The sequence below is a fragment of the Dyella thiooxydans genome, assembly GCF_001641285.1.
In the GTDB taxonomy this organism is placed as follows: Bacteria; Pseudomonadota; Gammaproteobacteria; order Xanthomonadales; family Rhodanobacteraceae; genus Dyella_A; species Dyella_A thiooxydans.
This window is the reverse complement of the sequence record NZ_CP014841.1, coordinates 1,868,400-1,977,384: the sequence shown is the minus strand read 5'-3', so window position 1 is coordinate 1,977,384 and position 108,985 is coordinate 1,868,400. Positions and strand designations below refer to the sequence as shown.

General features: G+C 68.4%; 114 protein-coding genes and 1 riboswitch (2 of these 115 only partly in view). Of the genes, 65 read left to right on the top strand and 49 right to left on the bottom strand.

Annotated features, from left to right (window positions below):
• Both ATSB10_RS08985 and ATSB10_RS08980 read right to left on the bottom strand, forming a co-directional pair.
• A protein-coding gene (locus ATSB10_RS08985; RefSeq protein ID WP_063672254.1) for a penicillin acylase family protein crosses the window boundary here: on the bottom strand, positions 1-2,201 show its 5' portion. Its footprint begins 211 nt before the window's first position; the window shows 2,201 of its 2,412 coding nt (coding positions 1-2,201); its start codon is at positions 2,199-2,201; its stop codon lies off the left edge, out of view.
• Positions 2,198-3,007: a phosphodiester glycosidase family protein gene (locus ATSB10_RS08980; RefSeq protein ID WP_236886537.1), complete on the bottom strand. Its 810-nt coding sequence runs from the start codon at positions 3,005-3,007 to the stop codon at positions 2,198-2,200. Before ATSB10_RS08980 ends, ATSB10_RS08985 begins: the two co-directional genes overlap by 4 nt.
• 105 nt (positions 3,008-3,112) lie before the next feature.
• On the opposite strand from ATSB10_RS08980, the gene ATSB10_RS08975 reads away from it, so the two are divergent.
• The 5 genes from ATSB10_RS08975 to ATSB10_RS08955 all read left to right on the top strand — a co-directional run bounded on the left by ATSB10_RS08975 (position 3,113) and on the right by ATSB10_RS08955 (position 5,724).
• The gene (locus ATSB10_RS08975; RefSeq protein WP_063674413.1) at positions 3,113-3,601 is read left to right on the top strand and encodes an NUDIX hydrolase; all 489 of its coding nucleotides are present in this window, start codon (positions 3,113-3,115) and stop codon (positions 3,599-3,601) included.
• Between the two features lie 5 nt (positions 3,602-3,606).
• Complete coding sequence (locus ATSB10_RS08970) at positions 3,607-3,999, top strand: NUDIX hydrolase (RefSeq protein WP_169816711.1); 393 nt, start codon at positions 3,607-3,609, stop codon at positions 3,997-3,999.
• A gap of 103 nt (positions 4,000-4,102) precedes the next feature.
• A complete protein-coding gene (locus tag ATSB10_RS08965) occupies positions 4,103-4,489 on the top strand; it encodes a hypothetical protein (RefSeq protein ID WP_063672251.1) in 387 nt (128 codons plus the stop codon).
• A 40-nt stretch (positions 4,490-4,529) separates the two neighbouring features.
• Positions 4,530-4,874 (top strand): hypothetical protein, encoded by a 345-nt coding sequence (locus ATSB10_RS08960; RefSeq protein WP_063672249.1) that lies wholly within the window; start codon positions 4,530-4,532, stop codon positions 4,872-4,874.
• Positions 4,875-4,947: 73 nt separating this feature from the next.
• Positions 4,948-5,724: an SURF1 family protein gene (locus ATSB10_RS08955; protein WP_063672247.1), complete on the top strand. Its 777-nt coding sequence runs from the start codon at positions 4,948-4,950 to the stop codon at positions 5,722-5,724.
• A gap of 36 nt (positions 5,725-5,760) precedes the next feature.
• On the opposite strand, the gene ATSB10_RS08950 is transcribed toward ATSB10_RS08955, so the two are convergent.
• Both ATSB10_RS08950 and parC read right to left on the bottom strand, forming a co-directional pair.
• The gene (locus tag ATSB10_RS08950; protein WP_063672245.1) at positions 5,761-6,198 is read right to left on the bottom strand and encodes a hypothetical protein; all 438 of its coding nucleotides are present in this window, start codon (positions 6,196-6,198) and stop codon (positions 5,761-5,763) included.
• Between the two features lie 356 nt (positions 6,199-6,554).
• On the bottom strand, positions 6,555-8,792 hold the full coding sequence (parC, locus tag ATSB10_RS08945) for a DNA topoisomerase IV subunit A (protein ID WP_063672243.1): 2,238 nt from the start codon (positions 8,790-8,792) through the stop codon (positions 6,555-6,557).
• 188 nt (positions 8,793-8,980) lie between these two features.
• Here parC and ATSB10_RS08940 point away from each other — a divergent pair, with 188 nt between their 5' ends.
• Positions 8,981-9,772, top strand: coding sequence for an N-formylglutamate amidohydrolase (locus ATSB10_RS08940; RefSeq protein WP_063672241.1), 792 nt, complete (start codon positions 8,981-8,983; stop codon positions 9,770-9,772).
• Between the two features lie 85 nt (positions 9,773-9,857).
• Here ATSB10_RS08940 and ATSB10_RS08935 read toward each other — a convergent pair whose 3' ends face one another.
• The 7 genes from ATSB10_RS08935 to crcB form a co-directional block, all read right to left on the bottom strand.
• Entirely contained in the window at positions 9,858-10,748 is an 891-nt protein-coding gene (locus ATSB10_RS08935) for a TraB/GumN family protein (RefSeq protein ID WP_083966156.1), read from the bottom strand.
• Positions 10,745-11,116: a cupin domain-containing protein gene (locus ATSB10_RS08930; RefSeq protein WP_063672239.1), complete on the bottom strand. Its 372-nt coding sequence runs from the start codon at positions 11,114-11,116 to the stop codon at positions 10,745-10,747. The genes ATSB10_RS08935 and ATSB10_RS08930 overlap by 4 nt, the downstream gene beginning before the upstream one ends.
• Before the next feature lie 47 nt (positions 11,117-11,163).
• Positions 11,164-12,621: a sensor domain-containing diguanylate cyclase gene (locus ATSB10_RS08925; RefSeq protein ID WP_063672237.1), complete on the bottom strand. Its 1,458-nt coding sequence runs from the start codon at positions 12,619-12,621 to the stop codon at positions 11,164-11,166.
• A 114-nt stretch (positions 12,622-12,735) separates the two neighbouring features.
• Positions 12,736-13,761: a proline iminopeptidase-family hydrolase gene (locus ATSB10_RS08920; RefSeq protein WP_063672235.1), complete on the bottom strand. Its 1,026-nt coding sequence runs from the start codon at positions 13,759-13,761 to the stop codon at positions 12,736-12,738.
• 74 nt (positions 13,762-13,835) lie between these two features.
• Positions 13,836-14,954 carry a cyclopropane fatty acyl phospholipid synthase gene (gene cfa, locus ATSB10_RS08915; protein ID WP_063672233.1) on the bottom strand — a complete coding sequence of 373 codons (1,119 nt, stop codon included), beginning with the start codon at positions 14,952-14,954 and terminating at the stop codon, positions 13,836-13,838.
• Positions 14,955-15,045: 91 nt separating this feature from the next.
• Positions 15,046-15,390: a DUF190 domain-containing protein gene (locus ATSB10_RS08910; protein ID WP_236886536.1), complete on the bottom strand. Its 345-nt coding sequence runs from the start codon at positions 15,388-15,390 to the stop codon at positions 15,046-15,048.
• Between the two features lies 1 nt (position 15,391).
• The gene (gene crcB, locus ATSB10_RS08905) at positions 15,392-15,775 is read right to left on the bottom strand and encodes a fluoride efflux transporter CrcB (RefSeq protein WP_063674410.1); all 384 of its coding nucleotides are present in this window, start codon (positions 15,773-15,775) and stop codon (positions 15,392-15,394) included.
• 87 nt (positions 15,776-15,862) lie between these two features.
• Positions 15,863-15,924: riboswitch (Fluoride riboswitch) on the bottom strand.
• A 91-nt stretch (positions 15,925-16,015) separates the two neighbouring features.
• Here crcB and ATSB10_RS08900 point away from each other — a divergent pair.
• Entirely contained in the window at positions 16,016-17,275 is a 1,260-nt protein-coding gene (locus tag ATSB10_RS08900) for a multidrug effflux MFS transporter (protein ID WP_063672231.1), read from the top strand.
• Between the two features lie 114 nt (positions 17,276-17,389).
• Positions 17,390-19,654, top strand: coding sequence for a DUF5916 domain-containing protein (locus ATSB10_RS08895; RefSeq protein ID WP_063672230.1), 2,265 nt, complete (start codon positions 17,390-17,392; stop codon positions 19,652-19,654).
• A 13-nt stretch (positions 19,655-19,667) separates the two neighbouring features.
• On the opposite strand, the gene ATSB10_RS08890 is transcribed toward ATSB10_RS08895, so the two are convergent.
• The 5 genes from ATSB10_RS08890 to ATSB10_RS08870 are packed head-to-tail and all read right to left on the bottom strand — an operon-like array spanning position 19,668 to position 22,703.
• On the bottom strand, positions 19,668-20,165 hold the full coding sequence (locus ATSB10_RS08890) for a hypothetical protein (RefSeq protein ID WP_063672228.1): 498 nt from the start codon (positions 20,163-20,165) through the stop codon (positions 19,668-19,670).
• 40 nt (positions 20,166-20,205) lie between these two features.
• The gene (gene minE, locus ATSB10_RS08885; protein ID WP_063672226.1) at positions 20,206-20,475 is read right to left on the bottom strand and encodes a cell division topological specificity factor MinE; all 270 of its coding nucleotides are present in this window, start codon (positions 20,473-20,475) and stop codon (positions 20,206-20,208) included.
• Between the two features lie 5 nt (positions 20,476-20,480).
• Positions 20,481-21,296, bottom strand: a complete 816-nt coding sequence (gene minD / locus ATSB10_RS08880) for a septum site-determining protein MinD (RefSeq protein ID WP_017461335.1) — start codon at positions 21,294-21,296, stop codon at positions 20,481-20,483.
• A 52-nt stretch (positions 21,297-21,348) separates the two neighbouring features.
• Complete coding sequence (minC, locus tag ATSB10_RS08875) at positions 21,349-22,116, bottom strand: septum site-determining protein MinC (protein WP_063672224.1); 768 nt, start codon at positions 22,114-22,116, stop codon at positions 21,349-21,351.
• On the bottom strand, positions 22,113-22,703 hold the full coding sequence (locus tag ATSB10_RS08870) for a GNAT family N-acetyltransferase (protein ID WP_063672222.1): 591 nt from the start codon (positions 22,701-22,703) through the stop codon (positions 22,113-22,115). Before ATSB10_RS08870 ends, minC begins: the two co-directional genes overlap by 4 nt.
• A 181-nt stretch (positions 22,704-22,884) precedes the next feature.
• On the opposite strand from ATSB10_RS08870, the gene ATSB10_RS08865 reads away from it, so the two are divergent.
• The 7 genes from ATSB10_RS08865 (at position 22,885) to ATSB10_RS08835 (ending at position 31,211) form a co-directional block, all read left to right on the top strand.
• Complete coding sequence (locus ATSB10_RS08865) at positions 22,885-24,117, top strand: sensor histidine kinase (RefSeq protein ID WP_063674409.1); 1,233 nt, start codon at positions 22,885-22,887, stop codon at positions 24,115-24,117.
• Positions 24,118-24,240: 123 nt separating this feature from the next.
• Positions 24,241-24,882 (top strand): response regulator, encoded by a 642-nt coding sequence (locus tag ATSB10_RS08860; RefSeq protein WP_017461331.1) that lies wholly within the window; start codon positions 24,241-24,243, stop codon positions 24,880-24,882.
• A 277-nt stretch (positions 24,883-25,159) separates the two neighbouring features.
• Positions 25,160-26,533, top strand: a complete 1,374-nt coding sequence (locus ATSB10_RS08855) for an SRPBCC family protein (protein ID WP_236886535.1) — start codon at positions 25,160-25,162, stop codon at positions 26,531-26,533.
• 179 nt (positions 26,534-26,712) lie between these two features.
• Positions 26,713-27,645 (top strand): ABC transporter ATP-binding protein, encoded by a 933-nt coding sequence (locus ATSB10_RS08850; RefSeq protein ID WP_063672218.1) that lies wholly within the window; start codon positions 26,713-26,715, stop codon positions 27,643-27,645.
• A complete protein-coding gene (locus ATSB10_RS08845; protein WP_063672216.1) occupies positions 27,642-28,376 on the top strand; it encodes an ABC transporter permease subunit in 735 nt (244 codons plus the stop codon). The genes ATSB10_RS08850 and ATSB10_RS08845 overlap by 4 nt, the downstream gene beginning before the upstream one ends.
• Before the next feature lie 2 nt (positions 28,377-28,378).
• Complete coding sequence (locus ATSB10_RS08840; RefSeq protein ID WP_063672214.1) at positions 28,379-30,256, top strand: GldG family protein; 1,878 nt, start codon at positions 28,379-28,381, stop codon at positions 30,254-30,256.
• 85 nt (positions 30,257-30,341) lie between these two features.
• Positions 30,342-31,211, top strand: coding sequence for a cytochrome c oxidase assembly protein (locus tag ATSB10_RS08835; RefSeq protein WP_425478190.1), 870 nt, complete (start codon positions 30,342-30,344; stop codon positions 31,209-31,211).
• Positions 31,212-31,224: 13 nt separating this feature from the next.
• Here the strand turns inward: ATSB10_RS08835 and ATSB10_RS08830 are convergent, their stop codons facing one another.
• Positions 31,225-31,701, bottom strand: coding sequence for a copper chaperone PCu(A)C (locus ATSB10_RS08830; RefSeq protein ID WP_063672210.1), 477 nt, complete (start codon positions 31,699-31,701; stop codon positions 31,225-31,227).
• Positions 31,698-32,276, bottom strand: coding sequence for an SCO family protein (locus ATSB10_RS08825; RefSeq protein ID WP_063674408.1), 579 nt, complete (start codon positions 32,274-32,276; stop codon positions 31,698-31,700). Before ATSB10_RS08825 ends, ATSB10_RS08830 begins: the two co-directional genes overlap by 4 nt.
• Before the next feature lie 81 nt (positions 32,277-32,357).
• On the opposite strand from ATSB10_RS08825, the gene ATSB10_RS19845 reads away from it, so the two are divergent.
• Together ATSB10_RS19845 and ATSB10_RS08815 are read left to right on the top strand one after the other, a co-directional pair.
• Positions 32,358-32,777 (top strand): DUF423 domain-containing protein, encoded by a 420-nt coding sequence (locus ATSB10_RS19845; RefSeq protein WP_335645883.1) that lies wholly within the window; start codon positions 32,358-32,360, stop codon positions 32,775-32,777.
• Between the two features lie 94 nt (positions 32,778-32,871).
• Positions 32,872-33,213, top strand: a complete 342-nt coding sequence (locus ATSB10_RS08815; RefSeq protein ID WP_083966155.1) for a hypothetical protein — start codon at positions 32,872-32,874, stop codon at positions 33,211-33,213.
• Positions 33,214-33,235: 22 nt separating this feature from the next.
• Here the strand turns inward: ATSB10_RS08815 and ATSB10_RS08810 are convergent, their stop codons facing one another.
• The 3 genes from ATSB10_RS08810 to ATSB10_RS08800 form a co-directional block, all read right to left on the bottom strand.
• A complete protein-coding gene (locus tag ATSB10_RS08810; RefSeq protein ID WP_169816710.1) occupies positions 33,236-34,576 on the bottom strand; it encodes a serine aminopeptidase domain-containing protein in 1,341 nt (446 codons plus the stop codon).
• Between the two features lie 10 nt (positions 34,577-34,586).
• Positions 34,587-34,772, bottom strand: coding sequence for a type II toxin-antitoxin system antitoxin (locus ATSB10_RS08805; protein WP_063672206.1), 186 nt, complete (start codon positions 34,770-34,772; stop codon positions 34,587-34,589).
• Positions 34,773-34,865: 93 nt separating this feature from the next.
• Positions 34,866-35,735, bottom strand: coding sequence for an SPFH domain-containing protein (locus tag ATSB10_RS08800; RefSeq protein ID WP_063672204.1), 870 nt, complete (start codon positions 35,733-35,735; stop codon positions 34,866-34,868).
• Positions 35,736-35,918: 183 nt separating this feature from the next.
• Between ATSB10_RS08800 and purT the strand changes: the two genes are divergently transcribed.
• On the top strand, positions 35,919-37,109 hold the full coding sequence (gene purT / locus ATSB10_RS08795; protein WP_063672202.1) for a formate-dependent phosphoribosylglycinamide formyltransferase: 1,191 nt from the start codon (positions 35,919-35,921) through the stop codon (positions 37,107-37,109).
• 45 nt (positions 37,110-37,154) lie between these two features.
• Positions 37,155-38,648 (top strand): FMN-binding glutamate synthase family protein, encoded by a 1,494-nt coding sequence (locus ATSB10_RS08790; protein WP_063672200.1) that lies wholly within the window; start codon positions 37,155-37,157, stop codon positions 38,646-38,648.
• A gap of 193 nt (positions 38,649-38,841) precedes the next feature.
• Here ATSB10_RS08790 and ATSB10_RS08785 read toward each other — a convergent pair whose 3' ends face one another.
• The 3 genes from ATSB10_RS08785 to tesB all read right to left on the bottom strand — a co-directional run bounded on the left by ATSB10_RS08785 (position 38,842) and on the right by tesB (position 40,944).
• On the bottom strand, positions 38,842-39,561 hold the full coding sequence (locus ATSB10_RS08785) for an arginyltransferase (RefSeq protein ID WP_063672197.1): 720 nt from the start codon (positions 39,559-39,561) through the stop codon (positions 38,842-38,844).
• Between the two features lie 110 nt (positions 39,562-39,671).
• The gene (locus tag ATSB10_RS08780) at positions 39,672-40,064 is read right to left on the bottom strand and encodes a putative signal transducing protein (protein WP_063672195.1); all 393 of its coding nucleotides are present in this window, start codon (positions 40,062-40,064) and stop codon (positions 39,672-39,674) included.
• A 13-nt stretch (positions 40,065-40,077) separates the two neighbouring features.
• Complete coding sequence (gene tesB / locus ATSB10_RS08775; protein WP_063672193.1) at positions 40,078-40,944, bottom strand: acyl-CoA thioesterase II; 867 nt, start codon at positions 40,942-40,944, stop codon at positions 40,078-40,080.
• A 95-nt stretch (positions 40,945-41,039) separates the two neighbouring features.
• On the opposite strand from tesB, the gene tgt reads away from it, so the two are divergent.
• The 6 genes from tgt to motB all read left to right on the top strand — a co-directional run bounded on the left by tgt (position 41,040) and on the right by motB (position 48,033).
• Positions 41,040-42,164, top strand: a complete 1,125-nt coding sequence (tgt, locus tag ATSB10_RS08770) for a tRNA guanosine(34) transglycosylase Tgt (protein WP_063672191.1) — start codon at positions 41,040-41,042, stop codon at positions 42,162-42,164.
• Between the two features lie 179 nt (positions 42,165-42,343).
• Positions 42,344-42,679: a preprotein translocase subunit YajC gene (gene yajC, locus ATSB10_RS08765; protein WP_063672189.1), complete on the top strand. Its 336-nt coding sequence runs from the start codon at positions 42,344-42,346 to the stop codon at positions 42,677-42,679.
• A gap of 86 nt (positions 42,680-42,765) precedes the next feature.
• Positions 42,766-44,652 (top strand): protein translocase subunit SecD, encoded by a 1,887-nt coding sequence (gene secD / locus ATSB10_RS08760; protein ID WP_017461309.1) that lies wholly within the window; start codon positions 42,766-42,768, stop codon positions 44,650-44,652.
• A 139-nt stretch (positions 44,653-44,791) separates the two neighbouring features.
• A complete protein-coding gene (secF, locus tag ATSB10_RS08755; protein ID WP_063672187.1) occupies positions 44,792-45,769 on the top strand; it encodes a protein translocase subunit SecF in 978 nt (325 codons plus the stop codon).
• 165 nt (positions 45,770-45,934) lie between these two features.
• A complete protein-coding gene (gene motA, locus ATSB10_RS08750) occupies positions 45,935-46,795 on the top strand; it encodes a flagellar motor stator protein MotA (protein WP_063672185.1) in 861 nt (286 codons plus the stop codon).
• The gene (gene motB / locus ATSB10_RS08745) at positions 46,792-48,033 is read left to right on the top strand and encodes a flagellar motor protein MotB (RefSeq protein WP_063672183.1); all 1,242 of its coding nucleotides are present in this window, start codon (positions 46,792-46,794) and stop codon (positions 48,031-48,033) included. The genes motA and motB overlap by 4 nt, the downstream gene beginning before the upstream one ends.
• Here motB and murU read toward each other — a convergent pair.
• Both murU and ATSB10_RS08735 read right to left on the bottom strand, forming a co-directional pair.
• Positions 48,030-48,737 carry an N-acetylmuramate alpha-1-phosphate uridylyltransferase MurU gene (gene murU, locus ATSB10_RS08740; RefSeq protein WP_063672182.1) on the bottom strand — a complete coding sequence of 236 codons (708 nt, stop codon included), beginning with the start codon at positions 48,735-48,737 and terminating at the stop codon, positions 48,030-48,032. The genes motB and murU overlap by 4 nt on opposite strands.
• Positions 48,734-49,759, bottom strand: coding sequence for an aminoglycoside phosphotransferase family protein (locus tag ATSB10_RS08735; RefSeq protein ID WP_063672180.1), 1,026 nt, complete (start codon positions 49,757-49,759; stop codon positions 48,734-48,736). The genes murU and ATSB10_RS08735 overlap by 4 nt, the downstream gene beginning before the upstream one ends.
• A gap of 388 nt (positions 49,760-50,147) precedes the next feature.
• On the opposite strand from ATSB10_RS08735, the gene ATSB10_RS08730 reads away from it, so the two are divergent.
• Together ATSB10_RS08730 and ATSB10_RS08725 are read left to right on the top strand one after the other, a co-directional pair.
• Positions 50,148-51,410 (top strand): HD-GYP domain-containing protein, encoded by a 1,263-nt coding sequence (locus ATSB10_RS08730; RefSeq protein WP_063672178.1) that lies wholly within the window; start codon positions 50,148-50,150, stop codon positions 51,408-51,410.
• Positions 51,404-52,636, top strand: coding sequence for a phosphodiesterase (locus ATSB10_RS08725; protein ID WP_063672174.1), 1,233 nt, complete (start codon positions 51,404-51,406; stop codon positions 52,634-52,636). The genes ATSB10_RS08730 and ATSB10_RS08725 overlap by 7 nt, the downstream gene beginning before the upstream one ends.
• 66 nt (positions 52,637-52,702) lie before the next feature.
• Here the strand turns inward: ATSB10_RS08725 and ATSB10_RS08720 are convergent, their stop codons facing one another.
• Both ATSB10_RS08720 and ATSB10_RS08715 read right to left on the bottom strand, forming a co-directional pair.
• Positions 52,703-54,037, bottom strand: a complete 1,335-nt coding sequence (locus tag ATSB10_RS08720; RefSeq protein WP_063672172.1) for an ammonium transporter — start codon at positions 54,035-54,037, stop codon at positions 52,703-52,705.
• A complete protein-coding gene (locus ATSB10_RS08715) occupies positions 54,027-54,365 on the bottom strand; it encodes a P-II family nitrogen regulator (RefSeq protein ID WP_063672170.1) in 339 nt (112 codons plus the stop codon). Before ATSB10_RS08715 ends, ATSB10_RS08720 begins: the two co-directional genes overlap by 11 nt.
• A gap of 265 nt (positions 54,366-54,630) precedes the next feature.
• Here ATSB10_RS08715 and ATSB10_RS08710 point away from each other — a divergent pair, with 265 nt between their 5' ends.
• The 7 genes from ATSB10_RS08710 (at position 54,631) to ATSB10_RS08680 (ending at position 61,638) form a co-directional block, all read left to right on the top strand.
• Positions 54,631-55,089 carry an SUF system Fe-S cluster assembly regulator gene (locus ATSB10_RS08710; protein WP_063672168.1) on the top strand — a complete coding sequence of 153 codons (459 nt, stop codon included), beginning with the start codon at positions 54,631-54,633 and terminating at the stop codon, positions 55,087-55,089.
• A complete protein-coding gene (sufB, locus tag ATSB10_RS08705; RefSeq protein WP_063672166.1) occupies positions 55,086-56,552 on the top strand; it encodes a Fe-S cluster assembly protein SufB in 1,467 nt (488 codons plus the stop codon). The genes ATSB10_RS08710 and sufB overlap by 4 nt, the downstream gene beginning before the upstream one ends.
• On the top strand, positions 56,549-57,037 hold the full coding sequence (locus ATSB10_RS08700; protein ID WP_063672165.1) for a lysozyme inhibitor LprI family protein: 489 nt from the start codon (positions 56,549-56,551) through the stop codon (positions 57,035-57,037). The genes sufB and ATSB10_RS08700 overlap by 4 nt, the downstream gene beginning before the upstream one ends.
• 25 nt (positions 57,038-57,062) lie before the next feature.
• Positions 57,063-57,824 (top strand): Fe-S cluster assembly ATPase SufC, encoded by a 762-nt coding sequence (gene sufC, locus ATSB10_RS08695; RefSeq protein WP_063672163.1) that lies wholly within the window; start codon positions 57,063-57,065, stop codon positions 57,822-57,824.
• Positions 57,821-59,128 (top strand): Fe-S cluster assembly protein SufD, encoded by a 1,308-nt coding sequence (sufD, locus tag ATSB10_RS08690; RefSeq protein WP_063672161.1) that lies wholly within the window; start codon positions 57,821-57,823, stop codon positions 59,126-59,128. Before sufC ends, sufD begins: the two co-directional genes overlap by 4 nt.
• Positions 59,129-59,242: 114 nt before the next feature.
• Positions 59,243-60,484 (top strand): cysteine desulfurase, encoded by a 1,242-nt coding sequence (locus tag ATSB10_RS08685; RefSeq protein WP_063672159.1) that lies wholly within the window; start codon positions 59,243-59,245, stop codon positions 60,482-60,484.
• Between the two features lie 263 nt (positions 60,485-60,747).
• The gene (locus tag ATSB10_RS08680; protein WP_063672157.1) at positions 60,748-61,638 is read left to right on the top strand and encodes an acyltransferase; all 891 of its coding nucleotides are present in this window, start codon (positions 60,748-60,750) and stop codon (positions 61,636-61,638) included.
• A gap of 46 nt (positions 61,639-61,684) precedes the next feature.
• Here ATSB10_RS08680 and ATSB10_RS08675 read toward each other — a convergent pair whose 3' ends face one another.
• From ATSB10_RS08675 to ATSB10_RS08660, 4 genes are all read right to left on the bottom strand, one after another.
• A complete protein-coding gene (locus tag ATSB10_RS08675) occupies positions 61,685-62,299 on the bottom strand; it encodes a hypothetical protein (RefSeq protein WP_236886534.1) in 615 nt (204 codons plus the stop codon).
• Positions 62,296-63,198 (bottom strand): alpha/beta hydrolase, encoded by a 903-nt coding sequence (locus ATSB10_RS08670; protein ID WP_083966153.1) that lies wholly within the window; start codon positions 63,196-63,198, stop codon positions 62,296-62,298. The genes ATSB10_RS08675 and ATSB10_RS08670 overlap by 4 nt, the downstream gene beginning before the upstream one ends.
• A 187-nt stretch (positions 63,199-63,385) precedes the next feature.
• Positions 63,386-63,739: a DMP19 family protein gene (locus tag ATSB10_RS08665; RefSeq protein WP_063672153.1), complete on the bottom strand. Its 354-nt coding sequence runs from the start codon at positions 63,737-63,739 to the stop codon at positions 63,386-63,388.
• 703 nt (positions 63,740-64,442) lie between these two features.
• A complete protein-coding gene (locus ATSB10_RS08660; RefSeq protein ID WP_063672151.1) occupies positions 64,443-64,814 on the bottom strand; it encodes a YciI family protein in 372 nt (123 codons plus the stop codon).
• Between the two features lie 324 nt (positions 64,815-65,138).
• Here ATSB10_RS08660 and ATSB10_RS08655 point away from each other — a divergent pair, with 324 nt between their 5' ends.
• Positions 65,139-66,953 carry an amidase gene (locus ATSB10_RS08655; RefSeq protein WP_063672149.1) on the top strand — a complete coding sequence of 605 codons (1,815 nt, stop codon included), beginning with the start codon at positions 65,139-65,141 and terminating at the stop codon, positions 66,951-66,953.
• A gap of 216 nt (positions 66,954-67,169) precedes the next feature.
• Here the strand turns inward: ATSB10_RS08655 and ATSB10_RS19700 are convergent, their stop codons facing one another.
• The gene (locus ATSB10_RS19700; RefSeq protein WP_236886533.1) at positions 67,170-68,069 is read right to left on the bottom strand and encodes a serine hydrolase domain-containing protein; all 900 of its coding nucleotides are present in this window, start codon (positions 68,067-68,069) and stop codon (positions 67,170-67,172) included.
• A gap of 222 nt (positions 68,070-68,291) precedes the next feature.
• Here ATSB10_RS19700 and ATSB10_RS19695 point away from each other — a divergent pair, with 222 nt between their 5' ends.
• Positions 68,292-68,621, top strand: coding sequence for a hypothetical protein (locus tag ATSB10_RS19695; RefSeq protein WP_236886532.1), 330 nt, complete (start codon positions 68,292-68,294; stop codon positions 68,619-68,621).
• Between the two features lie 86 nt (positions 68,622-68,707).
• Positions 68,708-69,124 (top strand): hypothetical protein, encoded by a 417-nt coding sequence (locus ATSB10_RS08645; protein WP_063672145.1) that lies wholly within the window; start codon positions 68,708-68,710, stop codon positions 69,122-69,124.
• 23 nt (positions 69,125-69,147) lie between these two features.
• On the opposite strand, the gene ATSB10_RS19340 is transcribed toward ATSB10_RS08645, so the two are convergent.
• The gene (locus ATSB10_RS19340) at positions 69,148-69,408 is read right to left on the bottom strand and encodes a hypothetical protein (protein WP_157469171.1); all 261 of its coding nucleotides are present in this window, start codon (positions 69,406-69,408) and stop codon (positions 69,148-69,150) included.
• 870 nt (positions 69,409-70,278) lie between these two features.
• Between ATSB10_RS19340 and ATSB10_RS08640 the strand changes: the two genes are divergently transcribed.
• From ATSB10_RS08640 to ATSB10_RS08580, 14 genes are all read left to right on the top strand, one after another.
• On the top strand, positions 70,279-71,841 hold the full coding sequence (locus tag ATSB10_RS08640; protein WP_083966152.1) for an alpha-L-fucosidase: 1,563 nt from the start codon (positions 70,279-70,281) through the stop codon (positions 71,839-71,841).
• Between the two features lie 54 nt (positions 71,842-71,895).
• A complete protein-coding gene (locus tag ATSB10_RS08635) occupies positions 71,896-73,980 on the top strand; it encodes a beta-galactosidase (RefSeq protein WP_063672143.1) in 2,085 nt (694 codons plus the stop codon).
• A 386-nt stretch (positions 73,981-74,366) separates the two neighbouring features.
• Positions 74,367-74,867 (top strand): hypothetical protein, encoded by a 501-nt coding sequence (locus ATSB10_RS08630; protein WP_063672141.1) that lies wholly within the window; start codon positions 74,367-74,369, stop codon positions 74,865-74,867.
• A 186-nt stretch (positions 74,868-75,053) separates the two neighbouring features.
• Positions 75,054-75,707, top strand: a complete 654-nt coding sequence (locus ATSB10_RS08625) for a glutathione S-transferase family protein (RefSeq protein WP_063672139.1) — start codon at positions 75,054-75,056, stop codon at positions 75,705-75,707.
• A gap of 78 nt (positions 75,708-75,785) precedes the next feature.
• Complete coding sequence (locus ATSB10_RS08620) at positions 75,786-76,862, top strand: serine hydrolase domain-containing protein (protein ID WP_063672137.1); 1,077 nt, start codon at positions 75,786-75,788, stop codon at positions 76,860-76,862.
• A 209-nt stretch (positions 76,863-77,071) separates the two neighbouring features.
• Entirely contained in the window at positions 77,072-77,419 is a 348-nt protein-coding gene (locus ATSB10_RS08615) for a hypothetical protein (RefSeq protein WP_063672135.1), read from the top strand.
• 49 nt (positions 77,420-77,468) lie between these two features.
• On the top strand, positions 77,469-77,744 hold the full coding sequence (locus tag ATSB10_RS08610) for a hypothetical protein (protein ID WP_063672133.1): 276 nt from the start codon (positions 77,469-77,471) through the stop codon (positions 77,742-77,744).
• Between the two features lie 136 nt (positions 77,745-77,880).
• Positions 77,881-78,324: a hypothetical protein gene (locus ATSB10_RS19335; RefSeq protein WP_157469169.1), complete on the top strand. Its 444-nt coding sequence runs from the start codon at positions 77,881-77,883 to the stop codon at positions 78,322-78,324.
• 357 nt (positions 78,325-78,681) lie between these two features.
• On the top strand, positions 78,682-79,560 hold the full coding sequence (locus ATSB10_RS19330; protein ID WP_157469168.1) for a hypothetical protein: 879 nt from the start codon (positions 78,682-78,684) through the stop codon (positions 79,558-79,560).
• A gap of 382 nt (positions 79,561-79,942) precedes the next feature.
• A complete protein-coding gene (locus ATSB10_RS08595; RefSeq protein ID WP_063672127.1) occupies positions 79,943-81,391 on the top strand; it encodes an esterase-like activity of phytase family protein in 1,449 nt (482 codons plus the stop codon).
• A 221-nt stretch (positions 81,392-81,612) separates the two neighbouring features.
• A complete protein-coding gene (locus ATSB10_RS08590; protein ID WP_063672125.1) occupies positions 81,613-82,455 on the top strand; it encodes a helix-turn-helix transcriptional regulator in 843 nt (280 codons plus the stop codon).
• Positions 82,456-82,599: 144 nt separating this feature from the next.
• Positions 82,600-82,755: a hypothetical protein gene (locus tag ATSB10_RS19565; RefSeq protein ID WP_169816709.1), complete on the top strand. Its 156-nt coding sequence runs from the start codon at positions 82,600-82,602 to the stop codon at positions 82,753-82,755.
• A gap of 156 nt (positions 82,756-82,911) precedes the next feature.
• Positions 82,912-83,679, top strand: coding sequence for an isocitrate lyase/PEP mutase family protein (locus tag ATSB10_RS08585; protein WP_063672123.1), 768 nt, complete (start codon positions 82,912-82,914; stop codon positions 83,677-83,679).
• Positions 83,680-84,028: 349 nt separating this feature from the next.
• Positions 84,029-84,580: a hypothetical protein gene (locus ATSB10_RS08580; protein ID WP_063672121.1), complete on the top strand. Its 552-nt coding sequence runs from the start codon at positions 84,029-84,031 to the stop codon at positions 84,578-84,580.
• 48 nt (positions 84,581-84,628) lie between these two features.
• Here ATSB10_RS08580 and ATSB10_RS08575 read toward each other — a convergent pair whose 3' ends face one another.
• Positions 84,629-85,075, bottom strand: coding sequence for a hypothetical protein (locus ATSB10_RS08575; RefSeq protein ID WP_063672119.1), 447 nt, complete (start codon positions 85,073-85,075; stop codon positions 84,629-84,631).
• Positions 85,072-85,665: an RNA polymerase sigma factor gene (locus ATSB10_RS08570; protein WP_063672117.1), complete on the bottom strand. Its 594-nt coding sequence runs from the start codon at positions 85,663-85,665 to the stop codon at positions 85,072-85,074. Before ATSB10_RS08570 ends, ATSB10_RS08575 begins: the two co-directional genes overlap by 4 nt.
• A 161-nt stretch (positions 85,666-85,826) precedes the next feature.
• On the opposite strand from ATSB10_RS08570, the gene ATSB10_RS08565 reads away from it, so the two are divergent.
• Positions 85,827-86,153, top strand: coding sequence for a hypothetical protein (locus ATSB10_RS08565; RefSeq protein WP_063672115.1), 327 nt, complete (start codon positions 85,827-85,829; stop codon positions 86,151-86,153).
• 153 nt (positions 86,154-86,306) lie between these two features.
• Positions 86,307-86,645, top strand: a complete 339-nt coding sequence (locus tag ATSB10_RS08560) for a hypothetical protein (RefSeq protein ID WP_063672113.1) — start codon at positions 86,307-86,309, stop codon at positions 86,643-86,645.
• Positions 86,646-86,669: 24 nt separating this feature from the next.
• Here ATSB10_RS08560 and ATSB10_RS08555 read toward each other — a convergent pair whose 3' ends face one another.
• Positions 86,670-87,572 (bottom strand): LysR family transcriptional regulator, encoded by a 903-nt coding sequence (locus ATSB10_RS08555; protein ID WP_063672111.1) that lies wholly within the window; start codon positions 87,570-87,572, stop codon positions 86,670-86,672.
• A gap of 92 nt (positions 87,573-87,664) precedes the next feature.
• Between ATSB10_RS08555 and ATSB10_RS08550 the strand changes: the two genes are divergently transcribed.
• From ATSB10_RS08550 to ATSB10_RS08535, 4 genes are read left to right on the top strand one after another with little or no spacing between them, the layout of a single operon-like run.
• Positions 87,665-88,660: an NAD-dependent epimerase/dehydratase family protein gene (locus ATSB10_RS08550; RefSeq protein WP_063672109.1), complete on the top strand. Its 996-nt coding sequence runs from the start codon at positions 87,665-87,667 to the stop codon at positions 88,658-88,660.
• A gap of 7 nt (positions 88,661-88,667) precedes the next feature.
• Positions 88,668-89,222, top strand: a complete 555-nt coding sequence (locus ATSB10_RS08545; protein ID WP_083966151.1) for a GNAT family N-acetyltransferase — start codon at positions 88,668-88,670, stop codon at positions 89,220-89,222.
• Positions 89,219-89,542, top strand: a complete 324-nt coding sequence (locus ATSB10_RS08540; RefSeq protein ID WP_017463303.1) for a non-heme iron oxygenase ferredoxin subunit — start codon at positions 89,219-89,221, stop codon at positions 89,540-89,542. The genes ATSB10_RS08545 and ATSB10_RS08540 overlap by 4 nt, the downstream gene beginning before the upstream one ends.
• Positions 89,543-89,587: 45 nt before the next feature.
• Entirely contained in the window at positions 89,588-90,388 is an 801-nt protein-coding gene (locus tag ATSB10_RS08535; protein ID WP_063672107.1) for a CPBP family intramembrane glutamic endopeptidase, read from the top strand.
• On the opposite strand, the gene ATSB10_RS08530 is transcribed toward ATSB10_RS08535, so the two are convergent.
• The gene (locus ATSB10_RS08530; protein ID WP_236886531.1) at positions 90,341-90,997 is read right to left on the bottom strand and encodes a MipA/OmpV family protein; all 657 of its coding nucleotides are present in this window, start codon (positions 90,995-90,997) and stop codon (positions 90,341-90,343) included. The genes ATSB10_RS08535 and ATSB10_RS08530 overlap by 48 nt on opposite strands.
• A 241-nt stretch (positions 90,998-91,238) precedes the next feature.
• Between ATSB10_RS08530 and ATSB10_RS08525 the strand changes: the two genes are divergently transcribed.
• The 6 genes from ATSB10_RS08525 to ATSB10_RS08500 are packed head-to-tail and all read left to right on the top strand — an operon-like array spanning position 91,239 to position 96,893.
• On the top strand, positions 91,239-91,964 hold the full coding sequence (locus ATSB10_RS08525; protein WP_063672103.1) for an MtnX-like HAD-IB family phosphatase: 726 nt from the start codon (positions 91,239-91,241) through the stop codon (positions 91,962-91,964).
• Positions 91,965-91,990: 26 nt separating this feature from the next.
• A complete protein-coding gene (locus ATSB10_RS08520; RefSeq protein WP_063672101.1) occupies positions 91,991-93,397 on the top strand; it encodes an aspartate aminotransferase family protein in 1,407 nt (468 codons plus the stop codon).
• A gap of 23 nt (positions 93,398-93,420) precedes the next feature.
• Entirely contained in the window at positions 93,421-93,699 is a 279-nt protein-coding gene (locus tag ATSB10_RS08515; RefSeq protein WP_063672099.1) for an acyl carrier protein, read from the top strand.
• 35 nt (positions 93,700-93,734) lie between these two features.
• Complete coding sequence (locus ATSB10_RS08510) at positions 93,735-94,925, top strand: beta-ketoacyl-[acyl-carrier-protein] synthase family protein (RefSeq protein ID WP_063674402.1); 1,191 nt, start codon at positions 93,735-93,737, stop codon at positions 94,923-94,925.
• A 28-nt stretch (positions 94,926-94,953) separates the two neighbouring features.
• Entirely contained in the window at positions 94,954-96,021 is a 1,068-nt protein-coding gene (locus tag ATSB10_RS08505) for a GNAT family N-acetyltransferase (RefSeq protein WP_063672097.1), read from the top strand.
• Complete coding sequence (locus ATSB10_RS08500) at positions 96,018-96,893, top strand: arginase family protein (protein WP_063672095.1); 876 nt, start codon at positions 96,018-96,020, stop codon at positions 96,891-96,893. Before ATSB10_RS08505 ends, ATSB10_RS08500 begins: the two co-directional genes overlap by 4 nt.
• A gap of 14 nt (positions 96,894-96,907) precedes the next feature.
• Here ATSB10_RS08500 and ATSB10_RS08495 read toward each other — a convergent pair whose 3' ends face one another.
• The 11 genes from ATSB10_RS08495 to ATSB10_RS08445 form a co-directional block, all read right to left on the bottom strand.
• Positions 96,908-97,189, bottom strand: a complete 282-nt coding sequence (locus ATSB10_RS08495) for a PepSY domain-containing protein (protein ID WP_063672093.1) — start codon at positions 97,187-97,189, stop codon at positions 96,908-96,910.
• 133 nt (positions 97,190-97,322) lie between these two features.
• A complete protein-coding gene (locus ATSB10_RS08490) occupies positions 97,323-98,531 on the bottom strand; it encodes a DegT/DnrJ/EryC1/StrS family aminotransferase (RefSeq protein WP_063672091.1) in 1,209 nt (402 codons plus the stop codon).
• A gap of 5 nt (positions 98,532-98,536) precedes the next feature.
• The gene (locus ATSB10_RS08485; protein WP_063672089.1) at positions 98,537-98,926 is read right to left on the bottom strand and encodes a DMT family transporter; all 390 of its coding nucleotides are present in this window, start codon (positions 98,924-98,926) and stop codon (positions 98,537-98,539) included.
• Positions 98,923-99,282, bottom strand: a complete 360-nt coding sequence (locus ATSB10_RS08480; protein WP_083966149.1) for an EamA family transporter — start codon at positions 99,280-99,282, stop codon at positions 98,923-98,925. Before ATSB10_RS08480 ends, ATSB10_RS08485 begins: the two co-directional genes overlap by 4 nt.
• Before the next feature lie 8 nt (positions 99,283-99,290).
• Entirely contained in the window at positions 99,291-100,127 is an 837-nt protein-coding gene (locus tag ATSB10_RS08475) for an alpha/beta hydrolase (protein ID WP_063672087.1), read from the bottom strand.
• Between the two features lie 44 nt (positions 100,128-100,171).
• Positions 100,172-101,086 carry an HlyD family secretion protein gene (locus ATSB10_RS08470; RefSeq protein WP_063672085.1) on the bottom strand — a complete coding sequence of 305 codons (915 nt, stop codon included), beginning with the start codon at positions 101,084-101,086 and terminating at the stop codon, positions 100,172-100,174.
• Positions 101,083-101,841 carry an ABC transporter ATP-binding protein gene (locus ATSB10_RS08465; protein ID WP_063672083.1) on the bottom strand — a complete coding sequence of 253 codons (759 nt, stop codon included), beginning with the start codon at positions 101,839-101,841 and terminating at the stop codon, positions 101,083-101,085. The genes ATSB10_RS08470 and ATSB10_RS08465 overlap by 4 nt, the downstream gene beginning before the upstream one ends.
• The gene (locus ATSB10_RS08460) at positions 101,838-102,971 is read right to left on the bottom strand and encodes an ABC transporter permease (protein ID WP_063672080.1); all 1,134 of its coding nucleotides are present in this window, start codon (positions 102,969-102,971) and stop codon (positions 101,838-101,840) included. The genes ATSB10_RS08465 and ATSB10_RS08460 overlap by 4 nt, the downstream gene beginning before the upstream one ends.
• Positions 102,971-104,383: a TolC family protein gene (locus tag ATSB10_RS08455; RefSeq protein WP_063672072.1), complete on the bottom strand. Its 1,413-nt coding sequence runs from the start codon at positions 104,381-104,383 to the stop codon at positions 102,971-102,973. The genes ATSB10_RS08460 and ATSB10_RS08455 overlap by 1 nt, the downstream gene beginning before the upstream one ends.
• Positions 104,384-104,511: 128 nt before the next feature.
• Positions 104,512-105,906 carry a sensor histidine kinase gene (locus ATSB10_RS08450; RefSeq protein ID WP_063672070.1) on the bottom strand — a complete coding sequence of 465 codons (1,395 nt, stop codon included), beginning with the start codon at positions 105,904-105,906 and terminating at the stop codon, positions 104,512-104,514.
• On the bottom strand, positions 105,899-106,573 hold the full coding sequence (locus ATSB10_RS08445; protein ID WP_063672069.1) for a response regulator: 675 nt from the start codon (positions 106,571-106,573) through the stop codon (positions 105,899-105,901). Before ATSB10_RS08445 ends, ATSB10_RS08450 begins: the two co-directional genes overlap by 8 nt.
• A 317-nt stretch (positions 106,574-106,890) precedes the next feature.
• Here ATSB10_RS08445 and ATSB10_RS08440 point away from each other — a divergent pair, with 317 nt between their 5' ends.
• Entirely contained in the window at positions 106,891-108,981 is a 2,091-nt protein-coding gene (locus ATSB10_RS08440) for a M1 family metallopeptidase (RefSeq protein ID WP_335645882.1), read from the top strand.
• Positions 108,981-108,985, top strand: the start of a protein-coding gene (locus ATSB10_RS08435; RefSeq protein WP_063672065.1) for a hypothetical protein. It continues 910 nt past the right edge of the window; 5 of the gene's 915 nt are visible here — the first part of the coding sequence; its start codon is at positions 108,981-108,983; the stop codon falls past the right edge of the window. The genes ATSB10_RS08440 and ATSB10_RS08435 overlap by 1 nt, the downstream gene beginning before the upstream one ends.

Genomic DNA, 108,985 nt, shown 5'->3' with positions numbered 1-108,985 from the left:
ACGCGCGGCATGTTGCTGTCGCCGGGTACCGGCTGGTCGGGCATGTTGATGAAACGGGCCATCCAGCCGGGCAGGGCGCGGGCCAGCGGATGGTTCACCGCCGCGCGGTTGCGCTCGCCCCAGGTGCGCGCGGCGAGGCCGCCGGATGGCTTGCCGAGGGTGTCGACCACCTGCGTCGCAGACGCGAGCAGCAGGGCGTGCCAGTCGGCGTAGCGCGGGTCGAGCAGGTGCTTCGGCTGCTGCCGCACCAGCGCCCACACGGCCGCTTCCGGGTCGCCGAGGCCCGGCCAGGTGAAGTCGGGGAAGCGTGCCTGCACGCGGGCGGCGAACGGCGCCAGCACCGCCTGGTGCACCTGCTCGCGGAACGCGCGCACCAGCCGGTAATCGACGCTGTCGACGTCGGCACGACCGCGCCAGTGGCGGGTCAGTTCACGGAGCTGCACCAGCGACGGATCGGTGGCATCGGCCAGGGTCTGCTGCAGCAGGTGCTGCCAGCGGCCGAGCAGCACGCTGCGGTCGTCCAGCTGGATGTCCAGCAGGTCGCCGGGCGAGAACGTCGCGTGGGCGCGCAGGTCGTCGCGGATGCCTTGCGCGCGGGCGCCGAGATCGTGGCCGCCGTTGCCGAGCAGGGCCAGCCAGTCGCCGCCTACCGTGCGGTTGTTGGCGGTCCACAGCCGGCCGCCGGGCGGATTCTCGATGCGCGGGTATTGCGACGCTGCCGCCCAGCCGGTCCAGCCGGTGCCAGGCTGCGACCAGTCGGCGGGGATCTGCGGGTCGAAGCCGTGGCGCAGCGGGATGCTGTTGCTGGCGATGGTCCAGCCGATGTGGCCCTGGCTGTCCGCGGCCAGCAGGTTCTGCGCCGGCATGCCCAAGGTAGGGGCGAGATCGAGTGCCTGGTCCACGTCGGTGGCGCGCTCGATCTGCATCAGCGCGAGGTTGTAGCCGCGCGGGCGATCGCCGGTCCAGGCCAGCGCCAGCGGGGTGCCGTCGGTGTCGGTCGCGGTGATCGGACCCCAGCGGGTGTCCTGGACGGTGATCACGTGATCGGGCGCGCCCTTCACCTGGATCGTCTCGCGGTGGGTGGCGATCGTCGCCCAGCCGTCCGGCGTGCGGTAACGCGTGGAATCGGCCGGGTCGCGCTGCACGCGCACCCAGTCCTCCCAGTCGCCGTAGCTGTTGGTGAAGCCCCAGGCGACCTGGCCGTTGGAGCCGACCACCAGCGCCGGCGTGCCCGGCAGGGTGACGCCGCTGGCGTCGCGGGTGCCGTTCGGCGCGGTCGAGTCGGGGTAGCGCAGGCGCGCGCGGAACCACAGGTTGGGCACGCGCAGGCCCAAGTGCATGTCGTTGGCCAGCATCGCCGCACCGGTGCCGGTGAGCGTGCCGGCCACGGCGAAGTTGTTGCTGCCGGGGCGGGCATCGTCCAGCGCCGGCGCGAGCACGGCGGCGAGGTCGTGGCCGGCCGCTGGCGCCGTGCCGCGCAGGCTGAAGGTGGCCGCATCCGGCACCACCGGTGCGGGCGAGAGCGGGCCGGCCAGCGGCGCCTCCCAGGTCGGGTCCGGCGCGAGCAGGAAATCGACCAGCGGCGCCGGCAGCACCGCCCGCATCTGCGCGATGCGCAGTTCGCGGGTGTTGCGGCCGTCGCTGTTGAGGTCCAGGTACATCGCGGCGATCACCAGCAGGCTGTCCTCGGAGCGCCACGGTTGCGGCTTCGTGCCGAGTAGGAAGTACTCCCAGGGACGGGTCTTCAGTGCCGCCAGCCCGGCGTTCACGCCATCGCGGTAGCGGTCGAGCATGTGCCGCTGGTCGGGCGGCAGCTGCGCGTAGGCCTGTTCGACCACGGCGCGCAGGCGCAGGCGGCGGTGCGCTTCGTCGGTCTTCAGTGCCGCCGGGCCGACCAGCGCCGACAGCTCGCCGGCCGGCAGCCGGCGCATCAGGTCCATGTCGAAGTAGCGCTCCTGCGCATGCACGTAGCCCATCGCATAGCTGATGTCGTCGCGGCTCCTGCCGTCGAAGGTGGCGGTGCCCAGCGCATCGCGCGTCACCGTGACCGGGGCGGTCAGTCCGCTCGCGGCGACCTGGCCATCCAGCCGGGCGCGGCCCAGTGCCAGCAGGCTCCAGGTGGCGACGACGGCGGCGAACAGCAGCAGGGCGAGCGCGAACAGGCTGCGGCGCAGCCAGCGCCGGCGGGGAGGAGTCGTCATGGTTTGTCGAATACCGCGAAGATGCCCGCGTAGGGCTTGAGCATGAAGGCCGGCGCGCCGCTGTAGCCTTCGCCGTCCACGTACATCTGCGAGATGGTGCCGTCCAGGTAGAGCGCGTCGCGGCAGCCCAGGCCGTCGCGGAACAGGCGCGCGAAGGTGTGGAAGTTCACCGGGGTCTCGCTGACCGCGAACACCACCTTGCGCGGCGTGGCCGCGCACACACCGCTGCGCCACTTTACGCTCGCCGACTCGTCCTCGAACTGCGGGTTGAGCTGGCCGTCGATCACCAGCATCGGGCCCGACTGGGTGGCCAGCGTCACCGGCTTGCCGTCCGCCTTGAACGCCTCGCTGGTGCGCACGGCGGCGTGGCCGTCCGGATACACCGCGAACACGCCGTTGGGGCGCAGCGAGAAGTTGCCGGCGGCCGGGTTGCCGTGTGCCAGGTTCAGCGGTACCAGGGTGCGGCCGTCCTCGACGAACAGCCCGAGCGGTGCATTCTTCCGGTCGTAGATGCCCGCGTTGGCGGCGAACAGCAGATGCCGGCCGTGTTGCTCGCCCCATTGCTGCAGGTTGCCGATGCTGCCGTAGGCGATGCCGCTGTCCGGGTCGCGCCAGTGCAGCGAGAGCGTCTGGCGGGTGAGGTCGATGGTCACCACGTGGAAGCGCTGGCCCTCGAACTCGCGCTCGCTGCTGTCCACGGCGCGGGCGCGGGACGTGCAGGCGGCCAGCAGCGGCAGCAGCGCGGCAGCGCCGAGCAGGGCGGGCCAGCGGCGGGAACGGGGCAGGGAGGAAAACAGGCGCAGCATCCGTCGATGGTCGCCGGCCCGTGGCCCGCGGCGCAAGCATCGCCGGCGGAGCGGTTCAGCCGGGCTGCGCAGGGACGTTACACTGCGCTTTTTGCCGGCCGCGCCATGCCTTACTGCCCCATCGTCGCCACGCTCGGATACGTGCTCTCGCCGGATCGCCGGCGCGTGCTGATGATCCACCGCAACGCCCGCCCCGATGACCAGCACCTGGGCAAGTACAACGGCCTGGGCGGCAAGATGGAACCGGGCGAGGACATCGCCGCCTGCATGCGCCGCGAGATCCACGAGGAGGCCGGCATCGAGTGCACCTCGATGCACCTGCGCGGCACGCTCAACTGGCCCGGCTTCGGCAAGCAGGGCGAGGACTGGCTGGGCTTCATCTTCATCATCGACGGCTACACCGGCACGCCGCTGGAGACCAATCCGGAAGGCACGCTGGAATGGGTCGAGCGCGAGCGGCTGATGGAGCTGCCGATGTGGGAGGGCGACCGCCACTTCCTGCCGCTGGTGTTCGACGAGGACCCGCGACCGTTCCATGGCGTGATGCCGTACAAGGGCGGGCGCATGCAGTCCTGGTCGTACAGCCGGCTGTGAGCGGGGTGCCGAAGCCGATCCGCATCGTCGTGGCGGTGATCCGCGACGAGACGGGGCGCGTGCTGCTGGTGCGCAAGCGCGGTGCCACGGTGTTCCAGCAACCCGGCGGCAAGCGCGACCCGGGCGACGCCGACGATGTCGCCACGCTGGCGCGCGAGCTGCGCGAGGAACTGGGCGTGGCGCTGGTGGCCGATTCCGTACGTCACCTGTGGCGCGCCAGTGCGCCGGCGGCGAACGAGCCCGGATACGTGGTCGAGGGCGAGGTCTACGCGGTGGCGGTGCGGGGTGCTCCCGCCGCGTGCGCCGAGATCGAGGCGCTGTGCTGGGTCGATCCGGCGGACCCGGGCGCTGTGCCGATCGCCCGGCTGAGTCGCGAGCACATCCTGTCGCGTCTCTGAACCGGCGAACCCGGCCCGTTTGACCCCTCGCGAGAGAGCGCGGACGATCCCCGTGCCCGTGGGCCATGGTGGCCTGCGTCCAATTGAAAGGGGAAAACGGCTCATGGATCGATGCTCGACCCGACTCATCGGCCTGGTTCTGTCCGGTGCCGTCTGCGCGACCGCTGTCGCCGGTGACGCCGCAGCACCACGCTGGCTGAGCTTTCCTGCCGATGCGCCGCTGCGCGCCACGGTGACCCTGCTGCCGAAGCAGGGCGAGGTCGGCCGCGAGACGGCGATCTTCACCGGCTACGCGCCGCAGCTGGCGTTCCGTCCGGGGACCGCAGAGGTGACTTGCCGGTTCGACCTGGGCGATACGGGACTCGAGCCCGGTACCACGCGGACGGTGGGCATCGACTGCTTCGAGGCACTGAAGGTGCGTGAAGACGCGTTGGCGTTCACGGTGTTACAGGGTGGCCGCAAGGTCGGTACGGGCGTGCTGTTGCGCTGAGTCGCGCGATGGGCGCGGTCGGGTTCGGGAGGTGCGGGCGATGATCGAATGGGTGCCGTTGGGACTCGCGGTCGCGGCGGTGGTGGCGGCCCTCGCTTCCCTCGTGCTGTGGCTGCGTGGCCAACGCCGGGCAGCCAGCCTGTGTCAGCTGCCCGTGCCGATCGCCCTCGTCCTGGTGACCGTCGGCTACCTGCTAGGGCCGGCACCGCACACCCGCGTCACCGGTTTGCTGCTGTTCGCCCTGCTGCTGGGCTGGACGGCCCTGCTTCTGCTGCAGGCCCGGCGGCGCGAGCCGTGGCCGGCCCTGTTCTGGTTGGCGGTGGCGGTACAAGTCGCCATGGCGACGGGGCTGGCCTGGCTGGCCCTGGCGTTCCGCATTTTCTGAGTGCGTCGATGTGCCGGGTCGCGGCATGCCGGCAGGGAACTAGAATCCGCACTCCCGCACTGACCGAAGCCGCATGAGCGACACGCATCCCTCCACCGTGGTGACCGAACCGCCGCGCGGCCCGCTGGCCCTCGCCATGCTGACCCTGCTCGGCGTGGTGCTGTTCGCCGGCTTCATCGCGCTCGGTACCTGGCAGGTGCATCGGCTGGCGTGGAAGCGGGCGCTGATCGCCCACGTCGACGCCCGCGCGCATGCGCCGCCGGTGGACGCGCCCGGCCCGGCGCAGTGGCCGGGTGTTACTGCCGCGAGCGACGAATACCGGCACGTGAGGCTGCACGGCAGCTTCCTGTACGACCGTTCGACCTACGTATGGGCGGCGACGGCCGCGGGCAGCGGCCTCTGGGTGGTGACGCCGCTGCGTCGCGACGATGGCTCGCTGGTGCTGGTCAACCGCGGCTTCGTGACGCCGGAATGGTGCGGCCGCCGCGGCACCTGCGCGCCCGGCGCCACCGGCGCGGTGACCGTGACAGGTCTGCTGCGGATCAGCGAGCCGCCGGGCTTCCTGCGCCACAACGACCCGGCGAAGGACGACTGGTACACCCGCGATGTGGCCGCCATCGCAGCCCGCCGTGGGCTGAAGGATGTGGCGCCGTACTTCGTGGACGAGGATGCGGCCTCCGAGGCCGGGGTGGCCCATGCGCCCACGGGCGGGCTGACCGTCATCCACTTTCCCAACAACCACCTCAGCTACCTGATCACCTGGTACGGGATGGCCCTGATGGTGCTGCTGGCGGGCTTCTTCGTCGGCCGCTCGGAACTGCGCCGACGGCGCGGGGTGCGGTCGGCCTGAGGCTTCTGGCCGGTCGCGAGCCGCGCGGCCGCGGCCTCAGTGACCGAAACGGTGGTCGTTGAAGTGACCCTGGCCGCCGCTGATCGTGAAGCTCATGCCGCCGGTCGGATGGTCGCAGTCGCCGAACGCCTTGGTGACGCTCACCGTACCGGTCTGGTAGTTGCCGCTGAGGTGGTTGCCCGCCACCACGCCCATGCCCACGCTGCCGTGCACCTGGGGCTGGTTGTAGGTGGCGTCGTCGCAGGTATCGGCCGGGGCATTGGCGGCGAGGCTGGCGTCGGTGGTACCGCTGGTGTCGCCGTAGTAGACGCCCGGTGCCGTGCTGGCGCTGGCGGGCCTGGCGGCGCTGCTGCTGGCGGCCGGAACGGCGCCCGGAGGGAGCTTGAGGTTGAGTGGCTGGCTTGCACTCTGTGCCGCGGCAGAGCTTGCGAGTGCGCTGGCAAGGAGCAGGCCGAGGGGTCGATGGATGGTCATGTGCGCTCCGCGGGTAGGGCTGTGTCAACGCGCGGGGACGCGGTACGTGCACAGCCATGCTTTGGGTGCCGCGACGGCGGGAAGTTCCTGCCGTCGCAACACCGCGGTCGAACCGTACATCGCCTCCACACCGCGGTCGAACCGCGCATCGACCACAACACCGGGATCGAGCCGCGCATCGCCTTGTAGGAGCCCGCTCGCGGGCGATGCTCTTCGGCTTCGATGTGGATCGGGAGCGAGAGCATCTTGTAGGAGCCCGCTTGCGGGCGATGCTGTTCCGCTTCGATATGGATCAGGAGCAGGAGCATCGCCGGCGAGCGGGCTCCTACCGGGTCGGCGGTGCGGTGCCGGGGTGCTCAGCCGGTGGTCTCGATCCGCTCCACCCGGCGCAGGCCGCGCGGCAGCACGCCGCCGCGGGTGGCGCGGTTACCGCCGTACTCGACCAGGTCGGCCCACTTCAGGGTGAGCTTGCGCTGGCCGGCGTACAGGGTGACCTCGCCCTTGCCCTCGGCGACCACCGCCACGCCGACCACGCGCTCGCCGTCCGCCATCTGCTTCTTGGGGATGTCGATCAGCTTGTTGCCCTTGCCCTTGTCCAGCTCGGGCAGCTCGGCCACCGAGAACATCAGCAGGTGGCCCTCGCCGGTGACCACCACGATGCGATCGCGCGCCGGATCGGCGGTGATGACCGGCGTGAGCACCTTGGCGCCGTCGGCCAGGGTGAGCAGCTGCTTGCCGGCCTTGTTGCGGCCGGTCAGCGCCTCGAAGCGGGTGACGAAGCCGTAGCCGAAGTCGGTGGCGAGGATCAGCCGCGTGTCGTTGTCGCCCGCGGCCAGCGCGTCGAAGCTGGCGCCGGCCGGCGGCGTGAAGCGGCCGGTCAGCGGTTCGCCGTTGCCGCGCGCCGAGGGCAGGGTGTGCGCCGCGGTGGAGTAGCTGCGGCCGGTGGAGTCGATCACCGCCACCTGCTGGGTGGTGCGCGCCTTCACCGCGGCGAGCAGACCGTCGCCGTCACGGTAGTTGAGGCCTTCGGCGTCGACGTCGTGGCCCTTGGCGGCGCGGATCCAGCCCTTCTGGCTGAGCACCACGGTGACCGGCTCGCTGGCCACCAGCGCGCTCTCGTCCAGCGCCTGCGCCACCTCGCGCTGCACCAGCGGCGAGCGGCGGTCGTCGACGTACCTGGCGGCGTCGGCGTTGAGCTCCTGCTTGATCAGGCCCTTCAGCTTCGTTGGCGACTTCAGCAGCACGTTGATGCGCGCGCGCTCCTCTTCGAGCTGATCGCGCTCGCCGTTGATCTTCATCTCCTCGAGGCGGGCCAGCTGGCGCAGGCGGGTCTCCAGGATGTAGTCGGTCTGTTCCTCGGACAGGCCGAAGCGCGCCATCAGCACCGGCTTGGGTTCCTCCTCGGTGCGGATGATGCGGATCACCTCGTCCAGGTTGAGGTAGGCGATGCGCAGGCCTTCCAAGAGGTGCAGACGACGCTCGACCTTGGCGAGGCGGTGCTGCAGGCGGCGGGTGACCGTGTCGGTGCGGAACTGCAGCCACTCGCTGAGGATGCGCCTGAGGTCCTTCACCTGCGGCCGGCCGTCCAGGCCGATCATGTTGAGGTTGACGCGGAAGCTCTTCTCCAGGTCGGTGGTGGCGAAGAGGTGCTGCATCATCTCCTCGACGTCGACGCGGTTGGAGCGCGGCACGACGACCAGGCGGATCGGGTTCTCGTGGTCGGACTCGTCGCGCAGATCCTCGATCATCGGCAGCTTCTTGGCGCGCATCTGCGCGGCGATCTGCTCGAGGATCTTCGACGGGCTGACCTGGTGCGGCAGCGCGGTGATCACCACGTTGCCGTCCTCCACCCGGTACACCGCGCGGGCGCGCAGCGAGCCGTTGCCGGTGGTGTAGATCGCCAGCAGTTCCTTGCGCGGGGTGATGATCTCCGCCTCGGTCGGGTAGTCCGGGCCGAGCACGTGCTCGCACAGGTCGGCCACGGTGGCGTCCGGCTCGTCCAGCAGGCGGATGCAGGCGGTGACCACCTCGCGCAGGTTGTGCGGCGGGATGTCGGTGGCCATGCCCACGGCGATGCCCATCGAGCCGTTCAGCAGCACGTGCGGCACGCGCGCCGGCAGCCAGCTCGGCTCGTCCATGGTGCCGTCGAAGTTCGGCACCCAGTCAACCGTGCCGTGGCCGAGCTCGCCCAGCAGCGCCTCGGCGATCGGGCTGAGCTTGGACTCGGTGTAGCGCATCGCCGCGAAGCTCTTCGGGTCGTCCGGCGAGCCGAAGTTGCCCTGGCCGTCGACCAGCGGGTAGCGGTACGAGAACGGCTGCGCCATCAGCACCATCGCCTCGTAGCACGAGCTGTCGCCGTGAGGGTGGAACTTGCCGATCACGTCGCCGATGGTGCGCGCCGATTTCTTCGGCTTGGCCGAGGCGGCCAGGCCCAGTTCGCTCATCGCGTAGACGATGCGCCGCTGCACCGGCTTCAGGCCGTCGCCGACGAAAGGCAGGGCGCGGTCCAGCACCACGTACATGGAATAGTCGAGGTAGGCGCGCTCGGCGTATTCCTTGAGCGGGATCTGTTCGAAATTGGCTTGCAGGTTCATTTTCAATATCAATCGGTTGGCGCGCCGCGGGCGCGAACAGCCGGCCGATGGTGCCAGAACGGGCCGGGGCGGGACAGCTTGCGCGGCGCAGCGTGCCGTGCTGCCGTCGCAGAATCTGCGCCGGGAGCTGGTCCGGGCCGCTGGCCGGCGGCTAAGGTGCTCGCGTTATCCCCCGCCTGCCTGCCTCCATGCCTGCTCCACGCCTGCTCGGTCCCGACGATCCTGCCCCGTACACCGTGTCCTGCCCGCAAGGCAGGTCCCCCTTCCTGCTCACCTGCGACCACGCCGGCCGTGCCGTGCCCAGGGCGCTGGGCGACCTCGGTGTGCCGGCGACGGAGTGGGATCGCCACATCGCCTGGGACATCGGCGCGGCCGGCCTGGCCCGGACCATGGCCGAGGCACTCGATGCCTGGCTGATCTGCCAGACCTATTCGCGGCTGGTGATCGACTGCAACCGGCCACTGGATGCGCCCGGGTCGATCGTCACGACGAGCGAGCGCACCGAAGTACCCGGCAACCGCGATCTTTCCGCCGCGGCGATCGCTGCGCGGCGCGAGGAAATCTTCATGCCTTACCACCGGCGCACGGTGGAGGAGCTGGACCGGCGGGCCGCCGAGGGCCGTCCCACGATCCTGGTCACCGTGCACAGCTTCACGCCGGTGTTCATGGAGCAGGCGCGCGCGTGGGAGCTGGGCGTTCTGTACCAGCGCGATGCGCGGCTGGCACGGCCGCTGCTGGAGGTGATGCGGGCCGACGGCTGGTGCGTGGGCGACAACCAGCCCTATGCGGTCAGCGACGCGACGGACTATGCGATCCCCGCTTATGGCGAGCAGCGCGGCCTGCCGCACGTGGAACTGGAAGTGCGGCAGGACCTGATCGCCGACGAGGACGGCCAGCGCGCGTGGGGCGAGCGCATCGCCGGCTGGCTGGTGCGCGCCGCGGAGCGCGCTGGGCTGCTTCCCCCGCCGCCGTCGTTGTAGGAGCCCGCTCGCGGGCGATGCTTCTGCGCCTGATCGAAGGCATCGTCCGCGAGCGGGCTCCTACCGCGAGGTGCGTGTGGGGGCGTCAGGGAGCCGGGACGCGGGTGCTGTTGATGCCCAGTTTCTGCAGCTGGGCCTGCACGCTGTCCGGCCCGGCCAGATGCGCGGCCCCGACCGCGATGAAGACGGTGCCGGGCGTGTCGAGCATCGCCCTGATCTTCGCTGCCCAGGTCGCGTTGCGCGTCACCAGCAGGCGTTGGTAGAGCGCCGGGGTCTCGCGCTTCATCAGGCTGTTCTCGAGTCGCGCGATGGCCTCGACGTCGCCCCGCTCCCAGGCCTCGACCAGCTGCTTGAATTCGAGCTTCGAGGAGTCGGTCTCGCGCAGCGTCTGGCGCAGCATGTCCAGTTGCAGCGCGCTGGGCATGTCGGCGAGGAAACGGATCTGCTCCTCGGCGGTCTCCAGCGCGCGCACGGGCTTGCCGGCCCTGGTCATCTCGTCGCGCAGCAGGTGGTCGACCCCTTGCTGCGGATCCAGCCCGGCCTTGGCCAGCGGGGCCATGGCGATGGTCAGTGCAGCCAGCCACGGGCGCATCACGTCGAGCGTGCCCACGCCGGGCAGGCCGGCCAGCCGGGCGGCGCGCTCCAGCCGGTGATAGTCGCCGGTCGACAGCAGCGAGGACAGCGGATGCGCGGGATCCATGCCCAGCCGCAGCACCAGGGCGGTGATGTTGGCCGGACTGTCGTCGGTGATCTCCACCACCAGGGTGTCGCTGCTGGCAAGCGCCCGGTCCAGGGCCGGGTAGTGCCAGGGCGTGTTGCCGGGCAGCAGGTGCACCGTGCCGAACAGGTAGATCGTGGTATCGGCATCCCTCACCACCCACAGCGCCGGGTGGGCGAGGGCGCCGGCCGGAAAAAGCAGCGCGACTGCGACCAGCACGCCGGCGCCAAGGTGCCGGAACCGGGCGAGGATATTCAAAGCGGTCGCCGCTGCTCGTCGATCGATCGGGTGAGCCCGGTGACCTCGTCGCCGGTATGCCGGGTCGACTTGCGCTCGATCAGCAGCAGGTGGCACTCCTGCTCGGCGACCGGGTTGTGCCGCACACCCTTGGGTACCACGCACATCTGGCCTTCGCCGAGTTCGACCACGCCATCCTCCAGCTCGATCCGCAGCGCGCCCTTGAGCACGTAGAACAGCTCGTCCTCGTCGGCATGGCTGTGCCAGGCCAGGGTGCCCTGCACCTTGGCGACTTTGACGTAGGCATCGTCCACTTCGGCGAGCACCCGTGGCGACCACAATTCGTCGAGTCGGGCGGCGGCATCGGTCGGGGAAAGGGGCTTGATCATGCCGAGACCGTACGGTCGCCGGCGACACTGCGCAAGCGGCCCGGATGTCAGGTGACGGTTTCGTCGGCGGCGCGCGGGCTCCGCTTGGCCGCGAGCAGGCGCTCGTCGGCGCGGCGGAAGGCCTCCATGATGCTCTCGCCGTCGCCGATCGCGGCCACGCCGAAGCTGACCGAGAGACCGAGGTCCGGCCCCGGCATGCGCAGTTCGGTCAGCGCCCGCCGCAGCCGCTCGGCGGTGGCTTCGGCGCGATCCAGCGCCAGCCCGGGCAGCAGCACCATGAACTCGTCACCACCAAAGCGGCCGATCAGGTCGGACTGGCGCAACTGGTGGCGCAACGTGCGGACCAGGTTCAGCAGGATCTGGTCGCCGGCGGCGTGGCCGTAGCCGTCGTTGATCGCCTTGAACCGATCGATGTCCATCACCAGCAGCGAAACCGGCAGGCCCTGGCTGCGCGAGTCGGCCAGTTCGCGCTCGCTGCATTCGAAGAAGTGCGTCTTGGTGGCCGCGCCGGTCAGGCCGTCGGTGGAGGCCAGCTCGCTGAGGTGGCGGTTCTGCGCCACCAGTGCCGGTACGGCGAAGCCGAAGTAGGCGCTGGCCGCGATCACGCAGATCGCGAACTGGTAGACCAGGGCGTCGCGGGTGATGCCGAACAGCGCCACCAGCACGGCGATCGCGGTGCTCACCAGGGCGATACTCAGGGCACCGCGGAACGGGCTCTCGGTGTAGACCACCCACATCTGCGGCAGGATCAGGAAAAACATCGCGAAAGCGGTTTCCGGCGAGTGGAAATACGCGTCGGCCGCCAACACCGCGACCACCGCCAGGATCTCCAGGGCGAGCTTGCCGGCGTAGGAGCCGCTGCCACGGCTCTGCGGCAGAAACGAAAGGCCGCCAAGCCAGGGTTCGATCTGCGGATAGCGCCAGCTGAGCAGGCCAACGAACAGCGGCGTGAGCACGAGCGCGCCGGCCAGGTCGCCGATCCACCACGGCAGCCACAGCGACGGCGTCGACGGCGCGATCATGCCGGTGGCCTCCAGGGCGCGGATGCCGAGCACGGTGGCGCACAGCGACGCCAGTGCGCTGACCAGCAGGAAGGTGGTCACCACGGTCGGCGTCGACGGACTGGCGTTGCGTCGGATGGTCCGCCGCATGACCAGCGCTCCCAGTCCGTAGGACAGGCAGTGCACGGTGGCGAACAGCACGCCGGATGCCAGCAGCTCCCGCGTGGGGAAGTGGGTGCCGTAGATCCGGTCGATCCAGAACGTGACGGCGATCGCGCAGGGCACCAGCACCGGCAGCGCACGCCAGCCCATCACCAGCAGGGCAGCCAGGGAGAGCCCTGCGGGAGGAAACCACAGGCTGGCATGCGGGTCGTACTGCATCAGCGCGGACAACCGCCACAGCACCAGCCAGGAGACGGCCAGCGCAACGTAGCGGAAGGCCGCGCTGCGCCCGGCGCCCAGGTGGGCCAGCGCGCGCAGACGCCCGAAGTGGTTTTGCTCCATGCCGGATACCCCCTTCCCAAAGTCCGGACGATGGACCGGACCGACGCGACGACTATGCCAGTGGCCGGCAACCGCTGGCAAAACGGCTCACCGGGCCGCCGGAGCGATCGGCGGTCAGCGGTTCTCCACGCTTTCGAGGAATTTCACCAGGCCGGTGAAGTAGGTCTGCTGATCGTCGTACATCGACATGTGGCTGCCCTTCGGGCACAGCAGCAGCTGGCCCCTGGGCAGTTTCCTGGCCATATGGGCCATGTAATCGGGGTTCATGGTGTCGAACCTGCCGGCGATCACCAGCGTGGGCACGGTGATCCTGTGCAGGTCCTTGCTGCGGTCCCAGTGTTCCAGCACGCCGCTGGCGCCCAGCTCGCTGGGGCCCTGCATCAGCGTGTAGATGTGGCTGTTGACGTGGCCGAACGCGCGGGTCACCGGCTCGGGCCACTGCGCCTGCGGCATGCGCAGCACATGCTTCTCGTAGTGCATGGTGGTCAGGATCTGCATGTAGCGCGGGTCGTCGGTGCGGTGTTCCGCCTCCATCGCCTTCACTTCGGCCAGCTGCTTCGGATCCATCGCCGGCTCGAGCACGTGCCTGGCGTAGTCGTTGTACTCGGGGATCGAGTCGACCATGTTGGAGATAACCAGGCACTTCAGGTGCTGCTGGTACTTCAGTGCGTACTCCATCGCCAGGATGCCGCCCCAGGAATGGCCGAGCAGGCAGAAGTTGTTCCTGTCCAGGTGCAGCGCCTTGCGCACCTGCTCGACTTCCTCGACGAAGCGGTCGGTCTGCCACAGCGCGTCGGTGCCCGGGCCCTTGGGCTGGTCCGAGTAGGCCGAGCCGAGCTGGTCGTAGTAGATGTATTCGATGCCCGCTGCCGGCAGGTAGCTGTCAAAGGCCTCGAAGTACTCGTGGGTCATGCCGGGGCCGCCGTGCAGCAACAGCAGCGCAAGCTTCGGGTTGTTGCCCACGCGCTTGGTCCACACCCGGAATTTCCCGAGCGGGGTGGTGATCGGGATCATCTTCACCCCGCCGGAGAGCACGTCGTCGTGGCCGGCATGACTGTAGTAGCTGGCCGGCGGCGCGCTCTGCGCGGCGGCGGCGAACGGCAGCAGCAAGGCTGCCAGCAGGGCGGCAAGCTTGTTCATTGGATATCTCCCCCGGAGCGTGCGGGGACTATCCCGCGTCGGCCCACGGCCCGCAAGATCGACCAAAGGCGCGCTCAGCGCGGCGACCGGTAGCCGCCGGGGACGCCGTCGGGACTGAGCACCAGCTGCCACAGCTGGTTGCGCCGGCTGCGGAAGACCGCGGCGGAGCAGGCCAGGTAGAAGTGCCACATGCGGCGGAAGCGTTCGTCGTAGCGCGCCGCCAGTTCCGGCCAGGCGCGGTCGAAGTTCTCCCGCCAGGCGGTGAGCGTGCGGTCGTAGTCCGTGCCGAAATTGTGCCAGTCCTCCACCACGAACAGGCCTTCCAGCGCCGCGGTGACCTGGCTGGCGGCGGGGATCATCGAATTGGGGAAGATGTATTTCTCGATCCACGGATCGGTCTGCGCCGGTGCGCCGTTGCTGCCGATGGTGTGCAGCAGCGACAGCCCTCCCGGCCGCAGGCAGCGGCGCACCGTGTCGAAGTAGGTGCGGTAGTTGCGCCCGCCGACGTGCTCGAACATGCCGATGGAGTAGACCGCGTCGAAGCGTTCGTCGACCTCGCGGTAGTCCTGCAGACGGATCTCGATCGGGAGCCCTGCACACAACTCCCGGGCATACCCGGCCTGCTCGTGGGAGACGGTGATGCCCACGCCTTCCACGCCGTAATGCTCGGCGGCGAACTTCAGCGCCTCGCCCCAGCCGCAGCCGATGTCGAGCACGCGCTGGCCGGGCTGCAGATGCAGTTTGCGGCAGACCAGGTCGAGCTTGGCGGCCTGCGCGTCGTCGAGGTTGTCCGCGTGCGCCCAGTAGCCGCAGGAGTAGACCAGCCGCCGGCCGAGCATGGCGCGGAACAGGTCGTTGCCGAGGTTGTAGTGGGTCTCGGCCACCTCGTAGGCATGCTCGCCACGCTGCAGGTTGAGAAAGCGGGCCTTGAGGTGGGCGAGCAGGGTGTCGAGCGTCTTCAGCTCCTGGTCGAGCTGCGCGGCCAGGATGCGGGAAAAAAAGCCGGGCAGGTCGGCCGCGTCCCACCAGCCGTCCATGTAGGCCTCGCCCAGGCCCAGCGAGCCGTGCGAAAACACCCGTGCGTAAAGCCGGTCGTCATGCACCTGCAGGTCGCAGGGTCGGTTGCCGTCGATGCGGATATCGGCAAGGGCCAGCAACTGCTCGGCCTTCTGCCGCAGCGAGTCGGAACTCATCGGCACCTCCTTCGCGGTCGGGCGAAGCGCCGCTGCGGGCGCCTGCGCAGGGCCGATGCTACATCGGCTGACCGTGACGGCGGCGTCCCGGTCAGTCCGTGCCGGTCACCCCGAACTCGGCCGGGAAGCGGGCCCAGAACAACGGCGCCCTGTCCTCGCGCACCAGGGCGGTCAGCGTCTCGGCCTCGGCCGCACTGACCAGGAACTCGACCAGCACGGTCTGCTCGCCGGCGCACTCGAAGAACGTCGCCTCGTGGATCCGGCCGTGCCGCCCGTAGCCGGCGATCGCCTTGAACGCCGAGCCACCGTGTACGCCATGCTTGCGTGCCGCTTCCAGCAGCCATTCGTACAGCAGCTTGCCGTGGTGCTTCTGGTTCTCGTGCATGTAGAAGCGCAGCGAGTAGCCGTTCATCGTGTTGCCCTCCGGGGTATCCATGTCAGCGCGTCAGCACGCGCACGAGGCTGAGGCCCGCCACGGTCATGGCCAGGGTGCCGAACAGGTGGGCGCTGACGATCGCCACCATCCAGGCGTACTGCTGGCGCAGCAGCAGGGTGATGGTCTCGCTCGAGAAGGTGGAGAAAGTGGTGAGTCCGCCGAGGAAGCCGGTGCCGATGAACAGCCGGGTCGCCGGCGAAAGCGCGCCATATTGCGCGAACACGCCCATCGCGATGCCCATCAGCAGGCCGCCGAGCAGGTTCGCGCTTAGCGTGCCCAGCGGCAGGGTGGGGAACAGCGGGTTGAGCAGCAGGCCCAGGGCCCAGCGCAGCACGGCGCCGAAGAAGGCACCGAAGCCGACGGCCAGCAATGAGATCAGATCCATGCGCATCCGGATTCCAGTAAAGGTGGAGCGGGTGCGGCGGGCATCTTCGGGGATCGCCCGAAAAAATGCCCGGCCACCCCGCGAGGGGTTCGACCAGGCATCATCAGCCTTGCGGCGGTTCGGGGAGGCATGCCATCTCCCTTGCGTCCCACGATGTTAGCAAACAGGCGGTCGGACCGGTCAAGCGCGGGCCTGCAGGCGATATGCTGGCCGCCCCCGCCGATACCCGCCTGTCGCCCCATGACCGATGCCGCCCCCACCGTTCCGCGCAGCCTGCCGTGGCTGCTGGCGGGGTTGTCGATGATCGGCCCGTTCTCGATCGACGCGGTGTTCCCGGCGTTTCCGCTGATCGGTGGCCATTTCGCCGTGGACGACACCGCGCTGCAGCAGCTGATCAGCGTGTACCTGGTGACGTACGGTGCGATGAGCCTGTTCCACGGCGCGATCTCCGATGCGATCGGGCGCAAGCCGGTGATCGTCGGCGGCATGCTGCTGTACGCGCTGGCCTCCGCCGGTGCGGCGCTGTCGACCTCGTTCGCCATGCTGCTCGGCTGCCGTGCCCTGCAGGGCGCCTGTGCCGGCGCCGGCCTGGTGGTAGGGCGCGCGGTGGTGCGCGACTCGCTGCAGGGGGCCGCCGCGCAGAGACTGATGTCGCGGGTAATGATGATCTTCGGCGTCGCGCCGGTGATCGCGCCGATGGTCGGCGCGCAGCTGCTGTGGCTGGACGGCTGGCACGGCATCTTCTGGCTGCTCACCGCGTTCACCGTGTTCATGGCGATGGCGTTGATCGCGCTGCTCGGGGAAACCCACCCTCCGGCGAGCCGGACCGCGTTCGTTCCGCGCGAGCTGGTGGCGACCTACCTGTCGTTCGGGCGCGACCGGCCGTTCCTGCCCTTGCTGATCTCCAGCACCATCAACTTCTGCGGCCTGTTCCTGTTCATTGCCTCGGCGCCGCGCATCGTGCGCGAGCTGCTGCATCTGTCGGCGCAGGGGTTTCCGTGGCTGTTCCTGCCGGTGGTCGTGGGTCTGGTATTCGGCGCCTGGCTGTCCGGGCGCCTGGCCGAGCGGCACAGCGTGGCTTTCACGGTGAACCTCGGCTACGCCTCGATGGGGGCGGCGTGCGTGCTGCATCTGGCGGGTGGGCTGTTGGCGCCGCGCGGCGTGCTGCCCTGGTCGATGCTGCCGCTGGTGCTGCATGGCATCGGCGTGCAGCTCGCGTTCCCCACGCTGACACTGCTGCTGCTGGATCGCTTTCCGCATCGTCGCGGCGGTGCCTCCTCGGTGCAGGCCTTCGTCAGTCTGCTGCTCAACGCGGGCGTGGCCGGCGTGCTGTCGCCGCTGCTGTCCACCAGCCTGCTGCCGCTGGCGCTCGGCAGCTGCGTGCTCACGGCGATCGGCTGGCTCGCCTGGCGCTGGTATCACGTGACCCTGCGCGAGGAGCCGCCTTCGCCACCACCGCGCGACGTGGAACTGCAGGCACAGATCGCCGAGCCGCGTTGAGCAATTGCCGGGGGAGTGTCCGCGGACACCGGGGATGTCGTGACTTTCTCCAGTCGGCGGCCCGCCACACATTGCCTAGCCTCGCAGGCTGGATCCCCCGCTCCCCGCGACGCCATGACCCTGACCGCCCGACGACTCGTGCCGGCCAACCTTCGTTCGCGCGCCCTCGTGGCGCTGGCGCTGCTCGGCTTTGCCGCGCCCGCACTGGCGGTACGCATCGACGGCCACATCGATCCGGGCGAGTGGCGCGGTGCGAAGCACATCACCGATTTCCGCAAGGTGCAGCCGCTCAACGGCGAGCCGGGCAGCCTGCCGACCGAGGCGTGGGTGCTGTCCACGCCGAAGGGTCTGGCGATCGCCTTCCGCTGCACCCAGCCGCCCGGCGTGCCGCGCACCCGGCAGCGGATCCGCCGCGACGAGAACGCCCAGGTGGACCGGGTCAACCTGATGATCGATTTCAACGGGGATGGCCGCACCGGCTACGACTTCACCGTCACCCTGAGCAACGACATCGACGATGGAGTGATCACCGGCGAGACCACGTTCAACAACGACTGGGACGGCAACTGGAAGCATGCGGTTAGCGAGGACGCCCAGGGCTGGAGCGTGGAGATGCTCATTCCCTGGTACATCGCGCCGATGAAGGCGGCCGATGGCGGCGAGCGCACCGTGCACATGTACCTGGACCGGGTGATCGGCGCCACCGGCGAACGCGATGCCTGGCCGGTGGCCAGCTTCACCCGGGCCCGTTTCCTGTCCGACTTCACCCCGGTGACGCTGCCTGCCTACAACCAGCCGCTGCTGGCGGTCACGCCGTACGTGGTCGGCGTGCGCGACCAGGTGGCCGGGCGCAACCACGGCAACGCCGGTGCGGACATCTTCTGGAAGCCGAACGGGCAGACCCAGCTCACCGCCACCATCAATCCGGATTTCGGCCAGGTCGAGAGCGACGACCTGGTGGTGAACTTCGGTGCCGAGGAAACCTTCTTCACCGACAAGCGGCCGTTCTTCACCGAGAACCAGGGCATCTTCGATTTCAGCCTGCTGATCGACAACAGCCAGCTGATCTATACCCGTCGCGTGGGCGGTCCGTCGGACGACGGCAACGGCACGGCCGACGTGGCTGGTGCGGTGAAGCTCAACGGCAGCGTCGGCGCCACGCAGTACGGCGTGCTGGCGGCACAGGAGAGCGGCGATGCCGGACGCAGCTTCGCGGCGCTGCGGGTGGAACACGATTTCGGCACGCAGGCGCTGGGCCTGCTGGCCACCCGCGTGGATCGGCCGTTCCTCGACCGCCAGGCCAACGTGGTCGGCATCGACCACCGCTGGCAGCCGAACGACAAGCTCACCGTCACCAGCAACGTGGTCGGTAGCCACATCGACCAACAGGGCCATCTGGTCACCGGCGTGGGCGCTACCAGCGTGGTCGAGTACGAGATGAACGAGCGCTGGACCCAGCAGTGGCTGGCCATGCACTTCGACGACAAGCTGGACATCAACGACTTCGGCTACCTGCCGCGCAACAGCCTGAACTACCTGCACTGGGAAGTGCAGCGTCGCTACAGCAACCTGCCGGCGGACTCGAGGTATGCCTCGCATCGCTGGCGCTTCCGCGTCATCGGCATCGACGACGACCGCGGCGTCAAGCTGGAGCGGCAACTGCGGATCATCCGCCAGAGCCAGCTGCGCGATGGCGGCGAGGAAGACATCCAGCTCAACCTCAACACGCCGGCCTACGACGACCTGCTCACCCGTGGCCACGGCGTGCTGCGCACGCCGGCGGTCCACGTGCTGGACTGGCAGCGCACCAGCCCGCGCAAGGGCGACTGGGCCTGGAAGAGCGAGCTGACCGCCGCCGGCAGCGATTTCGCCGGCATGCGCCGGATCGGTTACGAGGTGATGTTCGAGCCGACCTATTTCTTCAGCGACGAATTGAGCTTCTTCGGAGGGCCGGACTACAAGTTCCAGCCCGGCTGGCTGGTGTGGCAGCACGACAACCTGATCGGCAGCTTCGACAGCCACTCGATCCTGCTCGACGCGGGGGTGAACTGGAACATCAGCGGTCACCAGGAGCTGCGGGTGAAGCTGCAGGCGCTGGGTCTGGATGCGCGCCTGCGCGGCGCCTACCGCGTGATGCCGGATACCCGCGCCCTGCGCACGAACGATCCGGTCGACGATTTCAGCGTGCGCAACCTGGGGTTCCAGGTGCGCTACCGCTACGAGCTGGCGCCGCTGTCCGACCTTTACGTGGTCTACGCGCGCGGCGGCTACCTGCTCGACCCGCGCTACGAAGAGGCCGGTTCGCAGTTCCGCCAGAGCTTCAACCTGCGCGACAGCGAGCAGTTGCTGGTCAAGCTGTCGTACCGCTTCGAGCTCTGAGGCGGCGCCGGGCTCAGCCGCGCAGGTCGACCGGCAGGCCGCGATCGAGCAGGAAGCGGCGCGCGTTCTCGGCGTCACGCTCGAACCACGCGCGCGACGAGCCGAGGCGGAAGGTATAGCCCCAGGCATCCATGTCGGCCATCAGCCGGTCGCGCCCGACGCCGGGCAGGGCGTCGGCGAGCACGATCTGCAGGTAGCAGGTGGCGTCCTCTTCCTCGACCGAATCGGTGGCGTCGGTATGCACCCCGGCGCGCCGCTCGGCCGGCAGCACGATCAGGTGGCCGGCCTCGTGCAGCAGCGAGTGCACCGGCGTGTCTCCACGGGCGTAGACGGTGGTGCCGATGATGCCGGCCTCCTCGTCGCCCCAGAAGCTGCCGGGGATCGGCTCGCCGTCGGCGACCGGCGCGAGCATGAGGCCGAAACGGGCGAGCAGCGAGCGCGGAGCGTCCTCGCCGATGTCGGCCAGGCGCAGCACGCTGCCGGGGTCGGGAGCGGGATGTTCGGGATGCATCGGGAGTAACGCGCCCGGCAGGACCGGGCGACGGGTCGGATCAGGCCGCGGGGCCGGGCTTGCCGTCGGGCAGGGCCACGGACAGCTCGAGCACTTCGTGGCCGCTGTCGTGCTCGAGGTTGATCGAGATCGCCTCGATGTCGACCTGCACGTACTTCTTGATCACCTCGAGCAGCTCGTTGCGCATCATCGGCAGGTAATCCGGCGCGCCCCGGGTGGAACGCTCCTGGGCGACGATGATGCGCAGGCGCTCCTTGGCGACGCTGGCGCTGGCTTCGGGCTTGCGCTTGAGGAAATCGAGGATACCCATGCCGATCAGCTCCCGAACACGCGCTGGAAGAAGCCCTTCTTGGTCACTTCGGTGAAGCGCAGCGGCCGTTCCTCGCCGAGGATGCGCGCCACGGTGTCGCCGTAGGCCTGGCCGGCGATCGAGTTGTCGTCGAGGATCACCGGCACGCCGGCGTTGGACGCGGCCAGCACGTTCTCCGACTCGGGGATCACGCCGATCACGCTGATGCCGAGGATTTCCTCGACGTCCTTCACGCTGAGCATTTCCTGCGCGGCCACGCGGGTCGGGTTGTAGCGGGTCAGCAGCAGGTGCTGGGTGATCGCGCCGTCGCCGCGCTCGGCGCGGCGGGTCTTGCTCGCCAGCAGGCCGAGGATGCGATCCGAGTCGCGCACCGAGGACACCTCGGGATTGACCACCACCACCGCCTGGTCGGCGAAGTACATCGCCAGGTGCGCGCCCTTCTCGATACCGGCCGGGGAGTCGCACACCACGTAGTCGAAGCCGTCCTCGGACAGGCCTTCGAGCACCTTCTCCACGCCTTCCTGGGTCAGCGCGTCCTTGTCGCGGGTCTGGCTGGCGGCCAGCACGAACAGGTTGTCGTGGCGCTTGTCCTTGATCAGCGCCTGCTTCAGCGTCGCCTCGCCGTGCACCACGTTGACGAAGTCGTACACCACGCGGCGCTCGCAGCCCATGATCAGGTCGAGGTTGCGCAGGCCGACGTCGAAGTCGATCACCGCGACTTTCTTGCCGGCCATGGCCAGGCCGGTAGCCAGCGAGGCGCTGGTGGTGGTCTTGCCGACGCCGCCTTTGCCGGACGTGACAACGATGATCTGAGCAGTCAAGGGTTCATCTCCCGGGAATTCATTCTTGTTGTAGTGGATCGCCGTGCCCGATTCAGAGCCGCGCGATCATCAATTTTTCACCATCGAGCCAGCATTGCACAGACTGGCCCTCCAGATCCTTGGGGATCTGTTCAAACACGCGGTAATGGCCGGCGATCGCCACCAGTTCGGCGCGGAAATCGGACACGTAGATGCGCGCCTTCTCGTCGCCCTGGGCGCCGGCCATGGCGCGACCGCGCAGACCGCCGTAGATGTGGATGTTGCCGTCGGCGATCACCTCGGCGCCGTTGGCGATGGCGCCGGTGACGATCAGGTCGCGGTCGCGGGCGTAGACCTGCTGGCCCGAGCGGACGGCGCCTTCGTGGTGCTGCGCGCCCAGCCCCGGAGGTGCCGCCGGTGCGACCTGGGCGGGCGCGCTGGCCGCGGGCGCCGGGCGGGACGGTTCGGCGGTGGCCGGCGGCGCCACGTTGCCGTGTTCCGGCTCGTAGGCGGCGCGGAACTTGGCGATCAGCGGCAAGCCCATGCGGGTCGCCAGTGCCTCGGTCTCGCTGGTGCCGTAGGCCAGGCCGACCGGCAGCATGCCGGCACTGCGCACGGCTTCGAGCAGGGCATCGACCGTGCCGTCGTCGGGAAGGTCCAGCAGGTGACTGAGGTCGAGCACTACCGCAGCGCGGGAGAACAGTTGCGGCGCGGAGCGCACGCGGCGCTCCAGTTCGTCGCACAGCGCCGCGGCGTCGGGTCGGCGCACGCGCACGCAGGCGATGCCGACCTGGCCGAAGCGCAGGTCGCAGGCGTCGGAGGTTTCCATCTTGGCGTTCATGCAGGTGATTGAGAGGGGCGGGCCAGGCGTTCGGCCAGCCAGGGAACGTCCGGCAGCCCGCCGTGTTCCAGGTAGGTGTCGCGCACGTAGCCGAAGCTGGGCAGCTCGCGGGCCAGCAGGCTCACCTGCGGACCGTCCTCGCCCATGCGCTGCTGGCCGACTTCCTGGAAGCCGTAGGTGCCATGGAACAGCACCACCACGTCGTCGCGCGGCTCCAGGAACACCTCGCAGGCCAGCAGCGGCACCCGCACCTCGGCATAGCTGATGACGTCGCAGTAGAAGATGCGTCCCAGGCCGTGGCGGCGGAAGGCGTTGGCGATGACGATGCGGTCGATGTAGACGAACTGCGGGTAGCGTCCGGAGAACCAGCGATAGTTCGGGCTGCCGTAGGCGCCGCCCTCGCGCATGGCGATCAGGAAGCCGGCGATCTGGCCGTCGATCTCGGCGACGCGGAAGTAGTCCGCGTGGTCGTAGAAGTAGCGCAGTTGCGTCGCGTCGATGGCGAGGATGGAGCGGCCGGCGGTGTTGTTCAGTGCCAGCACGGCATCCAGGTCGTGCTCGCGCACGTCGCGGATGGCAAGGGCCATTCGTTGCTCCGCTTGGGTGTCGAATCGATTGCCGCGCCGGTCGGCGGGCAGGGCGGCGCATTATGACACGGGGCGCAGCCCCCCACACGCCCGCCGCATCAATGTAAAGCGGTTGTAAATGCGGCGACGGCATGACTTCCCGCGCATTGCAGTGGGCCGGGCGCGGCCTATGATGCGGGGCATGCCCTGGTTCCAGTTCAACCATATACGCGTGCTCCGTTACACGGGGCTGTTCACGTACCTGTGTGTCAGCCTGCCGCTGTGGCCGGGCAACTGGGGACTGGGGCAGGCCAACGTGTGGTGGTGGAGCAACCCGAAGCTGTCGGGATGGGTCGTTTCCTACCTGGTCTACGGGGTCGCCTACGTCCTGCTCACCCGGCCCAGCCAGCTCGAGCCGGGACGCACCCGTCAGTCCGCGACCAAGCTGTTGCTGGTCACCCTGATCACGCTGGCCGCGGTGGCGGTGGGTTGGTTCAGCCAGAGCGGATTGTCGGCGATGCTGATGCTGGTGATCGCCGTACTTCTGCCATGGCACCTGCCGGTGGTCGCCGGTCTGGTCTGGATGCTGGGGCAGAACCTGCTGCTGATCCCGGTGATCGCGAGCTACCAGGGCTGGACGGTCGGCATGGCGATCATGCAGGTCTGCATGTACCTGGGCCTGTCCGCGCTGGTGTTCATCACTTCGACCGTGGCGACCCAGCAGGCCGAGGAGCGTGAGGTACAGCGCCGGCTCAATTCCGAACTGCGCGCGACCCGGGCGCTGCTGGCCGAGTCCACCCGCATCGCCGAGCGCATGCGCATCGCCCGCGAACTGCACGACCTGATCGGCCACCATCTCACCGCCCTCAGCCTCAACCTCGAGGTCGCCAGCCATCTGGCCGACGCCAAGGCCGGGGAGCACGTGCGCAAGGCCCAGGCCACGGCCAAACATCTGCTCTCGGACGTGCGCGAGGCGGTCAGCGAGTTGCGCCAGGACGATGCGGTCGACCTGACCCAGGCCCTGCGCAGCCTGATCGAAGGCGTGCCGGGACTGGCCGTGCACGTGCAGACGCCGCCGCGTTTCAGTGTGGAGGATCCGCGCCGCGCGCAGGTGCTGCTGCGCTGTGCGCAGGAAATCATCACCAACACCGCGCGTCACGCCGGGGCACGCAACCTCTGGCTGCACTTCGCCTACGCCGAGGACGGCATGCTCGGCCTGCACGCCCGCGACGATGGTCGGGGCGCCAGCAACTACTCCCCCGGCAACGGCATGAGCGGCATGCGCGAGCGCCTGGCTGAGTTCGGTGGCAGCGTGATGGTGGACACGACCCCGATGCAGGGTTTTTCGCTGACCGTGCGCCTGCCGCTGGGCGAGGCCAGCGCCATCGCCCATGCGCCCAGCCGCTTCGAACCACCGGCCCTGAGCCTGCCGTGAGCCGGTCGTGCCTTTGTCCCGCAGTGCCGTGCCAGAATGCTTCCGGCCAGGGGCCGTGGTACGCCAGCAGCGCCGATCCGCGGGAGCGGTCCGGCATCGTCATCCACGCGTTGAGGATCCGCAATGATTTCCGTCTGTCTCGTTGACGACCAGAACCTGGTGCGCCAGGGCGTGCGCTCGCTGCTGGACCTGGCCGAGGACATCCGCGTGGTGGCCGAGTGCGCCGACGGTGCCCAGGCGGTGCTGGAGATTCCCCGGATCAAGCCGGACGTGGTGCTGCTGGACCTGCGCATGCCCAACATGAGCGGGCTGGAGGTGCTGCAGGCACTGTCGGCGCGCAATGAACTGCCGCCGACCATCATCCTGACCACCTTCGACGACGACCAGCTGGTGCTGCAGGGCCTGAAGGCCGGTGCGCGCGGCTACCTGCTCAAGGACGTGTCGCTGGAGCAGCTGGTCGAGGCCGTACGGACGGTGGCCGCCGGCGGTTCGCTGGTGGCGCCGATGGTGACCCAGCGCCTGCTGGCGGGGGTCGGTCGGATCCAGAACCAGTTCACCAGCCTGGAGCAGCCGGACCCGCTGACCGAGCGCGAGACCGAGATCCTCCGCCTGCTCTCCGGCGGCTACTCCAACAAGGAGATCGCCAACTCGCTGAAGGTGGCCGAGGGCACGGTGAAGAACCACGTGTCCAACATCCTTTCCAAGCTGGGCGTGCGCGACCGCACCCGGGCGGTGTTGAAGGCGCTGGAGCTGGGCATCGTCTGAGCGGTTCGGGCGTCCGGCCGTCCATTCGGCGACGCATGTTGGCGGTCCGGGCATGGGCCGCGGAGGCCCGCTGCGCCTCATTTTCGGCCATGGAACGAGTGTTGCGGGTGCGGATGGCGTTCCTCCGCGCGAGCAAGTAACATCCGTCGCTTCGGCATATGCCTCCCCCCCACGGCCGGTTTCCCGGGAAGTCTTCTTGGCGGAGACGGCAATGCTTTCAAGTGCTGCGTAGAGACGCTCGGAGAACCCTGGAATGATGCGTGTTCTTGAATTACTTATGGCCCTGGTCATCGTGGCCGTACTGGCCGTGGTGGTGGGCATTGCGATGCCTGGCAGCGGCCATGTGGAGAGGTCGCTGGTCATCGGCAAGGACATTCGTCAGGTCTATGACGTGCTGAACAATTTCCGTCGTTTCCCGGACTACGCCGAGTTGAACGGCAGCGATCCGAGCATCAAGTACCAGTTCGCCGGCAAGGCCTACGGCCCGGGCGCCGAGATCGACTGGACCGGCGATCCGAAGAAGGCCGGCGACGGCAAGCTGACCGTGGCCAGCGCGGAGCCGGGCTTCGCGAACATCAACGCCGCGGTGAACAACGCCAAGATCGTCTGGAACCTGGACAACGACTGGCGCGGTGCCGACAAGCACTTCACCCTCGACATGTCGCGCGAAGGCCGCACGCACAAGCTGACCCGCGTGAACTGGGCCTACGACGTGCAGTACGGCTGGAACCTGATCGACCGCTACTCCAACCTGTACATCCACGGTGCGCCCGACGCGTTCATCGAGTACAGCCTGAGCGGGCTGCAGAACATGATGGCCTCGGTGAAGAACGTCGACTACTCCGACCTCATTCCCTACATCGTGCAGACCAAGCCGACCCCGGTGCTGATGGTGTCGACCCAGATCGATCGCAAGGGCGGCCTGGATGCGCTGAACGAGACCACCAACGACGCGGTCAAGCTGCTCACCGACACCGCCAAGAAGCTGGGTGTCAACGTCACCGGTCCGCGCATCCTCGTGGTCAGCAACTACGGTGACCAGACCTTCACCTTCGATATCGCGCTGCCGATCGACACGACCACGATCACCGTGGCCGGCCAGAGCCACGACCTGACCGCTGCGGCCCAGCCGCAGCTGCCGAACGCCGCTCCGGCCGCCGCCGGCAGTGCGGCCGCCCCGGCCTCGTCCTCGTCCGCCGCCGCGCCGGCCGACGTGGCCGCCAACACCCCGGGCAGCAACGACAAGTACGGTCGCCTGATCATCGACCAGGACGTCCGCGCCACCATGCTGGCCGGTGGCCCGGCGCTGAAGGGCGAGTGGAACGGCACCTACGCCGGCGTGCCGCAGACCCGCGACGAGCTGGAAGCGTACGCGCAGACCCACGGCTACAAGTACGACACCGTGGTGAACCGCTTCTACGACATCCTGGCCCGTCCGGAGAAGATCGACACCGACAACAACATCACGCAGTACGCGCGTTACGACGTGTACCTGCCGCTGAGCGACGCGCCGGAGCAGACCCCGGAGCAGGAAGCCGGCATGCAGCCGCCGAGCCTCGACGCGCCGGCCGCCTCGGGCAGCGCCGCCGCCCCGGCCTCGTCGTCGACCGCCGCCGCGCCGGCGGACTCGTCCAGCGCCGCGTCGAACTGATCCGCGCGTTGCCGGTCAGAGAAACCCCGTCCGTTCGCGGACGGGGTTTTTTGTTGTCCGCGTTGCCGTCGGCGATCTTTTCGTCCGCGGCCGTGCTTGCGCTACATTGATCCGCTACGCGAACCTGCCATCGGATTGTCCGGGGCACGGGGCGCAACCGCTCGCTTCCTGGCCCTTCGATGATCGAGACCGACCAGCTCACCCGACGCTACGGCAGGTTCACCGCGGTCGACGCCCTGAGCATCCGTGCCGAGCCCGGGCAGGTACTCGGCCTGCTCGGCCCGAACGGCGCCGGCAAGACCACCGCGATGCGCATGATCTCCGGGTTCCTCACGCCGACCTCGGGCACCGCGCGGGTGTGCGGGCATGACGTGCAGGCCGATCCAATCGCCGCCAAGCGCGCGCTTGGCTACCTGCCCGAAGGTGCGCCCAGCTACGGCGAACTGACGGTGCGCGAGTTCCTGGTGTTCATCGCGCGCATGCGCGGGCTGAAGGGCGTGGTCGGCCGCCGCCGCTTCGAGGAGGTGGTGGGGCGACTCCAGCTCGAAGAGGTGCTCGACCAGTGCATCGACACCCTGTCCAAGGGCCTGCGCCGGCGTGTGGGGCTGGCCCAGGCGATCCTGCACGATCCGCCGGTACTCATGCTGGACGAGCCCACCGACGGCCTGGACCCCAACCAGAAGCACGCCGTGCGCCAGTTGATCGACGCGATGGCGCGCGAGCGCACGATCCTGGTGTCCACCCACCTGCTGGAGGAGGTGCACGCGCTGTGCAACCGGGTGGTGATCATCGCGCGCGGCCGGCTGCTGGCCGATGCCACGCCGGCGGAGCTGGAGGCCCGGTCGCGGTACCACGGGGCCGTGTCCTTCAGCGCGCCGGGCAGCGCCGTCTCCCAGGAAATGCTCGGTCGCCTGCCGCAGGTGGCGGCGATCGAGGTCGACCCGCTCGACGGGCGCATCACCGCATTCCCGCGGCCGGGCGAGCGGATTCTCGAGCCGGTGGAACAACTGCTGCGGGCACAGGGCCTGGAGGTGTCCGAAATCCAGCTCGAGCGCGGTCGCCTGGACGAGGTGTTCCGGCAGATCACCACGGCGCCGGAGGTGCAGTCGTGAGTCCGCTGCAAGCCATCGTGCGGCGCGAGCTGCGCAGCTATTTCGTCACTCCGGTGGCGTACGTGTTCCTGGTGATCTTCCTGGCGCTGGCCGGGATCCTGACGTTCTATGCCGGCGATTTCTACGAGCGTCGCCAGGCCGATCTGCAGCCGTTCTTCGCCATGCATCCGTGGCTGTACCTGATCCTGGTGCCGGCGGTATCGATGCGGCTGTGGGCGGAGGAGGCCAAGGCGGGAACCCTGGAGCTGCTGCTGACCCTGCCGGTGCGGCTGTGGCAGGCGATGCTGGGCAAGTTCCTCGCCGCCTGGCTGTTCGTCGGGCTGGCGCTGGCGCTGACCTTTCCGATCTGGCTCACGGTGAATTACCTGGGTCATCCGGACAACGGGGTGATCCTGGCCGGCTACCTCGGCAGCTGGCTGATGGCCGGCGCGTTCCTCGCCATCGGGGCATGCCTCTCGACGGTGACCCAGAGCCAGGTGGTGGCATTCATCCTGAGCGCGCTGGTGTGCGTGCTGCTGCTGCTCGCCGGTCAGGCCCAGGTCGTGGATTTCTTCCAGGAGGCGCTGCCGCGGCGTCTGGTGAACGCGGTGGCGCACCTGAGCCTGCTGCGCCATTTCGAGGCGATCGCCCGTGGCGTGCTGGACGTGCGCGATCTGGCCTACTTTGTACTCAGCATCGTGGCCTGGCTGTCCGCCGGCGCGCTGCTGCTCGACCTGCGGCGGAGTCGCTGAGCATGTCGCGCCGATCGCCATCCCGACGCGGCCGCCTGCGCCTCGCGCTCGCGGCCCTGATCGTGCTGTTCGTGGCGCTCACGCTCGCCCTGAGCCGCTGGGTGCACGTGCCGCGGGTGGACCTGACCGCCGACGGTCTCTACACGCTGTCTCCCGGCACGGTACAGATCGTCGGCACCCTGCACCGACCGCTACGGTTGACGCTGTACTTCTCCGAGCACGCCGCACGCGACCTGCCGCAGCTGCGGAGCTACGAGCAACGGGTGCGCGAGATGCTGCAGGAAATGGTGGCTCGCTCCTCCGGCAAGCTGCGCCTGCAGATCGTCGACCCGGTGCCCTATTCGGACGACGAGGCCAGTGCCGAGGGCAACGGGCTCACTCCGCTCAGCGGCGGCAGCAACGGGGAGCGGGTGTTCTTTGGCCTGGTCGGTACGACGCTGCCGGCCGATGCCGCGCCCGACGGCGCGGGCGGCAAGACCCTCTCGGTGCCGTTTTTCGATCCGGCGCGCGAGACCTTCCTCGAATACGACATCGCCAAGCTGCTGTACGAGCTCAACGAGACCAGCAAGCCGAAGATCGGGCTGATCAGTTCGCTGCCGATCGCCGGCAACCCGGTGATCGGCGAGCCGGCCTGGACCGTGCTGGCCCAGCTGCGGCAGCTGTTCTCGGTGCAGACGATCGACCCGACCACGCTCAAGCACGTGGATGGAAGCCTGAAAGTCCTGCTGCTGGTGCACCCGAAGCACCTGTCCGACGATGCGCAGTACGCGCTGGACCAGTACGTGCTGGGGGGTGGCCACCTGGTGGTGTTCGTCGATCCTGATGCCGAGCTGGACAACGCGCCGTTCGTTGACGCATCCACCGGCGTCACCGACGACCACAACTCCGACCTGCCACGGCTGTTCAAGGCCTGGGGCGTGGTCTACGACGACCACAAGGTGGTGCTGGACCGCTCGCGTGCGCTGAAGATCGAGCTGGGCGACACCAGCTTCAGCCATCCTGCGATGCTTGGACTCGGTGCGCAGGAGCTCAACCGCAATGACGCGGTAACCGCCAGCCTGCAGCAGGTGGACGTGTCCTCGGCCGGGTATTTCGACCTGGCGCAGGACGCCACCACGCGGCTGATTCCCCTGCTGCAGACCAGCGCCGAAGCGCACGTGGTGCCGGTGCAGCGGGTGCTCGAGGCCAGTAGCGATCCCTCGCTGCTGCTGCGCGGCTACACGCCGGACAATACCCGCTACGTCCTGGCCGCACGCCTGCGTGGACCGTTCGCCACGGCCTTTCCGGAGCGGCACGCCGCGGGTCAACTGGCCGCATCGGTGCCCGATGCCGAGGTGATCCTGGTCGCCGACACGGACCTGCTCAGCGACCGCCTGTGGGTGGACACCCAGAGCTTCCTTGGCCAGCCCATGCTGAACGCGTTCGCCAGCAATGGCGACTTCATCGCCAACCTGGTGGACAACCTCAGTGGATCCTCGGCGCTGCTGTCGATCCGCGGACGTTCGACCTCGCAGCGGCCGTTCACCCGCGTGCAGGCCCTGCAGAACGCAGCCGACCAGAAGTTCCTGCTCAAGAAGCAGGAGCTCGAGCGGGAACTGGCCGAGACGCGCAGCCGGCTGGACGAACTGCAGCCCGCACGCGGCTCGCGCGAGGGGCAGGCATCGGCCGAGCAGAAGCGCGAGATCGAGCAGTTCCTGCAGCGCAAGCTGGCGATCAGCAAGGAACTGCGCGACGTGCAGCACCAGCTCAACGCGGAGATCGACGCGCTCGGCCTCAGGGTGAAGTTCATCAACATCGTGGTGATGCCGGCGCTGGTGACGCTGCTCGGGTTGCTCTACGGTTGGCGCCGCACCCGTCGCAATCGGCGCCGACGGGCATGAGGGTGGCAATCTGTCGCGCCAGCGCCGCGGGCGGGCTCGCTAAGCTGACGGGCTTGGCCGGAGGCCGGCCGGGACCGGACGCGTGATGTCGATAGTGCTCAAATGGCTCGTGCCCTGGGAGTTCTCCTGGGTCTTCCTCGCCACGTTCGCGCTGGCCTGCGCGCTCTACCTGCGCGGCGCGCGGCGGCTGGTGGTGCCGAAGTCGCGCCAGCTGACGTTCTGGATCGGCATGGCGATGGTCTACGCCTCGCTGCACACGTATTTCGATTACTACGCGGAGCACGAGTTCTTCATGCACCGCATCCAGCAGGTGCTGCTGCATCATCTGGCGCCGCTGCTGATCATCGCGGCCTACCCGGGCAGCGTGCTGCGTGCCGGCGTGCCGTTGCCGGCGCGGGTATGGCTGCGCCGGCTGGCGCGGGCCTGGCCGGTGCGGCTGGTGGCGGCGGTGCTGCTCAATCCCACCGTCGCCACGCTGACCTTCGTCGCCTTCATCCTGGTCTGGCTGATCCCGCACATGCAGACGCTGGCGATGCTCGACTGGCGCGTCTACCGCTTCATGAACTGGTCGATGGTGATCAGCGGGCTGATCTACTGGTGGCTGGTGCTCGACCATCGGCCGCGACCGCCGGGCCGGATGATCCCGGGCATGCGCGTGCTCTCGCCCGCTATCACGATGACGCCGCAGATCGTCGCGGGCGCCATCGTCACGTTCTCCAAGACCGACCTGTATCCGATCTTCGAGATCTGCGGGCGCGCCTTCACCTTCAACGTGCTCACCGGTCAGCTGATCGGTGGCGTGATCATGTGGGTGCCCGCGGCGATCATCGAGTCGATCGGCGGGCTGCTCGCCCTGCAGCAGTGGCTGCGGCTGTCACGCAGCGGGCGTATCCGTCGCGAGAGCGGCCAGCGCCGGCGCGCGGCGGCGGCCCGCGCGGCACGTTCGGCGGGCTGATCCCACTGGTGGTTCAGTGCTCGTGGCCGGTCGCCGCGTCCGGACCGGCGTCGACCGCATTGGCCGGGCGCGCGAGGAACTGCACGGTGGTTTTCGAGCCGTCCGCGAACTGCAGGGTGACCGGCACCTGCGCTCCGGCCCGCACCGCGGCCGAGCCGTGCATCAGCATGAGGTGGTAGCCGCCCGGCGCCAGGGCGACCTCGCCGTGGGCGGGGATCGTCAGCTTGTCGATCATCTTCATCCGGCCCATGCCGCCCTCGGTGGTGCTCTCGTGCAGCATCACGTGGCCGTAGTCGGCGCTGCTGGCACCGGTCAGCGTGGCCGCTTCGTCACCACCGTTGTGCAGCGTGACGTAGCCGCCGGCCGGCAGCCCGGCGGGCATGACGCGGATCCAGGCATGTTCGGCACGGATCTGCGAGGCCTGGTCGGCATGGGCGGCACCGGCCAGGAGCAGGCCGGCGATCAGGGCGGCGTAGGGGCGTGCCTTCATGATTTCACTCCGGGGGCAAGCAGCAGATGCAGGTCGTGGACCAGGCTGTCCTGCGAGTCCGCCGGGGTGGCGAGCAGGCGGGCATGGCCCTGGGCATCGAAGATGTAGATGGCCGAACTGTGGCTGACCTCGTAGTTGCCGTCGCCCTGGGCGGGCTCGCGGCTGAACGAGGCGCGGTAGCGCTTGACCAGCGCCTCGACGTCGCCGGGAGTGCCGGTCAGGCCGACCGCGCGCTTGTCGAACGCGTTGACGTAGGCATGCATCACCGCTGGCGTGTCGCGGGTCGGATCGACCGACACGAACAGGATGCGCGCGCCGTCGGCGAGCGGGCCCAGCCGCTGCATCACCACGTGCAGGTGCGCCAGCGTCAGCGGGCAGACGTCCGGGCAATGGGTGTAGCCGAAATACAGCAGGTTGACCTTGCCGCGGTAGTCCGCCGCCGTCACCGGCTTGCCCTCGTCGTTGATCAGGTGGAACTCGAGGTCGGGCATGTGCCCGGTCACCTGGGTCAGCCGGAACGGCAGGGGTTCGTCGTGCTGGCAGCCGGCGAGCAGCGCGGTCGTGGCGATGAGCATCGACAGGAGCAGCCAGCGAAAGAGCGCGGATGGCTTCGTGCGAGAATCGGAGGTCGTCATCTTTCCAGCATACGCCAGCCCATGAGCACTGACCCGCACGACGCCGGAAAACGCAGGAGCCTGCGACATCCTGTCGCCCGCGGCGTCGCTTGGTGGCCGGCGCTCGCTGGCGGTGGCGGTGTGCTGCTGGGCGCATTCGGTGCGCATGCCCTGCGTGGCCGGCTCGACGCCGCGGCGATGGGCTGGTGGCACACCGCGGTGGAATACCAGATGTGGCATGCGCTCGCGCTGGCGCTGGCCATGTATGCCGGACGCGGGCGCGCGGGGCGCATCGCAGAAGTGGCCTTCGCGATCGGCATCGTGCTGTTCAGCGGCAGTCTCTACGCGATGGCCCTCGGTGCGCCGCGCTGGTTCGGCGCGATCACTCCGTTGGGCGGGATCGGTTTCGTGGTCGGCTGGATCGCGCTGGGCCGCTCGTTGAGCCTGTCCGGGCGGTCCTGACCGTCATCGCCCTGTCACCGGGATGGCGCACGCTTGCGCCATGGCCGCACTTGCCCACCCGCTCCCGACCGCGCGCCCATGGCGCAGCGCTCTGATGCCCGCGCTGGCCGCCCTGGCGGTGCTGGCCGGGCTCTGGCTGGCGTCAGCCGGCCCGGCCGACGCGCCATCGCGCGATGGTGTGCAGGTGAACCGGCTGGTCCGCTGGCAGGACGCCCAGCGCGACTGGCTGCTGGTGGCGGACCGGTCGTCGCACGAGCTGGTGGTCTATGACGCCCGCACCGGGTCGCCGCTGCAGCGGCTGGGGGCGGACGACGGTCTGGGCGAAGTCGATTCGATCGCGCGTGCCGGCGATCGTCTGCTGGTGCAGGGGGCCGAGGGGCCGGCGAAAGTGCTGACCCTTCCGGATCTGCACGCCGCGGGTCTGGCCGCGCGCTGACGTCGGGTCAATGCCGGGCGCGTCAGCGCACGGCGTGCCGGGCGAGCATCCACGCCGCGATGTCGTGGATCACTCCCGGATCGACGTGTCCGGCTTTGCCGTAGTCGGCCGGCGAAGGTGGCGCGCCTGCCGGCATGAACAGGTGGCTGAGCCCCGGGTAACCGTGCAGGCTCACGCGATGGCTGCCGTGGAACGCCTGCTGCCAGCGTGCGAAATCCGGCCCGACCTGGTAGTCGGCCAGTCCCTGCAGCACCAGCAGTGGCAGGTGCAGGGCGCGGGCCGTGTCGATCGCATCGTAGTCGCGCAGGCTGAGCCAGTAGGCGGCCGGAGCATGGAAGAACAGGCCCTGGGGCGGGTGCCCGGGGTCGGCCCTGGCGATCGCATCGCGCGCGGCTTCCACCGCGGGGATCTGCTTGCCGGCCGCCGCGTAGGCGCCGCCAAGGCTCTCGATGTAGCGCATCTGGCGCGTCACCAGCTCCAGGTTCATGCGCTCGGGGGCGGCCAGCAGTACCGCACCGGCGAGATGGCCGTCCCGCTGCGTGATACGCGGTGCCATGAGCGCTCCCAGACTGTGGCCGACCACGAAGATGCGCGAGGGATCGACATGCGGCAGCGTGCGCAGCTGGTGCAGTGCGGCCAATGCGTCGTCGGTCACTTCCTGGTCGATGGTGATCGGCTGGTCGGCCAGTTGCGGTCCGTAGGCATGGGTGCGCTTGTCGTAACGGAGGGTGGCGATGCCGGCTTCGGCCAGCCCGAGCGCGATGTCGCGCAGTGGCTTGTTCGGGCCGATCGTCTCGTCCATGTCGTTCGGACCGGAGCCGGCCACCAGCACGGCGGCCGGGAACGGTCCCTTGCCCGCCGGAAGGGTAAGCACGCCCGGCAGCTTGCCGGGCGGCGAGGGCACGTCCACCGCCACCTCGCGGATGCCGTGCGGCGGGGCGGCGGCGGGCGCCGCATCGGCTTCTACGGGCAGTGGCGCGAAGAACAGGCCGCCGATGCTGCCGTCCGCCTGGCAGGCGACCCGCATCATCAGCGCGCCCTGCGCGAAATGCAGCGGAGTCTGCACCACCGGCATGCCCCCGGCCTGGGTCACGCTCGGCGATCCGTCCGACACGAACGCGCCGACCTTGGCCGGCAGCATCGTGCTCCATACCTCGGCCAGCTTCGAAGCGGGCAGGGCGGCGGACATGCGCGCATCGAAATGCCGGGTGGCATCGGCGTAGCGACCGCTGCGCAGCGCCTTGAGCACGGCTGCACTCCGGGTGCGGCACAGTGTGGCGGGGTCATCGGCCCTGGCGTGGGCCGGGGCGCCCGCCAACATGGCGACCAGCAGCAGGCAAGCCTGCATCATTCGGTTTTGCACAGGAATCTCCCTATTCGTCGTCGTCCACCGGATCGGGCTTGGCCGGCTTGAGCCGGCCGGCCTTGCGCAGCGCATCGCGCAGCAGGTACTCGATCTGCGCGTTGACGCTGCGCAGCTCGTCCTCGGACCAGCGCTGCACCGCTTCGAGCACGGTTGCGCTGATCCGCAGGGGATAGGCTTTTTTTTCCGCTGCCATGCGCCTTCAGCGGGCGCGATGGCGCCGCGAAGCCGCCGCAGCGACGAACAGGACGATGAAGATGGCAATGGCGTACATGGTTGGCTCCGTCGATCAGTTGTAGAGGCTGCCGGCGTTGACCACCGGCTGGGTCGCGCGGTCGCCGCACAGCACCACCAGCAGGTTGCTGACCATGGCCGCCTTGCGCTCCTCGTCCAGCTCCACCACGCCCTGTTCGCGCAGCTTGTCCAGCGCCATCGCCACCATGCCCACGGCGCCCTCGACGATGCGCTCGCGTGCGGCGACGATCGCGTTGGCCTGCTGGCGCTGCAGCATCGCCTGGGCGATCTCCTGCGCGTAGGCCAGATGGCTGATGCGCGCCTCGATCACCTGCACGCCGGCCTTCTCCAGCCGCGCCTGGATCTCGTCGCGCAGGTGGTTGTTGATCACCTCGCCGTGGCTGCGCAGCGAGGGCTTGTTGTCGTCGTGCGCATCGTATGGGTAGTTCTGCGCCATCTGGCGCAGCGCCGACTCGCTCTGGATGTGCACGAAGTTCTCGTAGTCGTCCACGCAGAACACCGCCTCGGCCGTGTCCAGCACCTGCCACACCACCACCGCGGCGATCTCGATCGGATTGCCGTCGTTGTCGTTGACCTTCAGCTTGCCGCTCTCGAAGTTGCGCACGCGCAGCGAGACACGGCGGCGGCTGTAGAACGGGTTGGTCCAGCGCAGGCCCTCGTCGCGCACCGTGCCGGCGTACTTGCCGAACAGCTGCAGCACCTGGCCCTCGTTCGGCGCGACCTGGAAGAAACCCCTGACCAGCAAGCCGTCCAGCACCAGCAGTCCAACGCCCACGAACAGCGGCGTCCCCGGGGCGCCGCCATCCTTCAGGCCGATCAGCTGGCTGATGCCGAAACCAGCCAGTACCAGGCACACCACCACGAACGGTATGCCTGCTACGGAAAATCCCTGACGCTCGTTCATGACACCTGTCTCCCTTGGTTTAGGGGAATTTGATATCAAAAAGATATCTATTTCAAGTGCCTCTCCGGAAAGATCTCCGCTCGCAGCCTGGTGCGGGTGCCGGCATTGTCCCGGGAGGCCTATACCGTCGCGGAAGCGACAGGCATCTAGAATGGAGCGTTATCCCCAGCTAGAGCCCTGCCCATGAAGCCGTTCGGTACACCTCTCTCCCGCCGCGCGCTGCGCGTGCTCCTGCTCGGGTCCGGCGAGTTGGGCAAGGAGGTGGCGATCGAACTGCAGCGCTTCGCGGTGGAGGTGATCGCGGTGGACCGCTACGCCGATGCGCCGGCGATGCAGGTGGCGCATCGCAGCCACGTGATCGACATGCTCGACGGTGCGGCCCTGCGTGCGGTGATCGAGCAGGAGCAGCCGGACCTGGTGGTGCCGGAGATCGAGGCGATCCACACACCGACCCTGGTGGAACTGGAGCAGGGCGGGCTGAAGGTGATCCCGACCGCACGCGCGGCGTGGCTGACGATGGACCGCGAAGGTATCCGCCGGCTGGCTGCCGAAGAGCTGCAGCTGCCGACCTCCCGTTACCGCTTCTGCGACGACGAGGCGCAGTACCGCGCCGCGGCCGACGCGCTCGGCTTCCCGTTCGTGATCAAGCCGGTGATGAGCTCGTCCGGCAAGGGCCAGAGCGTGGTGCGCGACGCCTCGCAGCTGCAGGCCGCCTGGGACTACGCGCAGTCCGGCGGCCGCGCCGGCAAGGGTCGGGTGATTGTCGAGGGCTTCGTCGATTTCGACTACGAGATCACCCTGCTGACCGTGCGCCACCGCGACGGCACCAGTTTCTGCGCGCCGATCGGCCACCGCCAGGAAGACGGCGACTACCGCGAGTCCTGGCAGCCGCAGCCGATGAGCGAGGCCGCGCTGGCCGATGCGCAGCGGCAGGCCGAAGCGATTACCGCAGCGCTGGGCGGCTGGGGCGTGTTCGGCGTGGAATTCTTCGTCAGGGGCGACGCGGTGATCTTCTCCGAGGTGAGTCCGCGGCCGCACGACACCGGCCTGGTCACCCTGGTCTCGCAGGACCTGTCCGAGTTCGCGCTGCATGCACGGGCCATCCTCGGCCTGCCGGTGCCGGTGATCCGCCAGCTCGGTCCGTCCGCCTCCTGCGCGAAGCTGGTGGAAGGCGAGGGCGTGGCGCCGCAGTACTTCGGCGTGGCCGAGGCGCTGGCCGAGCCGGACACCCAGCTGCGCATCTTCGGCAAGCCGGCGGTGAAGGGGCGCCGGCGCATGGCGGTGACGCTGGCCCGCGACGAGAGCATCGAGGCGGCCAAGGCCAAGGCGATCCGCGCCGCCGCGGCACTCAAGGTGGAGCTGCCGCAGGACTGATCGCGCGCACCCCGCGCAAACCCACGCAAGACAACGGAGGCAGGGATGGAGACGTCTGGATTCGCACATTGGCTGGTCGTGGTGGTGGAGGTGTTCGCCGCGCTGACCCTGCTGCTGCTGGTGGCTGCGGTGCTGGTGGTGCTGGTGACCTGGTTTGTCGACCGCAACCAGACGTCCAATTCGGTGTTGCGCAACTTCCCGGTGATCGGACACTTCCGCTACGGCTTCCTGCGCCTGGGCGAGTTCTTCCGTCAGTACCTGTATTCCAGCGACCGCGAGGAGTTGCCGTTCAACCGCGCCGAGCGGGTGTGGGTGTACCGCGCGGCGAAGAACGCGGAGAACACCAACGCGTTCGGCTCCACCCGCGACCTGCACGCCGAGGGCGAGCCGTTCTTCGTCAACGCACCGTTTCCCGCGCTCGGCGATCGCCACGTCAAGCCGAAGCCGCTGCGGATCGGTCCCTACGCCCGCGAGCCCTATGACCATGCGGCCTTCTTCAACATCTCGGCGATGAGCTTCGGCGCGCTGTCGGCGCCAGCGGTGCGTGCGCTGTCGCAGGGTGCGGCGCAGGCCGGCATCTGGATGGATACCGGCGAGGGTGGGCTGGCGCCGTACCACCTGGAGGGCGGCTGCGACATCGTCTTCGAGATCGGCACGGCCAAGTACGGCGTGCGTACGCCGGACGGCAAGCTGGACGACGACAAGCTCAGGGCGGTGTGCGCCCACGAGCAGGTGAAGATGGTCTCGATCAAGCTCGGCCAGGGTGCCAAGCCCGGCATGGGCGGCCTGCTGCCGGCGGCCAAGGTGACGCCGGAGATCGCCGCGATCCGCGGCATCCCGGTCGGCACCGATTCGCAGAGCCCGAATCGCCACCTGGACATTGGCAACGTCGCCGAGCTGATGGACGCCACCGCGCACATCCGCGAGCTCACCGGCAAGCCGACCGGTTTCAAGGCAGTGTTCGGCGGCATGGCGTGGATCGAGCAGCTGTGCGACGAGGTCGATCGTCGAGGCATCGAGAGCGCGCCGGATTTCATCATCGTCGACGGCGCCGAGGGCGGCACCGGCGCGGCGCCGCAGACCCTGATGGAAGGCGTCGGCCTGCCGCTGCGCGAAGCGTTGCCGGAACTGGTCAATACGCTGATCGCGCGTGGACTGCGCGAGCGCATCAAGGTGATCTGCTCGGGCAAGTGCATCACCGCCTACGACGTGGCCTGGGCGCTGGCAATGGGCGCGGACTTCGTCAATTCGGCGCGCGGTTTCATGCTGTCGCTGGGTTGCATCCAGTCGCTGCAGTGCAACCGCAACACCTGCCCGACCGGCATCACCACGCAGAACCCGAAGCTGCAGCGCGGGCTGGTGGTGATGGACAAGCGTGACAAGGTGGCCAACTATGCGCGCAACGTGATGCACGAGGTGGGCATCATCGCGCACAGCTGCGGGCTGGACGATCCGCGCCAGCTCGACCGCACGCACTGTCGCGTGATGGGCGACGATGGCATCTCGGTGCCGCTGGTCAAGTTGTTTCCCTATCCGTAGCCCCCCGCGCGCCGATAGCCGCGGTCTCGCTCGGCTCCTCGTACCTGTCCGAGCCGCGGATCTGCAACGGACGGAAGCGGCACTTGTGATGCTCCGGCGCATAGACGATCGAAACCGCGCACCTTCTGTAGGAGCGCACCCCGTGCGCGACCGCATGCCGCGTCGATACGACGGTCGCTCACAGGGTGAGCTCCTACGACGCGCTGCCTTCGGCCATCGGCTTCCAGCCGTCCGGCCCGCGGATCTGCAGCGGGCGGAATCGCCGCTTGTAGTCCATCTTCGGATGGCCTTCGATCCAGAAGCCCAGGTACAGCCAGGGGATGCCGCGCCGGCGCGCCAAGTCCACCTGTTGCAGGATGGCGAAGGTACCCAGGCTGCGCGCGGTCTCCTCGGGATCGAAAAACGTATAGACGGCCGAGATGCCGGTCAGGCAGACGTCGGTCACCGCCACGCCGAGCAGCCGCGCGCCTTGGCGAAACTCCAGGAACAGGGTCGGGCTCCACGGCGCGGTGAGGAAGCGGCGGAAGTCGCTGGCCTCGGCCTCGTCCATGCCGCCGCCGGCGTGACGGGTGCGCAGGTAGCGCTCGTACAGGGCGTGGCGCTCGGCGTTGTAGCCCGGGATCGATTCGGTGATGGCCAGATCCGCGTTGCGGCGCAGGCAGCGCTTCTGCGCGCGGTCCGGCCGGAAGCCCTCGACGTCGATGCGGCAGGGCGTGCAGGCCTGGCACTGCGGGCAACTGGGGTAGTAGAGATGCCCGCCCGCCCGGCGGAAGCCGCGCTCCAGCGCCGGCCCATACAGCTGGTCCAGCTGCGGGGCAGCCGGGTCGATGACCAGGTTCTGCGCCGTGCGCTCGGCGAAATAGCCGCAGGCATGGGGCAGGGTCTGGAACAGGCGGACGCGTTCGGAGCGCATGGCTCGATTCTATGCCGCGTCGCGGCATGCGGATCAACCGCCCGGGCGGCGGGTTCGGCCGGGACGCCCCGGCTAGGCGCCGGGGGGCCGTCAGGCGGCCGGCATCGGCCTCAGATCAGCCCCATGTAACGCAGCATCACCAGCAGGAAGGCGCCGGCTACCGCCAGCAGCACGATCCGGCGCACCCGGGTCACCGTGTCGCGGCGCTGGGCCACCGGCGAGGGGTTGCGCGCCTCGGCCAGCACGTCGCCATGGCGGATCACCGGCTCCAGGCCGATCTCCTTCAGCAGTTCGCGCGCACGGGTGTAGTCGTCGGCATGGGTCACCCACACCTGTGGCCACTGTTCGCGGCCCTCGCGCTGCTGCTGGTAGCTGAAGCGCTGGTGGGCGCGCTTGTTCCAGCGCGAGACGTTCTGTACCGAGCATTCGATGCCCTGTTCCCTGAGCAGGGCGACGAGGCGGTCGATGTTGGCCTGGTGGGGCGAGGTGAAGAGCTGGCGCATGGTGATGTCCCGCTCAGCCTTCGCGCAGGCGGATCAGGCCTTCCTGCGCGGTGGAGGCGATAAGGCGGCCGTCGCGGCTGAAGATCTGGCCGCGGGCCAGTCCGCGCGCGCCCTGCGCCGTGGGGCTGTCGAACGAGTACAGCAGCCACTCGTCCACACGGAACGGGCGGTGGAACCACAGAGCATGGTCGAGGCTGGCCATCTGCACGTTGTGGGTCATGTAGGAGATGCCGTGCGGCAGGGTGGCCGTGCCGATCAGGTGGAAATCCGAGGCGTAGGCGAGCAGGGCGCGATGCAGGATCGCCGCGTCGCTGATCGGCGCGGTCAGGCGGAACCAGATGTGCTGGATCGGCGGGCGCTTGACAGGGTGCAGGTCGTCGCGCGGCCACACCTGGCGGAACTCGAACGGGCCGTCGATGCCCAGCCAGCGCTGCAGCTTCACCGGCAGCTTGGCCAGTTCCTCCGGCGACAGATGACGCATCGGCTCCACGTCCTCGGGGGACGGCACCTCGGGCATCGACGTCTGGTGCTCGAAGCCCTTTTCCGGCTCCTGGAACGAGATCGAGCCGTTCAGGATCGGCTGGCCGTGCTGGATCGCCACCACCCGGCGCGAGGAGAACGTGCCGCCGTCGCGGGTGCGCTCGACGCTGTAGACGATCGGCGCCTCGATGTCGCCGGCGCGCAGGAAATAGGCATGCAGCGAGTGCGCCTCGCGACGCGGATCCACCGTGCGCTGGGCGGCGGACAGCGCCTGGCCCAGCACCTGGCCGCCGAACACGAAGCGGGTGCCGATGTCCCGGCTCTGGCCGCGGAACAGATTGTCTTCGAGCCGTTCCAGTTCGAGCAGGTCGACCAGTTCCCGGACGTGTTCCTCGCGCATGTGACGCCTGTGCTTGCCGTGTGGGCCGACAAGTATAGCCGGCCGCGCCGGCAGCACCGGGCGGAGCGGCTCCCGGCCCGGCTACAATGCGCCGGATGACTTCCCTGACTTTCGATCTCAAGGCCACCGACGGCGCGGCCCGTCGCGGGCAGCTGACCTTCGCGCGCGGCACGGTGCAGACCCCGGCGTTCATGCCGGTGGGTACCTATGGTTCGGTCAAGGCGATGACCCCGCGGGACATCGTCGACGTGGGTGCCGAGATCATCCTCGGCAACACCTTCCACCTGTTCCTGCGCCCCGGGCTGGAGATCGTCGAGAAGTTCGGCGGGCTGCACAAGTTCATCGGCTGGAACAAGCCGATTCTCACCGATTCGGGCGGTTTCCAGGTGTTCTCGCTGGCGCACAAGCGCAAGCTGGCCGAGGAGGGCGTGACCTTCGCCTCGCCGGTGGACGGCTCCAAGGTGTTCCTGTCGCCGGAAGTCTCGATGAAGATCCAGACCGTGCTGGACTCGGACATCGCAATGATCTTCGACGAGTGCACGCCTTACCCGGCCACCGAGAAAGTGGCCAGCGACTCGATGGAGCTGAGCCTGCGCTGGGCCGAGCGCTCGCGCCGTGCCTTCGACGAGTTGAAGAATCCCAACAATCTGTTCGGCATCGTGCAGGGCAGCGTGTACGAACCGCTGCGGCGGCGTTCGGCCGAGGGGCTGGTGAACATCGGCTTCGACGGCTACGCGGTCGGTGGCCTGGCGGTCGGCGAGCCGGAGGCCGAACGCAACCACACGCTGGATTTCACCGTCTCGCTGCTGCCGGCGGACAAGCCGCGCTACCTGATGGGCGTGGGCCGGCCGGAGGACATCGTCGAGGCGGTACGCCGCGGTATCGACATGTTCGACTGCGTGATGCCCACCCGCAACGCCCGCAATGGCTTCCTGTTCGTGCCCGAGGGCACGCTGCGCATCCGCAATGCCAGGTTCGCCGACGACACCCGGGTGATCGAGGAAGGCTGCGACTGCTACGCCTGCGCCAACGGCTTCAGCCGCGCCTACCTGCGCCACCTGGATCGCTGCAACGAGATCCTCGCCAGCCAGCTGGCCACGATGCACAACCTGCGGCACTACCAGCGGCTGATGGCCGGGCTGCGCGGGGCGATCGAGGCCGGCACGCTGGACGATTTCACCGCCCGCTTCTACGCGCTGCGCCAGGGCGCGAAGGCCTGACCGGCGCGCCGGCGGGGAACCAAACGGTGCCGCTGGCGCTCCATGGAGCGGCATGCCGGCGGCGAGGGGCTGTCGGCCGGTTCCGGTGCAGCCCCCCGGGGGGCATGGCATAATCCGGGATCTTTTATCGGGCGTTCAGCGGAAACAGCAGCTGGCGCCGTCACTTACGGGACAAACAGATGAGTTTTGCCATGACCTCCGTGATCGCCCAGGCCGCACCGGCCGCCGGCCAGGCCGCGAACCCGCTGCTGACCTTCCTGCCGCTGATCGTCCTGTTCGGCGTGATGTACTTCCTGATGATCCGCCCGCAGATGAAGCGCCAGAAGGAGCACCGCCAGATGGTCTCGGCGCTGGCCAAGGGCGACGAAGTGGTCACCAACGGCGGCATCGCCGGCCGGGTGGAAGAGGTGGGCGAGGCCTTCCTCACCGTCGAGATCGCGCCCAACGTCAAGGTGCGCGTGCAGAAGGGCTCGATCTCCCAGGTGCTGCCCAAGGGCTCGCTGAAGGCCTCCTGACGACAAGCGCGGCGCGCCCCTGGGGCGCGCCGCGTCCGTTTCTACGTTACCGCCGCCGCCGCAGGTGGCTTTGATGGATGCAAGGCATGAGTGATTTCCCCCGCTGGAAATACGCGCTGGTCGCGCTGGCTTTGGTGTTCGGCATCATCTACGCGCTGCCCAACGCCTTCCCGCCGGTGCCGGCGGTGCAGGTGCAGGCGAACCACGGCGCGCCGCTGGATGCCAGCGTGCAGCAGAAGGTGGCCGACGCCCTGGCCGCGCAGAAGATCGCCTACACCGGACTGGCGATCGACGGCGATCACCTGGTGGCCAACTTCTCGAACGCGGACGTGCAGGCCAAGGCCTCCGACGTGATCAAGGCCGCGCTCGGCGACAACAACAACTACACCGTCGCGCTGAACCTGGCGCCGACCGTGCCGGCCTGGCTGCGCGCGATCCACGCCAAGTCGATGCCGCTGGGCCTGGATCTGCAGGGTGGCGTGCACTTCCTGATGGCGGTCGACCAGAACAGCGTGATCGACCAGCAGGAGGAGCGCTACGCGGATGACATCCGCAGTCTGCTGCGGCAGAAGAACATCCGCTACGAGTCGGTGACGCGCGCCAAGGGGCGCGGCAACGGCATCAACATCGCGCTGCGCTCGGATGCCGACCGCAACGCGGCGGCCAGCGACATCGCCAGCGAGTATCCCGACCTCAACGTCAACAACGGCGACAGCAGTGGCGACCGCTTCATGCTCAACGCCGCGGTCAAGCCGCAGAAGCTGCAGGAGATCGCGCTGGGGGCGATCAAGCAGAACGTCAGCACGTTGCGCAACCGCGTCAACGCGCTGGGTGTGTCCGAGCCGGTGATCCAGCAGCAGGGCGAGAACCAGATCGTGGTCGAGCTGGCCGGCATGCAGAACCCGGCCGAGGCGAAGAAGGTGATCGGCGCGGTGGCCACGCTGGAATACCACCCCGGCATCGGTTATCCGGGGGATCCGCAGGCCGTGGATGCCGCGAAGACCGGCAACGTGCCGCCGAATGCGCGCCTGTACTACATGCGCGGTACGCACCAGCCGGTGCTGGTGGCCAAGCAGCTCATCGTCAGCGGCGACCAGCTGGCCAATGCCACCTCCGGCACCGACCCGCAGAGCGGCACGCCGACGGTGAATGTCACGCTGACCGCGGCCGGCGCCAAGCGGATGCTGGACTTCACCACCAACAACGTCGGCAAGCCGATGGCGGTGGTCTACGTGGAGACCACGTACGACACCAAGACCGTCGACGGCAAGGAAGTGCGTACGCCGCGCGTTACCGAGGAAGTGATCAGCGACGCGCGCATCGACGGCGTGTTCGGCAAGAACTTCCAGACCACCGGCCTGGGCAGCCCGAAGGAAGCCTCCGAGCTGGCGCTGCTGCTCAAGGGCGGCTCGCTGGCCGCGCCGGTGGACATCGTGTCGGAGTCGGCACTGAGCCCGAGTCTGGGCCAGGACAACATCAACAAGGGCTTCAAGGCGGTGATGCTGGGCCTGGCGCTGGTGCTGCTGGCCGCGGCGATCTACTACAAGCTGTTCGGCCTGGTGGCGGACATCGCGCTGTTCTTCAACCTGGTGATCCTGGTCGCGGTGATGTCGCTTATCGGCGTGACCCTGACCATGCCGGGCATCGCCGGTATCGTGCTGACCCTCGGCATGGCAATCGACGCCAACGTGCTGATCTGCGAGCGCATACGCGAAGAGCTGCGCAACGGCTCGACGCCGCACGCCTCGATCCGCGCTGGCTACGAGAAGGCCTGGGCAACGATTCTCGATGCCAACGTCACCCACCTGATCGCCGCGCTGGCACTGACCACGATGGGCTCGGGTCCGATCCGCGGCTTCGGCGTCACGCTGCTGATCGGCATCCTGACCTCGATGTTCACCTCGGTCACGGTGACCCATGCCATCACCGCGCTGATCCACGGCAACCGCAAGCTCAAGACGCTGTCGGTGTAGTTGTTGTGCCGCCGGCCGCCCGTCCCGGGCGGCCGGCGACTCGTCCGGTCCGGCACCTGTCCGTACCGGGCTCCGCGCAGCGGACGGGTCCGCGGCGCGACCGGCCATCCATGGCCGGGATCCCTTGAAGGAATGGTTCATGGAAATCTTCAATCACAACGCCAACGTCAACTTCCTCGGCATCCGCAAGTACACGATCGGTCTGGCCGTGCTGCTGATGATCGCGTCGGTCGGGCTGATCTTCACCAAGGGCCTGAACTACGCGCTGGACTTCACCGGCGGTATCTCGGTGGAAGTGAGCTATCCGCAGCCGACCGACGTAGGCCAGGTGCGCGCGGCGCTGCAGAAGCACGGCTTCGAGAGCCCGCTGGTGCAGAGCCTGGGTGGTTCGCGGCAGATGTCGATCCGCCTGCAGGCCAAGGAGGACACCGCCGACGCCGCCGCGGACAAGACCGGCGCGACCAGCTCCGCCGCCGCCGACAAGGTGGCCAACGACGTGCTCGCTGCGCTGAAGGCCGAGACACCCGGCGTGACCATGACCAGCCACAGCTTCGTCACCTCCGCCGTGGGCGACGAGGTGAAGAGCGACGGTTCGGTGGCGGCGATCTTCGTGATCATCGGTATCGGCCTGTACCTGTGGATGCGATTCGAGCGGCGCTTCGCGATCGCCGCGCTGGTCACCGAGGTGCATGACGTGCTGGTCACCCTGGGCGTGATCGCCCTGGTGCAGCGCGAGTTCGACCTGACGGTGCTGGCCTCGGTGCTGGCGGTGATCGGCTACTCGATCAACGACAAGGTGGTGGTGTTCGACCGTATCCGCGAGCTGTTCCGCTCCGCGCGCAAGGCCGAGCCGGAGGAGATCCTCAACCGCTCGATCAACACCACGTTGTCGCGAACCATCATCACTTCGCTTTTCACTGGCATCACCATGGCCGCGCTGTACTTCATCGGCGGCCCGGCGGTGGAGGGTTTCGCGGTGACGATGCTGATCGGCATCGTGGTCGGCACGCTGTCCTCGATCTTCGTCGCCAGCCCGATCCTGCTGTGGCTGGGCGTGTCGAAGAAGGACCTGATGCCGGTCACCAAGGAGAACCCGGAGCTGGCCCGCCGTCCCTGATCGGCGCAGCGGTCCGCAACGGAAAAGCCCGGCTCATGCCGGGCTTTTCTTTTGTGCGCACGTTCATGCAACCGTTCGCACGAAAAGCCTCAACTTGCCGAAAGGTCCGCCGATAAACGGAAGGTGCCGGGGTCACGGCATCTTCAATCAAAGGCGGAATGGAACATGCTTGTCGTCGTCGGTGCCCTGGTCGTGATTATCGCCGTGGTGGGCGGTTTCGTGCTGTCCCACGGACATCTCGCCGCGCTGTGGCAACCCTACGAGCTGTTGATCATCGGTGGCGGGGCGCTGGGCGCGTTCCTCAGCGCCAATCCGTCGAAGATCGTCAAGGCATCGATCCAGGATGCCATCGGCCTTATCAAGGGACCCAAATACAAGAAGCAGGACTACGTGGACCTGCTCTCGCTGCTCTACGACATCTTCAGCGTGGCGCGGAAGGAAGGCCTGCTGGCACTCGAGTCGCACATCGAGAACCCGGAAGAGAGTCCGATCTTCACCAAGTATCCGCGGTTGATCCGCGAGCACCATCTCGTCGATTTCATCACCGATTGCCTGCGCCTGATGGTCAGCGGCAGCATGAACGCGCACGAACTCGAGCCGCTGCTCGACTACGAGCTGGAAACCCACCATCACGAAGCCGAGGCCCCGGCGCACGCGGTGGCCAAGATGGCCGACGCGATGCCCGGCTTCGGCATCGTGGCGGCAGTGCTCGGCATCGTGATCACGATGGGCTCGCTCAACGGTGGCGACACCTCCGCCATCGGCGAGCACATCGCCGCCGCGCTGGTCGGCACCTTCCTCGGCATCCTGCTGGCCTACGGCTTCATCGGTCCGCTGGCGCAGGCGATGGAGTCGAAGGTGAAGGAGGACAGCAAGGCGTTCGAGTGCGTGAAGGTGGCGCTGATCGCCAACTTGCGCGGCTACAACCCCAAGGTGGCGGTGGAGTTCGCGCGCAAGTCGCTGTCGTCGCAGTCCCGCCCGAGCTTCCAGGATCTCGAGCTGCACCTCAAGGGCGCTGCGGCATGAGCGAGGACCAGGGCGAACCGGTCATCGTCGTCCGCAAGATCAAGCGGATCAGCGGCGGACACCACGGTGGGGCCTGGAAAGTCGCCTATGCCGACTTCGTGACGGCGATGATGGCGTTCTTTCTGGTCATGTGGCTGCTCGGCCAGGGCACCAAGCAGCAGAAGGCGGCGATCGCCGAATACTTCAACAACCCGAGCATGCAGCAGGGCCAGGCCACGGTCGCACCACCGGGGCAGGTGGGCGCCGGCGGCGCCAGCGACAGCATGATCAAGCTCGGCGGTGCGATGGACATTCCGAAGGGCCCGGGCAACGAGCGCCGGTATGCCAAGCCGCAGACCTCCAAGGAGGACCTGGAGAAGCTCGCCAAGGCGCAGGAAAAGGCGCGCCTGGAAGACCTGATGCAGCAGCTCAATGCGGCCATCCAGAAGAGCCAGGCGCTGGCGCCGTTCAAGGACCAGTTGCTGCTGGACATCACTTCCGAAGGTCTGCGCATCCAGATCGTGGACAAGCAGAACCGCCCGATGTTCGATCTCGGCAGCGCGCGACTGAAGGACTACACCGTCGACATCCTTCACGAGCTGGCCAGTTTCATCAACAAGGTGCCGAACCCGATCAGCATCTCCGGCCACACCGACGACGCGCCGTATTCGAACGGCCGCGACTACAGCAACTGGGAGCTTTCCGCCGATCGCGCCAATGCCGCGCGACGGGCACTGATCGAGGGTGGCCTGCAGAACGGCAAGATCGCCCGTGTGGTCGGCCTGGCCGATTCGGTGCCGTTCGACAAGAACGATCCCGGCGCGGCGATCAATCGGCGCATCAGCATCATCGTGATGACGCACGAGGCGGCCGAGGCAGCCAAGTCCCCGGAAGGGGCCGACAGCGCGCCGGCAGCGGCCGCTTCGGCCCAGCCGACGGCGGATGCCGCCCCGGCCATCGCCGCTTCGCTTGCCGCCTCGCCGGTGGCGCCGGCGATGACGGTGACCGCGCCGTCGACGCCGACGGTGGTCGAGTCGCGCTCTGCCGCCAACGAGTCGGCCGCAAGCGCGGCACCAGTTGGCCTGGCGACGCCTGCTGCCCAGGGCCTGCCGCCGATGCCGGCCGCGGTGCGGGCCGTGCAGGACGCAGGCATGTCCGCGACGGTCCGACCCGGCCGGGAGGGCGCGATGCCTGCGGCGGTGCGGGCGATCCAGGCCGCCGGCTACCCGGCGGCGGCAACGACGACGCGATTGCCCTAGCGGCTGCCTGGGAACAAGGCCCGCTCGAGCTCGGCCAGACGCTCGGGCGTGCCTACGTCGGTCCAGTGCCCGCGATGATGCATGCCGTCCACTGCGGCGCGGGCCATCGCGGTGCGCAGCAGGGGCGCGAGCGGGAAGCGCGGCGGCTGGCCGGGCAGGGTCGTCGATGCATGCTCCTGCCAGCCATCGAGCACCTCCCGGCGATAGACCCCCACGCCGGCAAAGGTGAGGCGCGGTTCGCCCCGGGCATGCAGGTGTCCGTCGGCGTCCAGGTGAAAGTCGCCCCCCGGATGGTGGGGCGGGTTGTCCACCATCACCAGGTGCGCCACGCCGCGCGGCTCGGCGGGCAGGCGGGCGAGATCGAGGTCGGCCCAGATGTCGCCGTTGATCGCCAGGAACGGTTCCGGCCCCAGCAGCGGCAGTGCGTTGAGCATGCCGCCGCCGGTCTCCAGCGGCGTCGCTCCCTCGTACGCGTAGCGGATGCGCAGGCCCCAGCGCGCGCCGTCACCGAGCGCCTCGGGAAACTGGTCGGCCAGGTGCGAGGTGTTGATCACCACATAGTGCACGCCGAGCGCCGCCAGCTTTTCCAGGTGCCATACGATCAGCGGCTTGCCGCCGACCGCGAGCAGGGGTTTGGGGGTGCGGTCGGTGAGCGGGCGCATGCGTTCGCCCAGGCCCGCGGCGAAGATCAGCGCATGCCTCATGCGGGTACCGGATGGGTGGTGAGGTCGCGATCGCCGACGTGTCGCGCCAGCAGGTCGGCCATCGGCTGCAGTTCGGGGTAGCTGCCGGCGATGTCGATCACGTAGTCGGATACGCGGGGCAGGTCGGCCAGGTAGCCGCGCTTGCCGTCGCGGTAGGCGAGCCGGCAGAAGATGCCCAGCACCTTCAGGTGACGCTGCAGGCCGATCAGGTCGAACCAGCGCAGGAAGGTGGCGGTATCGACCTCGTCGTCGATCAGCCCGGCGCCGTGCAGGCGCTCGCGATAGGCCTCGACCCAGGCCTCGACGCGCTCGCGCGGCCAGGCGATGTAGCAGTCGCGCAGCAGCGAGGCGAGGTCGTAGGCGATCGGGCCGGCCAACGCGCCCTGGAAATCGATGATGCCGGGGCTGGCCAGCGGCGTGTCGTCGTCGATCACCAGCAGGTTGCGGCTGTGGAAGTCGCGGTGCACGAACACGGTCGGCTGCGCCAGCGCGCTGTCCAGCAGCACGCCGAAGGCTTCCTCCAGCGTTTCCAGCTCATCGTCGTCGGGCGTCACGCCCAGGTGCCGGCCGAGAAACCATTCCGGCAGGATCGCCAGCTCGCGGGCCAGGAACGCACGGTCGTAGTGGGCCAGGTCCGTGGTACCCATGCGGGTCTGGATGCGCAGCAGCGCGTCGAGCGCGGCACCGTAGAGCTGTTCGACCGAGCCTTCGTTCAATTCCGGCAGGTAGGTACGGGTGCCGAGATCCTCGATCAGCAGGAAGCCCTGCGCGAGGTCGGCTTCATGCACCGCGGGCACATGCAGGCCGGCGTCGGCAAGGCGGCGTCCGATCGCCAGCCACGGCGCCGGATCCTCCAGGGCCGGTGGCGAATCCATCACGATCCAGCTGCGGCCGTCGTGGCGGGTACGCCAGTAGCTGCGGAAGCTGGCGTCGGACGATGCGCTCTCCAGCGTGAGGCGGTCGTCGCCGAGCGTGCGGCGCAGCCAGGCGAGGCGTTCGTTGGCGCGTTCGGTGGAGGTCATCGGCGGCGAGGCCCGGGCGAAAAATGCCAGTCTAGCGTCAGCGCCCGTCCGCGGAAGCCGGGGAGGCGCCGGCGTTGCGAAACCGTTTTCCTGCCGATCACCGGCAAGTCTCTGCTCGAACTGATTTTTCCCGACGCCGCGTTACCGCTTGAACCGGCGCGCATTGTGGGCCACCTTAGGCGGACGGCGGCCGTAGCGCCCGGGTGATGCAGGCCGGCCAGCCGAGGGGAATTCCTGCCTTTGAGCTCGATGCATCTGGTCTTGTCGTCGCATTTGTCCGGACTACGTCTCCCGGTGACCGTCGCGCGCGCGACGACATCGTCGGGCAACGTGGACGGTCCGCGCCGCGGGGCCGGTCCGCGGCACGGGCTCGCCCGCGGTGTACGTCATGGCGTTTGAACTGGAAGAACGCTGCATCGACGTCGCCGATGTCAAGCTCGGCATGTACGTCTCGCGGCTCGATCTGCCGTGGGAGCAGACCCCGTTCCCGTTGCAGGGGCTGGAGGTGCGTTCGCTGGAGGACATCGACAAGCTCCGCGAACTTTGCCGTTTCGTCTACGTCGATGCACGCCGGCAGGTGATTATCGACAACGTCCCGCTGAAGATCCTCAACCGCACCGAGCTGCCCGAGGCTCGCTTCCAGGCACGCATCGGCTATCGCGACGAGGTGGACTTCGCCGAGGAACTGCCGCGCGCCCGCGAGGCGATGGAGCAGGCGTCTACCCTGGTCGACCGGGTCTTCGACGACGTGATGCAGGGGCGCGAGCTGCCGGTGGAAAGCGTCGAGCAGGCCGTGCGCCCACTGGTCGCCAGCGTGCTGCGCAGCGCCGATGCGTTCTTCTGGGTCGAGGGCCTGCGCCGCCGCGACAGTTATTCCTACAACCACGCCATCCACTGCAGCGTGCTGGCCGCGCTGTTCGGCCGGCACATGGGCTTCGCCGAAGAGACCATCGTCAGCCTCGCCGCAGGCGGTCTGCTGATGGACGTGGGCAAGGCGCGGGTGCCGGCGGAGTTGCTGACGCACCCCGGCAGGCCGAGCGCGGAAGAGATGGAGCAGATCCGCCAGCACGTGGCCCACGGCCTGGATATCCTCCATGCATCTGAGCTGCGCGATGCCGACGTGATCGACATCGTCCGCACCCACCACGAGCGACACGACGGCCAGGGCTACCCGGCCGGGCTGGCCGGCGTGGAGATTCCGCTGGCCGGTCGCATGCTGTCGATCATCGACGCCTACCATTCGATGATCAGCGAGCACACCTACCGGCCGGCGGTGTCCCGCCACCAGGCCCTGCGCGCGATCTACGCGGCCAAGGGAACCCAGTTCCAGGCCGAGCTGGTCGAGCAGTTCCAGGTCTGCCTGGGCGTCTACCCCACCGGCTCGATGGTCGAGCTGACCACCGGCGAGGTCGCAGTGGTGCTGGCGCAGAACCAGGCGCGCCGGCTGACGCCGCGGGTGGTGATCCTGAGTACGCCGGACAAGCTGGCGCTGACCACCTTCCAGGTGATGGACCTGATGAACCAGCCCGAGGGCAAGCCGCAGGTCCACATCCGCCGGGGCCTGGCGCCGGGCGAGTACGGCATCGATACCGCCGACCTCTTCCTGCAGGGAGGCGCCGACCGGGGCGTGCGGGGAGCCACTGCTTGCTGAATCGGGATGCGCTGCGGTCGGCTTTCGAAGCCGCGATCCTGGCGCTCGCGGGAGAGGATCGCATAGCTGCGGTCGTGCTCCAGGTCGAGGGGCTGCGCGAGCGGCGGCTGCGGTTCGGCTACGCCGCCGGTGACGCGGCAGTCGAGCAGGTGCTGAGGCTGATTGCCGACGTGCTGCGTCCGCTGGACACGGCGCTGCAGATCGGCGAGGACCGCTTCGCCCTGCTGCTTCCGGGCATGCGCAATGCCCAGCATGCATTGTTGGCGGTGACCCGGCTGATGCAGGTGTTCGAGCAGCCGGTGGTCGGGCGGGGCGAGCCCTGGCGGGCCCGGCCGGTCATGGGTATCGCACTGTATCCAGACCATGGCGACGGTCCCGAGGCGGTCCTGTTGCGAGCGGACGCGGCACTGGACGAAGCGCTGCGGCTGGGTGAGCAGCACGCGATCCATGACGGCGCCAGCGATCCGGTGGTGGTGCGCTACGGTGAGCTTCACGATGCCATCGAGGGCAACCGGCTGGCGGTGTTCCTGCAGCCGATCCTCGATCTGCAGGGCGGCGGGGTGGTGGGGGCCGAATCGCTCGCGCGCTGGCCGGCGGGTGGCGGCCGGGTGGGTATCTCGCCCGCGGATTTCGTGCCGTTCGCCGAGCAGAGCGGACTGATCGGGCCGCTCACTCATTGGAGCATCAACGCCACCCTGCGGCATGTGGCACAGCTGCGCTCGTCGGTGGGGATGAAGTTCTCGATCAACCTCTCACCGCGGGTGTTCGACCAGCCCGGGCTGGTCGAGAAGCTGACCGGTGCACTGGAGATCTGGGGCATCGCGCCCGAGCGTATCGTCGCCGAGGTGACCGAGACGGCGCTGGTGAACGACCTGGAGCAGACCGTGCGCGTGCTTCGCCGCCTGCGCGATCGTGGCCTCGGCGTCGCGATCGATGACTTCGGCACCGGCTATGCCAGCATCGCCTACCTGCGCAAATTCCAGGCGACCGAGCTGAAGATCGACATCTCGCTGGTGCGCGGGCTCGAGGGCGATGCGCGTGGCGCCAAGTTGATGCGCGCAATCATCGACATGGCCCACCATCTCGATCTGGTGACCGTGGCCGAGGGTATCGAGGATCCGGCAACCCAGGCGTTGCTGGCGGGGATGGGCTGCGATTTCGGCCAGGGCCATCACCTTGGCCAACCCATACCGGCAGGCGACTTCGTCGCTCGCTTCGGCGGCTAGACCGCACCGTGTCCGAAGCATCCGGCCGATGCTGGGCGGCCGCCCGGCCGCCCAGCATCGGATCGATCAGAAGTTGTAACCCTTCTCTTCGTGCTGCGAGAGATCCAGGCCGATCTGCTCCTGCTCGGCATCCACGCGCAGGCCGATGGCGATGTCCAGGATCTTCAGGATCGCGTAGCTCAGCACCGCACTCCACACGATGGTGAAGCCCACGCCCTTGGCCTGGATCCACAGCTGGCCGCCCAGTGAAGTGACATTGCCGAAGCCGCCCAGCGTCGCCGCCGCCAGCGGGCCGGTGAGCAGGCCGCCGATGATGCCGGCAATGGCGTGCACGCCGAACACGTCCAGCGAGTCGTCGTAGCCCAGCTTGTTCTTCAGCTTGGTCGCGGTGAAGAAGCACACCGCGCCGGCGATCAGGCCCAGTACCAGCGCGCCGCCGGGGCCGCAGGTGCCCGAGGCCGGCGTCACCGCGACCAGCCCGGCCACCGCGCCGGACACCGCGCCGAGCACGCTGGGCCGCTTGTGCACGAGCCACTCCACCGCGGTCCAGCCGATCACCGCGCCGGCGGTGGCGATCTGGGTCACCAGCATGGCCATGCCAGCACTGCCGTTGGAGGCCACCGCCGAGCCGGCGTTGAAGCCGAACCAGCCCAACCACAGCAGGCTGGCGCCGATCACCGTGTAACCCAGGTTGTGCGGCGGCATCGGCGTAGTCGGGTAGCCCTTGCGCTTGCCGATCACCAGGCACGCCACCAGGCCGGCGATGCCGGCGTTGATGTGCACCACGGTGCCACCGGCGAAGTCCAGCACGCCGAGGTCGCCCAGCAGCGAGCCGGGGCCGCCCCACACCATGTGCGCCATCGGCAGGTAGACGAAGGTCAGCCACAGCCCGCTGAACCACAGCAGCGCGCTGAACTTCATGCGTTCGGCGAAGGCGCCGATGATCAGCGCCGGTGTGATGATCGCGAACGTGAGCTGGAACATCACGAACACGCTTTCCGGCACCGTGTTGTACAGCGAGTCGGGCTTGAGCCCGGCGAGCATGAAGCGGTCCAGCCCGCCGACGATGGAGTGCAGGTCGACCTGGCCGGCGTGCATGCCCTCGGTGCTGAACGCCAGCGAGTAGCCGTAGACCATCCACAGCACGGTCACCAGCGCGGTGATCGCGAAGCACTGCATCAACACCGACAGCAGGTTCTTGGCGCGCACCATGCCGCCGTAGAACAGCGCCAGGCCGGGAATCGTCATCAGCAGCACCAGCATGGAGGCGGTCAGCATCCAGGCGGTGTCGCCGCTGTCGAGCTTGGGCGTGGCGCCCTGCGCGAAGACGGGGAGGGCGAACAGCAGGCCGCCGAGGAACGCCGCCGGGCGGCGCAGGGCGAGCAGGCGGTCAGAGCGCATCGGCGTCGACCTCCTGCGTGCGGATGCGGATCACCTGCTCGAGGTCGAACACCATGATCTTGCCGTCGCCGACCTTGCCGGTGCGGGCGGCGGTGCCGATCGCCTCGATCGCGCGCTCGGCCTGGTCGTCGGCGACGGCGATCTCGATCTTCAGCTTGGGCAGGAAGTCCACCACGTACTCGGCGCCGCGGTAAAGCTCGGTGTGGCCGTGCTGGCGGCCGAAGCCCTTCACCTCGGTCACGGTCATCCCCTGCACGCCGGCCTCGGCCAGCGCCTCGCGCACTTCGTCGAGCTTGAACGGTTTGATGATGGCGGTAATCCACTTCATGACGTGCGCTTCCCCTCGCGACTGGTTCTGTTGCAGCACAGCAGATTGCGTGCCAGTGCTCGTCGTCCCACGGCCGATGCCGGGAAACGGCGCTTTCGCCTGGCATGAGCGGCCCTATGGGGGTGTGGTCGGGCTCGCTGCGCTCGGAAGCGGTGCGAAGCTTTGCCCGCACATGGTGCAATCGGGATTGCGACGACGTGTCCGGATTGACCGTTGCGGCCTTAATCCGTACCATTTTGGTCTGATTTGTCGGAATCCCCCCGTCATGCTCCGCGTCAGCCGCCTCACCGATTACGCCACCGTGGTGATGACCTGCATCGCCGCGCATCCCGACGACGTGCTCAGCACGGCGCAGATCGCCGACGAGGCGCATCTGGAGCTGCCGACGGTGAGCAAGCTGCTGAAGTCGCTCGGGCACGCCGGCCTGGTCGAGTCGTTCCGCGGCGTCAACGGCGGCTATCGCCTCGCGCGCCCGGCCGGCGAGATCAACCTGGGCGAGATCGTCGAGGCGATGGAAGGGCGCATCGGCATGACCGAGTGCGGCACCGACGGCCAGTGCGAGCGCGAGTCGCAGTGCGGCGTGCGCGGCAGCTGGCGGCGGATCAACCAGGTGCTCGACGACGCCCTGCGCGGCGTGAGCCTGGCCGACATGCTTCGACCGCCGGCCACGCCGGCGCTGGCGACCATCGCCATCAGCGAGATCAAGGGCAGGACCACCGCATGAGCAGCGAACACACCGAGACCACCGCGCCGGTGGAGAACGCCGAGGTCATCGAGGCGCTCGGCCGTCGCTACGCCGCCGGCTTCGTCACCGACATCGAGACCGACTACCTGCCGCCGGGCCTGAACGAGGACGTCGTGCGCGCGCTGTCCGCGCGCAAGGGCGAGCCGGAGTGGATGACCGAGTGGCGCCTGAAGGCCTACCGCCACTGGCTCACCATGCCGACGCCGGACTGGGCCAAGCTCAAGGTGCCGGCGGTGGACTACCAGGCGATCAGCTACTACGCCGCGCCGAAAAAGGCACCGAAGTCGCTGGACGAGGTCGACCCCAAACTGCTGGAAACCTACGAGAAGCTCGGCGTGCCGCTACACGAGCGCGCCAAGCTGGCCGGCGTGGCGGTGGACGCGGTGTTCGACTCGGTCTCGGTCGGCACCACCTTCCGCAAGGAACTGGCCGAGGCCGGCGTGATCTTCTGCTCGATCAGCGAGGCGATCCGCGAGCATCCCGAGCTGGTGCAGCAGTACCTCGGCTCCGTGGTGCCGGTGGGCGACAACTACTTCGCCGCCCTCAACTCGGCGGTGTTCTCCGACGGCTCGTTCGTGTTCGTGCCCAAGGGCGTGCGCTGCCCGATGGAGCTCAGCACGTACTTCCGCATCAACGCGATGAACACCGGGCAGTTCGAGCGCACGCTGATCATCTGCGAGGACGACGCCCACGTCTCCTACCTGGAAGGCTGCACCGCGCCGCAGCGCGACGAGAACCAGCTGCACGCCGCGGTGGTGGAGCTGGTCGCGCTGGAGCGCGCCACCATCAAGTACTCCACCGTGCAGAACTGGTACCCCGGCGACGAGAACGGCGTCGGCGGCATCTACAACTTCGTCACCAAGCGCGGCGACTGCCGTGGCCACGACTCCAAGATCAGCTGGACCCAGGTCGAAACCGGCTCGGCGATCACCTGGAAATACCCCAGCTGCTTGCTGCGTGGCGACCGCGCGGTCGGCGAGTTCTACTCCGTCGCGCTGACCCATCACCACCAGCAGGCCGACACCGGCACCAAGATGATCCACCTCGGCCGCGACACCAAGTCGAAGATCGTCTCCAAGGGCATCTCCGCCGGCCGAAGCTCCAACAGCTACCGCGGCCTGGTGAAGGTGGAGAAGGGCGCCGAGAACGCGCGCAACTACACCCAGTGCGACAGCCTCTTGATCGGCAAGCAGTGCGGCGCGCACACCTTCCCCTACATGGAAGTGAAGAACCCGACCGCCATCGTCGAGCACGAGGCGACGACGTCGAAGATCTCCGACGACCAGTTGTTCTACTGCCGCAGCCGCGGCATCGGCGAGGAAGACGCCGTGTCGATGATCGTCGACGGCTTCTGCAAGCAGGTCTTCCGCGAGCTGCCGATGGAATTCGCGGTGGAGGCGAAGAAACTGCTGGAGGTGTCGCTGGAAGGAGCGGTCGGATGAGGTATGTCGCACTTGCCGCGCTGCTCGTCCTTGCCGGCCTGCTGTGCGCCCCGGTTCACGCCGACCAGCCGCCGGCCGATGGCGCAGTGGTGGCGCAGTTCTGCGCCAAGGCCACCACCCAGTACGACATGACCCGGTGCGCCGGCCAGGTCAGTGGGACCGCCGACAAGGAGCTCAACGCGACCTACCGGGCCGTGCTCAAGAAGTGGGCCGCGTATCCGGAGATGATCGCGAAGCTGCGCAAGGCACAGCGGGCCTGGCTGAGCTATCGCGATGCGGACCTCGCCGCCCGCTTCGCCAATTCCCAAGGCCCCGATCGCGGCACCGCCTATCCGGCGGCCTACGCGCTCTACCAGGCCAGTCTCGAACGCGAACGAACCGCCCGTCTGTGCGACTACCTGCGCGGCGACGCCTACGGCGAACAGGACAGCGCGCCCTGCGCCGACCTGGTCAGCCACCCGTTCGTCGTCCCCCATACGCCCTGACGCCATTACTGCGAAAACCCAAGCCATGCTGATCATCGAAAACCTCCACGCCCGCGTCGAAGGCAAGGAAATCCTCAAGGGCCTCAGCCTCACCGTGAAGCCGGGCGAGGTGCACGCCATCATGGGCCCGAACGGCGCCGGCAAGTCCACCCTGGGCAACGTGCTGTCCGGGCGCGAGGGCTACGAGGTCACCGCAGGCTCGGTCAGCTTCAACGGTGTCGACCTGCTGGCGATGGAGCCGGAAGCGCGCGCCGCCGCCGGCGTGTTCCTGGCGTTCCAGTACCCGGTGGAAATCCCCGGCGTGAACAACACCTACTTCCTGCGCACCGCGCTCAACGCGCAGCGCAAGGCGCGCGGCGAGAAGGAACTGGATTCCATGGCCTTCCTCAAGCTCGTGCGCGAGAAGCTCAAGGACATGCAGATCTCCGACGAGCTGCTGCATCGCGCCGTCAACGAGGGCTTCTCCGGCGGCGAGAAGAAGCGCAACGAGATCTTCCAAATGGCGGTGCTGGAGCCGAAGCTGGCGATCCTCGACGAGACCGACTCGGGGCTGGACATCGACGCGCTCAAGCAGGTCGCCGCCGGCGTCAACGCGCAGCGCTCGCCCGAGCGCGCGGTGCTGATGATCACCCACTACCAGCGCCTGCTCGACTACATCCAGCCGGACTTCGTGCACGTGCTGGCCGACGGCCGCATCGTGGAGAGCGGCGACAAGAGTCTGGCGCTCAAGCTCGAGGCGCAGGGCTACGCCTGGCTGCGCGACGAACCGGCCGGAGCCTCGGCATGAGCCAGGCCGCGGCCCTCGTTCCGTTCGTCGAGGCGCAGCGCGAGGCGGCGCTGCCGGTCAGCGGCATCGCCTGGCTGGACGCGGCGCGCCGCGAGAACCTCGACGCCTTCCTCGCCGCCGGCCTGCCGGACACGCGCGTGGAAGCATTCAAGTACACCGCGCTGCGCGCGCTGGGCCAGCGCCGCTACGCCATCGGCGATGCGGCGGCCGCCACGCGGGCGATCGATGCAGCGGCACTGGCGCTGCCGGGTGTCGACGGCCCGCGCCTGGTGTTCGTCAACGGCGCGCTGCGCGCCGATCTCTCCGCGTTGGACGCGTTGCCGGCCGGCCTGAGCCTGCAGCTGCTGTCGCAGGCGTTGGCCACCGACGCCGAGCCATTGCGCTTCGCGCTGGCGCGCGCCTACCGCGAGGCCGGCGACGCGTTCGCCCAGCTCAACGCGGCCTTCGCCGCCGAGGGCGTGGTGCTGCGCGTGGCGCCGGGCGCGCGGATCGAGGTGCCGGTGCACCTGTGCCTCGTCGGCGCGGCGTCCGAAGGCGACGCGATGTGGCACCTGCGCCAGGTGATCGAGCTGGGCGAGGGCGCTTCGCTCATCCTCGTCGAGCATCACCTGGGCCACGGCGAGCATGCCCACCTGGGCACCGCGGTCACCGATATCTCGCTGGGCGAGCGGGCGCGGCTGCAGCACGTGATCCTGCAGTCGGCCGCCGAGGGCAGCGTGCTGGTGCGTCGCACCGGCATGCAGCTGCGCGCCGGTGCGCATGCCACCCTGCACGCGCTGGAGCTGGGCGGTGCGCTGAGCCGCCACGAACTGCAGGCCGACGTGACCGGCGATGGCGCGCGGCTGGAAACGCGCGGCGCCTTCGTGCTGCATGGTCGCCAGCATGCGGACACGCAGATGCTGGTGCGCCATACCGCGCGCAACTCCTCGTCCGAGGCCCTGTGGCGCGGCGTCGCCGACGGCCGCGCGCGCGGCGTGTTCCGTGGCGCGATCTACGTGGCGCCGGGTGCCGACGGCACCGACGCCAGCCTCAGCAACAAGAACCTGCTGCTGTCCGCCAACGCCGAGATCGACACCAAGCCCGAGCTGGAGATCCACGCCGATGAGGTGAAGGCTGCGCACGGCGCCACCGTCGGCCAGCTCGATCCGCGCGCGCTGTTCTACCTGCGCTCGCGCGGCATTCCCGAGGCGCAGGCGCGCGCCATGCTCACCGCCGCGTTCTGCCGCGCCGTGCTGGACGACCTGCCGAACGAGGCGCTGCGCGAGCATCTCGCCAGCCTGCTGGAGGCGAGGCTTCCCGCGTAATGCGAAAGAACCCGTAGGAGCGCACCCTGTGCGCGACCGCTTCTGGTGTTCCAAGCAAAGGGCGTTCGCGCACAGGGTGCGCTCCTACAGGGCGGCCATGACAGGATTTTGGAGATGAACATGCAAACCAGCGCGGCCGCTCTCGACGTCCAGCGCATCCGCGCCGATTTCCCGCTGCTGTCGCGCTCGGTGCACGGCAAGTCGCTGGTGTACTTCGACAACGCCAACACCAGCCAGAAGCCGGCGGCGGTGATCGAGGCGGTGGACCGCTACTACCGCGAATACAACGCCAACGTCTCGCGCGCCGTGCACTTCCTCGGCGAGGAGGCGACCAGCGCCTACGAAGGCGCGCGCGACAAGCTCGCCGCCTTCATCAATGCCACGTCGCGCAATGAGCTGGTGCTCACCTCCGGCACCACCCAGGCCACCAACCTGGTCGCCTACAGCTTCGCGCTGCCGCGCCTGCAACCGGGCGACGCGATCCTCACCACGGTGATGGAGCACCACGCCAACATCGTGCCGTGGCAGCTGGTGGCCCAACGCGCCGGCGCCACCGTGAAGGCCGCGCCGATCAACGAGCGCGGCGAGCTGATCGTCGAGCGCTTCGTCGAGCTGCTCACGCCGGAGGTGAAGCTGGCCTGCGTCACCCACGTCTCCAACGTGCTCGGCACGGTGAACCCCATCCGCGAGATCGCCCGCGAGTGCCGCAAGCGCGGCATCCCGCTGCTGGTCGACGGCTCGCAGGCGGTGCCGCATCGCCCGGTCGACGTGCAGGCGCTGGGCTGCGATTTCTACGCGCTCACCGGCCACAAGATGCTCTCGCCCACCGGCACCGGTGCACTGTGGGCGAAGAAGGAACACCTGGCCGCGATGCCGCCGTTCTTCGGCGGCGGCGAGATGATCCGCGAGGTGCGCTTCGACGGCACCACCTTCGCCGAGCCGCCGCACAAGTTCGAGGCCGGCACGCCGAACATCGCCGGCTTCGTCGGCCTCAGTGCGGCGATCGACTATTACCAGTCGCTCGGTTTCGAGGCGATCCACGCCCACGAGCAACAGCTGCTGGCCTACGCCACCGAGCGCCTGCGCGAGGTGCCCGGCGTGCGCATCTTCGGCGAGGCGGCGGAGAAGGAGCCGGTGATCTCGTTCCTGGTCGACGGCGCCCAGGCAACGGATCTGGCCACCCTGCTCGACCTGCAGGGCGTGGCCGTGCGCTCGGGCCACCACTGCGCCCACCCGCTGATGCAGTTCTTCGGCGTCCCCGCCACGCTGCGCGCCTCGCTGGCGTTCTACAACACGCGCGAGGAAGTGGATGCGTTCATCGAGGCGCTGGGGAAGGTGCGCAAGCTTTTGATGTGAGGGGGCTGGGGTTCGGCGTCCGCTTCGCCGGATGCTCCGGGTTCTCTCGAGCTCCATGGCCCTCACCGTCATCCCAGCTTCCGCTGGGATGACGAGCGTGGGGCTTTCGGCATTAATCGTGGAGTCCGGGATTCAAGTGCCGAGGCCGCTTGAGACGGTAGCGCCGGGTGTAACCACGCCAACCCCGCCCCGCCACCTGACCCCAATCAAACCACCCACCCGCCGCCGCGCTACGCTGTCACCCATTCCACGACGGTCACCCTATGCTCGCCTCGCTCCCCGCCTTCCTGCGCATCCCGCTCGCCATCGCCCTGCTGATCGTCAACACGATCGTCCACGTGCTGCCGTTGTTCGCGCTCACCTTCGTCAAGCTGCTGCTGCCGATCCATGCCGCGCGCGTGGCGATGTCGCGGGTGCTGGTGGCGCTCGCCGAGAGCTGGATCGGCGTCAACAGCGCGCTGTTCGACCTGTTCACCCGCACCCGCTGGCAGGTGGAGGGGCTGGAAGGCCTCAAGCGCGACGGCAACTACCTGGTGCTGTGCAACCACCAGAGCTGGGTCGACATCCCGGTGCTGCAGAAGGTGTTCAACCGCCGCATCCCGTTCCTGCGATTCTTCCTCAAGAGCCAGCTGATCTGGGTGCCGCTGCTCGGGCCGGCCTGGTGGGCGCTGGATTTCCCCTTCATGAAGCGCCACTCGCGCGAGGAACTGGCCCGGCATCCCGAGCTGGCCGGCAAGGACCGCGAGACCACCCGCAAGGCGTGCGAGAAATTCCGCCACATGCCGGTGTCGGTGATGAACTTCGTCGAGGGCACGCGCTTCACCCGCGCCAAGCACGACGCCCAGGGCGCGCCGTACGCTCACCTGCTGCGGCCCAAGGCCGGCGGCGTCGCCTTCGTGCTGGATGCGATGGGTGAGGGCCTGCACGCCATCGTCGATGTCACCATCGTCTACGCCCACGGCGCCGGCTCGATGATGGACCTCATCGCCGGCCGCGTGCGCGACATCCGCGTGCATATCCGCCAGCGTGTCATCGACCCGGCCCTGCGCGGCGACTACGAGAACGACGCCGCCTTCCGCGAGCGCTTCCAGGCGTGGATCAACACGCTGTGGGCGGAGAAGGATGCGGATGTGGGGCGGCTGCTCGAGGGCTGAGGCGAACCGCCCATCCAACTGGGCCGGGTCGCTACCTGTTCCCCGATCAGGACCGTGGCCGAGGCTTCTTGGGTGGAGGCCCCGGCTCGACGAAAGCAACGCCCATAAGGGCTGCCTCCGCGACGATCTTCTCCAGGGCCGCCTTGCCTGCATCGTTGACATAGAGGGACGCGGCCGCCGTCAGCGGATCCTTGAACACGGCGGGTTCGACCGGTACTGCATGCTCGAAGAATGCTTCCTTCACGATGGATCCACTGGGTCGCTTGGTTGACCGGCTCTCATCGATGCAGGGAATCAGGTTCGTCACGTTGTAGAACCAGCGCGTTTCTTCACCGCAGTCCATGGCCAGGAACTGGCCGAAAGCGGACAGGAAGGGTCCCATCGCCGCCTTGGCCTTGTCGCTCATGGCCAGTGCGCCCGGCGTCAGCGCGCTGACATCGGCCAACGGCTTGGGTTTCCTCTTCCCGGGCTCGACAAACACCTCGACCTTGGGGCGGCTTGGCCAGGCAAGCGGAGTCCCGGACGTGTCGAACATCCCGGATGCGACTTCCTCGTTACTGGCAAAGACCAGCGGCGCGTAGTCATTGACCGCGTCGCTCTTGAGTTCCCAGACCCTCGTCATCGCCGCTTCGTTGTTCGATGTCGTCACGGCCGCTTTCATCCCTGGTTTCTCGTCGCGTGCTTGCCATCATGCCGCAACCAGAATTGCAGGAACGCGAGGATGTGCGCGCGGTATGCCGGCCCCGCATAGCGGTCCAGGTCCATGTGCCGGGCGCCGGGGACCACCCATAGCTGCTTGGGGCTGGCCGCGGCGCGGTACATCGCCAGCGATTCGTCGAGGGTGGTGCGCCGATCGGCGGAACCGGCAACAAGCAGCTTGGGCACGCCCAGCTTGCGGACGTGATCGATGGGGCGCATCTGTTGCATGGACAGGCCGAGATGCGGCTTCACCGTCATCGCCAGCAGCGGCTCAAGCCATGCGCCTATCACGCCGCCATACAAGCGCATACGGTCGTCGAGTGCCTGCGCCAGGGTGGGGTAAACCTGTTCCAGCACCATCGCGTCGACCTGCAGCCGCGGCTGCGCCAGCAGGGCGGCGGCTCCACCCATCGAGGTGCCAATGAGGCCGATCGGTTGCCCGGGCGCCAGCTTCCTCAGCTCCGCGACGGCTGCCTGCGCGTCGCGCGCTTCCAGGTAGCCGAAGGTGATCGCCCGGCCCGGACTTTCACCCGAGGCCTGGAAGTCGATCAGCAACACCGAATAGCCCGCCTGGTGCAGGAAGCGCGCACGGTCCAGCATGCTCAGGCGATTGGCGCGCACGCCATGGAGCAGCAGCACCGCACCGATGCCCCGGCCGGGAACGAACCAGCCGTGGATCATCGAGCCGGAGTCGCTGCCGAATACCACCGGGCGTGCGGGGAGATCGCTTGGCGGTGGTCCGATCCCCGCAGGGACGGGATGGATAAGCAGATCGCCAGCGAACCAGATCGCGGCACCAGCCAGCAACATGCAGAGTGCCGATCCGACTACCAGCCGGCGCATCCAGCGAAAGGTCTTCACGTTCTATGTCCCAAGCCGCCATATCCGCGCGCAACGCTCGCTGGCGAGAAGGGCTTTTGCGTGGCCACCATCGGGCTTGGCGGTAGCGGTCAAAGACGGGCTGCTTAATTTCCTCCGCCGCATTCTTGGGGGCACCGATGCCTGGCGGTTTCGCGTTGCCGGATTTTGGCTTAAACGATGGTCGCGATCATGCTGGAGCAAAAGCCGAAGGGCAGGCCGTGAGCTTTAACCGGAAGGCAAGCTCGATGGCGCCGTCGTCCGGGATCGCCGCTTCGTACATGCGGTCCAGCCGATCCTCGCATTCTTCCGAATCGTCCCAGGCCTGCGCGAGCACCTCTGCGGCCCGCGGCAGTCCGAAGTAGCGAAAGCCTACGATGGCCTCGGAGAGCTCTTCGACACTGAGCGATTCCAGTGCGTGAACGACACCCCCGCTCATGACCCGGCCGTGGGCTTGCAGCAGCGCGGCCAGCGCCCGGTCTCCTTCGGCCGGTGAGGGGCCGCCGAAGTCCAGGCAGGCGCGGTTCCAGATGATGTCTTGCATGGTCACGGTCCTTGCAGCGGGTTTACCAGCGATGTTCGTTGTATGGACGATCCCGACCATCACGCGGCATGCCCAACCGGTTCCCTGCTCGGCGATGCAGTAGAAGATAGAAAAGACCACAGATCATGCCGGCCATGCCACCGGGGGCCGACCCCAGCGCCACGACCGACGATAGAGGGAGCGGGCTGTGGGGCATGATGACAAGCGGCACGGTTCCCGCCGCAGCCCCCGCCAGTCCGCATACGCCACTCCCGGGCCAGACCCCGAGGCGGTCACGGATCAGCCAGGCCACGGCGCCAGTAGCCGACGCAGGCGGAGCACCGAGGGTGAAGACAGGCGCGATCAAGGCCATGCCCTGAATTGTCGGAAGTGTGCCCGTCGATACGACATTCAAGCCGGCTCCCACCAACCAGATGCAAAGCGGCCCACCGAGAGCGAACAAGGCAACGGCCTTCAGAAGGCTCGTGAATCCGGCCAGAAAGGGCTTTGGGGCGTGTTCTTCGGGCATGGTCAAAGAGTCGCCTGGTCATGTCGTATCGTCCACCCCGCGACTTCCGGGGGCGTGGGATGACAACGCGGGCCGTCGATGCGCCCTCGGCAAGATACCGGGGTGAGGCCATCGTCCCCGGGACAGTCCATCCGGTCGCTTCCCGAGCTCATGCCGTCAGGGCGGACAAAAAGCCTGCGTATGGGGTGATGGCCCTCACGGCACCAGATAGAAATCCAACGGAATCAACTCGACCGCCCAATCGCCTTCCTCGCCTATCTGCGCGGCCGGGTGCATTGCGGCGATGCGCAGCGCTTCCTCCTGGCTGTCCGCCTCGATGATGAACAGGCCGCCGACCACTTCCTTCGATTCGATGTAGGGGCCGTCGGTGATCTGCGTCTTGCCGGCTCGCGGGCGCAGCGTGCGCCAGTGCTCCAGGTCGCCCAGCGAGGCGGAGACCAGCACCTTGCCGGTGGCGCGCATCTTCTCGTCCAGCGCCGGGCACTGGCTGACGATGGCTTTAACGGCGTCGGGCGACAGGGCGGCGAATTTTTCGGGGGTGAAGTAGGCCAGGCCGAGGTATTTCATGGGAGATCCTTTTGGGGTGGTCTGCACGTACGACGAACCGGAGGATCGGACATCGACACCGATCCGCGAGGGTGTTGTAGCGGATTGCGGTTTGCGCGTCCGTTCCCCCCCGCGGGCCGCTGGCCGGCTGCGACCATCCCGATGCCGCGTGAACCGGTCGCAAGGAACTGCTGCGACCGGCCACTTCACCTTAGTCGGGTTGTGCGCACGCCGGGGGCTCGTTCACAGTGGGGTGTCGTTCCGAAACGTTCGGAACGCGGGGCCCAGGCCCTCACCGGATTCGTCAGCAACGCGCTCCCGCTCGGGGCGCATCGGGGGAGAACCATGAAGACGCGTCGCGATTTCCTGACCCAGGCACCGCTGGGCCTGCTCGGTGCCGTGGTGGCCGGTGGTGCCATCGCCCAGACCGGCGAGAACCCGCCGGCCACGCCGACGACCCCGCCGCCCGGTTCGCCGGGGGCGTTCAACACGGCGCCGCCGGTGGGGCCGAAGCTGAGCACGGCGACCTTCGCCGAGGCGGAAAAGCTGATGCAGGTGACGATGACCGAGCCGCAGCGCGCCATGGCGGTGGCCAACTGGCCGACCTCGCTCGCCGGCCTGCTGGAGCGTCGCACCGGCCCGCGCAAGGTGGCGCTGGAAGAAGGGCTGGCGCCGGCTACCACGTGGTTCCCGGCGATGGGGCGCGCCCATGTCGGTCCCGCGCACGACCGCTTCATGCCGTCGAAAGTGGCCGTGACCCCGCTGCCGGCCAAGGACGAGGACATCGCCTTCGCCTCGGTCGCCCAGCTCGGCGCGTGGATCCGCACGCGCAAGCTCACGTCCACGCGCTTGACCAAGATCTACCTCGATCGCCTGAAGCGCTTCGACCCGCAGCTGCGCTGCGTGATCACGCTGTGCGAGGAGCACGCGCTGAAGCAGGCCGCGCAGGCGGACAGGGAGATCGCCGCCGGCAAGTACCGCGGCCCGCTGCACGGCATCCCGTGGGGTGCGAAGGACCTGCTCGACACCGCCGGCATCGCCACCACCTACGGCGCCGAGCCGTTCAAGCATCGCGTGCCGAAGGACGACGGCGCGGTCACCCGCAAACTCAACGAAGCCGGTGCGGTGCTGGTGGCCAAGCTCAGCCTGGGCGCGCTGGCGCTCAACGACATCTGGTTCGGCGGCCAGACCATGAACCCGTGGTTGCCGCAGGAGGGCTCCTCCGGCTCCAGCGCCGGCCCGGCCTCGGCCACGGCGGCCGGCCTGGTGGCGTTCGCCATCGGCAGCGAGACCCAGGGCAGCATCATCAGCCCCTGCATGCGCTGCGGCACCACCGGCTTGCGCCCCACCTACGGCCGCGTGCCGCGCACCGGCGCGATGACGCTGTGCTGGACGATGGACAAGCTCGGTCCGATCACCCGCTCGGTGGAAGACACCATGCTGGTGCTGCACGCCATCCACGGCACCGACCCGGGCGACAGCGCCAGCGTGGCGGCGCACTTCGACTACGACGCGGGCGCCCCGATCAAGGGCCTGAAGGTGGGCTACTTGCCCGGCTGGCTGAAGGAAGCGCCGGCCACCGATCTGGATCGCGCAGCGCTCGAGCAGCTGCGCTCGCTCGGCCTGGTGCCGACCGAGGTGTCGCTGCCCGACTGGCCGTACGATGACCTCAACCTGCTGCTGTTCGCCGAGGCCGCCGCCGCGTTCGAAGAGCTGACGCTCTCCGGCGAGGCCGACACGATGCGCGAGCAGACCCCGGACGCATGGCCGAACCTGTTCCGCGAATCGCGCTTCCTCTCCGCCGTGGACTTCGTCCAGGCCGATCGCCTGCGCCGCCGGGTGGCCAGGGAGATGGAGCGGGTGATGGGCGAGGTGGACCTGCTGCTGGTGCCTTCGCTGCGCGACGAGATGATGGTGATCTCCAACATGACCGGCCAGCCCTCACTGACCCTGCGCACCGGTTTCGTCGAGGTGAGCCAGGTGCGCAGCGACTGGGCGCCCAACCCGGCCCACCCGCAACCCATGCTGGCCAAGCCGCACCGCGTCCCCTACGGCGTCACCCTGGTCGGCCGCCTGTTCGAGGAAGGCACGCTCGGCCGCGTCGGCCGCGCGCTGGAGGCGAAGGTCGCGGTGGCGGGAGAGCGGCCGCCGGGGTTCTGAGCGCAGGCCCTGTGCCGATCAGAGCCATCGCCTCCGAGTCGGGGCGATGGCTCCCAGCTTCGTCATCCCGGCGAAAGCCGTGGGCGCACTAAAAAGGCGAATGCCGGTCATCCAGCGTCTTTGCTTTCCATCGCGCAAAAGTCAGCGCACGACCGGCGCTCCCGATCGAGGCGCGCTTAGAACTCTCGCTTGCTTGACCGAAGTGTCGAGATTCCCTCAAGGAGCCGGAGGCGTGTTGCCGGTCGCGGCGATCACGTCGCTGACCAGGCGCGCCAGTCCCGGCATGTCGTAGTTGGGTGGGTCGATCGTGCTGCCCAGGCGGGCGATCACCAGGTGCTGCGAGGGCACCACCACGATGCGCTGGCCGTTGAGTCCCGAAGCGTAGAACGTATCGGCAGGCATACCGTGACGGACGCGCCATCGCGCATTGGCGGTGTCGCTGGCGTTGATCCAGAACCCCGCCGCGTAGTCGCTGTCCAGCGTGCGCCGGGTCGAGTAGGCCACCCAGCCTGGGGGCAGGATGCGCTTGTCGCCCACCTTGCCGTCATCGAGGTAGAGCTGGCCGAAACGTGCCCAGTCGCGCGCGGAGGCGTAGATGCGGGTCGAACCGATCGGCGTGCCGGCCGCATCGAATTCGATCACCACGTGGCGCATGCCGACCGGCTTGAACAGTTCATCCCGGGCGAAGCGGAGCACGTCCTGGGCCTTGCCACCAACGGCGTCGCGGATGATGGCGGAAGCGATCAGCGTGTTGCCGCTGGTGTACTCCCACACCTCTCCGGGCTTGTGCCTGAGCCTCGCCCGTTCGGCGAAGCCGGCCATGTCACGTTCCAGGAACAACATGCGCGAGACGGGATCGAACCCGGTGTCGCTCTCGGTCAGATCGAGTCCACTGGTCATGCGGAGCAACTGGTCGAGCGTGATGGCGTGGCGCGGATCGTCGGCGTGATCCCACGCGGCCACCGGTGCCCGGTGCTCGACATCCAGGCGATGCTGGCGGACGAGAATGCCGACCAGGGCATTGGTGACCGACTTGCTCACCGAAAAGCCGAGCAACGGCGTGTCCACGCCCACGTCATTGGCGTAGCGCTCGGCGATGATTCGGCCATCACGCATGATCACGATCGCGTGGATGCGCCGGAAGGGCGGCCTGGAGGGTTCCGCGAACGCGCGCGCAAGCGCCGCCTGCAGGGCAGGGGAGCCGGGTTCGATCGCTGGTTCCGGTGATGCTTCCGTCGGGCGCTGGAGCGGCGGACGGTGCTCCGGCAGGCTGCCCAGCGTGCAGCCGTAACCGGGTTGGAAATACGCCGTGCTGCGAAACAGGCCGAGCCAGTTGGCATGGACCGCGTGCTGCTTGAAGTCGATGGCGTAGTGCAGGTGCCGCCGGATCAATTTGAGCCCCGGATTGGCGGCAATGTCCTCGGCGAAAACCCGATCCGGTGCCCGGCCCGAGACGAATACGCCGCCGCAGAGCGCCTCGCTCACCACCGCAGTGCCAACCCGCAGCGCACGATCGGGGCGAAAGGCGAGTATGCCGATGAGGGCTGCACCGATGAGCAGGACGCCAATCAAGCGTCGCCGCGTTCGACCTGCGGCTTGTCCGGAGGGTTTCATGCGATTCCTTTCGTTGTCGCCATGCTGCGGTGTCGGGGATTCGTCCGCCAGTGACAGCCGTCATCCGTGCACGGTCTACCGAAGCTGGATAATGCCAGCGGACGTTCCGGCCCGGCGCGTCGCCCAAGAACGGTTGCCCAATGTCCAATCTCCCGGCTTTTGCTTACGTCGACGTGCTGACCCGCCTCGACACCGGCGACAGCTCCGGCCTGCCGCCGGATCTGGTCGACACGCCGCTGAAACGCGAAGCGCTGCACGCGCTGCTGAAGGCCGCGGAAGCCGTGCATCGCGCCGCGGTCAGCACCACCCAGGTCGCCGATGCCCTGCGCCGCGACCAGAAGTTCGTCCGCCCCGGACCGCCGTCGCCGCACCTGGTACGGCTGCGCCAGCAGCAGGCGCAGGCACGCCAGGCGACGAACCAGGCAAAGCAGGCGTTCATCGTGGCGGCGGATGCGTTCGTGCGGGCGTTTGGGCTCGTGGTGCCGGCGAAGGTGGGCCTGGAAGTCTTTGCGCAGGATTGGATGAGGGCGCGCGTACCAAAGGATGAGGCGTCCTGAAGTCAGTTCCAGGTCGATTGGGTTCAGGCCGGCGCGGATCGACCGAACCATGGGCTATGCCAGCGGGGCGCTCCTGCACGGTCCGCCGCGGGAAGGTCGATCGAGCCGACCTCGCCATCTGAGTGGATGTCGAGATTTCCAATCTGATCGGGTGGAAGTTTTACTTCGTCGACGATGTCCTGTTTTGCGGTAACCAGGATCGTCCGTGGTACCGGCTGCTTGAGGGCGAAGGTCGCGAGCGCATCGGGGGCGGGGCGAAACATCACGGGCGCGTCGGCGCTCACGTACATGTCCAGTAAGGCTGGGGCATCTTTCTCTGCCACGGCATGATGGCAGTCAGTCCATCAGGCATGCAGCGCCGATACATTCGGGCCTGCGTTGGAGGCGCCCGCTACGTCCGCTCCGATGGCTTGTGTCGCACCCAACAAGCCTGCGGCGAAAGCGAGGGGCGTGCATGCCATGTCGGCGCGCGCTGCCCGGTCAAAGCGATTGCGGACAACGCATGGATCGCGGATTGATCGATCCGATCCGTCATGCAGGCCGTTTCGGACCAGGCTTTCCACACCTGCGCGATGCACAGGCGCTGCCTGATGCAGGTGCACATGCAAAAGCATCAGTCCGAATGGGAAAGTTCGTAATCATCAGACTAATTGCGGGGTGGCACTATGGCTCCCGAAATGGTCGGGCGCGCTTTTCTGGCGTGAGCCCACGTGCGAGAAGCGGGATGCGCGATTTACGTGCTTTCGCGGCGACAGGAAGGTGTTGCTTGCCATGACGCCGATGGGGATCGGACCACCCGTTGCACCGGGATCGCGTGAGCCGGCTTGCGGACACGGCATCCACTCCGCGCGGGATGCATCTGCGCCGGGCCGTACCTCAGCCGCGATGGCCATCGCTCTCGCCCTGGCGCATGCGTGACGGACTGGACCTGCATCGTCGCACCTGCCGGCGACGCGGTCTTGCCTTGCCTGCATCGATAGCCGCGGCCGGCTCGTCCACGTGGCGCTGCGTCCGCTCCGCAGGTCGGCATTCGACCACGCCGCGGTATCGACAGCACACGTGCATCGGCAGTGCATGAGCGAGGTGGCCACCGAGTCGCTCGGTCCTGCTTCGAACGACAAGCGTTGCCGCCCATCATCGGCAGGAGGAAATCCATGGTCAGGCTCAACCGACGAAACTTTCTGGGGGCATCGATCGGGTCGATCGCCGCAGCGCTTTCCTCCGGGATGCCGGTGCGCGCAACCGGTCGCCCTGAGCGGGGCGACCTGGACACACCCGCGCCGGTACCCGGTCGCTTCGAGCCAACGGTCGAGTCGCTCAAGGCGTACCAGACCCCCGAGTGGTTCCGGGACGCCAAGTTCGGCATCTGGGCGCACTGGGGGCCGCAGGCCGTGCCTCGGCAAGGCGACTGGTACGCGCGTTTCATGTACGTGCCGGGGCACCCCCACTACGACCATCACGTCAAGAACTACGGTCACCCTTCGGTGGTCGGCTACAAGGACATCATCCCGCTGTGGACCGCCGACAAGTTCGATCCCGATGCGCTGATGGCGAAATATGCCGCCGCCGGGGCGAAGTATTTCGTCTCGATGGGCGTGCACCACGACAATTTCGACCTGTGGGATTCGCGACATCACCGCTGGAACGCCGCAGCGATGGGGCCCAGGCGCGACATCGTCGGTGCCTGGAAGGCAGCGGCGACGCGGCGCGGCCTGCGCTTCGGCGTGTCCGAGCATCTCGGTGCCAGCTATTGCTGGTGGTATCCGAACCATCTGTACGACCAGTTCTGGCCGAAACTCGGGATCGACTATGACGGCGCCGATCCTCGCTACGAAGACCTCTACCACGACAATCGCGACCAGCCCTTCCGCAACACGCCGGGCAGCTGGTACACCAGCAATGCCGATTACCACCGGACGTGGTATCGGCGGATTCGCGATCTCGTCGACCACTACCAACCCGACCTGCTCTATTCCGACGGCGGGCTGCCGTTCGGTGCGATCGGTCGTTCGCTGGTCGCCGATCTCTACAACAGCAGCATCGCCCGCAGCGGAAAGCTGGATGCGGTCTACAACTGCAAGGATTCCGGGTCGGGCGAATTCCACAAGGAATGGGCGGTGCAGGACGTCGAGCGTGGCGTGCTGAAGGGCATCAACCCGCTGCCCTGGCAAACCGATACCTCGAACGGCGACTGGTTCTTCAACGAGAACGACCGCTACAAGACCGCGGACGAGGTCGTGACCATGCTGGCCGACATCGTCAGCAAGAACGGCAACCTGCTGCTCAATGTCGTGCTCCATGCCGACGGCAGCCTGCCGCCCGAGTCCGAGCAGTTGCTCGCCGAGCTGACGACGTGGATGGCGGTCAACGCGGAGGCCATCCACGGCACGCGGCCGTGGAAGATCGACGGCGAGGGGCCGACCGAGGCGGCCGCGGGCATGTTCAAGGAACAGGTCGCCTACACCGCCCGGGACATCCGCTTCACGACCAAGGGCGATCGCCTTTTCGCGATCACCCTCGGCGAGCCGGAGGGCAGCGTCGCCATCGCCTCGCTGGCCAGCGGCAATCCTTACTCCGGACGACCGGTGCGACACGTACGGCTGCTCGGTCATCACGGTGCCATCGCCTTTCGGCAGACCGGGCAGGCGCTGCTCGTCGATGTCCCCGCGACGCTGCCGACCCGCCACGCCAGCGTGTTCGAGATCACCTTCGCCTGAGCGCGTACGCAACGGCACGACGCCGGCACTCTCCTTCGACGTGGACGACGACCGATGAATCTGAAAAGGCATGCGACCGACCAGGCGGCGAAGATCGCGATCGCGCTTGCACTGGGTGCCGGGTTTGCCTCCGTGCAGCCGGCACAGGCGCAAAGTCCCGCCGGTCATGCCGACCCGACGGGCGAAGGGCAGTTGTTCGTCGGCACCTGTTACCAGCCGATCGACCGCAGCCCGGCACAGATCAGGCACGACATCGCGATCATGAAGCAGGCCGGCTTCACCATGGTGCGCATGGGCGATCTGTCCTGGGACTCGTTCGAGCCGCGCGAAGGCCAGTTCGAGTTCGCTTGGTTCGACGCGATCCTGGCCCAGATGCACGCCGCCGGGATCAAGGTGATTCTCGACATTCCCGGCCTGCCGGCGCCGGTCTGGCTGCATCGGAAATACCCGGGCGTCGATATCGTCAACCAGGACGGCGTGCGACTCCATCCAGCCACCCGTTACTGGGACGACATCAGCGACCCGGACTATCGGCGTCTGGTGCGGCAGCTCGCCGAGAAGATGCTCGCGCGCTACGCGCACAACCCGGCGGTGGTGGCGGTCGGCTACGACAACGAGGTGGGCAGCTCGCCGATGTCCTACTCGGAAGGCGATCGTGCACGCTTTGTCGCCTGGCTCAAGCAGCGCTACGGGACGATCGCGGCGCTCAACAAGGCCTGGGCGACGCAGCGCTGGTCGCGCCGGATAAACGACTGGAGCCAGGTCGAGCTGCCCTATGGCGAGGGGCCGGGACCGAACGAACGCAACCTCGACCTGCATCGCTTCTGGTCCGACATGACCATTGCCGACCTCGGCGACCTCGATGACGTGCGCAAGCACGTCGCGCCCGATCTGCCCGCCGTCTCCAACCTGTGGCCCAACGCGCCGGCCAAGGGCTTCGATTACCTGCGTTCATGGAACCGGTATTCGACCTACGGAGCCGAAGGCTTCTACCCCGATACCCGCGACCCGCTGGGTGCCGCGTTCGACGTCATGATGATCAAGGCCGGGCATCGCACCCCGGTCTGGTTCAACGAATTCACCGCCGGTGGCGGTGGCGACTACGGCGTGCCGGGCCGCTCGCGCATGTGGGCCTATTTCGGGCTGCTCCATTACGCCCAGACGTTCCTGGCCTGGACCTTCAACTCGCACATCGGCGGCGAGGAGCAATCGCTGTTCGGCCTGCTCGACCACGATGGCCGGCCCTCGTGGAAGGTCGGTGAGTTCGCCCGGATAGCCAAGGAGTTCAAGCAGCTGCAGACGATGGGCTTTCCGCGCCGGCGCCAGCCGCAGGTCGCGATCGAGGATTCGTACGAGACGGCCTGGATCACCAACCCGCCGCCCGGGCCGAACACCATGAGGCAGTACTTCACCGACAACTACAGCGACCAGCTCAAGGCCGCCTTCCAGCCCTTTTTCAAGGACAACATCGATGTGGCGGTGATCGACATCGCCCACGACCCGATCGACAACTACAAACTCGTGTTGCTGCCGGCCACCTACGTGATGGACGAGCCGACGGCGAACGCGATCCGGCGGTATGTCGCCCAGGGTGGCACCGTCGTCATGACCGGCTATTCGGCCAAGGTCGACGGGACCGGAAAGTGGTTCGAAACGCCACTGCCCGGACGTCTGGCCGACGTCTTCGGGCTGCGCACCGATCCGTTCTACCGGTCGAAACAACCGATCACCCTGAGCTTCGAAGGAAAGGAACTGACCGGTTCCGCCGGCTACTACGAAGTGCTCGAGCCGGGCACGGCAAGCGTGCTGGCGAGCTTCGGAAACACCCCGCAAAAGAGCCCGGCGATCACCCTCAACCACTTTGGCAAGGGCGAGGCGATCTATCTCGCCACGGCATCGCAAGCGGCGTTCCTCGGTCCGCTGGTCCGCTCGCTCTATGCGAAGCTGGCGATCGAACGCGGTCCCGTCACGCCCGATGGCGTCATCGCCCGCGTGGTCAACGGTCGCACCGTGTACGTCAACACCACCGACACCCCGGTGACCGTCTCCTTCGATGGCCGCAAACGCGATGTGCTGACCGACCGCTCCCACGACGGCACGCTGGACCTGCCGGGCTATGGGGTGGCGGTGCTTCAGTAGCAGGGCGACAAGCGCGCGTCACCGCCCACGTTGCGCGATGCGTCCTTGGCGGCGATGAAGCGGGGGCGGATGCGTGGGTGCGGGTGGTCGGACTGGCCGTGCCGCCGCGGGTCGGTGTCGAGGCATTTGCGCAGGCCTGGTTGCGCGGAGCGCGCGGGTCGGAGTGACCGCAGCGGCGGTCCCGCGGGCCGACCTTCACCCGAGGCCTGTGTCGTTAGTCCCATTGTCCGCTCCTGCCCACGGGTCTAGGTTTCGCAGGAAGCACGCTCGATAGCGAACGGTTGCTGCTGTGGCCGTGGACTGCGAAGGCGTGCTCCGCGATATCGCGCCAGTCGAACGAGGAGGGAACAGCCATGCAGGGACGTGTCATGCGAAGGGTGCTGGGGATGGCGCTGGTTGCCCTCTCGCTCGCCGGCTGCATGAGCGACGCGCGCCGCGAGATCGAGGCCGACCGCCTGAAGGCGCATGCCGAACCCCTGGATCTGAATGGCCCCAAGGGCGAGCCGGCGGCACACATCGGCACCGATGGAAGCCTGGTGGTGGGCGACGAGAAGGTCGCGCTCGACGCTACGCAGCAGGCGGCGACCCTGGCCTATCGGAAGGCGGCCCTCGATGTCGTCGACGTGTCCATGATCGGCGCCGAGAAATACGTCCGGACCGCCGTGCCGCGGTTTCTGTTCGACTCCGTGTTGCACATGGGCACCGATGGCGGTGCGCGAAGCGTGGAGAAGGGTGCGAAAAAGATGGTCAGTTCGCCCCGGTTCTGCAACGCGCTGGACGTCATGCGCCAGAAGCAGGACGCCATGGTGGCGGAGGTGCCCCGGCTGCGCGCCTATACCCACGTGAAGGCGGCGGACGTCGCGGACTGCCGCAGCGGACGGCTCTAGCGGGCCATCCGAACCCCGGATGGGTCGAGGAAGCGGGTGCGACCGGAGCGCGATGCGCGCAGGGGGATGTCGAATCCCGCCGGTACCGCCCGTCGTTCCCTCGACAGGCGGCGAGCCGGATGCGGAACGTCACCTGTCGATGACCGGTCCGTATCGCCGCCCGCCACCTATTCCGAGGAACACCCCATGACCATCACCATCACCGCCTTCGAACGCTCGCCGGACGGCGGCATGGGCCTGGCGCGCGACACCCGCGTGCGCTGGGCGCTGGAGGAAGCCGGCCTGCCCTACGACGTGCGCTACGTGTCGTTCCAGGCGATGAAGGAGCCGGCGCATCTGCGGCTGCATCCGTTCGGGCAGATCCCGACCTACGAGGAGGGCGACCTGGCCCTGTTCGAGACCGGGGCGATCGTGTTCCACATCGCCGACCGGCATGCCGGCCTGTTTCCCACGGACGCCGACGCGCGGGCGCGCGCAGTCATGTGGATGTTCGCCGCGCTCAATTCGGTCGAGCCGTGCATCCTGGAGCTGGTCATCGCGCGCTTCCAGGAGGGCGACCGGCCGTGGACACCGGAGCGCCTGCCGCTGGTGAAGGAGCGCATCCGCCAACGCCTGGGCCAGCTCGCCACCCGCCTGGGCGATGCCGAGTGGCTGGATGGCGGGTTCAGCGCGGGCGACCTGATGATGGTGTCGGTGCTGCTGCGGGCGCGGCCGTCGGGCATGCTGGATGAATTCCCCAGCCTCGCTGCCTACGTCGCGCGTGGCGAGGCGCGCCCGGCCTACCAGCGCGCGTTTGCGGACCAGCTGGAAGCCAACACAGGCGTGCGACCGGCGGGCTGATCCGATCGGGCAGGGCGGGCCAGGCTGGTGTAAGGTCGTGAATTCTTGCGACGCTGGGCCTGGGGAGGCCGTCACCGCATGAAGAGGCCCGTCAAGCCGATCATCCGCGTGCTGCGCATCGTGATGCCGCTGGTGGCGCTGGTCTGCGCCATCACGCTGCCGCCCTGGCCCGGCATCAAGGCGTGGCTGGCGCCGTTGCCGCCGACCGTGCAGCAGCAGGTGGACGATGCCGTGGCCGACGGGCTGGATGGTGTCATTGTCTACGTCGACCGGGCCGGCCAGCCGCCGTGCTTCTACGCCGCCGGCTGGAAGGACTTCGCGCACCGCGTGCCGGCCGATCCACACGCGCTGTTCAAGATCGCCAGCATCAGCAAGCTCTACATCGCCGCGGCCACCGCCAAGCTGGTCAGCCAGCACGTGCTGTCGCTGGACGACACCGTGGCGCAGCGCCTGCCGGAGCTGGCCGCGCACATCGCCAACGCGGATCGGATCACCCTGCGCATGCTGCTGCAGCATCGCAGCGGTATTCCCAACTTCGTCGACGCCAAGGGCTTCGACTGGGGCAACCAACAAGGCGACCGCCACGCCCCCCTGAAGCTGGTGCTGGACCAGCCCGCCGATTTCGCGCCCGATGCGAAGCGCGAATATTCCAACACCAACTACCTGCTGATCGGCGCCATTCTCGACCGGGTGCTCGGCTACCCGCACCAGCGCTACATCGAGCAGCAGATCCTCCAGCCGCTGGGGCTCACCCACACGTTCACCTCGATGCACCAGGTGAACCTCGACGAGCTGGCCAGTGGTCGCCACTATCACGTCGATGCCGACATGAAGGCGCTGGATTTCGAAACCCCCGGCGGCTCGATGATCGCCACGGCGCAGGACGTCGGCGTGTTCCTGCGCGCGCTGAACGACGGCACGCTACTGGGCAAGGACGCGCAGGCCATCTACGCGGCCACCTACGATTTCGGCCACAAAGGCTGGCTGCCCGGCTACCAGAGCATTGCGCGATATCACAAGGACATCGACACGGTGGTGGTGATGTTCGCCAGCACCACCGGCGGCGACGTGGAGCTGCTGGTGAATGTGGTTTACGGGCGGGTCGTGCGGATCGTGCGGGCACAAACGCCGACGGGTGATCGTGAGCCGGATTGATGCATCTGCGTCGATTCGGCGTACCTCCGATCCCGTATGAGATCCGTCGGCGATGATTGGGGCAGCTGGGCTGGCCGGTTCGCGGCCTAGGGCCGGGAGCCTTGTCGGGCGGGTTGTCTTAAGCTCCTGCCTCAACCCGAAGCAGATGTGGTGATCACTGGACCCGGTCCCGGCTTCGGAGCAGGCAGCGGCGAAACTCTGGAGGCGTCATGACCCCACACGACTTCGTATCGCAACTCAACGCGGCCGTCGTGGAGGAAAACCACGCCATCTACCGCAAGCTGCTGTTGGACACCGACATCGATCGGGCCTCCGATCCCTACTGGCGACGCGTCTTGAGTGTCTTCCGCGACCTGTCCGCCGATCAGCGCGAGGTGCTGCTTGAGCTGACCCGTCAGGTGACCATCGATGCCACCGCCAATGTCCTCGGCGTGATCGACGGCAGCTGCCCGCTCGGCGGCGAGGAGTGTCGATTCCGTTTGATCAGCGATGGCCGGGATCTGTCGGGTGATCTGCAGAGTCTGTTTCTGGAGCAGGCCGAGCAGAATTCGCCATAAAGGTCGGCTTTCGGCCCATACCAGGCATGCCGATAGACAAGGAGGAGGCATGGATAGCGGCAACAAGGAGAGGGGGGAGCGCGGAGTCGCTTGCAGCCTGTTGAGGCTGTCGGATGGCCGCCTGCGAGTCGTCCTCGACGACGTCAGGAATCAAGCGCCTGGAGAGCCGGGGCCGTGGCAGCACGAAGTCTTCGTGACGTTCAAGGATTACGAGCGAGGAGAGCTTGCCTCTCTGGATCTATCCGAGGACGAGTTAGCGGCTTTCGGCCACTACGTTCTGGCACGGTTGCTCGCGGTAAATGGCCTGCTACCGTCGGATTCGTAAGGTCCGCTCCCGACCCGAAGAGGACGATGGCGGATGTATTCTTCGCCCACGATGTCCATAAGCGAGCATGGTAAATTCGCGAAATTCGGGCTCCTTCACAGGCAACGGCTTCGGAATAGCGCTAAGGGTGGACACCATGATGAAACAACTTTCCATGTCCGCTCTTGTCGTGGCAGCCAGCCTTCTCGCACCAACGGCTCGGGCAGGCATGGTCTGCTGGCTCCAAAACGCTACCCCGCAAACCGACTCGGCAAAACTGGTATTCGCCGACGCACCCTATTTCGTTGAAGTCACACACCGCAACGGCACCCGGACCCAAATCAAAGCCTCGTCGCCCGGGCCCATGACCGTGGACCTTCGCGTCGGCGAAGACATTCTGGTCACCCAGGGACTCCATAGCAGCTGCCAGATCAAGGTCACGCGCGTCCATAAGCGATTGCAACTGACAGTCACCGAGGAGGTCGGCATGCCCGGAATGCCGCTGGAGAAGTCTGTCAAGCTGCTGGCAGCACGTGCGGACGGTCGCTTTCATGCGGTCCGCGCCGATTCGGCGGACAAGGGCCGACCGCAGCATCGCTGAACCTCACAGTGATTGGGTGCGCCGTTTAGAGTTGCCGCCGCGATAGGGAGTTGGACGTCCGCTTTTTGGCCGGGACCGGCCCATGTGGCTCGGCGACGCCCGGGCAAGCTCGACGGGCAGAGTTCGACCCATAGCTGACGTTAGACACAGCCGGTCGAACCTAGTAATTGAATTGCTTTCGCCTGGCGCCTACGTCTTGCCGGGTTCCGAGCTAGCTGGCCGAGAGCATTGGTTTAGTGACCAGTAGTGTTTCGGTGGGTAAACAGGTGCACCTTGCGAATCTCACGAGGAACGTCTCGAGCTACAGATGGGGTTGATAGGATATTTCGGGATACCTGATCGCTTCAGAGGAACAGCATGGCTGAGACATTTGAACTACTTGAGAAAGCACTCGCTGACGGCGAGGAAGCTATCGGTGAGTTGTTTACGTTCGTCACGTTTTGCGAGGCATCAATAGATCTAAGCCCCTTTACTGCGAAAGCGCCAGAGCTCGCTAAGGATATGACCAAGAGGTCTGGAGTCACATGGGGCGATGGCTCGTTACTTCGCATGGAACGGAATGCAGAGGCGGTCAAGAGAGGGGTTAGTGACTTGCGCGGCCTGACCTCATACCTTCACAGCCTTGCATACATTCGTCTCTGCACAGCATTGGAAGTCGTGGTGGACACGTTGCTTGTCTCTGTGCTGGCCGACACTGATCGCTGGGACCAACTGCCCATGGTGTCGGGATTGAAAGCAGGAAAAGTAGATGTTGTGTCATTGCTCCGATCTTCCGCTGATCAACGGGTACGTTTTATAGCGGAGGAGATAAAGAAGGGAATTGGCGCTCCTCTCAAGTCAGGTATAGGCCGCTTCGAATCCGTGCTGGACGCTGTCGGGATGTCGGGAGGGGTTCCGACAGAGGTTCGAGATTCGATCCTTCAACTCGTGGAAGTCAGGAACGCCGTCGTTCATCGCGGCGGTATCGCTGACCTCCGACTTGTAGATAAGGTGCCGGGTCTCGGATTCAAAGAGGGAGAAGCCATTCATATATCCAAAATCGAATTCGCCATCGTCTCCACTGCGTCGATCTGGTACATCCTTGAGCTCCGGCGGCGTGCCAACGCGATCTTTCCTGGAGCCAAGAATCCGCATGAGGCAGGCTTTTCAGAAAAGATTCCTGAGGACTTGAAGGGGTACATTGCAGCGCGAGGGAATTCTTCCCGGAAAATGGAGGACGACGTGGTCCCTCAGTAATTGCAGCAGAACTCTCTCGCTGGAACGTTTTCTATCGCGTGGCATGTTACCAGGCCAACTCACAGTCTCTTTCAACTGAAGTTCTCCGACTCCGCGCACGAACCAATCCACTAGGCAGGCGTCGCGTCCGCGGGTCGCTAAGCTCGAGAATTGACCGTCCGCTTCTGGCCGAAAGCGGCCCACCGCTGGAAAGCGAAGCAGGGTGCAAAAGTGCACTTTGTATTGGAGCCAAGACCCGGCCCCCAACCGCCCGGCGAACATGGGTCGGCTAGCCCCCGCGCTCCCCTTTCAGCAGACCTCTCACCCCGTAGCCCCAAGGTCATCCCACTGCCACACGCCCGATGCACGCTCGCTGGACCTTTCCCTCCAGCGGAGACGCACGATGATCCGATACACGCGTGTTGCCCTGTTTGCGGCCCTTGGGTTGGCGATGACTGGTCCGGCGTTTGCCGGGGTGGACCTGATTGCCGCGGGCCAGCTCGACGGTCATGGCGGTGACCTGGCGTATCGCACGTCCGGGCCGCTGGAGAACAACGTGCCGGGCAACGTGCTCGGTGGTCTGGGTTCGGGCCTGGCCTATGCCGGCTGCAACACCTTTCTCGCGCTGCCTGATCGTGGCCCCAACGCGGTGGCCTACGACGCGCTGTCGGACGACACCACCTCGTACATCGACCGCTTCCAGACGCTGCGCATGACGCTGGAGCCGAGCGCGCCGGGTGCGGCGCTGCCGTTCACGCTGTCGCCGCGGCTGCGCGATACCACGCTGCTGGCCGACCGGCTTCCGCTGTACTACGGCGACGGCGCCGCGGTGAACCTGCCCAAGGGCCGGCCCGCGTTGAACCGGCCGTTCCGCCATTACTTCACCGGCCGCTCGGACAACGCCGCGCCGGGCCAGCCGTCCAGTTCGCCGTTCAACGCGCGGCTGGACCCGGAAGGCATCCGGGTGAGCGCCGACGGCGAGTCGGTGTACGTGTCCGACGAGTACGGCCCCTACCTCTACCGCTTCGACCGCCGCAGCGGCGTGCGCACCAGGGCCTACCGCCTGCCCGCGATGCTGGGCGTGGCGCATGCCGCACCCACCGGCGATGCGGAGATCGACGGCAACACCAGCGGCCGCCTGGCGAACAAGGGCATGGAAGGCCTGGCGATTTCGCCGGACGGCCGCACGCTCACCGGCATCATGCAGAGCCCGCTGCTGCAGGACGGAGGCAAAAAGGCCGGCACCACGCGCATCGTGCAGCTGGACCTGGCGACCGGGCGCACGCGTCAGTACGCCTACCCGCTGACCAACGTGGGCAGTGCGAGCAAGCCCAAGTACACCATCGTGAGCGAGATCGTGGCGATCAACGACCACGCGTTCCTGGTGGACGAGCGCGACGGCAAGGGCCTGGGCGACGGCAGCAGCGCCAGCTTCAAGCACCTCATGCGCATCGACCTCAGCCACGCGCAGGACGTCAGCGAGCTCAGCGGTGCGGACGCGCTGGCCGCGGCGGCGGTGAGCAAGCAGGACTTCCTCGACCTGGTGGCGGTGCTCGGCGCCCATGGGTTCTCGCCCGAGGCGATCCCGGCCAAGATCGAGGGCGTGGCGTTCGGCCCCGACGTGATGCGCCACGGTCACCGCGTGCACACGTTGTTTGTCGCCAACGACAACGACTTTCTCCCCACAGTGACCGACGACGTCTACCCGCAGGGCGTGGACAACCCCAACCGCTTCTTCGTGTTCGGTTTCGACGACGCGGACCTGCCGGGCTACCAGCCGCAGCGCTTCACCCGCGCGCACGGTAGGGGCCACGGCTTCGGCCACGACGACGAGCGCTGCCACGGGGAGTAAGGCGCGGCGGTTCGCTCACCGCTCCTGGGCACGTGTGCCGGAGCACCCTGTCCATCGCGACGGGCAGGGTGCTCCGTTTTCGGCCAGGTCCGGGAGACCGGGTCGGGGGCAGCGGCGATTTTTCAGCGCGGCCACAGAGAACGCGCGCGCTGCACCCTGTTCGGGACGTTTCGCAGGCGGACTCCTCCCGCGGGCCGCTCCCCGTTGGCCATAATCGCTGCATGTCCGCGGAGCATCCCGATTTTCAGGTCCACACGCTGCTCAGCACGCCGATGGTCGAGCTGCGCGACGTGGTCTGCGCGGGCAGCTGCCGGCACAAGAGTGCGGTCGAGCGCGCCAGCCGCACGCATCTGGTGTTTCCCTACCGCGGCACCTACGTGCGCCATGTCGACGCTGACGATGCGGTGGCGGACGCCAGCCAGGTGCTGTTCTTCAACGCCGGCGAGGACTACCGGATCAGCCATCCGAACCCGGGCGGCGATGCCAGCCTGTCGATGACGCTGGACGAGGTGCTGCTGCGCGAGATCGCCCCGGCCGAGCTGCTGGCACCGGGCGAGCCGCTGCGCTTTCGCCAGACGCGCTTGCGCATCGACCCGCGCGCGCAGGTGCTGGTGGCCCTGCTGCGTCACTCGTTGCGCGAGGGCGTGGCCGAGCCGCTGGAAGGCGAGAGCCTGGCGTTGACGCTCGCGCACCGCGCGCTGGCGCCGCGCACCACGCATGCGGCCGGCGCCAGCCAGGCGCGCCAGCGGTTGGTGGATCGCGCCAAGCTGGTGCTGGTGCGCGACCTGGCGCGCCGCTGGACGCTGGCCGAGGTGGCGGCGGAAGTCGGCGTGTCGGCGGTCTACCTCACCCAGAGCTTCCACCAGGTGGAGGGCGTGCCGCTGTACCGCTACCAGCTGCGGCTGCGGCTGGCGCGCGCCCTGGACCTGCTGCGCGACTACGAGGATCTGGCTGCGCTGGGCATGGAGCTGGGCTTCTCCAGCCACAGCCACTTCACCGCGGCGTTCCAGAAGATGTACGGACGCACGCCCAGTGAGTTCCGGCAGATCGCGCTGCGGCGCTGATCGCTAAAGTTTTCGATAGCTGCCGGAAGTCGCGCGGGGGTCTACTGTCTCCACCCCGCGCGGGGTCGATCACCTTCCTGCCCGGACCCCCATGCGCGGGGCGGCGCTGGAAGGTCTCTCTTCCCGTTTTGAAGGAGATCCGACATGAGCAAGCGAACCTGTGCTGCCTGCGACTACGAACTGGACGACACCGCTATCCAGGTGCGCATCGGCGGCGCCGTCGTCGAGGTGTGCTGCGACGAATGCGCAACCAAACTGAAGGAGGCCTACGCCTCCGCCCAGGCCGCGCAACAGGCCTGAGCCGTCATGGCGCGTGCCCACCCGTGGCAGCAGGCACCGCAAGGCGTCCGTACGCACCACGGTTCGGGCACGCGCCGGTAGTTGCCACGAGACGGCGGCACCGCGCGTCGCCGTCCGTCTTGAACGAGTTTCCCCGATAACCCGCTGGAGTTTGATGTGACCTCACAGAACGAGAAGGCCCAGCTGTTTCATTCCCTGCACGTGAGCGGCCAGCCGCTGGTGCTGTTCAACGCCTGGGATGCCGGCAGCGCGCGAGCCGTCGCCGAGGCCGGCGCCGGCGCGGTGGCCACCGGCAGCTGGTCGGTGGCCGCCGCCAACGGTTTCGCCGACGGCGAGCAGATGCCGTTTTCCTTCGCCCTGGACAACCTGCGCCGGATCGTCGCCGCGGTCACCCACCCTGTCACCATCGACCTGGAAAGCGGCTATGGCGAGACGCCTGCACACGTTGCCGCCACCGTGGCCGCCGCGCTCGAAGCGGGCGCCATCGGTTGCAACCTGGAAGACAGCTTTCCGGCCGATGGCAGCCTGCGCGACCCGGCCGACCAGGCCGAGCGCCTCGCTGCCGCGCGCCAGGCGGCGGACACGGCCGGCGTGCCGCTGTTCATCAATGCGCGCACCGACGTGTTTTTCCAGAAGCCGGCCGAAGCGCACGACATGGCCATGGTGGAAGAGGCCCTGCGGCGCGCCCGCCTTTATGCGGACGCCGGAGCCAGCGGCCTGTTCGTGCCCGGCGTGATCGCCGATTCGCTGATCGCGCGCCTGGCCGACGCCTCGCCGCTGCCGCTCAACATCATGGTGATGCCCGGCGTGCCCGGCCGCGCGCGCCTGGCCGAGCTCGGCGTGGCCCGCATCAGCCACGGCCCCGGCCCCTATCGCGGTGCCATGCAGTGGTTGACCGAGGCGGCCCGGGCCGCGATGGGCTGAGCGAAGTCCGGGGTCAGAGTGCACTTTTGCTCACTTCGCGGGCACCCAGATTCCTTTCCGAGGAACCTCCCGAGACCATCGCGGGCTTTGAACGCTCGCGGCCGCGGCCGCTCGGTACTTCCGATGAGTTCCCAGATCTCGCCCCCTGGATGATCGGCGGCCGGGCGCTCCGCCTCGGCGCGGGCCGGCCTCGCTCGTTGAGTTTGTCGGATTGAGGTGGCCTCTTGTCCGGTGACGATCGGCACTGGGTTCGCGCATGCGCCACCGCGATGATCCTGGTGTCCCTGGTCACCTGCAGGTGGAGCGGTGCGTGGTCGGGAATTTTCTGCCGTAGGCCCTTGGAGGGGACATGGACAACCCATCGTTGTCGCGCGTGCGCACCGTCGCGACGGCATGCGTCGCTATCGCCGAGTGGGCTTTCCTCGCCTGGCAGCACCTCCATGGTGGCGTGCCCAGTCATCACTTTCTTGATCGCGCCGACATGCCGGCCATCTCCAATGGATGGGGCGCGCTGGTGTTGCCGGGCATGACGTGGTTCCTGCTGGGGCGCGTGCAGCGGCGCGTCGTCTTGCAGGCTGGCGCGTCGTCCCGGGACGCCACGATCGGCTTTCTGGGCGCCTTGTGCTTCGGCGTGCTGCTGTCGGTGTTCTTCACGCGCGGCGACGATCAAGTAACGGGCGCGATGTTCGAATCGCTGTTCCTCATCGCGCTGGTGGTTCCGATCTACCGGGCCGAATACCTGCTGGGCTTCGTGCTGGGCATGGCCTACACCTTCGGCGGGGTGTTGCCGAGCGTGGTCGGTTCGATCCTCGCGCTCGTGGCGCTGCTGATCCACCGTTACATCCGGACCGGACTGCTGTTCCTGTTGCGGAGGCTGGTCGGAAAAACCGGACGGGCCTGAAAGCCCCGGTCGCGCTGGCGCCTGGGTTGGGCGCGAGGTGGCGACGTCTCAGCCCAACCGCCGCCGCAACAACTCCGCTCCCTGCGACGCGCCCAGGCAAGCCAGCAACGCCAGCACCCACGGATTGCCGGCCACCGACCACGCGGCCGGATCGGCCTGGAACCAGCTGCCGCCCTGGAGCACCGCAACGGCGAGGCCGGCGATCACCAGCACGGCCAGCAGCAGGCGGGTCAGGTGTTTCTCGAAGCCGGTTTCCGGGGCGGTGGCGGCGGTGGGGACCGGGCCGGCCCTGGCGGCGAGCTGTTCGGCGAAATCGGCGGGCAGGCCGATCGCATCGTCGGCTCGGACGGCGGCGTCGATGCGCCGGTAGGCGGCCTCGCGCGCGTCGGCGGGGGCACGCCCTTCGCGCGCGGCCTGCAGTGCCGCTTCCTGTGCCTGCCACTCGCGGGCGGCGGCCGGCTGTTCGAAGAAATCGATGTCGCGATGCTTGCTCATGACGGAACTCCCAACCGGGTTTCCAGCGTCTCGCGCAGTTTCAGGCGCGTGCGGAACAGGTGGCTCTTGATGGTGCCGGCGGCCAGGCCGGTGACCTGGGCGATCTCGGGAATGCTCAGCTCGTCCAGATGGTAGAGCGTGAGCACGGTGCGTGGCAGCGGGGGCAGGGTGTCGATGGCGGCCAGCAGGTGGCCGTGCATCTCCTCGTCGGCGCAGTCGGCCTCAAGGTCGCGGCCGTCGCCGATGGAGTCCAGCAGCGAGAGGTCGCCGTCCTCGCCCGTCACGTTGTCGACAATGGCGATGCGCTTGCGCTCCAGGTGGCGCAGGGCGACGGTGTAGGCGACGCGGCCGATCCACGATTTAAGCGCGCTCTCGTGGCGGTACTGGTGCAGGTGCTGGTGCACCTTGAGGAAGGTGTCCTGGCACAGCTCGCGGGCGTCCTCCGGGTTGCGCACCATGCGCTGGATGATGTGCCAGCACAGGCCCTGGTACTCGCGCACCAGGCGCGCAAAGGCCCCCGGCGCGTTGGCCAGCACGGCTTGCACCAGGGCGCGGTCGTCGCTGCGCGGGTCGGCGGAGGTTTCGGTCATGGCACGCTAGCTTCCATGCCGGCCTGGGATACGTGCATGTGCTGGACGGTTGCATCCCTTCCGGCAGACATGACTTCCGGCAGGGATGAGCCCCGGTCTGCAACCGCCGTCGGGATGCCCGTATCTATGGCCCCGTCACCCAACCACCGCTGGAGCACCCCATGATCGACGGCAACCTGATTCCCATTGTCCTGTTCCTCTGCATCACCTACGCGATCAAGTCGGTTGTCGATGCCCGCTTCCGCCAGAAGATGGTCGGCGCTGGCGGCTCGGAAGAGCTGATCCGCTCGATCCTGCAGGGTGAGGAGGTGCGTCGCCGCCATGCCTCGCTGCGCTGGGGCATCATCCTGGTGGCGCTGGCCGGCGGCTTCGCCCTGATCCAGCAGTCCGACTGGCACGAACTGACCCCTGGCATGATCGCCGTCCTCGCTGGCGCCACCGGCATCGGCAACCTGGTGTACTTCGCGATCGCCCGCAAGCTGAGCTGATCGCTCCGCCCTCGGCCGCGTCCTGCCGCCAAGGGCACCCGCGCCGGCGCACGCTCCGCCGCCGGCGCCGTTCCTCCCCCCCTGTCCCTGCGCATCGAGTGCCGCATGAGCGCGGCGCCGCGGAGCCGTGCGCGCCCGTCGTGGAGAATCCCCATGTCCAAGACCCTGATCGCCCTGCTGTTCGCCGTGCCGTTTGCCGCGCCGGTCGCGGCCACCCAGTACCTGCGCGTGGTCAACGCGGCCGCTTCGCCGATCGTCGCGGTAGAAGCCGCGCCGATCGGCACATCGGCCTGGGGCCAGCTGTCGCTGGCCGACCGTCCGGTGCATCCGGGGCGGCAGCTCGGTGTGGCGCTCGATGGCTCCCGCCGCTGCCGCTACGACCTGCGGGTGGTCTATGCGGACGGTCGCGAGGTGCTCGCCCCGGCGTTCAACCTGTGCCGTCATCCGCACGCCGGTCCGGCGACGCTGAGGGTCGGTGCCGGAAAGGCCTGACGGGGCTCGTCGCGCGCGGCTAGGTCACTGGTTCCCGGTGGCGTAGCGCGCCATGGCTTCGGCGAGGAAGTCGAACACGGCGCGATGGCGCTGGCTGCGCCGCAGGTCTTCGTGCATCACCAGCCAGGTCGGCAGGGTGAGCGCGATCGCCGCCGGCAACACGGCCACCAGGGCGCGATCGCGCGCGGCCAGCGGCACCTGGCAGAAGCCGATGCCGAAGCCCGCGCGCAGTGCGGCCAGGGCGGCGAGGTCGCTGTCGGTGCGCAGCGCGAACTGCTCGCGCGTGTACGCGGTGAGCCCGGCCGGACGCATGGCGCGGGCATAGGGCGGTTCATGGTCGAAACCGATCAGCGCGTGCTCGGCCAGTTGCTCGACCCGCTGCGGCGTGCCGTGCGCCTTCAGGTAGCGGCGGTGCGCATACAGTCCCAGCCCGATCGTGCCGACCTTGCGTGCCACCAGCGCCTGCTGGGTGGGCTGCACCATGCGCACGGCGAGGTCCACATCCTTGCGCAGCAGGTCGGCGGCGGCGTTGGACAGCACCAGCTCGATCACCACGCCGGGATGGCGCTGGCGGAAGTCCGCCAGCATCGCCGGCAGCACCTCGCCGCCGACCACCTCGCTGGCGCTGATCCGCACGGTGCCGCGCAGCTCGCCGGGTGCCGCACTGGCCGTGCGCCGCATCGCCGCCGAAGCGGACGCCATCGCCTGCGCATGCGGCAGCAGCTCGTGCGCCATATCGGTGGGCGTGAGCCCCTGTGGCGAGCGGGTGAACAAACTCACGCCGAGGCGTGCCTCCAGTGCGCGGATGTGCCGGCCCAGGCTCGGCTGGGTCATGCCCAGGGCGCGGGCGGCAGCGGACAGGCTGCCCTCGTGCATCACCGCGAGGAAGGAGCGCTGCAGGTTCCAGTCGGGATCGTCGTTGGCCATGCATATTTGTATGGCAGAAGTTAGCTATCAGGCAATTTTCAACGAACCGGCCGGAGCGCAACCTGTCTCCATCATCCAGACGGGAGCGGGACATGGGCAACGAACGGACGGCTTTGGTGGTCGGGGCCAACGGTGGCATCGGACAGGCGATGGTGGCGGCGCTGAAGCGCCATGGCTGGCGGGTGCGCGCGCTGGTGCGCTCGCTGCGCGAAACGGACCCGGCAGTGGACTGGCGGGTGGGCGACGCGATGCAGGCGCAGGACGTGCGCGCCGCCGCCGAGGGCGTACAGCTGATCGTGCATGCGGTGAACCCGCCCGGGTATCGCGACTGGCAGCGGCTGGTGCTGCCGATGGTGGACAACACCATCGCCGCGGCCTGCGCGGTGGGGGCGCGCATCCTGCTGCCGGGGACGATCTACAACTTCGGGCCGGATGCATTTCCGCGCCTCAGCGAAAGCTCGCCGCAGCATCCGTCCACCGCCAAGGGTGCGATCCGCGTCGAGCTGGAACGGCGTCTGGCCGCAGCGGTCGGGCAGGGGGCGCGGGTGCTGATCCTGCGCTGCGGTGACTTCTTCGGGCCGCAGGTCGGCAACAACTGGTTCGCCCAGGGGGTGGTTCGGCCCGGTCGTCCGGTGCGCACGCTGTACTACCCCGGCGCGCCCGATCATCGCCACGCCTGGGCCTACCTGCCCGACGTGGCGGAGACGGCGGCACGGTTGCTCGATCGCGAGGGCGAGCTGGCCGATAGGGAGGTCTTCCATTTCGGCGGCAGCTTCATCGATGGCCACGAGCTGTGCGATGCGGTGCGCCGCGCGACCGGCAACGAGGCGCTGCGCCTGGGGCGTTTCCCGTGGTGGCTGGTGGCGTTGGCTGCGCCATTCCACACCACGCTGCGCGAGCTGCAACGGATGCGCTACCTGTGGCGCACGCCGATCGCGCTGGACGACCGCAAGCTGATCGGCTTCCTCGGCGACACCTGCTATACGCCACTGGAGCGCGCGCTGCGCGACACGCTGGCGGGCCTGGGCTGTATCTCCCCGCCGCCGGCCGCATCGCAGCATGCGGCCGGGGACAGGGCCGGATTATGATCGGCGGATGATCATGCGTTCTTCCCCCGTCCCCACCTTTCGTGCCGCCACCGCGGCAGATATCCCGGCCGTGGTGGCCCTGGTCGAATCGGCCTACCGCGGCGAGTCCGGCCTGCGCGGCTGGACCACCGAGAGCCACCTGCTCGACGGCCAGCGCACCGACGCCCGCGACGTCGGCGAGGCGATCGCCCGTCCGGACAGCCTGGTGCTGCTGGCCGAACTCGATGGCGCGCTGGTGTCGTGCTGCCACCTGGAGAAACAGGACGGCGCCGCCTATTTCGGCATGTTCGCGGTCGATCCCTCGCGGCAGACCGGTGGCATCGGCAAGCAGGTGATCGCCGAGGCCGAACGGGTGGCGCGCGAGCGCTGGGGCGTGGACCGCATGCGCATGACGGTGATCGTGCAGCGCGAGGAGCTGATCGCCTTCTACGAGCGTCGTGGCTACGCCCGCACCGGGCAGAGCAAGCCGTTCCCGTATGGCGACGAGCGCTTCGGGATCCCACGTCGCGACGACCTGCGTTTCGAGGTGCTGGAAAAGCCGCTGGCCGAGGTGCTGGCATGAGTGGTCCCGCCGGCTGGGTGAAGGTGGGCACCCGCAGCGAGATCCTGCCCGGCGAGTTCCGTATCGCCTGGGACGGCGACACCGCGATCGCGGTCTACAACATCGACGGCGACCTCTACGCCATCGAGGACGTGTGCACCCACGACGGCGCCGAGCTGGCCGGCGGCGAGGTGCATGGTTTCGAGGTCGAGTGCGTGCGCCACGGCGCACGCTTCGACCTGCGTACCGGCGCGGTGACCTGCCCGCCGGCCTACGAGCCGGTCGCCACCTTCCCGGTGCGCGAGGAGGACGGCTTCATCTGGACGCGCGACGACCGCTGATCGCGGGCGGCGGGGGCCGCGTCCTTGGAGGGGAAAGGGGCATTCATGGGGAACAGGAAGGCACCGCGGGGGCGGGCCGTCATCGCGTTCGCGATGTTGTTCGTGCTGTACCAGTCGGCCGAGGGGATCGGCCAGCGGCTGCTGCACAGTTTTCCGCTGCAGGCGGCGCTGATGATCGCCTGCGTGCTGGCCGCCTGGCCGCTGTCGCGCTGGCTGGGCTGGCGCGGCTACGGCGCCTATGCGCTGGACCGGCGCTCCTCGTCGCTGGCATGGCTGGCATTCGGGCTGGTGGTGGCGCTGATCGCCAACGCGCTGGCGATCCTGGTCGGCGAGCGGCTCGGCATCTATGCGCCGACCGGACCGGCGCTGTCCGCGGCCGGCTTCCACACGCTGCTCGCCGCCCTGCCGGTGCTGGCGCTGTCCACGTTCGTGCCGTCGCTCGCCGAGGACATCCTGTCGCGCGGGTTCTGGTACCGCGCGGCGGGTATCGCCTGGCATCGGGGCTTCGTCTTCGTCGCGTTTTCGGCCGGCTATTTCGTGCTCAACCACCTGTACCGGCTGGAGCGGGGGCCGAACGAATGGCTGATGATCTTCTGCATGGGCGTCGCCTACGCCACCGCGCTATGCCGTGCCGGCACGCTGTGGGCCGCTGTGGGCCTGCACTGGGGCTGGAACCTGGCCAATGGCGTGCTCGATCCGCTGTTGCCGGCGGACACGGTCGACGTGGCCGGCAGCCGGTGGCTGATCGCCGGCGTGCATCTGCTGGTCGCGTTGATGGTGGTGGCGGTGCCGCCGCCGTCACGGGTGGTAGATGAAGGCCAGCGATTGCGTCCATTGCGTGGCTGACCCGAAGCGGCTCACCAGCGGGCTGTTTGCCGCGCCGCCGAGCAGGCGTCCGTAGACCACCGAGAGCGCCAGGCCGGTGTGCTTGCTGGTCGGCAGGTACAGGTCGTACTCCAGCGAGGCCATTTCGCTGCCACCGCCGGGGCGCCAGGCGCGAACGCCGAGCGCGCTGGCGGAGGCCGGTCCGATGCCGAAGAAACGGTTCATCGCGGCGCCGTTCATCAGCGACCAGCGCACGCTCGCCGCCTGCTCCAGCGGGCCGATCGACGGCAGGTCGGTGTCGGCATACAGGTTGAGGTAGGCGCCGGCGCCGGCCGTGTCGTGGCTGAGGTTGGCCCCCACGTCCACGGACTTGTTCAGCTGCCACTCGAGGTAACCGCCGGCATTCAGGCGGGGCGCCAGGCTGGGCACCTTGCCGCCGAGCGGGCCCAGGTCGGTGCGCTCGCGGCCCCACTGGTAGCTGCCGTAGAAGCCGCCGCGCAGGGCGGGGCCGTGCAGCAGCTCCACCTCCAGCCCGTCCAGCGTGGACAGGCTGCCGATCCCGGGCAGTTCGACATCGATGTAGGGCACCGGATCCTCGCGCTGGTGCCGCGAACCGGGCCATGCAGGCATGCGCTGCATTCCCACACCGACCGCAACCACGGTACTCTCACCGGCCCTGGCGGCAAGCGGAAGCATCGTGAGCGTCAGGGAGATGGACAGGAGGAGTCGGGCGCTCGATGGCATGGGCGTCGTGGGGTTTCGGGCAGGGATCCGGTTTTCCGGTCAACGCGCGAGGCGTGCCAGCGATGACATCCGGGCCATCGCAAGAAAGGGAAAGGACGGGGAAAGACTGCCTGCCTAGCCTTTCACCATGCCTACGAATGTGAAGACGCCTGTGCCTGTTTCCGGTTGGACCATCCTGTGTGACTTCGACGGCACCATTTCCGTCGAGGACGTGATCGACTCGCTGCTCGACCGCTACGGCCGCCCCGGCTGGGAAGCGCTGGAGCAGGACTGGCGCGCCGGCCGCATCGGTTCGCGCGAGTGCATGAGCGGGCAGGTCGCCCTGCTCGACATGACGCGCGAGCAGCTCGACACCCATCTTTCCCACCTGTGGATCGACCACGCGTTCCCCGGCTTCGTGGCCAGGGCGCGCGAGCTGGGCGTGCCGATCCGCGTGGTCAGCGACGGCCTGGACTACGCCATCCACAAGATCCTGGGCCGCTACGGCCTGGACGACCTGCCGCTGGCCGCCAACCACCTGGCGCCGGGCACGCCGCCGCAGCGCTGGCAGCTCACCTCGCCGTTCCAGGCCGAGGGCTGCCGCAGCGGCACCTGCAAGTGCGCCTGCGTGGCTCAGGCCCGCGCCTCCGGTACCACCCGCACCTTGCTGATCGGCGACGGCGCCTCGGACTTCTGCGCCGCCGACCGCGTCGACTTCGTGTTCGCCAAGCACCGCCTGATCGAGCATTGCCGCGCCGCCGGCATCCCCTACGTGCCGATCACCGGCTTCGAGGACGCGCTCGACTTCCTGCCCCGCCTGCTCGACGGCAGCCTGCTCGCCGAGGCGACGCAGGACGCCGTGGTTACCCCCTGATCCCCACTTCTTTTCCCGGTAATTTCATGAACGCTTTCGACAAGAACGCCGGCCTGGTGATCGACGACGCCCAGCTGCTCGCCGACGAGGCCAAGTACAGCTCCTTCGGCGACACCGTCCACTACGTGGACCCGCCGAAGATCTTCCGCACCTGCAACGGCAGCTACATGTACGACACCGCAGGTACGCCGTTCCTCGACCTGCAGATGTGGTACTCGGCGGTCAACTTCGGTTACGCCAACCAGCGCCTCAACAACGTGCTGAAGAACCAGATCGACCTGCTGCCGCAGGTGGCCAGCCAGTACCTGCACCAGACCCGCATCGAGCTGGCCAAGACGATCGCGCTGGACGCCAAGAAGAAGTTCGGCCTCGACGGCCGCGTGCACTTCAACGTGGGCGGCGCGCAGGCGATCGAGGATTCGCTCAAGCTGGTGCGCAACTTCAAGAACGGCAAGAGCCTGATGTTCGCCTTCGAGGGCGGTTACCACGGCCGCACGCTGGGCGCCTCGTCGATCACCTCCAGCTACCGCTACCGCCGCCGCTTCGGCCACTTCGGCGAGCGCGCGATGTTCCTGCCGTTCCCGTATCCGTTCCGTCGCCCGAAGGGCATGACCGCGGAAGAGTATTCGGAGAACTGCGTGAACCAGTTCGCGCGCCTGTTCGAGACCGAATACAACGGCGTGTGGGACCCGAAGACCGGCCAGTGCGAGTACGCCGCGTTCTACGTCGAGCCGATCCAGGGCACCGGCGGCTACGTCGTCCCGCCGATGGGCTTCTTCAAGGGCCTGAAGAAGGTGCTCGACCAGTACGGCATCCTGATGGTGGTCGACGAGATCCAGATGGGCTTCTGGCGCACAGGCAAGCTGTGGTCGATCGAGCACTTCGGCGTGGTGCCGGATGCGGTGGTCTTCGGCAAGGCCCTGACCAACGGCCTGAACCCGCTCTCCGGCCTGTGGGCGCGCGAGGAGATGATCAACCCGACCATCTTCCCGCCGGGCTCCACCCACTCCACCTTCAACTCCAACCCGCTGGGCACCTCGCTGGGTCTGGAGGTGATGAAGATGGGCTACGAGCTGGACTACGAGACCTCCGTGCCGAAGAAGGGCGCGCACTTCCTGGAGGGCCTGAAGGACCTGCAGAAGAAGCACAAGGAGATCGGCGACGTCGACGGCCTGGGCCTGGCGCTGCGCGCCGAGATCTGCACCGACGACGGCTTCACCCCGAACAAGGCGCTGCTCGACCGCATGGTCGACATCGGCCTGGCCGGCGACCTGGAGCACAACGGCAAGAAGATCGGACTCGTGCTCGACGTCGGCGGCTGGTACAAGAACGTCATCACCTTCGCCCCCTCGCTGGAAATCACCCACGAGGAGATCGACCTGGCCATCGCACTGCTGGATCAGCTGATCACCAAGGCGAAGCGTTCGATGTAATTCCAACCAGGGACGCTTTCGACATGACCGAGCCGCAATCCATCGACGCCATCCGCGACCAGGTGTTCGCGATCATCGCCAAGCAGGCGAAGATCGACGTGGCCACCATCCGCAACGATTCCACCCTGAAGGACCTGGGCGTGGCGTCGCTGGACGCGATCGAGGTGATCTTCGATATCGAGGAACACTTCGACATCCACTTCCCCGACCAGGGCACCAACTTCGACACCGACACGGTGCAGCACCTGATCGATGCCGTGGTGGCCGCCCAGGCTGCCGGCGGGGAAGGCGGCGCGCAGTGACCGAAGTCGACAGCCGCGCCATCGCCATCACCGGCATGGGCGCGATCAGCGCCTTCGGTGAAGGTGCCGAGGCCCTGTGGTCCGGGTTGCGCGAGGGACAAAGCGGCATCCGCCCGCTGCGCCACGAGCGCGCCGCCGACCTGCGCGTGCGCATCGCCGCGCAGGTGCCGGAGAGCTTCGATCCGGCCGCGCATTTCGGTGAGCGCGCGCTGCCGATGCTCGATCGCGCCTCGCAGTTCGCCCTGTTCGCGGCGAACGAGGCGATCGTCCAGTCCGGCCTGGATTTCGCCGCCGGCGGTCTCGGTGGCCGCACCGGCGTGGTGGTCGGTACCGGCGTGGGTGGCGAGACCACCCAGGACGAGCAGAGCCGCCGCCTCTACGCGGAAAACGCCACGCGCCTGCATCCGCTCACCATCGTGCGGCTGATGATCAACGCACCGGCGAGCCAGATCAGCATGGCGCACGGCCTGCGCGGGCCGTCGTTCGCAGTGGCCAGTGCGTGCGCGTCCACCAATCACGCCATTGCCCAGGCCGCGCTGATGATCCGCGCCGGCCTGATCGACGTCGCCGTGGCCGGCGGTACCGAAGCCTGCCTCAGCTACGGCGCGCTGCGCGCGTGGGAAGCCATGCGCGTGCTGGCCGACGACACCTGCCGTCCGTTCAGCGCCAACCGCCGCGGCCTGGTGCTGGGCGAGGGCGCCGGCGTCTTCGTGCTCGAGTCGATGGCGCACGCCCGGGCGCGGGGCGCGCACATTCTCGGTGTGCTGGCCGGCGTGGGCATGAGTGCCGACGCGGGCGATATCGTCGCCCCCGATCCGGCCGGCAGCGGTTCGGCGATGACCCAGGCGCTGGCCGACGCGGGCCTGTCGCCCGAAGACATCGACTACATCAACGCCCACGGCACGGGCACGCCGGCCAACGATCCGACCGAGACGCGGGCCATCCATGCCGTGTTCGGCGCCCATGCGCCGAAGCTGGCGGTGTCCTCGACCAAGTCGATGCATGGCCACGCGCTGGGTGCTTCCGGCGCGCTGGAACTGGTCGCGGTGCTCGGTGCGCTGCGCGATGGCGTGGTGCCGCCGACCGCCAACCTCGACGTAGCCGATCCGGCCTGCGACCTGGACTATGTGCCCAACCAGCCACGCGCTCTCAAGGTACGCGCGGCACTCAGCAATTCCTTCGCCTTCGGCGGCCTCAACGCCGTGCTGGCGGTGCGCGCCGCCTGAGGCGAGGCAGCGCGCCGTCTCGACGCCCATGAGCTATCTCGCCCAACTGGAGCCGGAGAGTCTGCTGCGGCAGTTCCTCGTCCATCCGCCGGACGGCTTCGTTGCCGCCACCACGCCGTCGGGCATGCCCACCTTCGTGGCGCCGTTCGACCTGCTGACCACGGCGGACGATGCGCTGCGCCAGCGGGTGATGGCCCTGCCGGGCTATGCCCGCTGGGGTCGCCTGCTGCGCTGGCGCACCCGCTTCGTCGGCTGCACCGCCACCGAGTTCGCACCGTTGCCGCGTGGCGCCGAGCCCGAGGCGCTGGCGGGCGAGCTGGTGTCCGGCTACGGCCGCGACTGCGCGTTGATGGTGGTGAAGGACATCGCCCCGGAATCGCCGCTGCTGGACGTGGCCGACAACCTGCGCTCGGCCGCGCTGGCGCGTGCGCTGGAGGCGGAAGGCTGCGTGCTGCTGGAGGGGATGGCGCTGGCCTGGGTGCCGATCGATTTCGACAGTGAAGAGGATTACCTCGCGCGCCTCTCGCGCAGCCGTCGCAAGGAGATGAAACGCAAGCTGCGCTCGCGCGCGGACCTGCGCATCGAGATCTGGCGCACCGGCGACGCGGCCTTCGCGATCGACACCGTGATGGAGCGTTTCATCGCCCTCTACGAGAACGTCTACGCACAGAGCGAGATCCACTTCGACCACCTGTCGGCCGACTACCTGCGTGCGGTGCTGCGCGATGCGGGCAGCGGCGGACTGGTGTTCACCTATTTCGCCGGCGACGAGCTGATCGGCTGGAATCTCTGTTACGAGTACGCCGGCAAGCTGGTGGACAAGTACATCGGGCTCGCCTATCCGGCCTCACGCGAGCACAACCTGTACTTCGTCAGCTGGATGGAGAACCTCGAGCACGCGCGGCGCCGCGGGCTGAGCCATTACGTGGCCGGCTGGACCGACACCGCGGTCAAGCGCCAGCTCGGTGCGCGTTTCTGCATCACCCGGCATGCGGTCTACGTGCGCAACCCGCTGTTGCGCGCGCTGTTCCGCCGCATCGCCCACCACTTCGAAAGCGAGCCGGTACAGCCGGCCAAGGCCATGGACCCGGCATGACCCGCCCCATCGTCCTCGATATCGACCGTTCCGTCGGGCCGCTGCCGCAGCGCCTGGTGATCCCGCTGGAGCACTGGCAGGAGTCACTGCGCTTCGGTTGCTCGTTGCGCACCATGGAGCGTTTCCGCAGCGTGCTCGACGACACCCTGCCGGTCGCCCACGGCACGGTGATGCTGGGCAGCGGCGATTTCCACCACCTGACCTGGCCGCTGGTCGAGCGTGTCCGCGCCGCTGCGCCGTTCCAGGTGGTGGTGCTGGACAACCATCCGGACAACATGCGCTATCCGTTCGGCGTGCACTGCGGCTCCTGGGTGCGCCGGGTGGCGATGCTGCCGACGGTGAGCCACGTGCATGTGGTCGGCATCGGCTCGTCCGACATCGGCGCCGGCCACGCCTGGGAGAACTACCGCACGCCGCTGCGCGAGGGGCGCCTGAGCTACTGGAGCGTGGGCGTGGACGTGGACTGGGCGGCGCGCGCCGGGCTGGCCCACGCGTTCCACGCCTTCGACGATGCCGACGCGCTGGTCCGGGCCTTCGCCGACGAGCAGCTCGCCGCGCCACAGCCGGCCTACCTGTCGATCGACAAGGACGTGTTCGCCGCCGACGTGGCCCGTACCAACTGGGACCAGGGCCACTTCCAGCTGTCCCACGCCATCGACGTGATCGACAGCCTGCGTGCCGGCGGCCTGGTCGGCAGCGACATCACCGGCGAGATCTCCGCCTACCGCTACAAGAGCTGGTGGAAGCGGCGGCTGGCCGCGATCGACGACCAGCCCGTGGTGGATGCAGCAGAGCTGGCCGGTTGGCAGGCACAGCAGCATGCGCTCAATCTGGAGCTGCTGCGCGCGATCGCGGGCGCCGCGACGTCCTGATATCGGCGGAGGGCTCAGTCCTTGCCGTCGTCGATGCTGTTCTCCAGCAGCTTGCCGTCGCGCGCGTCGACGCCCACTTCGTGAACGACGCCTTTGGCGCGGATGTCGAACGAGTAGCGCAGGCCGCTGCCGCCGCGCTCGGTTTCCAGTTCTTCCTTGACGATCTTCCCGGGCACGGCGTGCAGCGCGATGGTCCGCGCGGCGGCGATATCTATCTTCGCTGCAGCCTTCGTGGTGGCGGCGAAGCCTGCACCGCACAGGGCGAGGCTGGCGGCGAGAGCGGCGAGTTTGCGCATGGTGGACTCCTCGTGTGGACAATGTGGCCACCTCGCCGCGGTAGGGTCGCGGGAGTGGCTACGCCAGCCTCGGGGATGGCACTTAGATCGGGCTTATCGCCGGCTTAGGCCGGGCTTACGGATGCCGGGGCATTCAGCCGAGCATGGCGGCGAGCACCGCGACGACGTGCTCGAACGAGGCGTCGTCCATCCAGTGGCTGTTGCTGATGGTGATCGCCCGTGCGGCGAAGTCGGTGGCGTTCGGCGTCGGCGTGTGCGGCACGCGATCGGCGAGGTAGACGTAGTCGGGCAACGCGTGCACGAACAGCCGGCTCACGCCGAGGCCGGAGGTCCACAGCGCGGCCAGCGCCGCGCGGGCCCGGTGCGCGTCGGGCATCAGCAACATCAGGAACGGCCAGCTGCCGGTAGTGTGCGGGGCCTCCTCGAACACGGTCACGCCGGGCAGCGCGCGCAGCCGGGCGACACGCGCCAGCGCGCGCGTGCGGTTGGCGGCGAGGAAGGCCGGCAGCCGGGTCGCGGCGCGCGAGCCGACGCCGCGGCGCCAGCGCCCGACGCGATGGAACGGAATGTCGGGCGGGAAATCGTCGCCGACCGCGGCGACCGGATCGCCCTCGCGCAGCGCGCGGCGCAGCGGGATGCCGTAGGCCAGCCGCAGCCCGAGCGGGTGGTACAACGCGGCCAGGCCGAGCAGCTCCAGGCTGCGCCGCAGCTCCCAGCCGGGCTTTGCTGGCACGTCGCGTGCGGCGGTGGCGTACAGGGCGTGGCGCAGGTCGTCGTCGCGCGTCACCAGCAGGCCGCCTTCGAAGATCGACAGGCCCTTGCCGGCGGCGAGGCTGAAGAAGCCGACGTCGCCGCGCAACCCCACGCTGTGGCCGCCGTCGCGCGCACCCAGCGCCTGCGCGGCATCCTCGATGACGAAGGCGCCGTGTTCGCGGGCGACCGCCAGGGGCGCGTCGAGATCGGCGACCAGGCCGGCGAGATGCGTCGGGACGATCGCCAGCGTGCGCTCGTCGCAAAGCTCGGCGAGCGCGCGGCGGTCCATGTCCCAGTGGTCCGGACGGGTGTCGCACAGGCGCAGGGTCAGGCCCAGCCGGTGCACGGCAATGGCCACCAGCGGACAGGTGAATGCGGGGACCACGACCACGTCGCGGCCGGGCGCTCGCTCGCGCAGCGTCGCCAGGGCAATCAGCAGGGCCGCGGTGCCGGAGCATTCCAGCTGCAGCGGCGGCGTTCCCAGTTGCGCCGCCAGCCGCGCGGTGAGCGCGTCGCCCCGCGGCAGCAGGTCGGCGGCCTGCAGGGGCAGTCCGGCGGTGGGGGGAATCTCGCGCAGCCGGCGGAGCATGGCGGTCACGCCGCGTCGGGCGGCGCTTCCTCGCGTTCGGCCAGGCCCAGGCAGACGATCCCGGCGATGATCGCCGTCGCGCCGATCAGCTTGGTCGCCGTGAGCGGCTCGTGGAACAGCCACACCGACAGCAGCATCACGCTGACCACCTCCAGGTGCGACGCGGCGAAGGCCGGACCGATCGGTGCGTGCTTGAGCAGAGTCATCCAGGTGAAGAACGCGCCCAGATAGCCCACCACTGCACCGTAGACCCAGGGCTCGCTGGACAGGCGCAGCAGCCAGGCCACGCTGGCCTCGACCGGCAGGGCATGGTTGCCGGCCATCTTGAAGCAGATGAAGTTGAACGTGTCGAACGTCATCAGCAGGGCGAAGCCGACCAGGTAGAAGCGCTTCATGCGCCGGCCCCCACCACGGCTACGCCGATGCTCACCAGCAGGATGCCGGCGACCCGCAGCCGGGTGAGCTTTTCGCCGAACAGGAAGCGGCCGGCAACCATGATCACCACGATGTTGATCGAGCCGAGCAGCACGCCTTCCGAGGCCTGTACCAGGGAAAGGAAGGCGATCCACACCAGGAATTCGAATACGTAGCAGCCGATCCCGATCCATAGCCATGGGCGCGCCGCCATGTATTTCCAGCGGGCCGCGCCGTCGCCGGCCGCCGGGTCGGCGGCCGCCGCCTTGAAGGCGAGCTGGCCGCCGGTGTCGAGCAACGCGTTGGACAGCCACAGTGCGACGGTGAGCAGGGGCACGGCCGACCTCAGGCCGCCGCCGCGACGGCGTCGCGGCCGGCCACGATGGCGTCGAAGAAACGCGCGGACCGCTCGATCAGCGTGCGGCGCTCCTTGTCGATGGTGATCATGTGGTAGCTGTCGTCCAGCAGCAGCAGCTCGGTCGGCGCATTCACGCCGCGCAGCACGGCCTCGGCATTGCGCACACTGGCCACGTCGTCCTCGCTGGCGTGGGCGACCAGGCAGGGCGAGGTCACCTTCGGCAGCAGGCCGCGCACGTGGTTGGACAGCTGGTACAGGTCGGCCAGCGAGTGCCAGGGATTGCCGAGCAGGCCGGCCACGGTGCTGTCGCCCGAGCGCATCGCCGCGGCGACCTGGTTGCGCAGGCGCTCGTCGCGCAGGCCGTAGGGGGGCTGCTCCTCGAACATGCGGTGGCGGCCCAGGCCGAGCTTCTTCACCAGCGGCAACAGAAACGACAGCTTCGCCGTCCACGGGATGCTCCAGCCGTCGTAGCGGAAGGTGGCGCCGTATACGCCGACTCCGGCGACCTGCCGCGGCCGCTCGGCGGCGAGCTTGAGCGAGAGCAGGGCGCCCATCGACAGGCCGCCGACGAACAGGTGGTCGACCCGCTCCAGCAGCTTGTCGGCGGCGGCCTCCACACTGGCGTACCAGTCCCGCCAGCCGGTGGCGAGCAGGTCGTCGATATCGCCGCAGTGGCCGGCCAGCTGCATGCCGTAGACGGTGAAGCCGGCGTTGTTCAGGCCCTTGGCGAGCAGGCGCATCTCCATCGGCGTGCCGGTCAGGCCGTGGATCAGCAGCACGCCGCGGCGGTCGCCTTCGAGGAGAAAATCGGTCGGTCGGATCACGGGGTATTCCTGCGCATGGGCTGACAGCCTGCCGGGTGCGCTTTTCAGTGGACTTTCGCGGGGTTGGACGGTTGGCCGAAACGGACCAGCACCCGCTGGCCCACCCGCACATCGTCGGGCGGCGGCTGGTCGAAGGCCAGGACGCAGTTCACGGTGCGCAGATTGGCCCGCTGCTGCGGATCGTCCTCCAGCGTCGAGGGGCCGACCACTCGGCCGATGCGCAGCACGTGGGCCGGCCAGCTGCGGTCCGCACCGCTGCCGTCGGTGCTGACGGTGGCCGCCATGCCGACCTTCACCGCGTCGACGTAGGATTCGCTCAGTTCCGCCCGCACGATCGGCGGGGTCAGCGGCAGCAGGGTGAACAGGGCGCCGGAGGCGGGCGAGACGCTGGCGCCGGACTGCGCGGTGACCTTGACCACCTGGGCCGCCAGCGGTGCCCGCAGGGTCCGCAGGCCCAGCTCGTAGCGGGCCGCGTCGCGCTTCTGGGTGGCCATCGCCACCGCCGCGTCGGCGCCCGCGCGCTCGGCCACCAGCGACTGCACGGCGGCCGCGGCGGCATCGGCGCTCTGGCCATCGCCGGCGCCGGCCTGGGCCGCTTCGGCCAGCCGTTTGGCCTGGACCTGGCTGGTCTTCAGCTTGCCGTCGATCAGCTCGCGCTGGGCCTTCGCCTGCGCCAGTGCGGCCTCGGCTGCCTCCAGCTGCAGGCGGGCCGGCTCCGGGTCCAGCGTCGCCAGCACCTGCCCCCTGGCCACGCGGTCGCCCTCGTGGACGTCGACCGCGGTCAGGGTGCCCTCGCGCGCCACGTCGAGCTTGAGCAAGCCGCCCTCGACGTCGATGCGGCCGCGGGCGACGGCGGCATAGGTGGGAGCGACGCTGGCGGGCGTCGGCGGGGTCTCGTGCGAGCAGCCGGCGGCCGCCAGCAACAGGGGAACGAGCAGGGTGAGGCGCAGCGGTTTCATGGCGCGGTTCCTTCGGGCGTCGCGGCCGGCGGCGCGGGGCGGCGGTCGCTGAGGATGCGGCCATCCTCCATCGACAGCACGCGGTCGGCGTGACGGATCAGGCGGGGATCATGGCTCACGCACAGCACGGTGGTGCCGTGGGTGCGGGCGATCCGGTGGAGGATGTCGATGATGGTCTGGCCGTTGGCGGCGTCCAGCGCGCTGGTCGGTTCGTCGGCGAACAGCAGTTCGGGCTGCTTGGCCAGCGCGCGGGCGATCGCCACGCGCTGCTTCTCGCCGCCGGACAGCTCGCTGGGGCGCAGGTGCATGCGCGGGGTCATTCCGACCTCGTCCAGCGACTGGGTGGCGCGCTCGCGCGCCTGCCGGCTGGACAGGCCCAGGTAGTGCAGCGGCAGTTCCACCTGTTCCAGCCCGGTGAGCGCGGGGAACAGGTTGAAACCCTGGAAGACGAAGCCGGTGTGCAGCAGGCGGAAGCGCTCCAGCGCGCGGCTGTCCAGCCCGCCCAGCTCGCTGCCCAGCGCGATCACGCGGCCGGCGTCGACCTTCTGCAGGCCGCTGAGGATCGCCAGCAGCGTGCTCTTGCCGCAGCCGGACGGTCCGGAGATCAGGGTCAGCTCGCCGGCCTCGATCGACAGCGAGAGGCCGTCCAGCACCTGGGTGCGCACCTTGCCGGAGACGAAGGCCTTGGCGATGCCTTCGGCGCGCAGGGCCGGGCCGGCGGGGGCGGTGGCGGTCACGGGGGCGGGACGGTTCATCGCAGCAGACTCGCCGGGTCGGCGCGGCGCAGGCTGCGCATCGCCACCAGGCCGGAGACGGCGGCCAGGGCCATCGCCAGCACCACGCACAGCAGGGTGATCGGGAAGTTCAGCACCACCGGCACGTCCTGGCTGCGCGCGGCCACCAGTAGCAGGAAGCCGAGCACGGTGGCGCCGAGCAGGCCGATCGCGCCGACCCAGAACGCCTGCTCCAGCACCACCCAGCGGAGGTTGCCGACGCCGACGCCGAGCGCGTTGAGGGTGGCGTACTCGCGCACCGAGCCGGCCACCGCGGCCATCAGGGTCTGGCTGGTGATCACCGCACCGACCAGGAACACGATGCCGGCCAGGAACACCACGCCGGCGCCCGCACCGGTGTCGAGCATCCAGTACAGCACCGAGCGGCGCGCGAAGCTGCGCGCGGTCCACACATCGTAGGGGCCGAAACCCCTGTCGCCGCGCAGGCGCGCGGCCACCGCGTCGGCCTGTGCCGGATCGCGCAGGCGGGCCACCAGGTAAGTGGGGCGGCCGAGGTCGGTGGGGTCGTTGTCGAGCTGGCGCGCGGTGTCCAGCGAGGTCACCACGTTGACGCCGCCGAGTGCACGCAACCCGCTGCTGACGCCGACCACGCGCACGCGGTGGCCGTTGATCACCGCGGTGTCGCCGACCGCCACGCCCAGCTTGTCGAGGTCGGCGCGGTCCACGATCACCGCATCGGGTTCGGCCAGCCGGGCGCGCAGCGCCGGTGGCAGGGCCTGCGAGAACATCATCCCGTCGGCGCGGGTGTCGATGCCGGTGACGTAGACCGACTCGCCGCCGGTGTCATGGGCGCCGCGCCAGTCGGCGTCGACCCAGTAGAAGGGTTCGACCTGGGCCACCGCCGGATCCATCCGCAGGCGCATTTCCACGTCCGGGTCGATCGGCCGGCCCAGACTCACGCTCTGCGTGCCGGGGTAGCCGATCCACAGGTCGGCGCTGGAGCCGGTGATGTACACGCTGGCGCTGGAAAAGATGCCCAGTACCAGCGCTGCCTGCAGCAGCTGCAGCAGGCCGGCGAAGCCGACGGCGAGGATCGCCGGCAGGAATCGCCGCCACTCGTAGATCAGTGTCTTGCGGGCCAGCGCGACCATCAGCGCGGCTCCTTGCCATCGGCGGCGGCAGGCGTCGCGTCGTCCGGCAGCGGCGCGCCGCCGAGCGCCTTGTACAGGCGCACGAAGGCCAGGTCGCGTGCGGCGGTCGCCTCGGCCAGCGCCAACGACGCCTGTGCCAGCGCCAGTTGGCTGTCGATCTGTTCGGCGGGCGCGGCCAGATGCAGTTGCACGCGAGTGGCGGAGGCCTGCTCGGCACGGGCCAGTGCCGCGTGCGCCCGCGCGCTGGCCGCCTGCCGTTCGCGCTCGAGCTCGAGCTGACCGAGCGAGGTTTCCACCTCGGCCACGCCCTCGAGCACCGCCTGGCGGTAGGCATACACGCTTGCCTTCAGGTCGTGCTTGCTGGCGCGCAGTTCGGCCTCGCGCGCACCCCAGTCGAACAGCGGGATATCGATCGCCGGGCCGGCCGAGAGCAGGGCGTTGTCGCTGGTGCGGCGGTGGGTGGTGAGGTTGGTCGACCACACCAGCGAGCCGCCCAGTCCGAGCCGCGGCAACAGGTCGGCGCGGGCGATGCCGGCGTCTCCGGCGGCCCGGACCACCTCGGCCTCGGCGCGGGCGATTTCCGGGCGCGTGCGCAGCAGGTCGGCCGGAGCCTGGTCGATGCGAAGCTCGCCCAGCGAGGGCACCGGCGCCGGCTTCAGCCACGCGGGATCGGGTTCATTGCGGCCCAGCAGCACCGCCAGTTGCTGGGACAGGTGGTCGATCTCGCCACGCGGCTCGGCCAGCGCGGCCTCGGCCTGGGCCAGGTCCGCCTCGGCCTGGGCCTCGGCCTGCGGGGCGGCCAGCCGCAGCCGGACGCGCACCTGCGCCTGCTGCAACAGGCGCCGGCGCAGGTCGCGCATGGCATCGAGCGTCGCCTCGCGCTGCTGGGCGGCGCGCAGCTCGAGCCAGTCGCGCACGACCTCGCCGACCAGGCTGACCCGGATCCGCTGCAACTCGGCCGCGCTGGCATCCACGGCGCCGCTCGCCTGGCGGTTCGTCGCGGTGCCGCGGCCGAACAGGTTCAGTTCCCAGGTGGCGTCGAAGCCGGCGACGAAGAACGAGGCGCTGGCATCCGGATCGATCGCGTCCTCGGTCTTGGCGCGCAGGCGCGGCAGATACTGGACCCGGGCGCTGCGGAAGCGCTCGCGCGAGGCGAGCAGCCGCTCGGTGGCCTCGGCCGCCTGCAGGTTGTCCCGTAGCGCGGTGTCGACCAGGGCGTCGAGCGCGGGATCATGGAAGGCCCGCCACCAGCCGCGCAGGTCCACCGGCATTGCCGAGGCCTGCGGCACGGAGTGGTTCCAGCGAGCCGGGACTGGCGCGTCCAGCTTCGGCATGGCGATACCGGCACAGCCCGCCAGCAGGCCGATCGAAACGGCCAGGGTGGCGCGCGCAAACCGATGGGTGAAGCGCATGTCAGCGCCGGATCGTGTCGACCCGGGAGCTTGCCCGGTCCGGGCCGGAGGCGCAGCAGAATGGGGAAAACGTGGCGGGGAGGAGCGCTGGGCGGGTCATTGCGAAAGATTCCACGATATGGGTTTCATCAACTTTTCGATGCCGACGGGAACTGCAGGCCGATCCTCAGTCCGCCACCGACGGCCGCGCCAAAACCGAGGCGCGCATCATGCTGCTGGGCGATCTGCTGCACGATCGCCAGGCCCAGGCCGGTGCCCGATGCCTGGGTGCCCGCCACCCGAAAGAAGCGCTCGCCGAGGCGCTCGAGCGCTTCCGGGGGGACGCCGGGGCCGGAATCCTCCACCTGCAGCAGCACCCCCTGGTCGGGCAAGGGCAGCACGCTCACGGTGGCCCGCGCACCCTCGCCGGCATAGCGCAGGATATTGTCGATCAGGTTGTCCAGCAGTTCCTGCAGCGCGGCAGCATCGCCGTGGATCACTGCCGGATGGTCGGGGCCCTGGTAGCCCAGGTCGATCCCCGCTCGCAGCGCCTCGGGGATGCGCATTTCGACGGCCCTGGGCACCAGTTTGGCGAGGTCGACGTCGCCGGTGGTCGAGCGCTCCTTCCACGGGCTCTGCGCACGGGTCAGCGCGAGCAGTTGGGTCGAGGTGCGGGCGGTGCGCTCGGTCAGCTGTTCGATGTGCTCCAGCGCATCGCGCACCACCGCGGGGTCGCTGCTGCCGCGGGCGCGGTCGACATGCAGGCGCAGCCCGGCCAGCGGCGTGCGCAACTGGTGCGCGGCATCGGCGATGAAGCGCTCCTGCAGCGACAGCACCGTGCGCAAGCGCTCGAACAGGCCGTCGATGGTGCGGGTGAGCGGCAGGATCTCCACCGGGACGTCGGCCCCGGTGATCGGCTCCAGCTCGTGTTCACGCATTGCCAGGCGCCGGGTCAGCGGATGCAGGATGCGCAGTCCGCGCGTCACACCCAGCCAGACCAGCGACAGCACGCTGAGGATCAGGAAGGTCTGCAGCGGAATGGCCAGCAGCAGGATCTGCCGTGCACGGTGCTGGCGGTCGCGCAGGGTCTCGGCGATGGTCACCGTGAGCACGTCGGAGGGATCAGTAGGCGAGCGCAGGCTCAGTGCCGCGCCGCGCAGGGGGCGTCCGGCGAGGCGGGAGTAGAACAGTTCCGGGCTGGCGTCGGCCGCCGGCGGCGGCGGCTGCTCGAAGTCGCCGTTGCCGCCCAGCAGCCCGCGCTTGCTGGAGCGGACGTTGTAGTAGTTGTGGCCGTCCGGCTCGTATTCGATGAGGAAACGAGCCTCCTGCGGCAGGTCGCTGGAGACCTCGCCGGAGCGGAACATCTGCGCCAGCGTGCGCACGTCGTTGGCCAGATCCGCGTCGTGCACGCGGTTGGAGTAGTTGAGCGCCACGCCATAGGTGATCACCGCGTCGATGACCAGCAGCAACAGCATCGGCAACAGCAGGATGAACAGCAGCCGGCGCCGCAGGCTGGGGCGGCGCTGGCCGGAGGCCTCACTCATCGGCCGTTTCCTCGAGCAGATAGCCGAGGCCGCGCACCGTGCGCACATTGGCGCCGCTGCCGTGCAGCTTGCGGCGCAGGCGATGGATGGCGATGTCCAGCCCGTTGTCGGTGAGGTCCTGGTCCCAGTTGCACAGCGCCTCGACCAGCTGGGCGCGGTTGGTGATGCGGTCCGGACGGCTGGCCAGCGCCTCGATCAGGCCGAACTCGCGCGCGGTCAGCTCCAGCGGCGAATCGTCGATCCAGGCACGATGGCCGGGCAGGTCCAGGCGCAGCCGTCCGATACGGACCTCGGTGCTGCCCTTGCTCGCCGAGCGACGCAGCAGGGCGCGCACGCGGGCCTCGAACTCGGCCAGGGCGAAGGGCTTCACCAGGTAGTCGTCGGCGCCGAGGTCGAGCACGCGCACGCGCTCGTTGAGGCCCTCCCGGGCCGTGATCACCAGTACCGGAACGCCGGAGCCACGCTGGCGCAGGCGATGCAGCACCTCACTGCCGTCGAGGCCCGGCAGGCCCAGGTCGAGCACCAGCAGGTCGTGGGCGCCGTCGCGCAGCGCGATATCCGCCTGCGCCCCGTTGGCCACGTGATCGACGGCATGCCCCCCCTGGCGCAGCGCATCGGTGATGGCAGCGGCGATGGCAGGGTCGTCTTCGGCGATCAGGATGCGCATGGGACACCTTGGGGCGGGGACAGTCGGCGCGGGCTACGACAATGTCCACCGCCGGTAGTTGCAGTCGTACATGATGCCCTGCGCACCCCCGGAAAGGCGACACGTCGCGCCCAGTCTTGCCGCCGCCGCCTGATTGTTCCAGTCTGGGGCGTTGCCGTACCACAGGGGGAGTCATGCGGTCTTCGTTCCGATCCGGCGGGTGGTTGCCCGTCCTGTTTGTCCTGGCATGCCCGTTTGGGGCACTGGCCCGCCAGACCGCGCCGACGGCGCCTGCGGCCGACATACCCGCAGCGACGGCTTCCTCCACCGCGCCATACGTGCCGATCCCGCTGGCCTCTCCGGATGCCGCCGCAATCAGTACGCCGAGTGGGCCGAACGCCTGGGGAGGCGAGCGCACCGGCAACGAGCCGACGCTCTCCGACCGCGTGGTCAGCTACCACATCGACGCCGAGCTGGATGCCGCGAAACATGCGGTACACGGCAAGGAGCAGTTGCAGTGGCGCAACCGCAGCGACCGCGAGGTGCGCAGCATCTACATGCACCTGTACCTCAACGCGTTCGCCAATGAGGGCAGCACCTTCTTCACCGAGCGCGAGGTGCTCACTGCGCACGGCAGCTCGCGCGGCAACGCCAGTCTGAAGAAGGGGCAGTGGGGCTGGATCGACCTGAGCAGCGTGCGCCAGGCCGATACCGACCTGAAGTGGGCCTTCGTGCATCCGGACGGCGGTCCGGCGACCGACCACACTGTGGTCCGGGTGGACCTGGCCCAGCCGGTGCCGGCGGGCGGTACGCTGACCCTGGACATCGACTTCCTCAGCCAGTTGCCGCGGGTGGTCGAGCGCACCGGCTGGTTCGGCGATTTCAACCTGGTGGGGCAGTGGTTTCCGAAGATCGGCGTGCTGGAACTGCCGGGCGAGCGGGGTGCCACCCAGGTCCGCTGGAACTGCCACGAGTTCCATTTCAACAGCGAGTTCTATGCCGACTTCGGCCTCTATGACGTCCGGCTGACGGTGCCTTCGGATTACACCGTCGGTGCGGTCGGCCAGCTTGAGGGCCAGCCGCAGACCGCCGACGGCAAGACCACCTACCACTACGTGCAGGGCGACGTGCACGATTTCGCCTGGGTCGCCGCCAAGGGGTATCAGACGCTGGACGGCGCCTACGAGGGGCCGGGCAGCCCGAAGGTGGCGGTGCGGGTGATCTACCCGCCCGAGTACGTGGCCAGCGCCAGGCCGGTGCTGAAGGCCAGCATCGACTCGCTGGGCTATTTCTCGAAGACGCTGGGCGCTTACCCCTACAAGACGCTGACGGCCGTCGTGCCGCCCTATAACGCCGGCGAGGCCGGCGGCATGGAGTACCCGACTTTCTTCACCGCCGAGGGCTACAAGGAGGTCGAGCCGGGCACGCTCACCCAGGGACTGCTGGATTTCGTGACGATCCACGAGTTCGGTCACGGCTATTTCTACGGGATCCTGGCCTCCAACGAGTTCGAGGAGCCGATGCTCGACGAGGGCCTGAACGAGTACTGGGACCAGCGCATGCTGCGAGAGCGTGGGCAGGAGCTGGACCTGGCCTCGCCGCTGATGAAGCGGCTGGGGATCGTGCCGAAGATGGACGGCTTCACCATGGAGCGGCTCACCGCCGGACTTCGTCAGCCGCCCGACCCGATCGGCGAGAACGCCTGGGATCGTCTTTCCTCCTCGAGCTACGGCAGCGTGTATTCGCGCACGGCGACCGCCATGCACGACCTGGAGGAGCGGCTCGGCAGGCCGGTGATGGAGAAGGCGTTCCGCGAGTACTACAAGCGCTGGCGCTACAGGCACCCGTCGGTGGCCGACCTGCGCGCTGCGTTGATCGATGTTTCCGGCAAGCCGGAGATCGTGAACCAGGTCTTCGACCAGACCGTCTACGGCACCGCCTGGGTCGATGACGCCGTCACCTCGATCGACACCGAACGGGTGGAGCCGCTGGCCGGCACTTTCGTGAAGGACGGCAAGCGTACGGAGGACGATGCCTCTGCCCGCGACGAAACGGTCGACCGACAGCTGACCGACTGGAAGAAGCAGCATCCGGAGGCGAAGGACGGGCAGGGTCCTTATCCCTGGCGCAGCATCGTGACCGTGCGTCGCTACGGTGCGTCGGCACCGCAGACGCTGCGACTGAACTATGCCGATGGAGGACACGAGGACATCGCGTGGAATGACCAGCGGCGCTGGGCCCGGTTCGTGGTGACCAAGCCGACTAGGGTGGTCTCGGCCGAACTCGATCCGCAGCACACCGTTTACCTGGATGCCGACAAGCTCAACGACAGCTATGCCACCAAGGCCAACGGCGCCGCCTCGCGGCGCTGGGCGGCCGATGCCGCGGCGCTGCTGCAGAACCTGTATTCCTTGCTGGGGACCCTGTGATGGC

What these genes read in the sequence shown, in the direction of transcription:
- ATSB10_RS08980 (WP_236886537.1), bottom strand. Translation starts at nt 3,007, where the DNA reads ATGCTGCGCCTGTTTTCCTCCCTGCCCCGTTCCCGCCGCTGGCCCGCC.
- ATSB10_RS08975 (WP_063674413.1), top strand. Translation starts at nt 3,113, where the DNA reads ATGCCTTACTGCCCCATCGTCGCCACGCTCGGATACGTGCTCTCGCCG.
- ATSB10_RS08965 (WP_063672251.1), top strand. Translation starts at nt 4,103, where the DNA reads ATGGATCGATGCTCGACCCGACTCATCGGCCTGGTTCTGTCCGGTGCC.
- ATSB10_RS08960 (WP_063672249.1), top strand. Translation starts at nt 4,530, where the DNA reads ATGATCGAATGGGTGCCGTTGGGACTCGCGGTCGCGGCGGTGGTGGCG.
- ATSB10_RS08955 (WP_063672247.1), top strand. Translation starts at nt 4,948, where the DNA reads ATGAGCGACACGCATCCCTCCACCGTGGTGACCGAACCGCCGCGCGGC.
- ATSB10_RS08950 (WP_063672245.1), bottom strand. Translation starts at nt 6,198, where the DNA reads ATGACCATCCATCGACCCCTCGGCCTGCTCCTTGCCAGCGCACTCGCA.
- parC (WP_063672243.1), bottom strand. Translation starts at nt 8,792, where the DNA reads ATGAACCTGCAAGCCAATTTCGAACAGATCCCGCTCAAGGAATACGCC.
- ATSB10_RS08940 (WP_063672241.1), top strand. Translation starts at nt 8,981, where the DNA reads ATGCCTGCTCCACGCCTGCTCGGTCCCGACGATCCTGCCCCGTACACC.
- ATSB10_RS08930 (WP_063672239.1), bottom strand. Translation starts at nt 11,116, where the DNA reads ATGATCAAGCCCCTTTCCCCGACCGATGCCGCCGCCCGACTCGACGAA.
- ATSB10_RS08925 (WP_063672237.1), bottom strand. Translation starts at nt 12,621, where the DNA reads ATGGAGCAAAACCACTTCGGGCGTCTGCGCGCGCTGGCCCACCTGGGC.
- ATSB10_RS08920 (WP_063672235.1), bottom strand. Translation starts at nt 13,761, where the DNA reads ATGAACAAGCTTGCCGCCCTGCTGGCAGCCTTGCTGCTGCCGTTCGCC.
- cfa (WP_063672233.1), bottom strand. Translation starts at nt 14,954, where the DNA reads ATGAGTTCCGACTCGCTGCGGCAGAAGGCCGAGCAGTTGCTGGCCCTT.
- ATSB10_RS08910 (WP_236886536.1), bottom strand. Translation starts at nt 15,390, where the DNA reads ATGGATACCCCGGAGGGCAACACGATGAACGGCTACTCGCTGCGCTTC.
- crcB (WP_063674410.1), bottom strand. Translation starts at nt 15,775, where the DNA reads ATGGATCTGATCTCATTGCTGGCCGTCGGCTTCGGTGCCTTCTTCGGC.
- ATSB10_RS08900 (WP_063672231.1), top strand. Translation starts at nt 16,016, where the DNA reads ATGACCGATGCCGCCCCCACCGTTCCGCGCAGCCTGCCGTGGCTGCTG.
- ATSB10_RS08895 (WP_063672230.1), top strand. Translation starts at nt 17,390, where the DNA reads ATGACCCTGACCGCCCGACGACTCGTGCCGGCCAACCTTCGTTCGCGC.
- ATSB10_RS08890 (WP_063672228.1), bottom strand. Translation starts at nt 20,165, where the DNA reads ATGCATCCCGAACATCCCGCTCCCGACCCCGGCAGCGTGCTGCGCCTG.
- minE (WP_063672226.1), bottom strand. Translation starts at nt 20,475, where the DNA reads ATGGGTATCCTCGATTTCCTCAAGCGCAAGCCCGAAGCCAGCGCCAGC.
- minC (WP_063672224.1), bottom strand. Translation starts at nt 22,116, where the DNA reads ATGAACGCCAAGATGGAAACCTCCGACGCCTGCGACCTGCGCTTCGGC.
- ATSB10_RS08870 (WP_063672222.1), bottom strand. Translation starts at nt 22,703, where the DNA reads ATGGCCCTTGCCATCCGCGACGTGCGCGAGCACGACCTGGATGCCGTG.
- ATSB10_RS08865 (WP_063674409.1), top strand. Translation starts at nt 22,885, where the DNA reads ATGCCCTGGTTCCAGTTCAACCATATACGCGTGCTCCGTTACACGGGG.
- ATSB10_RS08860 (WP_017461331.1), top strand. Translation starts at nt 24,241, where the DNA reads ATGATTTCCGTCTGTCTCGTTGACGACCAGAACCTGGTGCGCCAGGGC.
- ATSB10_RS08855 (WP_236886535.1), top strand. Translation starts at nt 25,160, where the DNA reads ATGGCCCTGGTCATCGTGGCCGTACTGGCCGTGGTGGTGGGCATTGCG.
- ATSB10_RS08850 (WP_063672218.1), top strand. Translation starts at nt 26,713, where the DNA reads ATGATCGAGACCGACCAGCTCACCCGACGCTACGGCAGGTTCACCGCG.
- ATSB10_RS08840 (WP_063672214.1), top strand. Translation starts at nt 28,379, where the DNA reads ATGTCGCGCCGATCGCCATCCCGACGCGGCCGCCTGCGCCTCGCGCTC.
- ATSB10_RS08835 (WP_425478190.1), top strand. Translation starts at nt 30,342, where the DNA reads ATGTCGATAGTGCTCAAATGGCTCGTGCCCTGGGAGTTCTCCTGGGTC.
- ATSB10_RS08830 (WP_063672210.1), bottom strand. Translation starts at nt 31,701, where the DNA reads ATGAAGGCACGCCCCTACGCCGCCCTGATCGCCGGCCTGCTCCTGGCC.
- ATSB10_RS08825 (WP_063674408.1), bottom strand. Translation starts at nt 32,276, where the DNA reads ATGCTCATCGCCACGACCGCGCTGCTCGCCGGCTGCCAGCACGACGAA.
- ATSB10_RS19845 (WP_335645883.1), top strand. Translation starts at nt 32,358, where the DNA reads ATGAGCACTGACCCGCACGACGCCGGAAAACGCAGGAGCCTGCGACAT.
- ATSB10_RS08815 (WP_083966155.1), top strand. Translation starts at nt 32,872, where the DNA reads ATGCCCGCGCTGGCCGCCCTGGCGGTGCTGGCCGGGCTCTGGCTGGCG.
- ATSB10_RS08805 (WP_063672206.1), bottom strand. Translation starts at nt 34,772, where the DNA reads ATGGCAGCGGAAAAAAAAGCCTATCCCCTGCGGATCAGCGCAACCGTG.
- ATSB10_RS08800 (WP_063672204.1), bottom strand. Translation starts at nt 35,735, where the DNA reads ATGAACGAGCGTCAGGGATTTTCCGTAGCAGGCATACCGTTCGTGGTG.
- purT (WP_063672202.1), top strand. Translation starts at nt 35,919, where the DNA reads ATGAAGCCGTTCGGTACACCTCTCTCCCGCCGCGCGCTGCGCGTGCTC.
- ATSB10_RS08790 (WP_063672200.1), top strand. Translation starts at nt 37,155, where the DNA reads ATGGAGACGTCTGGATTCGCACATTGGCTGGTCGTGGTGGTGGAGGTG.
- ATSB10_RS08785 (WP_063672197.1), bottom strand. Translation starts at nt 39,561, where the DNA reads ATGCGCTCCGAACGCGTCCGCCTGTTCCAGACCCTGCCCCATGCCTGC.
- ATSB10_RS08780 (WP_063672195.1), bottom strand. Translation starts at nt 40,064, where the DNA reads ATGCGCCAGCTCTTCACCTCGCCCCACCAGGCCAACATCGACCGCCTC.
- tesB (WP_063672193.1), bottom strand. Translation starts at nt 40,944, where the DNA reads ATGCGCGAGGAACACGTCCGGGAACTGGTCGACCTGCTCGAACTGGAA.
- tgt (WP_063672191.1), top strand. Translation starts at nt 41,040, where the DNA reads ATGACTTCCCTGACTTTCGATCTCAAGGCCACCGACGGCGCGGCCCGT.
- yajC (WP_063672189.1), top strand. Translation starts at nt 42,344, where the DNA reads ATGAGTTTTGCCATGACCTCCGTGATCGCCCAGGCCGCACCGGCCGCC.
- secD (WP_017461309.1), top strand. Translation starts at nt 42,766, where the DNA reads ATGAGTGATTTCCCCCGCTGGAAATACGCGCTGGTCGCGCTGGCTTTG.
- secF (WP_063672187.1), top strand. Translation starts at nt 44,792, where the DNA reads ATGGAAATCTTCAATCACAACGCCAACGTCAACTTCCTCGGCATCCGC.
- motA (WP_063672185.1), top strand. Translation starts at nt 45,935, where the DNA reads ATGCTTGTCGTCGTCGGTGCCCTGGTCGTGATTATCGCCGTGGTGGGC.
- motB (WP_063672183.1), top strand. Translation starts at nt 46,792, where the DNA reads ATGAGCGAGGACCAGGGCGAACCGGTCATCGTCGTCCGCAAGATCAAG.
- murU (WP_063672182.1), bottom strand. Translation starts at nt 48,737, where the DNA reads ATGAGGCATGCGCTGATCTTCGCCGCGGGCCTGGGCGAACGCATGCGC.
- ATSB10_RS08735 (WP_063672180.1), bottom strand. Translation starts at nt 49,759, where the DNA reads ATGACCTCCACCGAACGCGCCAACGAACGCCTCGCCTGGCTGCGCCGC.
- ATSB10_RS08730 (WP_063672178.1), top strand. Translation starts at nt 50,148, where the DNA reads ATGGCGTTTGAACTGGAAGAACGCTGCATCGACGTCGCCGATGTCAAG.
- ATSB10_RS08720 (WP_063672172.1), bottom strand. Translation starts at nt 54,037, where the DNA reads ATGCGCTCTGACCGCCTGCTCGCCCTGCGCCGCCCGGCGGCGTTCCTC.
- ATSB10_RS08715 (WP_063672170.1), bottom strand. Translation starts at nt 54,365, where the DNA reads ATGAAGTGGATTACCGCCATCATCAAACCGTTCAAGCTCGACGAAGTG.
- ATSB10_RS08710 (WP_063672168.1), top strand. Translation starts at nt 54,631, where the DNA reads ATGCTCCGCGTCAGCCGCCTCACCGATTACGCCACCGTGGTGATGACC.
- sufB (WP_063672166.1), top strand. Translation starts at nt 55,086, where the DNA reads ATGAGCAGCGAACACACCGAGACCACCGCGCCGGTGGAGAACGCCGAG.
- ATSB10_RS08700 (WP_063672165.1), top strand. Translation starts at nt 56,549, where the DNA reads ATGAGGTATGTCGCACTTGCCGCGCTGCTCGTCCTTGCCGGCCTGCTG.
- sufC (WP_063672163.1), top strand. Translation starts at nt 57,063, where the DNA reads ATGCTGATCATCGAAAACCTCCACGCCCGCGTCGAAGGCAAGGAAATC.
- sufD (WP_063672161.1), top strand. Translation starts at nt 57,821, where the DNA reads ATGAGCCAGGCCGCGGCCCTCGTTCCGTTCGTCGAGGCGCAGCGCGAG.
- ATSB10_RS08685 (WP_063672159.1), top strand. Translation starts at nt 59,243, where the DNA reads ATGAACATGCAAACCAGCGCGGCCGCTCTCGACGTCCAGCGCATCCGC.
- ATSB10_RS08680 (WP_063672157.1), top strand. Translation starts at nt 60,748, where the DNA reads ATGCTCGCCTCGCTCCCCGCCTTCCTGCGCATCCCGCTCGCCATCGCC.
- ATSB10_RS08675 (WP_236886534.1), bottom strand. Translation starts at nt 62,299, where the DNA reads ATGAAAGCGGCCGTGACGACATCGAACAACGAAGCGGCGATGACGAGG.
- ATSB10_RS08665 (WP_063672153.1), bottom strand. Translation starts at nt 63,739, where the DNA reads ATGCAAGACATCATCTGGAACCGCGCCTGCCTGGACTTCGGCGGCCCC.
- ATSB10_RS08660 (WP_063672151.1), bottom strand. Translation starts at nt 64,814, where the DNA reads ATGAAATACCTCGGCCTGGCCTACTTCACCCCCGAAAAATTCGCCGCC.
- ATSB10_RS08655 (WP_063672149.1), top strand. Translation starts at nt 65,139, where the DNA reads ATGAAGACGCGTCGCGATTTCCTGACCCAGGCACCGCTGGGCCTGCTC.
- ATSB10_RS19700 (WP_236886533.1), bottom strand. Translation starts at nt 68,069, where the DNA reads ATGCGTGATGGCCGAATCATCGCCGAGCGCTACGCCAATGACGTGGGC.
- ATSB10_RS19695 (WP_236886532.1), top strand. Translation starts at nt 68,292, where the DNA reads ATGGACCGCGTGCTGCTTGAAGTCGATGGCGTAGTGCAGGTGCCGCCG.
- ATSB10_RS08645 (WP_063672145.1), top strand. Translation starts at nt 68,708, where the DNA reads ATGTCCAATCTCCCGGCTTTTGCTTACGTCGACGTGCTGACCCGCCTC.
- ATSB10_RS08640 (WP_083966152.1), top strand. Translation starts at nt 70,279, where the DNA reads ATGGTCAGGCTCAACCGACGAAACTTTCTGGGGGCATCGATCGGGTCG.
- ATSB10_RS08635 (WP_063672143.1), top strand. Translation starts at nt 71,896, where the DNA reads ATGAATCTGAAAAGGCATGCGACCGACCAGGCGGCGAAGATCGCGATC.
- ATSB10_RS08630 (WP_063672141.1), top strand. Translation starts at nt 74,367, where the DNA reads ATGGCGCTGGTTGCCCTCTCGCTCGCCGGCTGCATGAGCGACGCGCGC.
- ATSB10_RS08625 (WP_063672139.1), top strand. Translation starts at nt 75,054, where the DNA reads ATGACCATCACCATCACCGCCTTCGAACGCTCGCCGGACGGCGGCATG.
- ATSB10_RS08620 (WP_063672137.1), top strand. Translation starts at nt 75,786, where the DNA reads ATGAAGAGGCCCGTCAAGCCGATCATCCGCGTGCTGCGCATCGTGATG.
- ATSB10_RS08615 (WP_063672135.1), top strand. Translation starts at nt 77,072, where the DNA reads ATGACCCCACACGACTTCGTATCGCAACTCAACGCGGCCGTCGTGGAG.
- ATSB10_RS08610 (WP_063672133.1), top strand. Translation starts at nt 77,469, where the DNA reads ATGGATAGCGGCAACAAGGAGAGGGGGGAGCGCGGAGTCGCTTGCAGC.
- ATSB10_RS19335 (WP_157469169.1), top strand. Translation starts at nt 77,881, where the DNA reads ATGATGAAACAACTTTCCATGTCCGCTCTTGTCGTGGCAGCCAGCCTT.
- ATSB10_RS19330 (WP_157469168.1), top strand. Translation starts at nt 78,682, where the DNA reads ATGGCTGAGACATTTGAACTACTTGAGAAAGCACTCGCTGACGGCGAG.
- ATSB10_RS08595 (WP_063672127.1), top strand. Translation starts at nt 79,943, where the DNA reads ATGATCCGATACACGCGTGTTGCCCTGTTTGCGGCCCTTGGGTTGGCG.
- ATSB10_RS08590 (WP_063672125.1), top strand. Translation starts at nt 81,613, where the DNA reads ATGTCCGCGGAGCATCCCGATTTTCAGGTCCACACGCTGCTCAGCACG.
- ATSB10_RS19565 (WP_169816709.1), top strand. Translation starts at nt 82,600, where the DNA reads ATGAGCAAGCGAACCTGTGCTGCCTGCGACTACGAACTGGACGACACC.
- ATSB10_RS08580 (WP_063672121.1), top strand. Translation starts at nt 84,029, where the DNA reads ATGGACAACCCATCGTTGTCGCGCGTGCGCACCGTCGCGACGGCATGC.
- ATSB10_RS08575 (WP_063672119.1), bottom strand. Translation starts at nt 85,075, where the DNA reads ATGAGCAAGCATCGCGACATCGATTTCTTCGAACAGCCGGCCGCCGCC.
- ATSB10_RS08570 (WP_063672117.1), bottom strand. Translation starts at nt 85,665, where the DNA reads ATGACCGAAACCTCCGCCGACCCGCGCAGCGACGACCGCGCCCTGGTG.
- ATSB10_RS08565 (WP_063672115.1), top strand. Translation starts at nt 85,827, where the DNA reads ATGATCGACGGCAACCTGATTCCCATTGTCCTGTTCCTCTGCATCACC.
- ATSB10_RS08560 (WP_063672113.1), top strand. Translation starts at nt 86,307, where the DNA reads ATGTCCAAGACCCTGATCGCCCTGCTGTTCGCCGTGCCGTTTGCCGCG.
- ATSB10_RS08555 (WP_063672111.1), bottom strand. Translation starts at nt 87,572, where the DNA reads ATGGCCAACGACGATCCCGACTGGAACCTGCAGCGCTCCTTCCTCGCG.
- ATSB10_RS08550 (WP_063672109.1), top strand. Translation starts at nt 87,665, where the DNA reads ATGGGCAACGAACGGACGGCTTTGGTGGTCGGGGCCAACGGTGGCATC.
- ATSB10_RS08545 (WP_083966151.1), top strand. Translation starts at nt 88,668, where the DNA reads ATGATCATGCGTTCTTCCCCCGTCCCCACCTTTCGTGCCGCCACCGCG.
- ATSB10_RS08540 (WP_017463303.1), top strand. Translation starts at nt 89,219, where the DNA reads ATGAGTGGTCCCGCCGGCTGGGTGAAGGTGGGCACCCGCAGCGAGATC.
- ATSB10_RS08535 (WP_063672107.1), top strand. Translation starts at nt 89,588, where the DNA reads ATGGGGAACAGGAAGGCACCGCGGGGGCGGGCCGTCATCGCGTTCGCG.
- ATSB10_RS08530 (WP_236886531.1), bottom strand. Translation starts at nt 90,997, where the DNA reads ATGCCTGCATGGCCCGGTTCGCGGCACCAGCGCGAGGATCCGGTGCCC.
- ATSB10_RS08525 (WP_063672103.1), top strand. Translation starts at nt 91,239, where the DNA reads ATGCCTACGAATGTGAAGACGCCTGTGCCTGTTTCCGGTTGGACCATC.
- ATSB10_RS08520 (WP_063672101.1), top strand. Translation starts at nt 91,991, where the DNA reads ATGAACGCTTTCGACAAGAACGCCGGCCTGGTGATCGACGACGCCCAG.
- ATSB10_RS08515 (WP_063672099.1), top strand. Translation starts at nt 93,421, where the DNA reads ATGACCGAGCCGCAATCCATCGACGCCATCCGCGACCAGGTGTTCGCG.
- ATSB10_RS08510 (WP_063674402.1), top strand. Translation starts at nt 93,735, where the DNA reads ATGGGCGCGATCAGCGCCTTCGGTGAAGGTGCCGAGGCCCTGTGGTCC.
- ATSB10_RS08505 (WP_063672097.1), top strand. Translation starts at nt 94,954, where the DNA reads ATGAGCTATCTCGCCCAACTGGAGCCGGAGAGTCTGCTGCGGCAGTTC.
- ATSB10_RS08500 (WP_063672095.1), top strand. Translation starts at nt 96,018, where the DNA reads ATGACCCGCCCCATCGTCCTCGATATCGACCGTTCCGTCGGGCCGCTG.
- ATSB10_RS08495 (WP_063672093.1), bottom strand. Translation starts at nt 97,189, where the DNA reads ATGCGCAAACTCGCCGCTCTCGCCGCCAGCCTCGCCCTGTGCGGTGCA.
- ATSB10_RS08490 (WP_063672091.1), bottom strand. Translation starts at nt 98,531, where the DNA reads ATGCTCCGCCGGCTGCGCGAGATTCCCCCCACCGCCGGACTGCCCCTG.
- ATSB10_RS08485 (WP_063672089.1), bottom strand. Translation starts at nt 98,926, where the DNA reads ATGAAGCGCTTCTACCTGGTCGGCTTCGCCCTGCTGATGACGTTCGAC.
- ATSB10_RS08470 (WP_063672085.1), bottom strand. Translation starts at nt 101,086, where the DNA reads ATGAAACCGCTGCGCCTCACCCTGCTCGTTCCCCTGTTGCTGGCGGCC.
- ATSB10_RS08465 (WP_063672083.1), bottom strand. Translation starts at nt 101,841, where the DNA reads ATGAACCGTCCCGCCCCCGTGACCGCCACCGCCCCCGCCGGCCCGGCC.
- ATSB10_RS08460 (WP_063672080.1), bottom strand. Translation starts at nt 102,971, where the DNA reads ATGGTCGCGCTGGCCCGCAAGACACTGATCTACGAGTGGCGGCGATTC.
- ATSB10_RS08455 (WP_063672072.1), bottom strand. Translation starts at nt 104,383, where the DNA reads ATGCGCTTCACCCATCGGTTTGCGCGCGCCACCCTGGCCGTTTCGATC.
- ATSB10_RS08450 (WP_063672070.1), bottom strand. Translation starts at nt 105,906, where the DNA reads ATGAGTGAGGCCTCCGGCCAGCGCCGCCCCAGCCTGCGGCGCCGGCTG.
- ATSB10_RS08445 (WP_063672069.1), bottom strand. Translation starts at nt 106,573, where the DNA reads ATGCGCATCCTGATCGCCGAAGACGACCCTGCCATCGCCGCTGCCATC.